The following is a 115343-nucleotide window of genomic DNA, read 5'->3' as shown; positions in this document are numbered from 1 at the left end:
TGGCGCCGTGGAACTTCCCCTTCATGACCGCCGTCAATGCGGTGGTGCCGGCGATCATGGCCGGCAATACGGTGATCCTCAAACACTCGGCGCAGACGCCGCTGTGCGCCGAGCGTATCCATGAAGCCTTCCAGGCCGCCGGACTGCCCGAAGGGGTGTTTCAGTTCCTGCATCTGGCGCATGCCGATACCGAGGCGCTGATCCGCGACTCCCGCATCGCTCACGTCTCCTTCACCGGGTCGGTGGCCGGCGGCGAGATGGTCGAGCGCAATGCCGCCGGGCGCTTTATCGCCACCGGGCTCGAACTGGGCGGCAAGGACCCGGCCTATATCCGCGCCGACGTCGACCTCGATGCCGCCGTGCCGGCGGTGATGGATGGTGCCTTCTTCAACTCGGGGCAGAGCTGCTGCGGCATCGAGCGCATCTATGTCCACCGCGACATTGCCGAGGCCTTCGTCGAGCGCGCGGTGGCCTGGGTACGCGAGCTCAGGCTGGGCAACCCCACCGACCCGCAGACCACGCTGGGGCCGCTGGTACGGCCGGCAGCGGCCGACTTCGTGCGCGGCCAGATCGAGGCCGCGGTCGCCGCCGGCGCCAAGGCGTGGATCGACCCCGCTGACTATCCGCTGTCGGTGCCGGGCAGCGCCTATCTGGCGCCCCAGGTGCTCACCCAGGTGACCCACGATATGGCGGTGATGCGTGAGGAGAGCTTCGGCCCGGTGGTGGGCATCATGACGGTGGCCGATGACGACGAGGCGGTGGCGCTGATGAATGACAGCGCGTTCGGCCTCACCGCCGCCGTGTTCACCCGCGATCTGGCCGTGGGCGAGGCGCTGGCCAAACGCCTGGACGCGGGCACCGTGTTCACCAATCGCTGCGACTATCTCGACCCGGAACTGGCCTGGACCGGGATCAAGCAGTCCGGGCGCGGCTGCTCGCTGTCGCAGGTCGGCTACGAGACGCTGACGCGGCCGAAATCCTTCCACCTGAAGCACGCCTGAACCGCGCCGACCGCCCTACAGGAGATCCGTCATGAGTGACTTCGATCGCGCACGCTATAGCGCGAACTGGAACTACCCCACGCCCATCCGCATCGGCGCCGGGCGCGCCGAGGAGCTACCCGACGCCTGCCAGGCGCTGGGCATGCGCGCGCCGCTGTTGATCACCGACCCCGGGCTGGCGGCGCTGCCGATGGTCGAGCAGGCACTCACGCGCTGCCGCGAGGCGGGGCTGGCGGTCGACGTATTCAGTCAGATTCAGGGCAACCCCACCGGGGCCAACGTCGCGGCCGGCGTGGCCGCTTTCCGCGCCGGTGACCACGACGGCGTGATCGCCTTCGGCGGCGGTTCGGGGCTGGACGCGGCCAAGGCGGTGGCGCTGATGGCGCGCCAGCCCGAGTCGCTGTCGCTGTGGGCGCTGGAGGATCGCGGCGACAACTGGCGCCAGGCGGATGCCGACGCCGTGCTGCCGGTGGTGGCGGTGCCGACCACCGCCGGCACCGGCTCCGAGGTCGGGCGCGCCTCGGTGATCACCGACGAGCAGGCCCAGGTCAAGCGCATCATCTTCCACCCGCGCATGCTGCCCGGCGCGGTGATCCTCGACCCGCTGCTGACCCGTGAATTGCCGCCGGGGCTCACCGCCGCCACCGGCATGGATGCGCTCTCCCACTGTCTCGAAGCGTGGTGCGCGCCCGGGTATCACCCCCAGGCCGAGGGCATTGCGGTGGAGGGCATGCGGCGTATCCGCGATGCGCTGCCGCGGGCCTACCTGCACGGCGACGATCTCGCCGCGCGCAGCGACATGCTGGTGGCGTCGATGATGGGGGCCACCGCCTTCCAGCGCGGGCTGGGCGCGATGCACGCGCTGGCGCATCCGCTGGGGGCGCTGTTCGATGCCCACCATGGCATGCTCAATGCGGTGCTGATGCCCTACGTGCTGCGTGCCAACACCCGCGCGATCGGCGAGCCGATGGTGCGCCTGGCGCGCTATCTCGACCTGCCGCAGCCGGGGGTTGCCGCAGTGATCGATTGGGTGTTGGATCTGCGTGAGCGCCTGGGCATTCCCCATGCGCTGAGCGCGCTGGGCATCGACGACAGCCATGCCGAACGGATCGGACAGATGGCGGTGGAGGACCCTTCCGCCGGGGGCAATCCGATTGCCTTCGACGCGGCGACCTACCGCGGGATCTTCGAGGCGGCTCTCGCCGGGCGGCTGTAGGCGGTAAGCGGGGGCTCACACAGTCCGGAAGCCGGGCTCACCCCGCGGGCGGCAGCGCCAGGTCGGCGGCCATCTGCCTCAGGAAGCGTTCCTGCACCAGCAGTTGGATGCGGCCGTGGCGAAAGCGCGAACGGCGCAGCCAGACGCCGGCAGGGTCCGCACTCAGCTCGATCGGCCCGCGCTCGAGATCCGGTTGGGCGAACAGCCAGCTGCCCAGCGAGCGCTCGCCCAGGGCGCGCAGGCTGCGGCAGCCGCCGCGGGTCAGCGGCGCCACCGAGCGCGCCGCGACCCAGGGGCGCTCGCCGCTCATCAGCAGCACCTCGCGGATCCAGGCCACGCGGCCCGGCGCCAGGCCCAGCGCCTGGGCTTCGTCGCGTCGCGGCACGCCGATGCCCTCATCGAGCAGGCGGACGCGAAAAGGCCGCGGCGAGGCGGCAATCAGACGCGCGGTGAGCGAATCGGTCGAGGCGACCCAGCGCCACCAGCGCGGGTCCATCACCGGGCGCCAGGCGGCGGCCGGGCTCCAGCGCCGCAGCGACGGCGTGGTCTGCCAATGGCTCGCAGCCACGGAGGTAGGCGCCGAGGGGTCGGCATCCGAAGACCGGGTATCCGTAGCGCTTGAGCGCACGCGACTGGGCAGGCGAAGGGATGAAGATGAGGACACGCACGACTCCGGACAGGACTGGCCGCGAGGGCCCGGGCGCGGCGGCCCTGGGGCGGCGTAGTGTATCATGGGGCCATTCCGCGACCGAGAGGAAGGCATGAGTGCGCCCCTGACGATCATCGGCACCGGCATGGCCGGCCTGGGCCTGGCCCGTGCGATACGCAGCCGCGACCCCCACCGCGCGCTGACCCTGATCACCGCCGACAGCGGCGATGAGTACGCCAAGCCGCTGCTCTCGAGTGCCTTCACCAAGGGCCAGAGTGCCGCGGCGCTGGCTCAGCGCGACGCCATCGGTGTGGCCGATGCGATCAATGCCACCCTGCGCTGCCATACCCCGGTCGACGCGATCGACCCGCGCCAGCGCACGCTGCGGCTGGGCGCCGAGCGCCTGCCCTACGAGCAGCTGGTGCTGGCCATCGGCGCGGCGCCGTGGCAGCCGTTCGCAACCCCCGAGGCGCTCGCCGAGCGGGTCTTCCAGGTCAACGATCTCGATGACTACCGGCGTTTTCGCGCCGCGCTCGAGCGCCACCCCGGGCAACCGGCCCGAGTGGCCATCGTCGGCGCCGGGCTGGTGGGCTGCGAGTTCGCCAACGATCTCCACGCCGGCGGTCATCGGGTCGCGCTGATCGCCCCGGAGCCGGCGCCGCTGCCACGGCTACTGCCGCCACCGCTGGGGCGGGCGCTGGCCGAGGCGTTCGCTGCCGCCGGTATCGCCGGCTACTTCGAGCGCCAGGTGCAGGCGCTCGAGTCCAGTGACGGCGGCGTGTCGCTGACGCTCGACGACGGTGAGCGCCTCGCTGCCGATCTGGTGCTGGTGGCCACCGGGCTGCGTCCGCGCACCGCGCTGGCCGCCGCCGCCGGGCTGCAGACCGGCCCCGCGGGCATTCTCACCGACCGCTATCTGCAGACCAGCGACCCGCACATTCATGCGCTCGGCGACGTCGCTTGCGTCGATGGCCTCAACGCCATGTACGTACAGCCGCTGCAGGCCAGCGCCAAGGCGCTGGCCGCCACGCTCACCGGCACGCCGACGGCGGTCGCCTACGGCGCCTGGCCGGTGATGGTCAAGACCGCGCTGCTGCCGATCGCCGCGCTGGTGCCGCGGGAGACCCCGGCGCGCTGGCGCATCGACGGCGAGGCGGGGGATTTCAGCGCCGTGGCCGAGGATGCCGCCGGGCGGCTGATCGGATTCGCCCTGACCGGCGCCTGCGTTCGGCGCAAAGTCGAACTGGCGCGGGCGGCACCGCCGTTGCTAGGCTAGCAGCGGTGGTCGGGCGCGAACGGCAAATGCTCATGTAAGGCTTTACAAACCGCGTCGAGAGCTGCCTATTATGCGCTGGGGGCGCGCCGACCCGACTGGCGCGCCCCGATAACAACAGCGCTTAGGAATCGCGAGGCGTCGCTATCCGCGACCTCGCCCCAGTAGAGCCAAACAAGGAGGGCTTTATGCGTAAGCCAGAACTCGCCGCGGCGATCGCCGAGCGTGCGGATCTTTCCAAGGACAAAGCCAGCCAGGTACTCAACGTCATCCTCGATGAGATCACCGGCACGGTATCTAAAGGCAGTGACGTCACGCTGATCGGCTTCGGCTCGTTCACCGTGCGCGAGCGTGCCGCCCGCACCGGCAAGAACCCGCAGACCGGCAAGCCGCTGAATATTCCCGCCAGCAAGACCGTGGCATTCAAGCCCGGCAAGGCGCTCAAGGACGCGGTTAGTAAGTAATCGCTGCCGCGACGGGCTCGACGCCTGACGGCGAGTGGCCATCGATGACCGATCCCCCGTCACCGGGCGGGTCGGCATTTCTTTCTTGACCTGACGGCTTGCGAGGGCGCATGAAGCTCAAGTTGATGCTGTGGTGGCTGGGCGTGATGTTGAAGCGTACGCGTGCGCGCAAGCCTGAATTCCGTGAGGCCCTGACGCGTCTGAAGCGCTTCGATTGGGGCGTGGCGACCGAAGACCGAGCGATTGCTCGCCACTACCGGATGACGCCGGAGCGCGTCGACAGCCAGAGCGGGCTGCCGGTGGATCTCAATCTCGAACTGCGCTTTCGCGATGCCGACAGCGCCACTCATTTTCTGCGCAAGCCTTCCCAGCGCGCCTTCCGCGAAGGCCTGTTCGACGGACGTCTGCGCCTGGTCGGCGATTCGCGCGATCTGGAGCGGTTGCAGAGTCTGCTCAAATATTTATAGCAGGCCTAGTTCGAGTACGACTGGCCTGTAAGACGCTCGACCGACCTGCACAAGGCCCCCGACGCTTTCGCGTTCGGGGGCCTTTCGCGTTCTGGGCCTTGCCCACGTAGACGCGGGTATCAGCTATCGCTGCCGCCGGCCTCGGCTTCGCTCGAGATACGGATATGGATCGCGTCGCTGACGTTGGGCACGTACTGGTCGAGGCCGTAGTCGCTGCGCTGAATGGTCGTCTCGGCGTCGAAGCCGAGCGCCGGTACCTTGGCCATGGGGTGCTCGCCGACCTGGTTGAGGGTGGCGTGGAGTACCGCCGGATGGGTCACGCCCTTGATGGTCAGCTTGCCGTGCACGTCGTAGTGATCGTCGCCGGTGGCCTCGATGCTTGTGCTCTCGAAGGTCGCCTCGGGATACTGCGCGACGTCGAAGTAGCTCTCTCCCAGAAACTCCTTGTTCAGCGCCGGCACGCGCGTATCCACGGTCTTCACCGGGATGCTCACCGTCACGCTGGAGTCGGCGATGTCGTCGCGGTCGAAGTGGATCGTGCCCTTGACGTCGGAGAAGCTCGCCGTGGGATGGGAGAAGCCGAAGTGGCTCCACGAGGCCACCACGCTGGTGTGGCTCGGGTCCATCTGGTAGGTCACGCTATCGGCCAGGGCGCTTAAGCTGGCGGTACCGGCGAGCAGAGCGGCGGTCAGGGTCAGGGATTGGCGCAGGTTGCGATAGGGCATCTTGTCACTCCAGAGATAAGAACGTCAGATCTTGGGTAGCACGCGCCTCGAGGCGCGTGCACTTCTCACTGACGGCCGACGCGGCCGCGCCGACCGCCGTCGAATCAGGCCGCGTCGATCACCGGCAGGTCGAACACCAGCACCTCGGCATCCTCGCCCTGTTCCAGCGTCAGCGTCGGCTCGTCGGTCAGCATCAGTGCATCGCCACCCGCCAGCCGGGTGCCGTTGACCGTCAGCGCGCCACGCACCAGGTGCACGTAGGCCTGGCGCTGTGCGCCCAGCGCCAGTTCGGCGCGCTCGTCGCCATCGAGCAGCGAGGCGTAGATGAAGGCGTCCTGCTGCAGCGTGAGCGAGCCATCGCGGCCGTCCGGCGACAGGATCAGGCACAGCCGGCCGCGCTTGTCGGCGGCGTCGAAATCCTTCTCGGCATAGCGCGGTTGGAGGTTGCGCGCGCGCGGGAACAGCCAGATCTGCAGGAAGTGCACCGGCTCGCTGGCGGAGTGGTTGAATTCGCTGTGCTCGACCCCGCTACCGGTGGTCATGATCTGCACCCGGCCAGGGCCGATCGCCGAGCCGTTGCCCAGGGTGTCACGGTGGGCCAGCTCGCCGCTGAGCACGTAGGAGAAGATCTCCATGTCGCGATGGCCGTGCTGGCCGAAACCCTGCCCCGGCGCCACGCGGTCTTCGTTGATCACCCGCAGGACGCTGAAGTGGACGTGCCGCGGGTCGTGGTAGCCCGCGAAGGAGAACGAATGGAAGCTCTTGAGCCAGCCGTGGTCGGCATAGCCGCGTTCATCGCTGCGTCGAATCGTCAACATGGCGTCTCTCCTGAAAGAGGGCCGACACCCGGGTCGGCACCGTTGGAGAGAGTCTAGATTCTATTTTTTGGTATAAAAGCGCGTTTTGTCGCCTGTTTCATCCTATTCAATAGAATGGTCTCAGCGGTGCGTTCTCTCCGCCAATTCACGCACCAGCGCCAGGGCGGCTGCTTGCCCCTGTGTCTCCAGGCGCTCGACCAGAGCGCTACCCACCACCACCGCGTCGGCCACCGCGGCGACCGCGGCCGCGGCGTCACCATCGCGGATACCGAAGCCCACTGCCAGCGGCAAGGGGGTGTGCTCGCGCAGCTGGGCCAGCGCCGTCCCGAGATCGCCGCTGGGGGCGCTGCCGGCGCGTCCGGTGATGCCGTTGTAGGCGATGCGGTAGACGAAGCCGTCACCCTGGGCGAGCAGTGCCGGCAGCCGTTCGGCCGGGGTGGTCGGGGCGACCAGCGGAATCCGCGCCAGACCCAGATCGCGGGCCCGGGCGGTGAAGGTGGCGCCGTGCTCCGGCGGCAGGTCGACCACGATCAGGCCATCCACCCCCGCTGCCGCGGCGTCGCCGAGAAAGCGCGTCTCGCCGTAGCACTGGATCGGGTTGAGATAGCCCATCAAGACCAGCGGGGTGGCGGTGTCCTGGCGCCGGAACTCGCGCACCATATCGAGGGTGCCGGCCAGGGTCTGGCCGTCGCCCAGCGCGCGCTGGCCGGCGCGCTGGATCGCCTCGCCGTCGGCCATGGGGTCGCTGAAAGGCATGCCCAGCTCGATGATATCGGCGCCGGCGGCGGGCAGCTCTGCCAGCAGTGCCTGACTGCTGGCGCGGTCCGGGTCGCCGGCCATGACGTAGGTCACCAGCGCGGCGCGCCGTTGTGCCTGGCAGGTGGCGAAGCGCGCTGCGAGACGCGACGGCGGAGTGAGATCGTGCGGGCTCATGGGGTTGCCTCCTGCGCGGGTAGATGCTCGATGATGGTGGCCATGTCCTTGTCGCCACGGCCGCTCAGGCAGACCACCACGGACGCCTCGGGCGGCAGCTCGGCGGCGACTCGGGTTGCCTCGGCCAGCGCGTGGGCCGACTCCAGCGCCGGCAGGATGCCCTCCAGACGGCAGCACAGCGCGACCGCGGCCAGCGCTTCGCTATCGGTGACGCTGACATAGCGCGCACGCCCGCTGTCGTGGAGCCAGGCGTGCTCGGGGCCGATGCCGGGATAGTCGAGCCCGGCGGAGATCGAGTGGGCATCCTGGATCTGGCCGTCGGCGTTCTGCAGCAGATAGGTGCGGTTGCCGTGGAGCACCCCGGGGCTGCCGCCGTTCAGGCTGGCGGCGTGGCGCCCGCTTTCGATCCCTTCACCGCCGGCCTCGACGCCGATCAGCGTCACCGGGTCATCGAGGAAGGCGTGGAACAGCCCCATGGCGTTGGAGCCGCCGCCGACACAGGCGATCAGGCTGTGGGGCAGGCGTCCGGTCTTCTCGACGATCTGCGCCCGCGCCTCGCGGCCGATCACCGACTGGAAGTCGCGCACCATGCGCGGATAGGGCGCCGGGCCGGCCACCGTGCCGATCACGTAGAAGGTGTCATCGACGCTGGCGACCCAGGCGCGCAGGGCCTCGTTCATGGCGTCCTTGAGCGTCGCGGTGCCGTTTTCCACCGCCACGATCCGGGCCCCGAGCAGGCGCATGCGCTGCACGTTGGGCTGCTGACGCTGGATGTCCTTGGCGCCCATGTAGATGGTGCAGGTCATGCCCAGACGTGCCGCCACCGTGGCCACCGCCACCCCGTGCATGCCGGCGCCGGTCTCGGCGATCAGCCGGGTGCGACCCATGCGCCGGGCCAGCAGCGCCTGGCCGAGGGCGTTGTTGATCTTGTGCGCGCCGGTATGGTTGAGATCCTCGCGCTTGAGATAGATCTGCGCGCCGCCGGCATGGGCGCTCAGCCGCTCGGCCAGGTAGAGCGGCGTGGCGCGGCCGACGTAGTCGCACTGCAGGGCTGCCAGCTCGGCGTTGAAGTCGGGGTCCTGACGGGCGTCGTCGTAGGCGGCTTCGATCTCACCGATCAGCGGCATCAGCGTTTCGGCGACGTAGCGCCCGCCGTAGCCGTCGCTACCGCCGAAAAAGCCGTTTCTATCGGGATAGTCAGTCATTGCGGGGGCTCCGGTTGGCATCATGGCGTCCACGTTAGCCTGGTGCGGGCCCGGAAAAAATCGATAAACTCTCGCCGACCTGTGAGTAAAACTCACAATAGAGTGCCTGCGAGAACCTCGTGGGCGAGCCCGTCGACCGCGAGGATCGTCATGGCGCCAATCTCGTCACTCCCGTCGCTCAATGCGCTGCGCGCCTTCGATGCCGTGGCCCGGCTGGGCAGCGTTACCGCCGCCGCCGAGGCGCTGCATGTCACCCATGGTGCGGTCAGTCGCCAGCTGCGCACGCTCGAAGCCCACTTCGGCACGTCGCTGTTCGACAAGTCGGGGCGCGGGCTCGTGCTCACCGCCCATGGTCGCCTGCTGCAGCCGTCGATCCGTGAGGCTTTCGCCCGGCTCGGCGAGGGCTGCGCCGCGCTCTCCCGCGAGCTCGCAAGCCAACCCTTCACCCTGGCCTGCCCCGGCAGCCTGCTGGCGCGCTGGCTGATTCCGCGGCTCGACCGGCTCAACGCGGATCTGCCGGCGCTGCGTCTGCGCGTGGTCTCCAGCGAAGGGGAGCTCGATCCGCGGCGCGAGGATATCGATGCCACGCTGCGCTTCGCCGCACCGCCGTGGCCGGCGGATATCGCGGTGTTTCCGCTCCAGGCCGAGCGGATCGTCGCCGTGGCCACACCGGCGGTGTGGGCGCACACGCCTCACGCGACGGCCGATGCGATGCTGGGGGAGGCCACCCTGCTGGATACCGCCTCACGGCCGCAGGCGTGGCCGCAGTGGGCCGCGGCGCTGGGCGCCGAGCCGGTGACGCTGGCCGCGGCACGTGCGCGCGGGCGCACCTTCGAGCATCTCTACTATCTGCTGGAGGCGGCGCTGGCGGGGCTGGGGGTGGCGATCGCCCCCGAGCTGCTGGTGGCGAACGATCTGGCCCAGGGGCGGCTGGTAGCGCCCTGGCCGGCACAGGAGACCGATGCCGCACTGGGGCTGTGGCTCGCCCCGGGGCGTGAGCGGAGCCGCGGCGAAAGTCTGGCGAACTGGCTGGCTAGAGAGCTGGCAGCGGGCTGACGCACCGGGGGCGCGTGCCAACGACGCTCAACGCGGCTGGCGCGCCTGCTCACGGGCCTGCATGCGCTCCATGGCGCGGCGGTAGGAGCCGTTGCGCACCGCCCAGCGCATCACCGGGGCGAGGGTGCGGATTCCGCCACGCACCGCGCGGCGTTCGGGCGCGGCGAGTTCGAGACTCAGCAGGGTGGCGGCCCAGGGCGGCAGCAGGTCGATGCCGGCGCGCATGAACAGCGCCCCCACCGGCTTGACCAGCGGGCTTGGCGGCAGCGCGTGGAGCAGAATCTCGGTCACCTCGCGGGTGCGCGCATCGCACACCAGATAGCGGCGCTGGTGTTCGAGGTAGGCATCGACCGCCGCGCGGCTGGTGGGCACCTGGGTCGCACCCAGCGCCTCGGCCACGCGGGCGGTCTCGGCGAAGTAGCGGTCCTGCTCGGCAAGCGACAGGCGCGGATTGCGGTAGCGCAGGTGGGCAGCGAGAAAGCGGCTCATCTCGGCCACATGGACCCAGGTGAGCAGCGCCGGGTCGCTGGCCGCATAGGCGCGGCCATCCGCGGTCGTCCCCTCCACCCCGGCATGCACCCGGCGCACCCGCTCGAGCAGGCGTTCGGCGTCGTCGTGGGAACCGAAGGTGGTCACCGCGATGAACTGGCTGGTGCGGCGCAGGCGGCCGATCATGTCGTGGCGGAAGTTGGAGTGGTCCCACACCCCGGCCAGCGCCAGCGGGTGCAGCATCTGCAGCAGCAGGGCGCTGATGCCGCCGCACATCATCGAGGTGAAGTCGCCGTGCACCCGCCAGGCCACGGTATCGGGGCCGAACAGCCCCGGGTCGCCCTTGGGCTGGGTGTAATCGACCCCGCCCAGGGTGCGCCCGGTCAGATGGCTGATGCGCTTCTCGATGGCATCGCGCAATGGCGTGAACGGTGCGCTCATGGAGAGCGCTCGGGGATGTCGGCGGCGGGCGGCGTGGCACTCGGTACGCCGTCGCGGATGGCCCGGGAGAAGGCCAGGCTGCCCGCGGCGTAGGGCACCGCCCGGGCGCGCGGGTCGATATAGCCGCGCTGGCGCAGTGTCTCCAGCGCCACCCCCGGGGCCAAGCCACCGACATCGTGGACATAGCCGGGCAGATAGCCGGAGAGGATCAGCCGCGGGTCGCGCGGCAGGCCGTCGACGATCCGGGCGACCATGTCGAAGACGATGGTGGTGCAGTTGCTGGTCAGGGTGTTGTAGAACGCGGGCTCGGCGCGCAGGCGCTCGGCCTCGTCGAGATAGGCCAGGAACAGCTCGCGCCGGGCCTGCGGCGTCAGCCCCACGCTGTAGAGGTAGACGTCTTCGCCGCGGACATTGCTGCGCAGGCGCAGGATATCGTTCTCGTCGGCGGCGATCAGATTGAGCTCGAACTGCTTGAAGAAGCCGCCGGCGATCGAGAACGCCTCGTTCCGCTCGCGGCGAATCTCCACCGAGAAGGTGAGGTGGCGGCCATCGGCGAAGCCGAAGCTGACCAGGGTGTGGGCGATCGCCGGACCCATCCAGTAGGAAACGATCATGTCCACGCTCGCAAGCGTCGAGAGGTCGTAATCGCGGCTCTCCCAGCGCACGCGGGCGAGATCCGGGGTGAGCCACTCGAAGTCGCGCACGTTGTCCAGGTGTACCCGGTCGCCGTGGCGCTCGACCACCAGCTGCCGCGCCACGTCCGGGGCCCAGTCGCGATCGTTGCGGGGCGTCAGCTGTTGCCACCAGATCACCACCGCCAGCAGTGCCAGGGCGAAGGCGAGGCGGGTGGCGAGGCTCGCACGCTGTAGGCCGCGGTGGAGGGGCTGGCGAGCCGCGCTGCCGTGTGGCCGATAGCGGCGCCAGGCCGGGGCGAACAGGGCGGTGAGGCCGAGTGTCACCCACAGGGCGATGACCGCCAGCACCAGCGGATGCGGCCCCGGCAGCGCGAAGTGCAGCGCCAGGGCGCCCCAGGCGATGACCAGCGCCAGCGCCAGCGCGCGCAGGAGATGACCCACGCCACGCAGCAGTCGGCGCGTGCGGGAGGCGGGGGCGGTCGAATGGCGGGATGGCTGTGCTGGCATGCGTGGCTTGCGTTCCTGTTCTGGGGCCGCCCGGCGCGGCGGGCGCACCACGATGGTGCCGGAGTCCCGGCGTGGAGGGAAGCGCGAGGCGTTGCCGAGGGCGGGGCGAGAGGCGTTATACTAAAGTCTAATCCGGGTCTGTCCGCTGCCCCGACAGACTATCGTGTGATCATCACCATCTTGCTGGAGCCGCCGCAATCTCCGACTCGCTCTCCCACTCCCTGCGTCGCCTGTGGACCCTCGACAAGTTCGCCTACAGCCTGCGCGTATTCATGGCCTTCAGCGGCGCCATGGCGTTGAGCTGGCAGCAGGACCAGGTCGGACTCGCCATTCCGCTGTTCCTGGGCATCATCGCCAGCGCCCTGGCCGAGACCGACGATAGCTGGGAGGGGCGGGTCAGAGCGCTGCTGGTGACCCTGGCGTGCTTCTTCGTCGCCTCGCTCAGCGTCGAGATACTGTTTCCGTGGCCGTGGCTGTTCGCACCGGGGCTGGCGCTGTCGGCGTTCGTCCTGATCATGCTGGGGGCGGTGGAGCAGCGCTACGCCACCATCGCCTCGGCGACTCTGATCCTCTCGGTCTACTCGATGATCAATATCGAGCAGCACGGCGGGACCAGCGAGGATGTGTGGCGCCAGCCGCTGCTACTGGTGGCGGGTGCCGCGTGGTACGGGGTCATCTCGGTGGTGTGGTGTGCGCTCTTCTCGCGCCAGCCGGTGAAGCAGAGCATGGCCCAGCTCTATCGCGAGCTGGGCACCTACCTGATCATCAAGGCGACCCTGTTCGAGCCGCTGCGCGGGCTCGACGTGGAGGCGCGCCGGGTCGAGCTGGCGCGCCAGAACGGGCGTGTGGTGAGCGCGCTCAATCAGGCCAAGGAGATGATCTTCCGGCGTCTCGAAGGCCAGCGTACCAGCCGCAAGCTCAATCGCTATCTGCGTCTCTACTTCATCGCCCAGGATATCCACGAGCGCGTCAGCGCCTCGCACTACCCCTACTCGGCGCTGGCCGAGACCTTCTTTCATCATGACGTGCTGTTCCGCTGCCAGCGCCTGCTCGACCAGCAGGGGCGAGCGTGCAAGCGGCTGGCCAAGGCGCTGCTGCTGCGCCAGCCGTTCGATCACGGCTTGAGCGAGCAAGCGCTGGAGGATCTGCGCGCCTCGATCGTCTACCTGCGTGCCCAGCGCAACCCCGCCTGGACCCCGCTGTTGCGCTCGCTGCAGGCGCTGGGGCGCAACCTGGCGACGCTGGAAGACCAGCTCTCGCGCGCCCACAACCCCGATATGGTCGCCGATCAGCAGGATGCCAGCCTGTTCAACCGCTCGCCGCGCAGCCTCAAGGACGCCTGGGAGCGGGTGCGCCTCAACCTGACCCCGGGCTCACCGCTGTTCCGCCACGCGCTGCGGCTCTCCACCGCGCTCTTGGTAGGCTACGGCGTGCTGCATCTGGTTCATCCCACCCAGGGGTTCTGGATCCTGCTCACCACGCTGTTCGTGTGCCGGCCCAACTTTGGCGCCACCCGACGCTTTCTGTACCAGCGTATCGTCGGCACCGTGCTCGGGCTGGTGGCCGGCTGGGCGTTGATCAGCCTGTTCACCGACCCGCTGATGCAGTCGCTGATCGCGATTGCCGCCGGGGTGGTGTTCTTCGCCAATCGCGAGAAGCACTATGTGATCGCCACCGCTGCCATCACCACCCTGGTGCTGGCGAGCTTCAACCAGGTCGGCGACGGCTTCGACCTGATCCTGCCGCGCCTGATCGATACCCTGATCGGCGCGCTGATCTCCGGCCTGGCGGTATTCTTGATCCTGCCTGACTGGCAGGGGCGGCGGCTGCACAAGGTGGCCGCGGCGGCGCTGGCCAACAGCACCGCCTATCTGCGCGAGATCATTCATCAGTACGAGAGCGGCAAGCAGGACGATCTCGCCTATCGGCTGGCGCGGCGCAACGCCCACAACGCCGACGCTGCGCTCTCCACCGTGCTTTCCAACATGCTGCAGGAGCCGGGCCACTACCGGAAGAAGGATGCCGACGAGGGGTTCCGCTTCCTGGTCGCCTCGCACACCCTGCTGGGTTACCTCTCGGCGCTGGGGGCCCACCGCGGCAGCGTCAGCGCCAGCGCCCAGGATGCCGAGCTCTACGCTGCCGCGCGCACCCTGGCGGATCGCTTCGACGCGCTGGCGGCGCGGCTGGCCGCGCGCGAAACGCCTCCCGACCCCAAGGCCGTGCAGGCCGAACTGATGGCGGTGTTCGAGCGCGAGCCAACCAGCGCCCAGGACGACGCCGACGACGAGCGCCGCCTGATCCAGGGTCAGCTGTTGCACATCGCGCGCCAGCTGACGCCGCTGCACGACGCCGCCGAACGGCTGATCGCCCGGCCCGCCGAGAGCGCCTCGGGCACTTCCGCCCCGGCCTGAGGCCAGGCCGCGCGCTCACCCTGAGCATCCCGCGGGTTTTACATCGATCTCTCTCGCCGATGCTCTCGACTGCACTCGGCCTGGCCTGGGACCTGGCCTGACCTTGCACCTGGACTAACGTCGAGGGCGCCGGCGTTTGACTTCCGACGGCGCTGGAACGAGCATGAGTCCTTCTTGAGCATTTTTGTGAATTTTTCACAAAATGCATCATCTGCTCTTAGGGTGACTCGTGATTCCCAGCCAGCGCCGCCAGCAGCTGCTCGACCTGCTCGATACCCACAGCGTGCTCGGTATCGCCGAGCTCGCCACCCATCTGGCGGTCTCGCACATGACCGTGCGCCGGGATATCCAGCGTCTCGAGCAGGCTGGGCAGGTGCTCTCGGTCAGCGGCGGCGTGCGCCGGATCGCACCCCTTCATCGCGAGCCCGCCTGGCCGCTCAAGGCCGCCACCAACATCGCGGCCAAGCGCGCCATCGCCCGCCATGCCGCCTCGCTGGTCAAGCCGGGGCAGACCCTTTATCTGGATGCCGGGACCACCCTCTACGAGCTGGCGGCGCTGCTCACCGGCCACCACGAACTGTGCGTGATCACCAACAGCTTCCAGGTCAGCGCGCTGCTCGCCGACTACCCGCAGATCGAGCTGCACCACGCTGGCGGCCGGGTCGACCCCGACAACCACGCCACCGTGGGGCCGGCGGTGGCGGCCTATCTGAGCGGCGTCAATCTGGATCTGGCCTTCTTCAGCTCGTCCTCGTGGCATCTCGAACGCGGCCTGACCACGCCGGACGAGGCCAAGCTGGTGGTCAAGCAGCAGCTGCTGCACAGCGCCGCGCAACGGGTACTGCTCGCCGACAGCGCCAAGTACGGCCGCTTCGGGCGCTTTCGCGCCTGCTCGCTGGAGGCGTTCGATCTCATCGTCACCGACGATGCGCTGCCGTCGCCGGCGCGTCAGGCGCTGGCCGAGCGCGGCATCGCGCTGAGCTGCGTGCCCGTCACCGAGCCCGCCGCTGCCGAAGGCGCTTTCCACCCTCACCCCGACCCGCTTCTCAACCGCTAGCCCAGGAGCCCCACGATGCCTCTGATTGGCTGTATCGCCGACGATTTCACCGGCGGCACCGACCTCGCCAACAATCTGGTCAAGAGCGGGTTTCGTACCCGCCAGGTCATCGGCGTGCCCGATAGCGACAGCCCAAACGAGCCGGTGGACGCCGTGGTGGTCGCGCTGAAATCGCGCAGCATTCCGGCCGCGGACGCCGTCTCCCAGTCGCTGGCGGCGCTCGAGTGGCTGCGTCGCCAGGGCTGCGAGAAGTTCTACTTCAAGTACTGCTCCACCTTCGACTCCACCCCCGAGGGCAACATCGGGCCGGTGGCCGAGGCGCTGATGGCCGCGCTGGGGGTCGATGGCACACTGTTCTGCCCGGCCTTCCCGGCCACCGGGCGCACGGTCTATCAGGGGCATCTGTTCGTGGGCGACCGCCTGCTCAACGACAGTGGCATGGAGCGGCACCCGCTCAACCCGATGCGCGATGCCGATCTGGTGCGCTGGCTGGAGCAGCAGACCCAGGCCGCCACCGGTCTGGTCGACCACGCCTGCCTCAGCCGCGGTGAGGCGGCCACGCGTGAACGTATCGATCAGCTGATCGCCAAGGGGCGGCCGCTGATCGTCACCGACACCCTGGACGATGCCCAGCTCACCACCCTGGCCCGCGCCAGTGCCCATCTGCCGCTGGTCACCGGCGGCTCCGGGCTGGCGCTCGGCCTCGGCGCGCTCTACCAGCCGGCGGTCAGTGATCCCGGCCAGCTGCCGCCGGCCCAGGGCAGTGCGGTGATCCTGGCCGGTAGCGCCTCGCGGCGCACCCGCGAGCAGATCGAGCATGCGAGTACGCGTCTGCCCACTTATACCCTCGACCCGCAGCGCCTGGCTGATGACTTCGACGCCACCCTCGAAGCGGTCATGGCCTGGGCCACACCGCAGCTCGGCGAGACGCCGCTGCTGATCCACAGCGACACCCGACCCGAGGCGGTCGAGGCGGCCCAGGCGCAGCTCGGGGTCGAGGCCGCCGGGGCGCTGATCGAGCGTGCCCTGGCGACCCTGGCCGAGCGTCTGCTCGCCCAGGGCGTGCGCCAGTGGATCGTCGCCGGCGGCGAGACCTCCGGGGCGATCGTGCAGGCGCTGGGGATCGCGGCGCTGCGCATCGGCCCCGAGATCGCCCCGGGGGTCCCCTGGACTCACGCCGCCACCGCCGAAGGCGATATCCATCTGGCGCTGAAGTCAGGCAACTTCGGCGCCCCCGAGATGTTCACCAGCGCCTGGGAGATCATTCGATGAGCGACGCCACCAGCGAACGCCAGCTGCGCCAGCGCATCGCCACCCTGGGCCAGCGCCTCTATGCCCGCGGCCTGAGCCCGGGTACCAGCGGCAATATCAGCGTGCGTCTCGACGAGCAGAGCTGGCTGTGCACGCCGACCAACTCCTGCATGGGCGAACTCGAGCCGGAGGCGATCAGCCGGCTCGACTGGGAAGGCAACCATCTCGGCGGCGAACCGCCGAGCAAGGAGTACTTCTTCCATCTGGCCTACTACCGCCATCGGCCGGCGGCGCAGGCGATCGTCCACCTGCACTCGAGCTACTCCAGCGCGGTGGCCTGTCTCGACGATCTCGACCCGCACAACGCGCTGCCGCCGATCACCCCCTACTTCGTGATGCGCATCGGCAACCTGCCGCTGCTGCCGTACCGCCGCCCCGGCGATGCGCGGCTGGGCGACGACATCGCCCGCTACGCCGCCAAGCACGCCGCGGTGCTGCTGGCCAATCACGGCCCGGTGGTGACCGGCAAGACGCTCGACGCCACGGTCAGCGCCGCCGAGGAGCTGGAGGAGACCGCCAAGCTCTACCTGCTGCTGCGCGACAAGCCCTACCGCGAGCTCACCCGGTCGCAGATCGAGGAGCTCAAGGAGGTGTTCGGCGCCGAGTGGGAGAGCTGAGCAGGGGAAGTAGAAGAGAAAAAAGAGGGAAGACATGCCTGCGCCGGACGGGCGCAGGCGGTTGGTGGTACCCGTCTATGCCTAGGAGGCGCACGCAAAGTCGGTGATCACCGTGGCCCCCACACCCTGGAACGAATCCATCGCCATCAGTGCCGCCGGCGCCTCGGCCAGGCCAATATGCCGGCCCACCAGCCGCGCCGGGTCGAGCCGGCCGTGGCGCACCATGTCGAGCATGGCGCCGTAGCGGTGCGCCTGCATGCCGTGGCTGCCCAGAATCTCCAGCTCCTCGGCGATCACCCGGTGCATGGGCAGCGGCGGCGACTGCTGGTCTCCCGCCATCAGCCCCACCTGCACGTGCTTGCCGCGGGTGCGCAGACTCAGGATCGAGTTCTGGCAGGTGAGCCGGCTGCCCAGCGCGTCCAGCGAGACATGGGCGCCACCCTGGCTCAGCTCGCGGACCGCCGCGACGACATCCGCACACTGCGTGGCATTCAGCGTCGCCGTGGCGCCGAGTTCCCGCGCCAATTGCAGCTTGGCGTCGTCGATATCCACCGCCACCACCTGGGCGCCCAGGGCGCTGGCGATCATGATCGCCGACAGCCCGACCCCGCCGCAGCCGTAGACGCTGACCCACTGCCCGCCGCTGACCCGACCCTGATCGACCACCGCGCGGAAGGCGGTGGCGAAACGGCAGCCCAGGCCCGCGGCGGTGGCGAAGTCCATGCTCTCGGGCAGTGCGACCAGGTTGAGATCGGCATGCTGCAGACTGGTGTACTCGGCGTAGGAGCCCCACTGGGTGAAACCGGGCTGCACCTGGTGGTGGCACACCTGCTGGTGGCCGCTGCGGCACTCGTGGCAGGCGCCGCAGCCGCTGACGAAGGGCACGGTGACCCGCGCGCCCGGCTGCCAGCGGGTCACCTCCTTGCCCACCGCGACGATGGTGCCGGCCAGCTCGTGCCCGGGCACGTGGGGCAGCACGATGTCGCTGTCGTGCCCCATCCAGGCGTGCCAGTCGCTGCGGCACAGCCCCGATGCCTCTACCCGCACCACCACACCATGAGGCTCGGGTGAGGGGTCGGGCACGGTCTGGATACTGGGAGGTGTCTGGAAGCTTTCGAAGACCACGGCTTTCATGGCGATGACTCGTACGCTGGAGAGTGGGAGAGACGCGGCGTGACGACTGGCCGATCCTGCGAGACAGGCTACCGCGAATGGTCGAAATAGCTTTGCGTTATTTCCCCTCATCGCGGCTGAATGGCAAGCTTGTTTTAACGAATCGCCGGACTAGAGAAGGATCTTCCCTTGAAGCCGCTGGATGACATCAACCTGCGTCTGCTCGATCTGTTGCAGCAGGATGGCCGCATGACCAACGCCCGGCTGGCCGAAGCCCTGGCGCTGAGCGAGACGCCGTGCTGGCGACGGCTCAAGCGCCTGGAAGAGCAAAAGCTGATCACCGGCTATCAGGCCAATCTGGATCGCAAGCGGCTGGGGCTGGGGGTGCTGGCCTTCGTCCAGCTCAACTGCTCGGAGCACGATGCCGGCTCGGTGGCGGCGTTCGAGCGGATCATCCACGCCAGCCCCAATATCCTCGCCTGCCACAACACCACCGGCGACGACGACTTCCTGCTGATCATCGTGGCCAAGGATCTGGACGATTACAGCCAGTTCGTGGAGCGCGAGCTGCGACGGCTGCCGGGGGTGACCAATATCCGCTCCAGCCTCTCGCTGCGCGAGGTGAAGTCGACCAACCGGCTGCCGCTGGGGTGAGGCACCCTTATTTGCTTCCCGTCGATCAAAACCCGATCAAGAAAATTTGCCTGTGAGAGGTGTGTTTAAGTTATTGTTTTACAGGTTTTTTTCAGGATCATGAAAGGGCCGGGATCGCCCAGGATGAAAACTCGATCAAGAAATCACGCCCAGCCCGGGACGTACCCGGCGCGTGGGTGATCGGGGTCGGCAACTTTGATCAGTCCTGCTGCCTGCGTCTTCCTGATCACGGCCGAGGCCTGCGATGCGTTTCTGGGATCGATGCCGAAACGTTGGCAAAGCGTGGCGTTTTTCATCCGCTCCCCGCCACTCAAGAACTTCAGCACGGCGTGCTGGTAACAGGCTCGAACGCGTTCGTCAGGCGTCATGTCAGCGAATTTCCGCGGCCCATAGAGCACTACCTGCGTGGCGTTGCCCTCTTCTCGAAACAGCGGGGGCGGTAACTGGTACAGCTCGACCTCGGCAACGACCTTGTCCAGGCCGCTGCCCTGTTCTTCACAGAATCTCATCCGTCGCATGAGAGAAGCCAGCGTTTCATTGCGAGAGCGCGGCGGCAGATCGATCATGCGTTCTGCCTGGATCAATGGCCGCCCCGGGTTGGTGATTTCCATCCGGTCACGGAATATCTCGATCTGCGGGCCTGCCCCAGTAATCGTCATGTCCTGGTGAATCAGCGCATTCGCCACCAGCTCACGAACGGCCAGTTCAGGAAACAGTGGTCGAGATTCGCGGCGTGCTCGGCCGATGTATTCGTTATGCGGTACGACATCGTTGATATAGTCGACCAGCCCCTCGAAGCCACAGGCGTAACCCTTCTTGCCATCCAGGCGGTGGGTGACTGTCGCGGCGCGGTTGTGACCATCGTAGACGACCAGGCGCACCGCCTTGCGCGACAGTGACGCCTCGAAATCCTCGAGGCGCACGGCAAAAAGCATCGCACCCAGGTGGGTGATGTTCCAACGCTCGCCGACATCGCGTTCGATGAGCCGATCCGCGGACAGGCGTTCGAAAATTCCCGCCCGGTTGTCCGGAAGGGGCTGATGCGTATAGCGAAAATATTGGGCATAGTCGAGCAGTGCCAGTACGTCGTCGCCCGTCTGGTAAGACAATGCCACGCCGTATTCCCAGACATAAGGGCGTAGAGACTCGATGAGCTGCTGATAGCGCTCAGGGTAGTCGGCCAGCTTCGGTGTCGTGCTACCGATACGGATATAGGCGATATTCTTGAAAGCGATAGGCGCTGTCGTAGCGGCGGGGATCTCGAGCATGACCACTCGCCCGTCTGGATGATCGATCACGCGGAAGATGAAAGCGATACTGGGCTGCAGCTGATTGGCGAGCCAGAGCTGCAACTCCTGCCCCTTGACGCGCTGGCCGTCGGGCTGGAAATGGGTTCCCACCACGGCATGCTTGGTATCGTCGATACCCCAGAGCATGTAGCCACAATCCTTCCTCTCGATTCGCGCCGCGTTGGCGAGTGCGGAACAGCGCTTGCCGATTACGTCCGGGTCGATGTTGTCCTGCTTGAACTCCAGCCAAGGCAACTCTGCGGGATGGTTGCGTAACTCATCGACTAGATCGATATCCCGAGCACGATTCACGGGCTGCATACCTTGCCTCCGTTATTCGTATCATTGGCGGCGGGTCTCAAGGACACATCGATGAAAACGTCGGCGGTCACCGTGTCCGTTAACGATTGGCCACTCAGAGGCGGGCTGACATTGTGCTCAATGATGTCGCATTGCTCGGTCGGGCTCATGCGTGTTCCTATGGATCGCTCATCGGAAGTCTTGTAGATGGGTGATGGCGTATCGAGGCCAATGCCTCACACCTGCCCGTACCGGCCCGCCTCGTCGCCGAGCCAGCGCTGGATCAGCGCCGGGGCCACGTCGGGGGCCTCTTCGAGCAGTGCCGTTGCCAGCGCGGTGACCGTGTCGAGCAGATCGCGGTCGCGCTCCAGATCGGCGATCTTCATCTGCGCCAGCCCGGTCTGGCGGGTGCCCAGTACTTCGCCGGGGCCGCGCAGTTCGAGGTCCTTCTCGGCGACCTTGAAGCCGTCGGTGGTGTCGCGCAGGATGCCCAGGCGCTCGCGGGAGTGGTGCGACAGCGGCGGGTGGTAGAGCAGCACGCAGTAGCTGTCGACGCGCCCGCGGCCGACTCGGCCCCGCAGCTGATGCAGCTGGGAGAGACCCAGGCGCTCCGGGTTCTCGATGATCATCAGGCTGGCATTGGGCACGTCGACCCCCACCTCGATCACCGTGGTCGCCACCAGCAGATCGAGCTCGCCACGCTTGAAAGCGTCCATCACCTCGCCCTTCTCGGCGGCCTTCATGCGCCCGTGGACCAGCCCGATCTGGAGTGCCGGCAGCGCCTCGGTCAGGGTGTCGCGGGTGACCTCGGCGGCCTGACAGGTGAGCGCCTCCGACTCTTCGATCAGCGTGCACACCCAGTAGGCCTGGCGCCCCTCGGCGCAGGCGCTGCGGATCCGCTGGATCACTTCCGGACGCCGCTCGTCGGGCACCGCCACGGTATGCACCGGGGTGCGGCCCGGCGGCAGCTCGTCGATCACCGAGAGATCGAGATCGGCGTAGGCGCTCATCGCCAGGGTGCGCGGGATCGGTGTGGCGGTCATGATCAGCTGATGCGGGGTCAGGCCGCCGTTCTCGCCCTTCTGGCGCAGCGCCAGGCGCTGGTGCACACCGAAGCGGTGCTGCTCGTCGATCACCGCCAGCCCCAGGCGCTGGAAGCTGACGTCATCTTGGAACAGCGCATGGGTGCCCACCACCACCTGGGCGCGGCCATCGGCGATCGCCGCCTTGGTGTCGCCGCGCGCCTTGCCCTTGAGCTTGCCGGCGAGCCAGCCCACCTCGATGCCCAGCGGTTCAAGCCAAGTGCGGAACTGGCGGAAGTGCTGCTCGGCGAGAATCTCCGTCGGCGCCATCACTGCGGCCTGGCAGCCGCCGGCGACCGCGGCCAGTACCGCCATCGCGGCGACCACGGTCTTGCCCGAGCCGACATCGCCCTGGACGAGACGCAGCATCGGCACCTCGCGCTCCAGGTCGCGCCCGATTTCGTCGAGCACGCGGCGCTGGGCCTGGGTCAGCGAGAACGGTAGCTGGGTCAGAAAGCGCGCCTGCAGGTGGCCGCTGCCGGCGAGCTTGGGGGCGCCGTCGGTCTGGATGCGCAGGCGCACCTGACGCAGGCTCAACTGGTGCGCCAGCAGCTCCTCCAGCGCCAGCCGGCGCTGGGCCGGATGGCGCCCGGCGGCGAGCACTTCCTGGGGGGCGTCCGGCGGCGGCTCGTGCAGATAGCGCAGCGCTTCGAGCAGGCCGGGCAGGCGAAAGCGCTGGCGCAGCGTCGCGGGGATCCACTCCGGCAGCGCGTCCGGCGCCTCCGCCAGGCGCTTCATTGCCTGCTGGATCAGCGCCCGCAGGCGCGGCTGGGCGAGCCCCTCGGTGGCCGGGTAGATAGGGGTCAGGTGCTCGTCCACCGGCGGCGCTTCGCTCTGCACCAGACGATATTCGGGATGATAGATCTCGAGCCCGGTGCTGCCGGCGCGGGCTTCGCCGAAGCAGCGCACCTGGACACCCTTGACGAACTGCTGCTGCTGGGCCGGCGAGAAGTGGAAGAAGCGCAGGCTGAGAATGCCGGAGCCATCCTTGAGCCGCACCAGCAGGCTGCGCCGGCGCCCGCGGATCACGTCGGCGGCGCTCACCTCGCCCTCGACCACCGCCTCAGTCCCTGCCCGCAGGGTGCCGATCGGGGTGATCCGGGTACGATCCTGGTAGCGCAGCGGCAGATGGAACAGCAGATCGGCGATCTGGACGATCCGTAGCCGGGCCAGCTTGAGCGCGAGCGCTTCGCCGACGCCGGCGAGGTCGGTGACCGGTGCGTCGAGGCTCATGCCGCCTCGACGTCGCTACCGTGAACCTGATCGATCGCCTGGATCAGCGCATCGATCGCGCGTGGCCGCGGGAAGCTGGCACGCCAGGCCAGGGCCACGCTGCGGGTTGGGGCGTCACCCTTGAACGGCCGGCTCTCGAGCAGGCCCCCCTCGTAGTGGCTGGTGCCGATGGCCAGCTTGGGCAGCACCGTGATGCCGAGCCCCGAGGCGACCATGTGGCGGATCGTCTCGAGCGAGCCGCCCTCGGCGATCAGGGTGTTCTCGGGGTTGTTGAGCTGGGCGCTGATCGCCGGGCACGCCTCGAGAATCTGATCGCGGAAGCAGTGGCCCTCGCCGAGCAGCAACAGACGCTCCTTGAGCAGATCCTCCTTGTCGATCGCCGCGCGCTCGGTCCACGGGTGGTCGGCCGGCAGCAGGATCTCGAACGGCTCCTGATACAGCGTCTTGGTGACCACGTCCGGCTCGTTGAACGGCAGCGCGACGAAGATCGCATCCAGTTCGCCGCTGCGCAGCTTGCGCCGCAGCACGCCGGTGAAGCTCTCTTCGATGTACAGCGGCATCTGCGGGGCGATGCGCGACAGTGCCGGAATCAGATGCGGGAACAGATAGGGGCCGATGGTGTAGATGGCGCCGATGCGCAGCGGGCTGATCAGCTGGTCCTTGCCCTCGCTGGCCATCTCCTTGATCAGCGTCGCCTGCTCCAGCACGCGGTGAGCCTGCTCGACGATACGCTCGCCCAGCGGCGTCACCTGGACGGTGGACTTGGAGCGCTCGAACAGCGCGATGCCCAGCTCCTCCTCGAGCTTCTTGACCGCCACCGACAGCGTCGGCTGCGAGACGAAGCAGCGCTCGGCAGCGCGACCGAAGTGGCGCTCCTGCGCCAAGGTTACGATGTAACGGAGTTCTGTTAGAGTCATGAGGTGGGACCGAAAGGCTCCCTTTATTCGCAGAGAAGAGAATCATCGCAAAGGGCCGTAGACGTCACCCACGTCCGCGACCTGAGACCGTCTCTCGTGGTCATTCGTGTCTTCACGGATGTATTAACAAGGATGTTTTACCAAGAGGCCAGGGAAAGGTGAAGAAAACCACATTAATTCTAGGTTGCGGCGATATCGGCACCCAGCTCGGCAAGCAGCTGATTGCCGCCGGGCACCGGGTGATCGGCGCGCGGCGTAACGCTGGCGCGCTGGAAGGCACCGGGATCGAGCCGGTGGCGCTGGACGTCACCGACGACGCGGCCTTGGCCGCGCTGCCGGATGCCGATTTCGTGGTCTACGCGGTAACCGCCGACCGCTTCGAAGAGAGCGCCTACGCTGCGGCCTATCCGGAAGGGCTCAAGGCGGTGATCGCCCAGTTCGCCCAGCGCGAAACGCCGCCCAAGCGGCTGTTCTTCGTCTCCTCGACCAGCGTCTACGCCCAGCAGGGCGGCGAGGAGGTCGACGAGACCTCGCCCACCGAGCCCAACGGCTTCTCCGGCACGCTGATGCGCGAAGCCGAGCAGGCGCTGCTCGACCATACGCTGCCGGGCACCGTGGTGCGCCTCTCCGGCATCTACGGCCCGGGCCGCGACCGCCTGATCCGCCAGGTGAAGGAGGGCCGGATCGCCGCCGCCAACCCGCCGATGTACTCCAACCGCATTCATCGCGACGACTGCGCCGGGGTGCTGGCGCATCTGATCGGGATGGCCGAGCGCGACGAGCCGCTGGAGTCGATCTACCTCGCCAGCGATGGCGAGTCGGCGCCGCTCCACGAGGTGATGGCGTGGATCGCCAAGCAGCTCGAGGTGGAAACGCCGGAGGTGATCCAGTCACCGCTGCGTCGGCGCTCGAGCAAGCGCTGCAACAACGCTCGCCTGCGCGCCTCGGGCTACACCTTCCACTACCCCTCCTTCCGCGAAGGCTACGCCGATATCCTCAAGCAGGGCGGTTTTCTGCGCGACACCGCCAAGGCGTGATGTCGGGCGGCGATGATGCCGCCCGCCAACGCTCAGCCAGTCGAGACATAGCCCGTCGAGAGATAGCCAGTCAATGCGAGATACGACAGAGCGCCCATTGCCGGGCGCTCTGTCGTTACTGGGTGGTTATTGAGTGGTTATCGAGTGGCTAGCGCCTATTCGGCACGTCTCGTGCGAGCTGGCCTATCTGACGTCGTCCACCCGCTCGGTGCTCTCGCCTGCCAGGGTCGAGCCGTGAGCGTGGCGCAGCGGCCCGGCCAGCTTGCGCAGCGCGACATAGAACACCGGCGTCAGCAGCAGGCCGAACAGGGTCACCCCGAGCATGCCGGCGAACACCGCGACCCCCAGCGCCTGGCGCACCTCGGCGCCCGCGCCGTGGCCCAGCGCCAGCGGTATCACCGCTGCGGTGAAGGTGATCGAGGTCATGACGATCGGGCGCAGGCGTAGACGGCAGGCCTCCAGCGCCGCGGCCACGGTCTCGCGACCCTCGAGCTCCAGCTCGCGGGCGAATTCGACGATCAGGATCGCGTTCTTGCACGCCAGCCCGATCAGCACCACCAGCCCCACCTGGACGAAGATATTGGTATCGCCGCCCACCAGACGCACCCCGATCAGCGCCGAGAGCACGCACATCGGCACGATCAGGATCACCGCCAGCGGCAGGGTCCAGCTCTCGTACAGCGCGGCCAGCACCAGGAACACCAGCATCACCGCCAGCGGGAACACGATCAGCGCGGCGTTGCCCTGGGTCGCCTGCTGATAGCTGAGATCGGTCCACTCGAAGTCGATCCCCGCCGGCAGCACCTGGGCGCCGATCCGGGTCAGCTCGGCCATCGCCTGGGGCGAGGAGAGCACCCGCGGGTCGGCCTCGCCGGCGAGATCGGCGGCGGGGTAGCCGTTGAAGCGCAGCACCGGGTCGGGGCCGAAGGTCTGGTGGACCTTTATCATCGAGCCGATCGGCACCATCTCGCCCTGGGCGTTGCGGGTGCGCAGGCGGGCGATGTCCTCGACGCTGTCGCGGTAGGGGGCGTCGGCCTGGGCAATGACCTGCCAGGTGCGGCCGAACTGGTTGAAATCGTTGACGTAGGTCGAGCCCAGATAGGTCTGCAGGGTGTCGAAGAGGTCGGCCACCGCCACCCCCTGAGACTTGGCCTTCAAGCGGTCGACGTCGGCATCGAGCTGGGGCACGTTGGCCTGATAGCTGGTGATCGGATAGGACATCCCCGGGGTCTGCATCACCGCCCCCTGGAAGGCGTTGACCGCTTCCTGCAGCGGGCCGTAGCCGAGGCCGCCGCGATCCTCGAGGAACAGCTGATAGCCGGAGCCGTTGCCGAGCCCCAGGATCGGTGGCGGCATGAACGAGAAGGCGATGCCATCCTTGAGCGCGGCGAGCTTGCCGGCGAGCTCGGCATTGATCTCCACTGCCGTGCGGGTGCGCTCGGTGAACGGCGTCAGGGTCAGAAACGCCAGGCCGGTGTTGGAGGTGTTGGTGAACTGCAGCGCATTGAGTCCCGGGAACGAGATCGCGTGCTCGACCCCATCGGTGTGCATGGCGATGTCCACCACCTGGCGCAGCAGGGCGTCGGTGCGTTCGAGTGAGGCGCCCTCGGGCAGCTTGACGCCGGCGATCAGGTACATCTTGTCCTGCACCGGAATGAACCCGGGCGGCACCGTCTTGAACAGATAGCCGGTGGCCCCGAGCAGGATCAGATAGATCACGAACACCGCGCCGCGGCGTTTCAGGCTGCGCGACACCACGCCCCGGTAGCGCTCGGAGCCGGCGTTGAAGAGCCGGTTGAAGGGCCGGAACAGCCAGCCGAACAGGGCGTCGATCACTCGCGTCAGGCGATCCTTGGGCGCATCGTGGGGCCTGAGCAGCATCGCCGCCAGGGCCGGCGACAGCGTCAGCGAGTTGATCGTCGAGATGACCGTGGAGATGGCGATGGTCACCGCGAACTGGCGATAGAACTGGCCGGTCACCCCGGAGAGAAAGGCCATCGGCACGAACACCGCGCACAGCACCAGGCCGATGGCCACGATCGGCCCCGAGACCTCGCGCATTGCCTGATGCGCCGCGGCGCGTGGCGCCAGCCCCTGCTCGATGTTGCGCTCCACGTTCTCCACCACCACGATGGCGTCGTCGACGACGATACCGATCGCCAGCACCAGCCCGAACAGGGTCAGGGTGTTGATCGAGTAGCCGAGCAGCAGCAGCACCGCGAAGGTGCCCACCACCGAGACCGGCACCGCCAGCAGCGGGATCAGCGAGGCGCGCCAGGTCTGCAGGAACAGCGTCACCACCAGCACCACCAGCAGCACCGCTTCCAGCAGGGTCTGGATCACCGAGTGGATCGAATCGGTGACGAACAGCGTGGTGTCGTAGACGCTGCGATACTCGAGCCCGGCGGGGAACTGGGTCGCCAGCTCGTCCATGGTATGGATCACCTGATCGCGAATCTCCAGCGCGTTGGCCCCGGGCGACTGGAAGATGCCGATCGCCACCGCGTCCTTGCCATCCAGACGGGCGCGCAGGGTGTAGTCGCCGGCGCCGAGCTGCAGCCGGGCGACATCCTTGAGCCTGAGAATGTCGCCGTCGGCGCCGGTCTTGAGCACGATGTCGCCGAACTCCGCCTCGCTGGTCAGGCGCCCCTTGGCGTTGATCAGGGTCAGGAAGTCGCTGTCCGGCATCGGCTCGCCGCCGATCTGCCCGGCGGAGACCTGCACGTTCTGGTCGCGGATCGCCGCCACCACGTCACCGGCGGTGAGGCCGTGGGCGGCGACCCGGTCCGGGTCGAGCCACACGCGCATGGCGTAGTCGCCGCCGCCGAACAGCTGCGCCTCGCCCACGCCGGGGATGCGCGCCAGCTGGTCGCGCACGTGCAGGCGGGCGTAGTTGCGCAGGTAGAGAGTGTCGTAGCGGTCGTCCGGCGAGACCAGGTGCACCACCATCAGAAAGGTCGGCGACTGCTTCTGGGTGGTTACGCCCTGGCGGCGCACCGCCTCGGGCAGGCGTGCCAGGGCCTGGCTGACCCGGTTCTGCACCCGCACCGTGGCCTGCTCGGCGTCGGTGCCGGGGCGGAAGGTGACGGTCATCTGCAGCACCCCGTCGGAACCGGCGACCGACTTGTAGTACATCATCCCTTCGACGCCGGTGATCGCCTCCTCGAGCGGCGCGGCGACGGTGTCGGCGATCTCCTTGGGGTTGGCGCCGGGGTAGACCGTGCGCACCAGCACCGAGGGCGGCACCACCTCCGGATACTCGCCGATCGGCAGGTTGGGAATCGAGATCGCGCCTAGCGCGAGCATGACGATCGACAGCACCGCGGCGAAGATCGGGCGGTCGACGAAGAAACGCGAAACATTCATGCCTTGGGGCTCCTGTGCGGCGGATGCGATGCCCGCCGCTTGTCGTCGTTCCCGGGAATGGTTGGCGCAGGCGGCGCGTGGTGAGCGCCGCCGCCGCTCAAGAGCGCGCGGCGAGCGCGCCCTGGGCCGCCGGCTGCGGGTCGGTCGGCTGCTGATCGACCGGCCGCGGTTCGACCGGATGCGGTGAGATGGTCATGCCGGGGGCGTAGATCTTCTGGGTGCCGTTGACCACGATGCGGTCTCCCGGGGCGAGGCCGTCGCGGATCACCACTCGGTCGCCCACCGCGGCGCCGGTCACCACCGGTTGCGGCGTGACGCTGTTGTCATCGGCCACTCGATAGACGAAGCGCCGATCCTGGTTGGTCAGCACCGCCTGGCGGTCGATCAGCAGCGCCGCGGTGAGCGCGGCGACGGGCATCTCGACGCGGGCGAACTGGCCGGGGCGGATGCGCCCGTCCGGATTGTCGAGCACGGCGCGGTAGGTCAGGGTGCCGGTGGTGGGATCGATACGGTTGTCGACGAAGTCGAGCCGACCGCGATGGGGAAAACCGCTCTCGCCGGTGAGACTGACCCGCACCACCACGGGGTGGTCGGGGTCGACGCTCGCCAGCGTGTTCTCGGCGCCGCTCTCGTTGCTGTCGAAGTAGACGTAGAGCGGGTCGACCGAAACCAGCGTGGTCAACAGCGTCTGGTCGGCGCTGGCCAGGTTGCCGCGGGTGACCAGCGCCCGCCCGATGCGCCCGGAGATCGGCGCGGTGACGCGGGTGTACGCGAGGTCGAGTTCGGCGCTGGTGAGCGCGGCGCGGGCCTGCGCTTCACGCGCACGGGCGTCCTGGGCCGCCGCCTGGCGCTGGTCGTGCTGCTCCTGGGAGATCATGTGGCGGCCGATCAGCCGGCGCGAGCGGCTGGCTTCGACATCGGCGAGCTGACGCTGGCTACGCGCCTGGGCCAGGGCCGCCTTGGCGGCATCGACACGCGCCGCATAGGGGCGCGGGTCGATCTGGAACAGCAGGTCGCCGGCTTTGACCAGCTGGCCCTCGGTGAAGGCGATCTCATCGACATAGCCGCTCACCCGCGGGCGTAGTGCCACGGTCTCGGGCGCCTCGATGCGTCCGGTGAAGGTCTCGGTGAGCGTGATCGGCTCGGCCGCGACGGTGGCGACATCGACCTCGGGCGGTGGCGGGGCAGCGGCCTGGGGCTCGCCGTGGGCATCGCAGCCGGCCAGCAGCAGTGCCGCCAGCAGCCAGGTGGTCGTGAGCCAAGTGGCTCTGAGACAAGTGATTCGTAGCCAGGTAGTTCGCAGAGACGCGATCTGCCGCCCTGTGACCGGCGTGACGGCGGCCAACCTCGCACCAGGCGCGGGCGGCTGGTTGAACTTCTCCATCATGGTTCGCTCCGTGTGACACTCCCCGAAGGAGGGCAAGCTATTGGCTCAACTTAAGTTGAGGTCAAGCGTGGCGGGGAAACCGCCCGGGGGTCATGGAGTGCCAATCTAAGGGCTGGCGGCGGCGGGGCGTTATCGGCTTCCTGTCGATTGATTGCCCGATTCTCCGCAGAAACCGGTCGCTCACGGAAGACGTTTCATGACCGCCTCGGCGCGGGGCCGGCGCAGGGAAAGCGCCTTGCCGAATTCTTCAGAGTACTTGCCCGATTCTGCAAGTCTCTACCAGACGCGCCCAATATCGCCGAAAGTGGGCTTATACTCGCGCTCTATCGCTTGATGCCTTTCCATCCGCTCAGCAGGGGAGTGACGCCGTGACCGCCGCACAGCCCATCCCGAGGCACGCCGAGTCGTCGTCCGACGCCTTGATGAATACTCTTGTGGCGAGAATTCTCGCCCACGCCGATGCGGAGGGGTTCATCGCCAGCGCCATTCCCGGTCTGGAACTGGTGCGCGCCAATTCGACCACGGCCTGCATGGGCTCGCGGGTCTACGAGCCGGCGCTGTGCCTGATCGCCCAGGGCGCCAAGACGGTGTGGTTGGGGGATCGCCAGATCGACTATGGCCCGCTGAGTTGCATGGTGTCGGCGGTGCCGCTGCCGATTCTGGGCAAGGTGACCCAGGCCTCGCCCCAGACCCCGTATCTTGGTCTCAAGCTCACGATCGACCCCCAGGAGGTCACCGATCTGATCCTGGCGATGGGGCTGCCGGTGGCGCGCCAGCCGGAGGAAGAGTTGTGCCCGGAGGGGGCCTGCGGGCTCGGCCATGTGCTGGCCGATCGGGATATGTTGGAAGCGCTGTCGCGTCTGGTGGGCCTACTGGACACGCCCCAGGACATCGCGATCCTGGCGCCGCTGGTGCGGCGGGAGATCCTCTATCGGGCGCTGGTCGGGGAGCTGGCGCCCTACATGCGCAAGTTCGCCATGGTCGATGGCCAGACCCACCGCATGGCCCGGGTGATCGAGGTGCTCCAGGCGCGCTTCCGCGAGCCGCTGCGGGTGGGCGATCTCGCCGACATGGTGAGCATGAGCGAGTCGTCGCTGTTCCACAGCTTCAAGCAGGTGACGCGGATGTCGCCGCTGCAGTTCCAGAAGCGCCTGCGTCTGCATGAGGCGCGCCGGCTGATGCTGGCCGAGGGCATGGAAGCCGCCACGGCCAGCTATCGCGTCGGTTACAGCAGCCCTTCCCACTTCAGCCGTGAATACAGCCGCATGTTCGGGGTGCCGCCGCGGGCGGACGTGATCAAGCTGCGCGGCGATCTGCCGGCAGCGACACCGGCACCGGCGGGGCGCTGAGGCGCCACCACCGTGGCCGGCGTGCGGGGTTCAGTCGCCGATCACCATGACCGCTTCGGCTTCGACCAGGCTGCCCTTGGGCAGTTGCTTGACGCCCACCGCGGCGCGCGCGGGGAAGGGCGCGCTGAAAAACTCTTCCATCACCTTGTTGACCACGCCGAAGTTGTCGAGGTCGGTGAGGTAGAGGTTGAGCTTGACGATGTCCTGCAGCGAGCCGGCGGCCTCTTTGCACACGGCGGAGAGGTTGGTGAAGACCTGACGCGCCTGGGCTTCGAAGTCGTCGGAAACCATCTCCATGGTGGCCGGGTCGAGCGGGATCTGGCCGGAGAGATAGACGGTGTTGCCGGACTTCACGGCTTGGGAATAGGGGCCGATGGCGGCCGGGGCGTTGTCAGTGTTGATAACGGCTTTGTTGCTCATGGCGTACCCTCCAGATGTTATCGATTGAGATACCGCGATCTTTTCCTGCGTATCGGGCTGCGCTTCACGTTTTATCGCGTCCCGGGACGACGACTTTTTATCGCGTCCCGAAACCGACGCGTTGGTCCGGCGTCCCGGGACGACGTAAAAAACGACGCCCCGCCGTGGTTGGCCATGGCGGGGCAGCGTGTGTTCGTCTGTCTGGCCGGCGCGGGTGGGCGTCGGGGTCTTGCTATCAGCTTCTCGCGCGAACGATGCGGCCGATGTGATTCAGGTTGCGCAGGCGCTTGATGATCCGGGCCAGGTGGATACGCCCCTTGACCAGAATGGTCAGGTTGACGATCGATAGCCGGGCATCGCGCTCTTCGATGCCGATGCGCTCGATATTGGCATCGGCGTCGGTGATCAGGCTGGCCAGTTCGGCGATCAGCCCGCGCCGGGTCTCCACCTCGATGCGCAGCGGCACCGGGAAATCCTGCTCGATCTGGTTAGACCACGTCAAGGAGACCAGCTTGTCGGGGTCATCGCGCAGCTCATCGAGATTACCACAATCGTGGCGGTGCACGACGATCCCCTTGCCCATCGACAGGTGACCGATCACCGGATCGCCGGGCAGCGGGTGGCAGCAGCGGGCGAAGCTGATCGCCATGCTCTCTGAGCCGTTGATGACGATCGGTCCGGCGTGCGGGCCCGTCTTGGGTGAGCTCTCCGGCGACCCCGGGGCGTCCTCGTCATCGCTCAGGCTGGCATCGGCCAGGCGCTTGGCGGTGGCGTGGGCCAGCCGGGTGCCGAGGCCGATGGTCTCGAGCAGGTCATCCTCGTCGGCCAGGTCGAGCTCCGCCAGCAGCGCCGTGAGACGCTCCGCGGGCAGCTTCTCCAGGCTGGTGTCGAAGCTGCCCAGCGCGCGGTTGAGCAGGCGCCGGCCGAGCTGGATCGCCTCGCTGCGCTGCTGGCTCTTGAGCGCGTGGCGAATCGCCGAGCGCGCCTTGGCGGTGACCACGAAGTTGAGCCAGGCGAGATTGGGCCGGGCGCCGGGCGCGGTGATGATCTCTAGGGTCTGGCCGCTCTCCAGCGGGGTCGAGAGCGGCGCCAGGTGGCGGTCGATACGGCAGGCGATACAGCTGTTGCCGATATCGGTGTGCACGGTATAGGCGAAGTCGACCGCCGTGGCTCCCTGGGGCAGCTCCATGATGTCGCCCTCGGGGGTGAAGATGTAGACATCGTCGGGGAACAGGTCGTTCTTGACGTGTTCGATGAACTCCAGCGAGTCCCCCGCGTGGCGCTGCATCTCGAGCAGCCCGCGGACCCACTCGCGGGCCCGGGCGTGGCTGCCGACGGCGATCGGCCGCTCGGTCTGGCCGGCCTTGTAGAGCCAGTGGGCGGCGATGCCGTTGTTGGCCATCGCCTCCATCTCGCGGGTGCGGATCTGTACCTCGATCGGCATGCCGCTGGGCCCGAACAGGGTGGTGTGCAGACTCTGGTAGCCGTTGGCCTTGGGGATGGCGATGTAATCCTTGAAGCGCCCGGGCACCGGCTTGTAGAGGTTGTGCACCGCGCCGAGGATGCGATAGCAGTTGTCGACGTCGTCGGTGATGATGCGGAAGCCGAACACATCCATGATCTCAGCGAACGGCTTGCGCTGATCGTGCATCTTGCGATAGATCGACAGCAGGTGCTTCTGGCGGCCGACCACGCTGCCGGTGAGATCGTCCTCGTCCAGCCGGCGCTGCAGGCTGGTCTGGATCTGGCGCATGGTCGTGCGGCGGTTGCCACGGGCCCGGGCCACGGCGCGCTTGATGCGCTCGGCGCGCATCGGGTGGATCGCCTGGAACGAGAGATCCTCGAGCTCGACGCGGATGGTGTTGATCCCCAGGCGTCCGGCGATGCGGGCGTAGATCTCCAGCGTCTCGCGGGCGATGCGGCGCTTCTTGTCGGGTCGCAGCGCCCCCAGGGTGCGCATGTTGTGCAGGCGGTCGGCGAGCTTGACGATGATCACGCGGATGTCCTGGGACATCGCCATCACCATCTTCTGGAAGTTCTCGGCCTGGGCGACCGCCTTGTCCTCGAAGGTGATCTGGGTCAGCTTGGAGACGCCATCGACCAGCTCCGCCACCGCTTCGCCGAACTGGCTGGCGAGGGCATCCTTGGTCACTCCGGTATCTTCGATCACATCGTGCAGCATGGCGGCCATCAGGCTCTGATGGTCCATGTGCATGTTGGCGAGGATATTGGCGACCGCGAGGGGGTGGGTGACGTAGGGCTCGCCGGAGCGGCGGGTCTGGCCGTCGTGGGCCTGCTCGGCGTAGTAGAAGGCGCGCCGGACCTGCTGAATCTCCTCAGAGGGTAGATAGCCGCCGAGGCGATCGGCCAGGTCATCGATGGTGAACATACAGCGCGCCTATTCCAGGAGTCGTGCCGGCGTCACGCCGAGGCGCGCGCCGCGGGCTCGCAAAGCTCGTTCAGAGTTCGAAATCCTGGTGCGGTTCGGGGCGCGGACGCGGCGGGGCGGCTTCCACCGGCTCGTCGAGCACGCTCTCGTCGATCTGGCCGGCGGCGATCTCGCGCAGCGCCATCACGGTGGGCTTGTCGTTCTCCCACGGCAGCAGCGCGTCGCGAGAGCCGCGCGAGAGCTGGCGGGCGCGCTGGGAGGAGATCATCACCAGCTTGAAACGGTTCTCGATATGGTCCAGACAATCTTCGACGGTCACGCGTGCCATGGTGGTAACCCTGCTGCCAGAAAATGAGTGGTCGCACCCCAGCCGAAGCGGGGCCATGCGGGACCGTGCAGTCTACTGGACCTTTGGCGTAGCTGACAAGGTGAAAGGCCCGCGTGCCGCCCGCTGGCGCGGGGCGGCGCGACGCTCGCCGTGGCGCGCAATGAGGGTCAGCGTGGGATATCGAGCAGCTCGGCGAGCAGGCTGGCGTAGCGCGTGCGCACCTTGTCGAGTCGCGAACGGCGCGCGTGCACGATGCACTCCAGCTCGTGCAGGGCGTGCTCGAAGCTATCGTTGATGATCACGTGCTCGTACTCGTCGAAGTGCGACATCTCGCTCACCGCATCGCGCATGCGCCGGTCGATGACGGCGGCGTCATCGGTGCCGCGCCCGGCCAGACGCTCGCGCAGCGCCTCCTTCGAGGGCGGCAGGATGAAGATCGATTCGGCCTCGGGGGCCAGTTCGCGGACCTGGCGCGCGCCCTGCCAGTCGATCTCCAGGATTACGTCCTCGCCCAGTGCCAGGCGCTTCTCCACCTCGGCGCGGGAGGTGCCGTAGTGGCGGTCAAAGACCCAGGCGTGCTCGAAGAACTCGCCGCCCGCGATCATCGCCTCGAAGGTCTTCTCGGTGACGAAGTGGTAGTTGACGCCGTCCGCCTCGCCGGGCCGCATGGCGCGGGTGGTGTGGGAGACGGCGACGCCGATCGCCGCGTTACGTTCGAGCAGCGCGCGCACCAGGCTGGTCTTGCCGGCCCCGGAAGGGGCGGAGACGATGTAGAGCGTGCCCTGGGCGGCGGGCGTGGCAGCAGCGTTGGCGAAGGCGGAGACCGGGGTGTCGGGTCGAGACATAACGGGGCCGTGATCAGGGTGCGTGAAGCCGCACAGTATGCCACGAATCCACAGGCGGTTGGCATCGCGCTGGCGTCGAGCAGGATCGATACCCGGCGCAGTGGTGGCGGTGAGCGGTTGCGCCCTGGCGCGGCATTCACGATGCTTGTCGGCGTCATCGCCGTTCACGGCGCGCGCTCCGAGCCCGCGCGGGCGACCCACCTCCTGCACAAGGAACTGTCATGAACGCTTCAGCCACCGCGGCCCGCGGCGGGCGCGCGGTCTTTCTGGGCGCCGCCTTCGCCTTCGCGCTCACCATGATCGGCACCACCATGCCGACCCCGCTCTATCCGATCTATCAACAGACCTTCGGCTTCTCGCAGCTCACCATCACCATCATCTTCGCGGTCTACGCCGCCGGGGTGATGGCGGCGCTGCTGCTCACCGGGCGCTGGTCCGACCAGCTCGGGCGGCGGCCAATGCTGCTGGCGGGGGTGCTGATCTCGGCGGCCAGCGACCTGGTGTTCTGGCACGCCCAGGGGCTCGGCCCTATCCTGTTCGCGCGGGTGCTGTCGGGCATCTCCGCCGGCATCTTCACCGGCACCGCCACGGTCGCGGTGATGGAGCTGGTCCCCGACGCCTGGAAGCGGGTCGGGCCGCTGGTCGCCACCGCCGCCAACATGGGCGGCCTGGGGCTGGGGCCGATGGTCGCCGGGGTGCTGGCCGCGCTGGCACCACTGCCGCTGGTGGTGCCCTACGTGCTGCATCTGGCGCTGGCGCTGCTGGCGGCGCTGTTCATCTGGCGCGCCCCGGAGACGGTCACGCGCCCGGCGCGCATCCGCCTGCGGGTGCAGAAGCTCAAGGTGCCGCCGGAGGTGCGCGGGGTCTTCGTGCCGGCGGCGATCGCCGCCTTCGCCGGTTTCATGGTGTGCGGCTTCGCCACCTCGGTGACCCCGGCCTTCGTCGGCGGCCAGCTCGGCTATCACAACCCGGCGCTGATCGGTGTCGTCGCCGGCAGCCTGTTCATCGCCTCCACCCTGGGTCAGATGGTGCAGGACAAGCTGCCCGAGGCCCGGCGTCTGCCGATCGGCTGCGGCGTGCTGCTGGTCGGCGTCCTGCTGCTGGCCTGGGGCATGGCCGCGCAGACTCTGGCGGGGTTCATCCTCGGCCCCATCGTGGCGGGCATCGGCCAGGGCATCGCCTTTCGCGCCGGGCTGGGCGCGGTGGCCGCCGCCAGCCCGGTACAGCACAAGGCGGCGGTGGTCTCGACCTTCTTCGTGGTCGCCTACGTGGCGATCTCGCTGCCGGTGATCGGCATCGGCCTGGTCGCCAGCGTGCTCGGGCTACAGCTCACCGGGCTGCTGTTCGACGCTCTGGTGGCGCTGCTCTGCTGCGTGGCCATGGGTCTGCTGCTGCGCCGCCCGGCGGCCAAGGCGGAGTGAGGGGGTGAGTCGATGGGTATGGCGCAGTCTGCGTGGCGCCAAGTGTAGATGAACCCCCCGCGGGTGCGGGCAGCCTGGAACTGAGGGTTTATTCGTGCTTTAAAATACCTGATACTCCAGTTGGATTAATCAGCAGGGGGCGCAATGAATAAGCGAATGTTGGCGGTAGTGTCTCTATCACTTTTCATCTATGGCTGCGATGGCGAGCCTAAGCTGGACGGTAGTAGCGACGATACGATGAAAGACTCTATGACAAAAATGCTTGACTCAGTCGGCACCGAGAGCGACAGGGATCAGTTGAAACAGTCGATAAAAGTCATTTGGACAGATAATCTTGATATTCAGAGTTTGGGTGATCTTGCAAAGCTCGACCCTCAGCAGAAAGCGTCTGAAATGCGCTCTGAGCTCAATGGTTTGACAGCAGAGCAAATTAACCAGAAAGCCGCTGTAATTTTGGCTGAACGACAAGAAAAAGAAAAGACGCAAGCGCTGCGTGACATCGCTGGTTTGCAGGCGAAAGCAGAGAAAGCAAGCAGTGATGCGGAGAAGCTTAAAGCCTTTAAGATAGATGATGCAAAATTCTACTGGCAAGACCGTGAATATGGAATGGGTGAGCCTGTTATCGATATCACGGTCACTAACGGTACGGATAGTGCGGTATCCCGGGCTTACTTCGAAGGTACGGTAGCCAGCCCCGACAGGTCGGTTCCCTGGATTCAAGAGGCTTTTAATTACGAGATAAGTGGTGGCATTGAGCCAGGCGAAACGCTCCATTGGAAGCTTGCGCCAAACCGATTTGGCGCTTGGGGAAAAGACACACCCGATGATGCTATCTTGACGGTGAAAGTGCTTCGTCTAGACGGGCCTGATGGGAAAGAGCTTTGGGATGCCGAGGGCTTGAGCGATCGAGAGAAGGAAAGATTAGAAACGCTTAAAGCGAAGTATCAGTAGTAAGTGTTGTTTTTGAAAACAAGCCGCCTCCGGGCGGTTTTTTTGTGCCAAAAAACGTAATGGTAACGCGCTCGATTGGTCAGCTGGCTCTCGATTTGGTCGTGAAGATTGGCAGTTTTACTGGGCCGTTGTACAAGGCCAAGTGAACGGCTAAATCTAGAATGACGGTTATTTTCAAATCCGTAAAGGCTGACAGTTGGTCCGTGCCGGGCATTGGTTCCGCGGTAGGCTGCGCGGCAAGCGCTGTTGTTTCTTTTAAGAATAACGCGGCGGTCGATTCCCGCGGGTGCGGGGCAGCCCAAATATCTTCACTGTGAGTCAAAGCATGGAGTTTGCCGCTGCGCAGCATCTGGACGGTGTGGCCTTTTTCCCATGAACGCCTAACGCGAGGGCGGGTTCAGACGGGTGTCGAGCGAGAACCGCTCTTGCAGGACCACGCGATACTTACCCTGGGCGGCATGTGGGTTCATCACCAGGTTCGCGCTGTGGCGCGATACGGTCGAGGGCACGACGAAGAAGGGGTGGGTCTCGAGCAGAGCGTCGCCGTAGCGCTGCTGGCCCGCGCTGGGCGTGCCCGGCACCAGCCAGTTGGGATTCGGCAGCGTCTCGGCGTCCACCCAGTGAACGCAGCTCGGGTCTGGAATCTCGATGCACAGGAGCGTGTGCGGGTCGGTATCCAGGGTCGCGAAGCCCTTGTGAACCGCGACTTCGAGTATCGCGGTAGCCGCATCCAGCGAGCCATACACGGTGGGCCGGCCGGGGGAGTTCCAGCGCCCGCCCGCGCGCTCTGCGCCGATGCCTTTCTCCCAGGTGGCGACATGGCGGTCGCGTTCCAGGCGCCAGAACCGGAGGCTTCGGCTCGCGGCGGCCATCGTCAGGTGTAGGCCCCGTAGTCCAGGCGCGTCAGCAGGTCATCGACCAGGTCATGGCCGACCGGGGTGGTGATCAGGTCCAGCGGTTTGCGCCCCTCCAGGGCCATGGCCGGGGTGTCCAGCCAGCGCTGGGCGGCTTCGGTGCTGCCGAAGACGTCTTCTGCGCGGGTGAGCGTTTCGGCGAAGCGCCAGGCGCGGCCGCTCTCTTCCGGGCTGAGGGTGTCGGGTTTGTCCCGCCGGCGATACAGGGTGCGTTCGGATACCCCGAGGACTTTGACCGCGATCTTTCTGTCCTGAAGCAGATCGACCTCTTCGAGGAACTTGATCACCCCTGACGAGGCAAAGCCTTTCTCGATGAGGCGATGGATTTCGAAGGGTGAGGTGACCGCAACCCGGCGTTTACCCGTGAGGCGGCGGATCGCCCGCTCACTGATGCTGGGCTCCAGGGAGGGCTCGAACGGGGTGGTCGTCATGCTGAAATCCTCACGGCATTCGCCATATGACAAAATCATAGCGCCATCTGGCGCAGGATGTCATCTCGAACGGCATCCCCCGGGCCTTGCGGGCTCTGATATGCTACGAGCCCCTCGTTCACCCCCTGCCAGGAGTTTCCGATGACCGCCGCGCCCGATACGCTCACCCTCCGCCGCCCCGACGACTGGCACCTGCACCTGCGCGATGACGCGATCACCCGCACCGTGCTGCCCTACACCAGCGCGACCTTCGCCCGCGCCATCGTCATGCCCAACCTGGCGCCGCCGGTGACCACGGTCGAGGCCGCCGCGGCCTATCGTGAGCGTATTCTTGCCGCGCTGCCCGCCGGTCACGACTTCACGCCGCTGATGACCTGCTATCTCAACGAGAGCGTGAGCGCCGAAACGCTGACCCGCGGCCACGCCGATGGCGTCTTCACCGCGGCCAAGCTCTATCCGGCCAACGCCACCACCAACTCCCAGCACGGGGTCAAGCGCATCAGCGACGTCTACCCGCTGCTGGAGACGATGCAGCGCATCGGCATGCCGCTGCTGGTACACGGCGAGGTGACGCGGGGCGAGATCGATATCTTCGACCGCGAGAAGGTCTTCATCGACGAGGTGATGAGCGATATCCGCCGTCAGTTCCCCGAACTGCGCGTGGTGTTCGAGCACATCACCACCAAGGATGCGGCCCAGTTCGTGCTCGAGGGCGACGAGTACCTGGGCGCCACCCTGACCCCGCAGCACCTGGCCCAGAACCGCAACGACATGCTGGTCGGCGGTATTCGCCCGCACCTCTACTGCCTGCCGATTCTCAAGCGTCAGGAGCACCAGGCGGCCCTGCGCCGCGCGGTGGCCAGCGGGCATCCGCGCTTCTTTCTCGGCACCGACTCCGCGCCGCACGTGTGTGCCGCCAAGGAGACCGCCTGCGGCTGTGCCGGGGTGTTCAATGCCGAGGCGGCGCTGTCGGTCTACGCCGATGTCTTCGAGCAGGAGGGGGCGCTCGATCACTTCGAAGCCTTCTGTTCCGAGAACGGCCCGCGCTTCTACCGCCTGCCGCTGAATGAAGGCACGGTCACGCTGACGCGCCAGCCCACGCCGGTGGCGCCCAGCGTGGGCGAGGGTGAGAACACATTCATACCCTACAAGGCCGGTGAATCGCTGACCTGGAAGACGACGCTGAACTGATCGACACTTCGCGCGGCAAGTGAGCAGTAACGAAACGGCCCGCTGGCTTGACGCAGCGGGCCGTTTGCTTGCCTGCCGTGTGCTCGGCAAAGACACTAGAACGTCACGCTGGCCTGCAGCGTGACTTCCAGCGGATCGCCCACCACCACCCGCGTATCGCCGCCGCTCGAGGGGTAGTAGGTGGTGTCGAACAGGTTGTGGACGTTGAGCTGGAGATGGGTGGCGTCGCCCAGCCAGCGGGTATCCCAGGCGACGAAGGTGTCGGCGACGGTGTAGGCGTCGAGGCGGAAGCTGTTGTCGCTGTCGCCTTCGCGGCTGCCCACGTAGCGCAGCCCGCCACCGACCCGCCAGCGGCCGTAGTCGGGGGCGAGTGCCAGCTCCTGTGCCAGCAGCAGCGCGGCGGTGTGGCGAGCGACGTTGGGCTGCGCGTTACCGGCGGTGCCGCCGTCGGCGTCCTCGAGGACCTCGGCATCGGTGTAGGCGTAGTTGGCCAGCAGCGACAGCCGCTCGGTCAGCTGGCCCTGCAGTGACATCTCCACCCCTCTGGCGCGGCTCTTGCCCACCGCCCGCGACACGCCGTTGTCGCTCACCACGACGTTCTCCTTGGTGATCTCGAAGTAGGCCAGTGCCGCCTCCATCCGCTCGTCGAGCAGGCGGCGCTTGAGCCCGACCTCCCAGCCGCGGCCCAACTCGGGATCGAAACGCTGACCGGTGTCGCTGTCCGGGGTGTTGGGCACGAAGGATTCGCTGTAGCTGACATAGGTCGAAGTCAGCGGGTCGATCTGGTAGAGCAGGCTGGCATGCGGCAGAAAGAGCGTGTCGTCGGTGTCGGTCGCGACCACGAAGGGGCGGCCCTGGCCGCCATACTGTTCGGTCATCTGATAGCGCCCGCCGAGCCCCAGAATCCAGCGTTCGCCGAGATGCAGCGAGTCGTCGACATAGGCCGCGGTGCTATCGATCTCGTCCAGGCGATGGCTACGTGCGCTGTCGTAGCGGGCGCCGTCCAGGGTCAGGTCACCGTGATGCGGAGCGTAGATCGAGATCGTATCGGTGGCACCGCGATAGCGGTCGGCCAGGTAGTCGCGGCGGCGCTCGTGATCGAGACCGAGGGTCATCTCGTGGCGGATGCCCGCCAGCTCGACGTCGCCGAGCAGTTCGGCGGCGGTATAGATCACCCGGCGGTCGAAGCCATGGTTGGCATCGGCGCGACGCCTCGCGCTACCGTCCTCGCTGACGCTGAGCACTCGCGGCTGGCCGTCGTCGTACTGGCGCCGGGTCCAGCCGTAGGTCAGGCGGCTGGTCCAGGCGCGATTCAGATCCTGCTCCCAGCGCGCGCTGAACGACTGATCGTGACCGGTCACCCGCGACCACGGCTCGTCGAACCGGCGCTTGCGCGGCACATCCACGGGGTCACCGTCGACGAAGGCGGTACCGCGATCCAGCGTCAGATCGTAATCGCGATAGGTATAGGCGAACCACAGCCGGGTGTCGTCGTCCTCCCAGCTCAGCGAGGGTGCCACCACCGTCTGCCGGTGGCTGCCGAAGTCGCGCCAGCTATCCTCGTCCTGCTGGCCGACGATGAACCGGAAGGCCGCGCCGCTGTCGCCCAGCGGACCGGTGACGTCGACGCTGGCATCACCGCCGCCGAACGAACTGCCCTTGCCGCTGAGGGTGCGCTGCCAGGTGTACTGCGGCTTCTTGCTGACGATGTTGATCACCCCGCCGGGCTCCTGGATGCCGTAGCGAAACGAGCTCGGCCCCTTGAGCACCTCGATGCGTTCGGTAGTGAACAGCGGAAAGGTATCGCGCGGCTGGCGGATGCCGTCGCGCAGGATCGAGCCGTCGCTGTTGCTGCCGAAGCCGCGCTTGATGAAGCCGGCTTCGGTGCCGCCCATGGTGTTGCCCTGGGTGACTCCGGCGACGAACGCCATGGCGTCGGTCAGCGAATCGGCGCCGATGTCCGCGAGCAGCTGCGGCGTGAGCGCATCGACGGTGCGTGCCTGGGCGAGAAAATCGGTGCGCCGGCCGGTGACGAGGTCCGAGGCCCCAGGGCGGTAGCCTTCGCTGGCGTCACCCGTGGCCCGGGCGCTGACCACCACCGGGTCGAGCGCGACCTCGCCGGTGTCTTCGGCGTGCGCCGGTGTGAGTGGCAACAGTGCCAGCATGGCGGCGAGTGGCTGCCAGCGCGGCAGGGCGCGCCTCGGGGCGAAGGATCGTGCAGTCATGTGTGGTGTTCCCAGGCGGCGCCGAGTGGCGCTCGGTGCCGGTGCGTTGTCGTTGAAGGTCGTCGTGATTTGTTGTTGTCGAGCGTCTTGGCTTGTCGTCGTTGAACGCCGTGGTGCGTCGTTGGCGCGGCGCGGGTTGATCAGTGTCCGGGAAGCGATTCCCCGTAAGTGGCGCGGAAGGTGCCGTCGGCGGCGATCGGCAGGAAGTCGCGGAACAGCGCCTGCTGCGCCCCGTCAGGATCGAGTGCGGCGCACGCCTGGGGATGCAGCCAGCGGGCGATGGCTGTCAGCGCGAGGGCGCTGAACGGGCTCTGGTGATAGCCGTGCCAGAGGGCGTGGAGGCCACCCTGATTGACCGCGGAGAGCGTCGCCCAGCCCGGGCGACGGTTGACCACATCGGCCAGGTCACGCTGTGTCTGCGCGGGGGCGACGCCGAAACCGGCGCGCACCGAACCTCCCGCCGGCCACTGGGCTGCGGTGGCGATGATCACCGCCGGGTCGCGTGCCAGGATCGCTTCGGGGTTGAGCACGTTCTCGCTGCCCGGGGTCATGCCGGCGGCGATATTGTTGCCACCGGCCCGGGCCACCAGATCCGCGAGGCCGCTATCGAAGTTGCTGCGACAGCACCCCACCTTGAGGCCGGGGGCGATGTCGATCAGTACGCTGGGAGCCTGGTTTCTGGAGGTGTCATGGGCGGCGGCATCGACGCAGTCGGCGACCGCCGCCTCCAGCTCGGCCAGCCGCCGGTTCAGCGCCGCCGCCCGGGGCTGGGCGTCGAGTGCACGACCCAGCAGGGTCAGCGAGGGGCGGGTATCCGCCAGCGGATGCTGCTGGAAGTCGATGAACAGTACCGGGATGCCGAGGGCGTCGAGCTGTGCCAGCAGCCGGGTACCGCGGATGGCGCCGTAGCGGGCGCGATTGACCAGGATCAGATCCGGTGCGAGCGTGAGCAGCGCCTCGGCGCTGGGCAGCGGGTCGCCACCCGCCAGCACCGGTAACTGGGCCAGGGCGGGGAAGGCGTGGGTGAAGCGCGCCTGGGCTTCGGGGTCGAAGTCGGCGAGCGAGCCGTGCCAGCCGCTCAGGCGGGCTACCGGATCGGGCAGCAGCGCTGCCAGCGCCAGCAGATGCCGCGGGTCGTCGAGAAAGATGCGCTGCGGCGCGTGATCGAGGGTCACCACGCGCCCGGCGAGGTCGGTCACCTGTCGCGGATAGCGGGTCGCGGCGGGCCCATCGGTGCGCGTCCGGGTGTCGGTGTCGTCGTGGTCTGCGGCCTTGGCCGCGCTGGCGAGAGGCAACAGGCCCGCCAGCAGGCAAGCGCAGAGGATCAGGCGATGAAGCGATCGGCGCCAGCGGCGCAGGGAAGAGGCGGAGCGGCCGTGGCAGGCGAGCATCGGCAGTATTTTTCTAGTTGATTAAAGATAATCATTATCATTTTTATTTATAGGCAGGTCAACGCGGCGCACCCTGCTGCGCCACTGCCCGGGGAGAAGCGATGGGCCCCTGCGGGCTGCGCTAGCCCCCGAGTCTGGCGCGATCAGCGGCGGTAAAGTCGCGAATCTCCCACCGGTCTCCGGCAACCGGCGCGATCCACAGCGGGATGGCGTTGGCCGAGCGCGGGCCGGTGGGGCTGCCGTTGGTGAGCCAGCGCACCGCGCGTACCAGCCCGGAGTGGCCCACCACCAGCGGGGTATCGGCTTCGTCGAGCAGCGCATTGAGGGTGGTGGCGATACGAGTGACGAACGCCTCCCAGGCTTCGCCGTTGGGCGGCGTGTCGGTGTAGGGGATCGCGGTGGGGATCGGCTGCCCCTCCAGATCGCCCCAGTGGCGCTCCATCAGCCCCTCGATCAGGCGGTCGGGCGCGCGTCCCAGCGCCAGCTCGGCGGTGTGGCGGGCGCGCACCAGCGGGCTGGCGACCGCCAGCGACCAGTCGAGGCCGCCAACCAGCGCCTGGGCGCGGCGCGCCTCGGCCTCGCCGCGGGCGGTGAGGGGGACGTCGTGCTGGCCGCCGATACGCCGCTCCTGATTGCGCGTGCTCTGGGCGTGGCGCAGAAAGACGAACGGGCGACGGTTCAGATGGGGCATGGCGATGGCTCGAACAGGAAAGCGGGCGCGACTGACGCGGCGAAGGCGTTCATCTTACCCGCCTCGGCGCGGCTGTCATCCCTCGGCGGTCTCGGCCCGAAAGCGTGCGGTAGCCGGGTCGGCGCGGTAGTGGCGGGCCCAGGTCGGCGCTTCCTGGGCCAGGGTGAGCACGCCATCGAGAAGGCGCGCCACCTGCTCTTCGCTGTGGAGCAGATGCAGGCTCAGTCTGACCCAGCCGGGCTTGTCCAGTTCGTGCCCCTGGTCGAGGCGTTCGACCAGTGCCGCCGAGGCGGAGGCGTCGATCCCCAGCAGGCGGTGGGCGTAGGGCCCGGCGCAGGCGCAGCCGCCGCGGGCCTGGATGCCGTGGAGATCCGAGAGCATGCGGGTGAACAGCTGATGGTGAATCAGGTCGCCGTCGGCGTCGTGTATGCGGAAGGAGAAGATCGGCAGCGCCGCCACGTCCTGGCGCCCCAGCAGTTCCAGCCGCGGCTCGTCGGCCCAATGGGCGAGGGCGCGTCGGCGCAGCTCGGCATCGCGCTGCGCGATCTCGGGCAGCCCGATCGCGGCCTTGACCATCAGCGCCAGCGCGGCGCGGATGTCACCGATCACGTTGGGCGTGCCGCCCTCCTCGCGCGCCGCCAGGTTGGCGCTGTAGCGATGCGCCCAGGGTGAGACGAAGCTGACCGTGCCGCCGCCGGGCAGCGAAGGCGTGTGCCGCCGCACCACGCTGTCGCGCACCACCATGACCCCGGAGGCGCCGGGGCCGCCGACGAACTTGTGCGGCGAGAAGACGATGGCATCCTTGCGGCAGTCCGGCGCGGGCGCCATGTCCATCGCCAGATAGGGGCCGGCACCGGCGTAATCCCATATCGCCAGGGCGCCGTGGCGCTTGAGCCGGCGGGTGATGTCGTCGACGTCGCTGATGATGCCGGTGACGTTGGAGGCGGCCGAGAAGGCGCCGACGATCAGGTCACTGCCGGCGGCCGCTACCAGCGCCTGCTCCAGCGCCGCCGGGTCCGGCCCGCCGGCGTCGCCTTCGGGGATCTCGACCACCTCGGCGCCGCTCTCGCGCCAGGCGAGCAGATTGGAGTGGTGCTCGTAGGGGCCGACCAGCACGCGGATGCGCTCGCCGCGGCGCACCCCGGCGGCAATATCGAGCAGTGCCACGATCCGGTTGATACCGGCGGTGGCGCCGCTGCCGCTGAACACCACATGGCAATCCTCGGCGTTGAGCTCCCGCGCGATCAGCGCCCGTGCCTCCTGGCGCAGCCGGGTCATGGTCTGCCCGCAGTGCGACGCCTCGGTGTGCGAGTTGGCATAGAACGGCAGGACCTCTTCACTGACGAAGCGCTCGACCTGGCGCAGCGCGCGCCCGGAGGCGACATAATCGGCGTAGAGCAGGCGGCGCTGACCGAAGGGCGTGGTGATCGGCAGGTCGTCGCCGATCAGGCCCTGGCGCAGGCGCGCCAGCAGGTCGGGGCCGGAGAGGGCGTGTGTGAAGTCGGCGAGTGTGGTCATGGAGGCCTCGATACTAGGCTTTGTACGAAAACTATCTGCGCTCGGCAATACGGCGTTAAAAATCGGCTCAAAATGCTCATTTACACCTCGTAAACTCCGCGTTTTCGCCGATTTTTGCCTTGTCTTTCCTTCGCTCGCTGACTTTTCGTACAGAACCTAGAGGACGTGCAAGCGCAACGAACGAGGCTATGATATCCCGTCTCGGGCGGGTAGATTTCTCGTTATGACCCGGTATCGACCCAGACATTGAGTGATTTGACCCCATGAGCGGCGTGAAATTGGATCATTTCAACCTCGCCATTCTGCGCGAGCTGCAGCAGCACCCCGGCTGCGCCCAGCGCGAGCTGGCCGAGCGGGTCAATCTGTCCCAGAACGCCTGCTGGCGGCGGGTCAAACAGCTCGAAGAGGCCGGCGTGATCGAGGCGCGGCGGCTGGTGCTGAGCCGTCAGGCGCTCGGCTTCGGGCTGGTGGTGTTCTCGATGATCCGCACCCGCAGCCATTCACGCGCCTGGCTGGCGGCCTTCCGCGAGCATGTGCTGGGCATCCCCGAGGTGATCGATTTCTACCGTATCGGCGGCGATTACGACTACATGCTCAAGATCGTGGCGCGTGATATCGGTGCCTTCGACCTGATCTATCAGCGCCTGATCGACGGCTTCGAGATCGACACCGTCACTTCCTATTTCGCCATGGAGGCGCTGGCCGAGAGCCGCCCGCTGCCGGTGTGAGCCCGGCCCCTCCATTGAACTCCCTGCTGCCGAGGAACCGTCATGCCTGCCGCCAAGCCGCTCGAGGTGCATATCTACACCGATCCCGCCTTCCGCCAGTCGCCGGATTTCAGCGCCGAACGGGTGCGCGACATTCTGGACGAGTGCGCCGGGCTGGCATCGCGCATCGCGCTGAGCTTCAGCCGTGATGCGGCTACCCTCGACGCCGCCCTGGCCACCGCCGAAGTGCTGGTGGTGGTCGGCAAGCTGGATCTGGTCGATGCCGTTGCGCGGGCGCCCGCGCTGCGCTGGGTGCATATCACCAGCGCTGGGGTCGACCGGGTGCCGCTGGCGGCGCTGCCGGCGGGGCTCTACATCACCAACGCCCGCGGCAATCACGAGGCGCGCACCTTCGAGTTCTCGCTGACGGCGCTGTTGATGCTCAACAACGCCGTGCCGACGTTCGTCACCCAGCAGATCGAGCGGCGCTGGGCACAGCGCGCGCTCGAACCTATCGAAGGCAAGCGGGTGGTGATCCTGGGCATGGGTGCGCTGGGCAGTTCGGCGGCGCGGGCGGCCCGGCAGCTGGGACTTAAGATCACCGGGGTCAGCCGTAGCGGGCAGGCCCACCCGCTGGCCGATCTCAGCCTGCCCCAGGCGCGTCTGCCCGAGGCGCTGGCCGAGGCCGACTTCCTGCTGATCACCCTGCCGCTGACCGCGCAGACGCGATGCCTGGTCGGTGCCGCCGAGCTGGCGGCGCTGCCACCGCATGCCGGGGTGATCAATATCGGCCGCGGGCCGGTGCTGGACGTCGCCGCCCTGGCCCAGCGCCTGGAGGCGGGCCAGTTGGGCGGGGCGGTGCTCGATGTCTTTCCCGAAGAGCCGCTGGCGCCGGCGTCACCCTACTGGCGCACGCCCAATCTGATGGTGATTCCCCACAGCGGCCTTTATGACGCTGACTATGTACCGCGCTGCCTGCGCAGCTTCTTCGCCAACGTCAGCCGCTATCTGGCGGGCGAGGCGCTGGAGAATCGGGTCGATTCGACGCTGGGCTATTGAGAGCGGCGCGCGCCTGAGGTCAGGCCGATCACAGCGTCTGCCACAGCATCGGCCCCGGGTCGCCGAGGGTCTCGGCAATGGTGTCGAGGGCTCGCTCGAGGGCGTCGCGACTCTCCGCGGCGCTGATGCACAGGCGCAGCGCCTGGGGCGCGCTGACGCTGCCGAGGCAGAAGCTCTCGGCACTGCTGACAGCGATCTGGCGCTCACGCAGCTGCGCTTCGACGTGGCTCGAACGCAGATCCGCGGGTAGCGGCAGCCACAGATAGAAGCCGCCGCGCTGACCTTGTGGGTGGAACGCCGCGAGCTTCTCCTGGGCGCGATCGAAGCGCCACGCCAGCTCTTCGCGCTGCCAGGCGAGCAGCGCATCGGCGTCGCCGCTGGCAATCCAGTGCGCGACCACGCCATTCATCAGCGGCGGCGGCATCCAGCACTGCGCGCGCAGCGCCGCCGTCAGCCGCCCGTGCAGCGCCTGCGGGGCGCGTATTGCCCCTACTCTGAGCCCGCCGCCGAGCAGTTTCGAGACCGAGAACAGCGTCAGCGTGTGCGCCGGGGCGAGCTGGTAGAGCGGCGTCTCCGTGGCACCCAGTTGCGGGTAGATATCGTCCTCGATCAGCCAGAACCCGCGCGCCTCGGCCAGCGCGGCCAGGGCACGGCGGCGTGGCTCGCTCAGACGTACCGTCGTCGGATTGTGGCAATCCGGCATCACATAGAGCGCAGCGAATGGCTGCTGGTCATGGGCGCGGGCCACCGCATCGACGTCGATGCCGTGCGCATCGTGGGGTATCGTCACGCCCTTGAGCGACAGTTGCTGCAGCGCGCTGATCAGGCCCGGATAGGTGAGACGTTCGGCGGCGACCCGTTCCCCTGGCAGCAGCAGGGCGCTGAGGCAGAGATGGATACCGTGCATGCCGCCCTGGTCGAGCAGCAGCTCGGCCGGGTCGAGCGTGCGGCCCATCTTGCCCAGCCAGGCCGCCAGGGTGGCAATCTGCCATGCCTGCCCGGGTTCCGGCTGGTAGTCGATCATCGCGCTGAGCTGCTCCGGGTCCTGCTGGATCGCCTGCATCGCGCGGGCCAGATGCAGGCTGCGCTGCGCGGTCGGTGGCGGCGTGGCGTGGCTGAGATCGATCGACCCGCTGTCGCGCGGCTGCGTGAACAGATGGTCGAAGGCGCCGATACCGGCCTCGGCGCCACGCACATAGGTGCCGCTGCCGACCCGTGCGCTGACCACCCCGCGCTGCTCGGCCACGGCGTAGGCGCGGGTGACCGTCCCCACGGTCACGCCCAGAGCGTCGGCGAGGCGGCGCTGCGGGGGCAGTTTGTCGCCGGCGGCCAGCTCGCCGCTGGCTACCGCGGCGGCGATGGCGTCGGCGAGCTGACGATAGCGCGGGCCGCTGCCAGAGAGTGTCGGTGTCCAGATTGTCATGGTGACAAAAATCGGGTTGACCCGTTTCCTGGTGAGCTTATGCTCGAATTGTTCGCAAGGTGACGCGAAAAGTCAATAAATTGCACCCATACAATTTGGCCCGGCAAGGCGCCGGTTCGAGAGGAGGTCAGCATGTCCACCCAGCTGCGGTTTCGCGATCTACCCATGGCGCGTGAGAGTCTGGCCAGCGTGACTGCGGTGGATACCGATGGCGCGGTGGCGACCGACGCCACGCTCTTCTATCCCCAGGGGGGCGGCCAGCCCGGCGATAGCGGGGTGTTCATCACCGCCGATGGCCGCTGCCTGACGGTGCACGACACGCGCAAGGGCGAAGGCGGCGCGGTGTGGCACTATCTCGACCCCGGGCACTGCCTCACCGTCGGCCAGAGCGTGACCCAGCAGATCGACTGGCCGCGGCGCTGGGCGCACATGCGCATGCATACCGCCCTGCACCTGCTCTCGGTGCTGGTGCCCTATGGGGTCACCGGCGGCAGCATCGGCGCCGAACGCGGTCGCCTCGATTTCGATCTGGGCGAGGCCAGCCTCGACAAGGCGGCGCTGACCGCGGGCCTAGAGGCGCTTATCGCAGCCGACCACCCGGTCTCCAGCGAGTGGATCAGCGAGGCCGAACTCGACGCGCGCCCCGAGCTGGTCAAGACGATGTCGGTGGCGCCGCCGCGGGGCGCCGGCATGATTCGCATGGTTCGCATCGGCGATATCGACTATCAGCCCTGCGGTGGCACCCATGTGACTTCCACCGCCCAGATCGGTGCGCTGCACGTGGCCAGCATCAAGAACCGCGGCGCCCGCAATCGCCGCATCACCCTGGCATGGAATCAGACCGCGGAGGGGCAGGCATGACCTCGCTCGCTTGGTGGCTGTCGCTGACACTCTTCGCCGCGTCGATGACCGGCTCCCCCGGACCCAACAACGTCATGCTCACCGCGTCCGGCGCGCTCTACGGCTACCGTCGCACGCTGCCGCACATCTTCGGCATCATGGCCGGCGGCTTCGTACTCTTCCTGAGCATCGCGCTGGGGCTCGGTACGCTGTTCGAGCGCTACCCGCTGATCCAGCAGAGTCTCAAGGTGGTGGGCGCGGTCTATCTGCTCTATCTGGCGTGGAAGATCGCCAGTGCTCCGCCACCGAACCTTGTCGCTCGGGATGGGGCGCGACCGCTGACCACGTGGCAGGCGGCAGCCTTCCAGTTCGTCAATCCCAAGGTATGGGTCATGGGCATCGCGCTGGTGGCGGGTTTTCTGCCCCACGAAGGGCCGCTCGTTCTCAACGCCCTGGTGCTGGCGCTGGTGATGGAGAGTGTGGCGTTCTTCTGCATCTCCTTCTGGGCGATGTTCGGCATGGCGATCGGGCGGCTGCTGAAGACGCCGCGGGCGTGGCGTATCTTCAACGGCGTGATGGGCCTGGCAACCGCTGCCTGTGTCGGGTTCATTCTGAGCTGAGATTCCGGAATATCAGTCGCCCGGCCCGGAGAGAGGCGTGAGCTATCTGACCCTGTTCGTCACCGCGCTGGTCTCCGCCACCCTGCTGCCGGCGTCGTCGGAGGTGCTGCTGGGGGCGCTGGCCACCCAAGGGCATGCGCTGTTCTGGCTGTGGTTCTGGGCCACCGCGGGCAACACTCTCGGGTCGGTGATCAATGGCGTGCTCGGCCGCCAGGTGGATCGCTTCCAGCAGCGGCGCTGGTTTCCGCTCAGCCAGGCGCAGCTGGCCCGCGCCCGGGTGCGTTTCAACCGCTACGGTCAGTGGTCGCTGCTGTTTGGCTGGCTGCCCATCGGCGGGGATGCGCTGACGCTGATCGGCGGCGTCATGCGGGTGCCGTGGTTCAACTTCGTGGTGCTGGTGGCGATCGGCAAGGGTCTGCGCTATGCGATCGTTCTCTGGCTGGTGCTGGGTGTCGCCGGTGGGGGAGGCTGACGCTCGGAAGCCGCTGATTACTGGGCCTGGGCAAGTCGATTACGCCCGCGGCGCTTGGCACGATAGAGCGCGCGGTCGGCGCGTTCGAGCAGGGCGTCCTGGCTCTCGTCGCGGTAGGCGGCGACGCCTGCCGACAGCGTCACCTCGAGAGAATGGCTAGTGAGCGGGGTCGACGCCAATGCCTGGCGGATGCGCTCCACCGCCTGGGTCGCCTGATCCAGGGCGACCCCGGGCAGCACCAGCAGCAGTTCGTCACCTCCGAGCCTGATCGCGGCATCGCTCTCGCGCAGCGATTGACGCAGCAGCTCCGCGACACCGACGAGTATCTCGTCACCGATGGCGTGTCCGTGGGTGTCGTTGATCTGCTTGAAGCCGTCCAGATCGATCACGGCGATGCACAGTGGCTGGCCGTAGCGCTGGTGCTCGTGAATCTCCGCTTCGAGCCGATCGAGTCCAGCACGCCGGCTCTGCAGGCCGGTCAGCTCGTCGTACATGGCGATCTGGGTCAGGCGCTGGTTGGCCTCGCGCAGGGAGCGCTCGAGCGTCTTGTGCTCGCTGATATCGACCACGAAGGTCGCCTTGTAGACGTTGCCCTGATCATCCTCCACCCGGACCGCCTCGGCCATAATCGAGATTTGCCTGCCCTGACGGTTGACCACTTCCCACTCGGCGCGCGACCCCGGCGTGCCGATCAGCGGGTCGCTGTCCTCGCCCGTCTCGATGAAGGCGCGGTGCATGCGGCGCATCATGTCGCGGTGTTCGGGGGCCAGTACCAGCGTGAACTCCTCACCCAGCAGCTCCTCCTCGGTATAGCCGTAGAGCTTGCAGTAGGCGGCGTTGACCATCTGGAAGCGACCCTCGGCATCGGTGATGCAGATCGCCAGCGGGGTCGAGCGGATCAGGGTCATCAGCGCCGCGTCGGAGAAGTGTGGAGGCGAGGTCGAGCGCGGTGGCATGTCAATGTCCTGATCAGCGTGTAGTGGGATAGCGACCCGCGAAGCATCTTGTGGGCGGGTCGCCGAGTTGGTTGGTCGTCGAGTCAATGGGGCGCCGAGTGAATGGGGCGCCGAAAGAGTGAGTCGAGCCATGGCCCTAGACGGCGCGCCAGTGTAGCGGCGGGCGTTCGCCGGCGACAGCGGCTCAGAAAGTGGACCCTGGCTGGCGCAGGAAGGCGATCTCCTCCGGCGTCGAGACGCGTCCGAGCATGGCGTTGCGATGGGGATAGCGGCCGAAGCGCTGGAGGATCTCGCGGTGACGGTGCTCGTAGTCGAGCTGTGTCTCCATGCCGGGAACGTCGAACAGCGTGACCGCACGCGCATGGATCGCCAGCGATTCGCTGTGCATGAACGGCATATAGGCGAAGATGCGCTGCGTCAGAGGCAGCTTGGCATCCTCACCGCGGGCGATCAGCTCCTGGGCCAGCGCCAGGGCCAGCGGGTCCTGGGCAAAGGCGGCCGCCGTGTCGCGATGGACGTTGCGCGAGAACTGATCGAGCACCACGATCTCGGCCAGGCGCCCGGCGGGGGTATCACGCCAGTGCCATAGCTCGCAGCGCGCGGCGGCTGCCAGCGTGGCGCCGAAGCGATCCGCGATCTCGCCGTCGAGTGCAGCATCCTTGGCAAACCACTGCTTGGCTGTGAGCGTCTCGAACCAGAAGTCGCACACGGCCTGGGGCGTGGCGATGTCGTGGGCAGTCTTGCTCTTGCTATCGGCGGTATCGGTATCCGCTGTCTCGGCGCTATCGCGGGGTGTGTCCGGCATGGCGAGTCTCTTGGTGAATGAGTTTCCTCAGCATAGTTAACCAGTGCCCGAATTGGCTATAGGGCCGGGCGGCATAGGCGCGTCACCGCGATACCCGGCGACGAGCTTCACTATTCATGAACGCTGTTTCCTTATTCTGCCGGCACACTCGACTCATCTCCCGGCGACTGGCGCCTCGGCGCCACCGACTGTTCACCCCCGGCGAGAGAGGAGACCCACATGGGCAACAACCGCAATACGGCGTATTGCCTCCCGCCTTACAGCCGTCTCGGGCGCCGTCTCACGGCCCTGACCCTGATGGCCACCCTGGGGTTGAGTGGCGCTGCCCAAGCGCATCCGGGGGGTGGCCCTGGTCACGGCCCTGGCGGGCCCCCGGGCCACGCGCGCCAGCATGACCACCACCATCACGAACGCGGCCATGACCGCTACCATGAGCCATCACGGGCGTGGCATCCCGGCGGGCGGATCGCCGCGCGCTACTATCGCGACGACCGCTACTGGGTACGCGACTGGCACGCGCGGCATCTGCGGGAACCACCCCGCGGGCATCGCTGGCTGAATATCGATGGCGATTACGTGCTCGCTGCGGTCGCCACCGGCGTGATCACGGCGATCATTCTCAATCGCTGAGCCGGTTGCCTGGCCTGGCGCTGTGCCAACAGCAAGACGCCCCGGCCCCTGTGTAAGGGGCCGGGGCGTCCGGGTGGAACGAGCGTCGGCGCTGCCGACGCCGGTTCAGACCTCGACGTTGAGGGTGACGTCGATATTGCCGCGGGTGGCGTTGGAGTAGGGGCAGACCTGATGCGCTTTCTCGACCAGCGCTTCGGCCTGTTCACGATCCATGCCCGGCAGCTTCACCGTCAGGGTGGCTTCGATGCTGAAACCGTTACCCTTGGGGCCGATGCCGACTTCACCCTGGATCTGGGTCTCTTCCGGCAGCTTGGCTTTCTCTTGCGATGCCACCAGCTTGAGCGCGCCGATGAAGCAGGCGGAGTAGCCAGCCGCGAACAGCTGCTCGGGGTTGGTACCGTCGCCACCGGCGCCGCCCAGCTCCTTGGGTGTGGAGAGCTTGACGTCGAGCGCTTTGTCGTCGGAAGCGGCGCGGCCGTCGCGGCCGCCGGTAGCTGTGGCCTGGGCGCGGTAAAGAACTTTATCGAGTGACATGAGACTGCTCCTTCGAGTTCAGGGTCGTGCGCCATTGAATCGTGCGCGACCTGGTTGGGTGAAAGCGTTTTGCCATCTATTTCACTACTGTCTATTTCACAGCGGTCTATCTATTTCACAACGCGCTATCGATCGCTCCGACGCATGATGCGATCACGCCGCAGGGCCATGCTATCCGACCGCTGCGTCACTGGCCGTCGAGTCGCCGACGCAGCCCGTGCAGGGCGTCGCGCAGTTCGGCGGCCTCTTCGGGTGTACACTGGCCCGCGCAGCCGGCGGCATGGGGAACCGCCTTGGCGCGTTCACGCAGCGCACGGCCCTTGACGGTCAAGGCGATCTCCACCTGACGTTCATCCTGGCGCGAGCGTTGACGTGTGACCAGGCCGGCCGCAGCCAGGCGCTTCAGCAGTGGCGTCAGCGTCGCCGAGTCCAGGTAGAGGTGTTCGCCGATCTCCGACACCGTCTGACGATCCCGCTGCCATAGCACCAGCATGGTCAGATACTGGGGATAGGTCAGATCGAGCTCGCGCAGCAGGCCGCGGTAGAGCTTGTTCATCGCCAGTTGGGTCGAATAGAGCGCGAAGCAGAGCTGCGATTCGAGCGCCAGGGCGTTGTCGGTGTCATCCGGTGTCGTCATGCAGGCAAGATAGATCGCGCACGATTCAATCGCTAATTAGCTTTGTCTATGATCGCTCGAAAGGCCGTCTATACGCTCCCGCCAGCGATCCCAGGCCGGCCGTGGCGCCAGCGATTCGCGCAGATAGTCGAGAAAGGCGCGCACCTTGCGCGTGCGCAGGCGGCGCTCCGTGGTCAACACGTGAATGTCGCGGCGACCCGGCATCACTTCGCCGCGCCACGCCTCCAGTAGTGGCACCAGCTCGCCTTGTGAGAGCGCATCGCCGATCAGCCAGGTGGGAAACAGCACCAGCCCCTGGCCCAGCAGCGCGGCGCGCAGCAGGCTCTCGGCATCGTTGCTGTAGAGGTTGCCGCTGACCTCGAACGGGGTCGAGCTGCTCTGCTCCGGCGTCTGGAAATACCAGCGCTGGCGGCCCATCTCGCCCTGGTAGAGCAGGCAGTTGTGCTCGCTCAGCGCCTCGGGTGTCTGCGGGGCCCCGTGCGCTTCGAGATAGCTTGGGGCGGCGGCCACCACATAGTTCATCGGTGCCAGGCGGCTCGCCACCAGCGAGGAGTCGGCCAGGTCGCCGACACGAAAGGTGATGTCCTGGCCTTCTCTTACCGGGTCGATGACCTGGTCACTCAACTGCAGCTCGGCGGTGATGCCGCGGTGGCGGCGCTGGAAGGCATGCAGCAGCGGCACGATCTGGCGCTGGCCGAAGGCGACAGGCGCGTTGATGCGCAACACGCCGCTGGGCTCGGCGTCGGGGTAGGCCAGCGCCTCGGTGGCGAGATCGAGCCGTTCCAGAATCGCGCGGATCTCTTCGTAGTAGCGCCAGCCCGCGTCGGTGAGCGCGACGGCGCGGGTGTGCCGGTAGAGCAGCGGCTGGCCGAGCGCCTCTTCCAGAGCGCGAATCTGGCGCGAGACCGAGGAGACCGCACGGTGGAAATGCCGGGCGGCGGCGGTGAAGCTGCCGGTCGCGGCGACGCGCTCGAAGACGCGCAGGGCGTTGAGATCCAGCGTGTCGAGCGCCTTCCGCGTTGTCGGTCTGTCCGCCATCGAGTTGCGCCCCATGCAATAAAGATTTGCGAGGCTTTCGATTGTAGCAACGATCCGGTGCTACCAGACTGCGCTCATCGATCCGGCGCGCTGCCGGGTCTTCCGGATTCGATTCCCTGACTGGATAGGAGGTCATCGACCATGCGTAAGGGGACTGCACTCGTCGTCGGCGCCACCGGCATCACCGGCGGCAATCTGGCCAGCCATCTCGTCGCCAGCGGCTGGACCGTCTACGGCCTGTCACGCCGCGCCACCGAGCAGAGCGGGGTGATTCCCGTCGCCGCCGACCTGCTGGACCCAACCGCCACCGAGCAAGCGCTGGCCGGCCTGCCGATCACCCACGTCTTCTACTGCACCTGGATTCGCCGTGACAACGAGCGTGCCAATGTCGAGGCCAACAGCCAGATGATGCGCAATCTATTCGCCGCGCTCGAAGCGGCCCCGCTCGCGCATGCCTCGCTGGTCACCGGCACCAAGCAGTATCTGGGCTCGTTCGAGGCCTACGGCAGTGGGCGGATCGAGACGCCGTTCCGCGAGTCCGAGCCGCGCGTGCCCGGCGACAACTTCTACTATGCGCTGGAAGACGTACTGTTCGAGACCGCCGAGCGCCGGGGCTTGGCCTGGAACGTGCATCGCCCGCACACCGTGATCGGCTATGCCCGCGGCAACGCCATGAACATGGGCACGACGCTGGCGGTCTATGCCTCGATCTGCCGCGAAACCGGGCGGCCGTTCGTCTTCCCCGGCTCGCAGACCCAGTGGAACGCGCTCACCGACATGACCGATGCGCTGGTGCTGGCGCGCCAGATGGAGTGGGCGGCGACCACCCCGGGTGCAGCCAATCAGGCGTTCAACACCGTCAACGGAGACGTCTTCCGCTGGCGTCGGATGTGGCGCGAAATCGGTGAGTATTTTGGTCTGGAAAGTCAGGGCCCCGAAGCCTCGGACGACCCGGAGACGATGCAGCCGCTCGACGAACAGATGGCCGGTGCCGAATCGATCTGGCGCGAAATCGCCGCCAAGCACGATCTGGTCGAGCCGGATGTCGACAAGCTCGCCTCCTGGTGGCACACCGATGCCGATCTCGGCCGCGACCAGGAGTGCGTCAACGACACCACCAAATCGCGGGACTTCGGCTTCGATCACTTCCGCGAGACGCGAGCGGCGTTTTTCGATCTGTTCGATCGTCTGCGGGCGGAGAAGATCATTCCCTGATCGATCCATCTGATCGATTCGTCCCGATCGGCTAGAGAAAAGAAAACCGGCGCCCTCCTGGCGCCGGTTTTCGTCGTCTTGGATGGCGTCGTCATGGATCGCCAATGATGGCCTTTGCGCTGCGTAAGACGTCGACGAGTGCAGGCACTCTTTAGCCCAGAAAGCTGAACTTCTCGCGCAACTGCTCCCAATGCGCTCTCGAGCTGGCCGCCAGTACCGTGCCCTTGTGAATCGTCGGCTGGTAGGGCGTGCCGTCGAGCAGCGCCGAATAGCCCCCGGCTTCGGCGTGGATCATCAGCCCTGCGGCGTGATCCCACGGCATCAGCTTGCCGGTGAGCATGAAGTCGACGAAACCGAACGCCATGGTGCGGTACTCATGGCAGGCGCAGCCGAACGCCATCATGCGCTGGAAGTCGGGAAAGGTCGCGGCGAGCTGGTACTGCTGCGGCTTGGGGAAGAGCCGGATCGATGTCGAGCCGACCATCTCGCCGAAGTTCGCGGTATCCGACACTTGCAGCCGGCGCTGGGTGCCATCCGGGCGGCCGAACCAGGCGCCCTCGCCGTGGCGCGCGACGATCCAGTCGTCCGCCATGGGGTCGTAGAGCAGCCCGAAGATCGTCTCGCCGAAGCTGGTGGCGGCCAGGATCACGCCGAACTGGTTGAGCCCGCGGGCGAAGTTCCAGGTGCCGTCGACCGGGTCGATGATCAGGGCCAGCTCGGCGCCGGCGATATCACCCAGGCTGGCGCTGCCATCGGCCACCGCCTCCTCGCCGATCACCGTCGCCTCCGGCAGCAGCTCGCGAATCGCCGCCGTCATCATCCGCTCGGCGCCCTGATCGGCATCGGTGACCAGGTCGTCCGGTGCGCTCTTGGCGCGGATCGCTTCTTCCGACAGGTTGCGAAAGCGCGGCAGAATCTCGCGCTTGGCGGCGTCGCGCACGATATCGATCAGACGCTGCTGTTGCTCGAGGCTGATGGCTCTGGCTGGCATGCGAATCTCCTGGGCGATGGGGGAGCCCCTAGGGTATCCGATTCCGGCGTGGTTGACGCCTCTCTGCCGCCAGGTAGGGATTTGTGGTGTAGGCACCCTAAATGCTGCGTCGGCATGGCCATCAAAAGGTTCTGATATCCCTAATAAAGAATGATGCAAAATGCTTTTTTCTGGATTCTATCTGCTGGGATATTGACGGCTTTTGGGCGAGTTTGCGCCGGCGGGGTGGCGCGGGTCGGCATCTCCCCTACACTGAGGTAGGCATACATCACAACGACAGCGAACAGGGAGACACGACCATGGAAAAGAATCCCGACAAGGGCTACATCGCGCTGCTGGGCTGGAGCCTGGGCGCGGTGGAGGCCGCAGCAGCCTTTGACCGTCGCTACGTGGTGGTCGCCCCGGAGTGGGCCGAAGAGTACTGCCGCCAGCACGAGATCCCCTACCTGCCATGGAACTTCGAGCGTCTCAACGACCGTTCGATGGAGATCGCCGAGACCCTGCGCGACATGGGCGTGGACGCGGCGGTGCCGCTGTTCGAGGAAACCGTGGAGTGGGCCGGGGCAATCAACTCGGTGCTGATGCAGAACCCGCGCCTGCACGGCCAGGCGGTGCTGTTCCGTGACAAGGCGCTGATGAAGCGCCGCGCGCAGTTGGGCGGCATCCGCGTAGGTATCTTCGAAGAAGCCCACGAGAAGAGCGACGTGGTGCGCTTCTTCAAGCGCGTCAACCAGACGCTGCTCAAGCTCGACGGCGACCCTGACGACCCGATCCACCTCAAGGCCTTCGACAAGGCCGGCTGCCTCGGCCACCGGGTGATCCGCACCTATGAAGAGATCGACGCCATCCCCGAGAGCGAGTACCCGCTGCTGATGGAGAGCCATCTGGACGGCTGGGAGTTCGCCGTCGAAGCCTGGGTCTGGGACGGCAAGATCCAGTTCCTCAATATTTCCGAATACGTCACCCTCGGCTACTCGGTCTTCGTGCCGGCGACCCCGGAGCTGGAGCAGTACCGCGAGCAGATCACGCGCCAGATCGAGCTCCTGATCAAGACGTTCGACATCCAGTTCGGCCAGATCCACCCGGAGTACTTCGTCACCAGCGACGGCACCATGTACTTCGGCGAAGTCGCCTATCGCCCGCCGGGGTTCAAGGCGTTCGAACTGATCGAGCGCGCCTACGGCTTCAACGCCTATCAGGCCTCGATGCTGGTGTTCGACCCCAAGGCTACCGCGGAAGAGGTCGCCGCCTTCTTCCCCGAGCCGGTCACCGGCGCCAAAGGGCACGCCGGCTGCTTCGGCGTCTATCCGCGCCGGCGGGTGGTCAGCCGTCTGGAGATCCCGGAGGAGACCGAGCGGCACCCCTATTTCGACTACCACGAACTCAGCGCGCCGCTGGAGGAGACCGTGACCAAGCGCACGGCGTTCGGCACCCACTGGGGGCTGCTGTTCTTCTTCGGCGACGACCCGCACACCCTGCGCGACCTGCTCAAGCATCAGGAGTCGCTTGATTTCTACGTCTGATCCGCGACAGTGGCAGAGTCTTTTCGAAGTTGCCCAGAGTGGCGGGGAGTGTCAGCGCATGTCGTCAGATAACGAGCTGCCGGTCAGCGAGCAGCGCCTTGGTGCGCTGCTGCAACAGCTCGAGGCGGCACTCGCCGCCCTCGAATCGGCGCCCAGTTTTTCCCGCCCGGGACGCGCCGGGCGGGTTTTCGACCTGGCGCGGCGTATCCTGCTCGAGCCGGGCGGCTGCGCGGCGCTGGAGCAGCGCGCCCAGGCGATCGAGCAGGCGGGAACCTTCGCCGACTCCGACTGGGCCGAACCGCAGCGCCTGCAACCGGCGCTGACCCCGGCCTCGCTCGGTAGCCCCCAGGCCGAGACGGTGGTGATCGAGGCGCTCAGCGAGCTGCGCCTGCTGGCGGTGGCGCATGGCGACTACGCCCATCCGTTGATCTCCGCCGAGCAGGCGCACAATCACCTGACCCAGGTGCTGGCGCTCAATCTGTCGCGTATCTTCGCCTTCTCCGGCGAGGCCGAGCGCGAGACCCAGGGGCGTCTGGCCGAGGTGCCGCGGGCGCTGATGCGCTATCTCGCCGAGCGGGTCGGCTACGAGTTCATCGTCGAGACCATGATCGACGAGATCTGGCGGCTGCTCGGCCAGCGCCCGCTGATGGTCGCCCCGGTACGCCGCATGATCGATCAGCTGGCGCTGTGTCAGGCCAACCCGGAGATCGACCTCGGCACCAGCGGCCAGGGCGCGGCGCGGCTGGTCAGCAGCCTCTACGGGCCGACCCAGGGCTGCCGCGAGGACCCAGGCGTCGAAGCCTATGTCGGCCGCCTTGCGGGAATGGACACCGCGGCGCTGCAGCAGGAGGCCACCGGCATGGCGCGGGCGATGCACGACACCGGCCTGGTCTCGCCCTATCACCCGGTGCTGCTGCGCTATCTGCTCGACCACGGCGACCATTTGATCAGTGAAGCGCTGGGGCTCTCGACCACCGGGCGCGACTGCCTGCTCTGCTATCACCAGTTGATCCGTGCCCTGATCGATGCGGTGGCGCATCCGGCCACGGCCCAGGGGATCTACGGGCTGGCGCTGCTGCTCGAACGCGGGATTCTCTACCAGCCGCCGCTGGCGCCGGCGCTGTGGCGTCAACTGGGCCTACTGCTGAGCGACAACGCCCGCCAGCGTCTGCGTCTGGCCTACGGTGATGCCACGACGCCCGAGGCGCGGCTGGTGGAGGGCGTGCTGTGCATGCTCGGCCTGCCGCTGGGCGTGGGGCAGGGCAACAACCCCACCTGCCAGTCGGCACGCGCGCTCTCCATGTGGGCCTACAACGACCCCGACTATCTGCTGCAGATGGTGACCTGGGCGGCGCGTGACGACGAGATCGTGATGCACTTCGAAGGCCAGCCGATCTCGTCGAACACCAGTGGCGCCGGGCTCGCCAGCGGCATGACCCTGGATCTCGATCCGGTCTCGCTGCTGGTGGTGCCGCATCTGGACCGTATCTATGCCGAAATGGGGCGGCTGTGCATCGGCCGCGACGGCGACCCGCACCGCTGGGTCAACCCCGAGTTCCACGGCTGGTGGGCCGGGCGCGGCTTCCATATCAGCGTGGATATCGCCAGCGGGCGGATCGACGACCCCGAGACCTTCTACCGCCACTTCTACGCTGCCTACCACCCGCTCTACAACGGCAACCAGCCGCTGGTGCACCCGCAGCCGGCGGGGATCGCGGTGACCGACAGCGCCGCGCGCTTCATCGGCTGGCATGCGATCACCATCCTGCGGGCCGCGCTCGGCCCCGACGAGGGCATGCGGGTCTACTTCTTCAACCCCAACAACGATAGCGGCCAGGATTGGGGCGACGGTGTGCGGGTCAGCACCGACGGCAACGGTGAGCGCTTCGGCGAAGCCTCGCTGCCGTTCGCCCAGTTCGCCTCGCGGCTCTATATCTTCCACCTCGACCCGCAGGAGGAGGGCGCCCCGGCGCATGTCTCCGCCGACGAGCTGGGCGAGGTGATGGGCTACCTGCGGCGCAGCTGGGGGGCCGAGCGCCTGGCCCCGGCCTGAGCCGGGGCCATGACCTGATGTGCCGGGTCGTGGCTCAGCGTTGCTGAACCGAGGCCACCTGGCGGTCGCGGCCGGCGCCCAGGGCCGCGACCATGGCGCCCAGCGCAATGGCCACCAGCAGCCCGCCGACCGCGTTCCAGCCGCCGCTCCAGTCGTGCAGCAGGCCCACCAGCAGCGGCCCCAGCGCCGCCAGGGTATAGCCGATGCCCTGGGCCATGGCGGAGAGGCTGGCTGCGGTCAGCGCATCCGGCGCGCGCAGCGCCAGCAGGGTCAGCGCCATGCTGAAGGTGCCACCCTGGCCCAGCCCGAGGATCACCACCCACACCCAGATACCGCCGATGGGCGCATATAGGCAGCCCATCAGCCCGGTGAGTGTCAGCCCCATCACCGCCACCAGCACCGCACGCTGATCTTTCATGCGACTGCCGATCCACGGCGCCGCCAGCGCCGTGGTCACCTGCAACAGAATCGACACCGACAGCGCCAGCCCCGCGGTGACCGGCGCCAGGCCGCGGTCCTGCAACAGCGTCGGCAACCAGCCGAAGACGGTATAGGCGAGCGACGACTGCAGCCCCATGAACAGTGACACCTGCCACGCCAGCGGGTCGTGGCGCAGGCGCGCCCCGGTGCGGGCCGCCACCCGGGTAGCCGCGCTGCCGCGTAGCTGCGGCAGCCACAGCAGCGCGGCGACCACCGCGGGCAGCAGCCAGAACGCCAGCGCGCCTTGCCAGTCCGCGCCCAGCGCCTGGCGCAGCGGCTCGGTGGTGCCGGCCGCCGCCGAGGCGCCGAGATTGAGCGCCACGGTGTAGAGCCCGGTCATGATGCTGACCCGCTCGGGGAAGTCGCGCTTGACGATACCCGGCAGCAGCACCCCGATCACCCCGATACAGCCGCCGGCCAGGGCGGAGCCCAGCAGCAGCCCCAGGGCGCCGACGTAGGGGCGTAGCGCCAGCGCCACCCCCAGTACCAACAGTGCCAGGAACACGCTGCGCTCCGGCCCCAGACGACGTACCAGGCGCGGCGCCAGCGGCGCCGCCAGCCCCAGGAACAGCACCGGCAGCGTGGTCAGGATGCCCTGCACGCTGGGCGAGAGTGACAGCGCCTCGGCGATACTGCCGAGCACCGGCGAAACACTGGTGAGTGCCGGACGCAGATTGAGCGCCACCAGCAGCAGCGCAACGAGAGTGAGCAGGCCCCGGCGGGGCAGAGTGGAACGGGACACGGGAATCATCCTTGAGTATCGCGAAGGCGGCACCCCTGGCGCCGCCGAGACGTGGCGAAGGATGGTGGCTGGCCGCGCCGAGCGCAAGGCACAGTGAGGCACGCGGGGTGTATGGCGTGCCTGGGTGCCTCTGAGCATCTGAGTGAGCCAGAGCGGGCGGGGCGCGCTGGCGCGGGTGGCCGTTGCGCGTGTTCGAGGCTTCTCCGCCGGGCGCCCGTCAATCTCGCGGGCCAAAGGCTTGATGTAAAAGGCTTCTTCAGAGAGTCGCGACTGAATTCGGCGGTTACAGCGCGCCATGGGAGACAGCTCGGCGTTCGCTCGTATCTGCCATTCTCGATGACGCAGAGCATCGGCAGAGTACCAGTGACTTGCGTGTAGGCGTCGGTCAGAGAAAGGAAAATTTCTGGCAGAAGCGAACAAGAATGACCGGACTTGCTGGCACATATTGGTCGGCCAGGGCGTGATGCCACCATCGATCACTAACCGTCATCGATCACCAACAACAAGTCCAAATGCTCTCCAAGGAGGTAATGCATCATGGTCGATACCACGAAAGTAGGCCCGATGCCCCTGACCACGACACCCGGCCGGCCGACCATCGGTTTCAAGACCATGATCGCGATCTGCGTGGGCTGTGTCGTCGTCCAAGGGTCCATGGCTTCAGCGCTGCTGGGCTTCGGCCTCGGGGGGTTGAGCTTTCTGGCTGCCATGCTCGTAGCGGCCCTGCTGGCCGTCTGCAATGCCATGACGTTCTCTGAACTTTCGCTGATGTATCCGCAGTCGGGTACGCTCGCCACTTACACCCAGAAAGCCATCGGGCATTTTCCCGCCATTGTCTCGGTGTTTGCCGGATATGTCGTGGTGGCCATTTTCGCATTACCCGCCGAGCTGTTATTGGTCGATGCACTGTTACAGACGCTGTTTCCCGAGATACTGCCCCCGCACTTGGTGCCCATAGCATTGTTGCTGTCGATTGCCTTGCTCAACATCTTCGGTACCGATGTCTTTGCGAAGCTCCAGAATGTATTCACTTTTGCGATGGTCGTCGCCATCTCCCTCGTCGGCCTGGTCGCGCTTCTGCAGCCGCCAAGCCCTGAGGTGTCTCAGGCTGCGGCAGGCATCGACTGGGGCGTCGAAGGTATCGTCGATGGTAGTTTCATAGGGCTTGTTGCCCTGTCGATGTGGCTCTTCCTCGGCTGCGAATTCATTTGTCCGCTCATAGAAGACATTCGTCAGCCGGAAAAACGAATTCCTCGTGCCATGATCCTATCTATTGGCATTCTCTTCGTGCTTTTTACACTGTTCTGTTTCGGCGCAGGGCGTTATCTCTCGATCGATACCATGGTGACTTCACCCTTGCCGTATGTCGACCTGGTCGATGGCGTCTTCGGTCGTTCGGGGCTGATCATTGTCACTGTCATGGGGATAACTGCGACCTGTAGTACACTCAATACCGTACTGGCTGCGGTGCCGCGCATGCTTTCGGGGATGGCCGATAATGGTCAGGCCTTCAGCATCATGAGTAAACGACATTCTCGTTACAATACGCCCTGGGTAGGCATTGTCTTCCTGACCCTGTGTGTGCTCATCCCATTCTTGTTGGTCAGTCCGAATCAAATCATCTCGTTGGTGATCGCGGCGGCGACCAGCTGGCTGCTGGCCTACATCGTCGCACACATCGATTTGATGGTTCTGCGTCGGCGTCGGCCTGAGCATCGCCGCCCCTATCGCGCACCCTTTTATCCCTTCCCGCAGATTTTCGGCATCATCGGTATGGCCTATGTGGCTGCCAATGCCTCACCGTCGCCGGAGATGACCGCCTTGATCTACACGCTTCTGGGGGTGGTGCTGGGCATCGTCAGCCTGACAGCATTCGTCTGGGTGAAGTTCAAAATGAAAAAAGGCCTATTCGAACCCGATCTCAGCGATTAGTGACCGACACGGTTTGTGGCTTATCAATACTGTTTGTAGTTTATCAATACGGTTCAAGAAGGGTCCGTTGACTCTTCTTGACCTCGAGAGGAGTTTGACATGGGACGAATCGATACCGGATTGACCACGAAAGACCTCGATAGCATTGGTTCGGTCGAGGAACTGGGTGCCACCATCGAAGAGGGTGACGTCCAGGCGTTCATCAAGATGACGTTGAATACGCCCCAGGATGCGGTAAGCGCCGGCTACTTTGGCACCACGAGCGGTCGGTTCCGGATGGTATATCCTTTTACGGAGCAGGCTTGCCTGATCTCCGGAGAAGTCATCCTGACCGATGAGACGACCCAGGAGCGCATCCACTACAAGGCCGGTGACAGTTGGCTGTACGAGAAGGGAACGCCTGTGCTGTGGGAGGTGGTTTCTGGCGAGTTCGTGAAGCACTACCTTGCCGTGGTGTGAGGCTTTGGCGCGCGGAAACAGCCGATGGCAAGTGGCCGCGCACCACCGAGCGTCTTTCTCGCAGCGTCTGTCTCATAGCACCTTTCTCACAGCGTCTTTCTCATAGCGTCTTTCTCACAGCCTCTTTCTCATACCCATTCCAATGAATGGCTCACGCTGGCCATCGCCATGATGACCGCCTATCGCTACCTTGTTGGAAAGGTAGCGATAGGCGGTGTCGATCGGGTATCAGACGGTGCCGGTCACTATGTCTGCTCCCTTCTCCGCCACGGCAATGGTCGGGGCATTGGTATTGCCGCTTGGCAGGGTGGGGAAGATCGAGCAGTCGATGACGCGAAGGCCCGTCACACCGTGGACCTTCAACTCGATATCGACTACCGAGTCTCTGCTGTCCTGGCCCATACGGCATGTGCCGACCGGGTGATAGGTCGTCTTGCAGTACTGGCGGATGAAGTCTTCCAGCGCGTGTCGGTTGTCGTTCATATCCTGTGCCATCAGATCGCGCGCCTTGGGCGGAGAGAAAATCTCGTCGATCACGCTGGCAAGTGCCGGTGTGTCGAGCAGCCTCAGCCCTGCGCGCAACGCGCGCACCTGATGCTCGAGATCCTCAGGTGCCTCGAGAAAGCGAGCGTCTATGACGGCGGTCTTGGCGCCATTCGGCCCGGTAAGGCGAATGTTGCCGCGTGAGGCCGGGCGTAGATGGCCTACCTTGAGCGTGATGCCGTGGGTGCGCCCCCGGCCAATGCCATTGGGGTCGTCCCAGGTGTCGAGCACCGGCATGAAATGAATCTGGGTATCCGGGCGGCCTTCGCCGGCGGTGTCCAGAAAGGCGCCGCCTTCCAGTATGTTGGAGGTCATGAGGCCGTGGCGGTACAGCAGCCATTCGGCGCCATGACGTAGTGCGCGCAAGCCGGCGTCTTCGCCGTACAGGGAGGTCGGGTGCTTGAGTGTGGCGTTGAGCGACATGTGCAGGTGGTCCTGCAGGTTGTCGCCCACCGGCAGGTCGTACAGGCACTCGATGCCCTGCTCGTTGAGATGGTCGCGATGGCCGATACCAGAGCTCATCAGAATTCTAGGGCTACCGATCGCGCCAGCGCTGAGAATGACCTCGCGATGGGCGCGCAGTGTCATCTCGCCTCTGCTGGCGTGTCGTGCCTGAATGCCGACGGCCCGTTGCTTGTCGATCATCACCCGTAGCACTTCGGTATCCGGGAGAATCGTCAGGCGCGGGTCGTCGCGCACCTCGCTCAGATAGGCCTTGGAGGTGCTGTAGCGTTCGCCGTTGAAGGTGGTGGTCTGATAGTAGCCAACGCCCTCGGGGGCGTTGGCGTTGAAGTCGTTGACGTAGGGCAGGCCGCTCTCTTGGCCGGCGCGCACGAAGGTCTGTGTCAGCGAGTGGCGATAGCGGTTTTCGCTGACTTTCAGTGGACCGTCATTGCCATGCAGGGGCCCGGCCAGCGATTCGTTGCTTTCGCTCTTGATGAAATACGGCAGCAGTCCCTCGTAGTCCCAGCCGGTGCAGCCGTAATCACGGCTCCAGGCGTCATAGTCGCTGCGATGCCCGCGGATGTAGATCATGCCGTTGACTGAGCTACTGCCGCCGATCAGCCGCCCTTGGGCGATGCTCATGGCGCGGTGGTTGGTCGCGGCATGCGGTGTCGTCATATATGGCCAGGTGCGCGTTGGAATCACCTTGCCGAGCGCTGCCGGCATCCGCACCAACAGACCGGCATCCGAGCCGCCGGCCTCGACCAGCAGCACCGTGGCGCGGGTGTTCCGAATCAAGCGATGGGCGATGACACAGCCGGCGGAGCCAGCGCCGACAATGATGTAGTCGTATTGATCCTGCATGTCGCCTCCCGGACATGGATGGTGCGCGTGGCGCTACAGGATCAGAGTAGGAGTCTAGAGGAGTGGCCAATTGACCTGCCATGACAGTTATTTGACCGTCACTGCCATGGTTTGAAAATCTATCTATATCAATAGGCTATAAAAATATTATCGAGTATGGCACGCCACTGCGGGATCCGCTCTTGGTCACCGTCTCACGGTGAATCTTCGGGTTCGAGCTTTTGCACCTCTTCCAGCAAGCCCATCAGCGTGCGGTACTTCTCCGGCCCCAGGCGCTGCTGGATTTTCTGATACTGGCGCATCATTTCACCCTTCATGCTATCGAAAAGCGCGTTGCCTTGAGGCGTCAGGGTGACGCATAGCCGACGCTGATCGGTTTCGGGTTTCCAGCGCCTGACCAGGCCATTCTGCTCGAGCCTTACCAGCACCCCGGTCAGACTCGGGCGCAGTATGCAGGCCCGTTCGGCGAGCTGGTAGCTTTCCAGCGTCTGATCTTCGGCCTGCCACAGGATGCGAATGACACGCCACTGCTGCTCGGTGACGTTGTGTTGATTGAGGTGCGGCCGGAAAAAGTCCATGGCGGATTCACGGGCCTGCAGTAGTGCCAGAGTGAGTGAGGGAGTCGGGCGCGCCATGTTGTGCCTTTTCAAAGGAAAGTCGAAATCAGGGGATGTCGAAACGATCCGGTTCCGGCGTCGACTGATCAATGGGGTGCCACTGGTCCGATATGGCGATACGGCCCCACGGATCTGCCCTGCGCCCCATCGGATGATGGCAGCAGGGATGGCCCTTCACGGGAGGCCGACCATATCATAATCGCCCGCCTGGCTATATCTCTCACGGCGGTGTCTCTCATGGCGGCGTCTTTCATAGCGGCATCTCTCATAGCGATATAAGCACGAGATGGGCACGCCGCATGAGCCGGGGTGTGTGGGGCTGCGGTGCCGTGCGGGCCGACTTCGATGCCGAGGGTATGGCACGGCCGCGGGGGCCGGCGAGGCCTTGCGTGCCGGAGCGACAAATACCCTGGCCCTCCCCTCGGAAGGGGCGTGGGCCAGGTTGTTCAGGCTCGTGCGAGCAGTCTCTGCTTACTTGATACCCATGCACAGATACTTGACCTCGAGGTAGTCCTCGATGCCGTAGTGCGAGCCTTCGCGGCCGACGCCGGAGGCTTTGATGCCGCCGAATGGCGCGACTTCGGTCGAGATGATGCCTTCGTTGATACCGACCATGCCGTATTCGAGCGCCTCACCCATGCGCCAGCTGCGGCCCAGATTCTGGGTGTAGACGTAGGCTGCCAGACCAAACGGCGTGTCGTTGGCCATGGCGATGGCTTCCGCTTCGGTATGAAAGCGAAACAGCGGAGCGAGCGGGCCGAAGGTCTCCTCGCCGGCGACATCCATGGCCGGTGTCACATCGCCAAGCACCGTGGGCTCGAAGAAGCTGCCGCCCAGTGCGTGGGACTTGCCGCCACACAGGACCTTTGCGCCATGTTCGACGGCGTTGTCGATGTGCGCGCGTACCTTGTCGACCGCCTGCTGGTTGATCAGAGGGCCCTGCTGGGCGCCCTCTTCCTCGGCCGGTGCCACCTTGAGCGCTTTCACCGCTGCGATCAGCTTTTCGCTGAAGGCCTCGTAGACGCTGTCGTGCACCAGGAAGCGGTTAGTACACACACAGGTCTGACCGCTGTTGCGAAACTTCGAGGCGATCGCGCCCGCGACGGCGGCGTCCAGGTCGGCGTCATCGAAGACAATGAACGGCGCGTTGCCGCCCAGCTCCATACTGACCTTCTTGATGGTGCCGGCGCACTCCTCCATCAACTGACGGCCGATTTCGGTGGAGCCGGTAAACGACAATTTTCGAATGGTCTCGCTGTGCGTGAGTTCGGTACCGATCTCCCCGGCACGTCCGGCCACCACGTTGAAGACACCGGCCGGTATACCCGCACGTTCGGCCAGCTCGGCCAGCGCCAGTGCCGACAGCGGCGTTTCGGAAGCGGGCTTCAACACCATGGTGCATCCGGCGGCCAGCGCAGGGCCGGCCTTGCGCGTGATCATGGCGATGGGAAAGTTCCACGGCGTGATCGCGGCGACCACGCCTACGGGCTGCTTGATGACCACCAGCCGGCGGTCGGGCTTGTCGTTGGGAATCACGTCGCCGTAAACGCGCTTGCCTTCCTCGGCGAACCACTCGATGAAGCTGGCGCCGTAGTCGACCTCACCGCGGCTCTCGGCCAGCGGCTTGCCTTGTTCCGCGCTGAGGATACGGGCCAGGTCCTCTTTATGCTCCTGCATCAGCGCGAACCAGCGCTTGAGAATCAGCGAGCGAGCCTTGGCGGTCAGGTCGCGCCAGGCTGGCAGCGCGTTATTGGCGGCGGCGATGGCGCGACGGGTTTCGGCCTTGCCGACGCGGGCGACGCTAGCCAGGGTCTCACCGTTGGCCGGGTTGGTCACCGCGAAGGTATCGCCGCTGTCGGCGTCGAGCCACTGGCCGTCGATGTAGGCCTGCTGGCGCAGAAGAGTCGAATCCGTGAGGTTCATACTGGGTTTCCCATGCAAGGGCCAAAACGGGGCCGGGTCTGGTGAATGGAGGAAAGACAGGTAATGTCAGTACACCGATGACGACGGTGTCGCGGGGGCTTCATCGCCTTTGAACTCGCCGGCCAGCGCTTTCAGCGCGTTCATCAGCACGCTGGTATCCACACCCACCGCCACGAAGGTAGCGCCGAGTTCGAGATAGCGTCGGGCCAGGGTTTTGTTGGCAGAGAGGATGCCGGCGGCCTTGTTGGCCTTCTGGATACGCGCAATGCCATCCTCGATGGCGCGCTGCACGTCGTCATGGCCCGGGTCGCCACGATGGCCCAGCGAGGCACTGAGATCCGCAGGGCCGATGAAGACGCCGTCGACGCCCTCCACGGCGGCAATCTCGTCGAGGTTTTCGAGCCCCGTTTGCGTCTCGATCTGAACCAGCAGGCAGACTTCCTCGTCAGCGCGGTCGAGATAGCCCGGGATAGAGTTCCAGCGCGAGGCGCGTGCCAGGGCGCTGCCCACGCCGCGAATGCCCTCGGGGGGATAGCGGGTGGCGCGCACTAGCTGGCGGGCTTGCTCGGCGGTGTCGACCATTGGCACCAGCAAGGTCTGCACGCCGATGTCGAGATACTGCTTGATCAGGGCGGCATCGCCCACCGGCGGGCGCGCGATCGGCTGAACCGGATAGGGGGCTACGGCCTGCAGCTGTTCCAGTACGCTACGCAGATCGTTGGGTGCATGTTCGCCGTCGATCAACAGCCAATCGAAGCCTGCATTGGCGGCGAGTTCGGCGCAGTAGCCGTTGGCGAGTCCGAGCCAGAGACCGAGTTGGGCTTCGTTGCGGCTAAGGGCTCGTTTGAAAGTGTTGATGGGCATATCCATCAGGCGCTCCTCGCGTAGTGTCACATGACATCGTCAATCCGTATTACAGCGGAAAGACGGCGTTGATCTGGCCGGTACCGGAGCTGCCGAACGGCGCGGTCAGGATCTCGGCTGGGCGCTCATAGCCCTCTCCGAGCACGCCCATCAGCATGGCCGTGTCGTGCATGCCGCCTTCGCCGTAGCAGTGCTCGGCGTACTCCGGCAGCATCTTGCGGAACTCGTCGAACTTGCCCTCGCGCCATAGCTCGACGACACGGATGTCCATCTGGCGATCGAACTCTCGCGACCAGCGATGCATGTTCTCCTTGGCCTGGTTGTTGTCGGTGAAACGGTGCGACAACGAGCCAGAGGCCAAAACCATGACCTTGTGGTCGCTCGCCTCGATCGCTTCGCGCACGGCGGCGCCAAAACGGATGCTGTCGTTCAGATCGTGCCAGGCGTCCCAGGCGGCGATGGAGACCACCTTGAAGGCCTGCTCATCCGGCACGTCCATGTGCATGTAGCGCATGGGCACCAGCGTGCCGTACTCGAGCTTGAGGCTCTGAATGTTGTGCGCCATGGTGCGGAGTCCGGCGTGATTGGCGCGGTCGGCGATGGCCTGTCCGAGTTCGGGGCAGCCGTCGTACCGGTAGGCCATGTTCTGAATGAAGTGCGGTAGCTCGTTGCTGGTATACACGCCTTCGAAATGGTCGCCACCGTTGATGTGATAACCGCTGTTGACCAGCCAGTGGGTGTCGAAGACCACCGCGACATCGGCGCCTGCCTCCCGGGCGCGGCGGGCGATCTCCTTGTGGCCTGCGATGGCTTCGGCACGGCAGCCGTGATGCTCACCGGGTTGCTCGGAGAGATACATCGAAGGCACGTGCGTGATCTTGGCGGCGAGTACGATTTCACCCATGAGGCAATTCCTTGGAGTGGACGGGCGGGGCCGATGGCCTCGGACACGAGTCAGGCAATGCCATGGAGCGAGGTACCCGTCGGTGGTTAATATAGAGGCCTAGCGCACGGGTGAACCGCGCGCCTTCAGGAGCGCAAACATGGCGTTGGACTTCATTCCCAACATCACCATCGGTCAGGAGTACGACCAGCGCTACGCCGATGCCCCGGTGCACTACGAAGCGCTCGGTCGCATGGCAGATTTCTATGGTCGGAACATGCCTGTGCACCATCACGACCGCTTTTTCCAGGTGCACTACGTCAAAAGCGGCATGGTGCGGGTCTATCTGGACGATCGGCAGTTTCACCAGCAGGGGCCGATGTTCTTTCTGACACCGCCGACCGTGCCCCACTCCTTTACCACCGAAAACGGCAGCGATGGCCATGTGCTGACGGTGCGCCAACAGCTGGTGTGGTCGCTGCTCGAAGAGCTTCCCGAGCTGGGTGACGCTGCGGCCGTGTCGCCGGTGTGTGTAGCGACAGGTCGGGCGAGAGAAGAGGCACGGCTCGACGTCAATCGTATCGAGCGACTGTTCGACGAGCTGCGTCTCGAATTCGAGGCCGACCGTCCGGGGCGGGAAACGGCGATGATCACGCTGACGCGGCTGATTTTCGTCAGCCTCTTTCGGCTGTCGTCCAATTCGCTGGCTGCCCAGCGTGTGCGCCACGAAGACCTGTCGCTGTTTCACCGCTTCAATCTGGAGATCGAGGCCCACTACACCGCGCACTGGACGCTGTCGGATTACGCCCGCGCGCTCAACGTCACCGAGGCGCGCCTCAATAGCGTCTGCCGTCGCATTGGTGGCGTGCCCAGCAAGCGCGTGGTTCACGATCGCGTCATGCAGGAGGCTCGGCGACTTCTGACCTTCACCCGCATGAGTGTCAACGAGATCGGCTATCGGCTCGGATTTCACGATCCAGCCTACTTCTGTCGATTCTTTGCACGTCATGCGCATACCACCCCTTCGGGTTACCGTCGCGACCAGTCGGGCCATCGATAGCTTTCCCGCGGCTCAAGCGAAGGTCAGCGATACGCGGCCGAACGCACCGTAGTCGGCTTCGATCCGGCTGCCGGACGGGCACTCCACCGGACCGATGAAAGAGCCCGACAAAATGACCTGACCGGCTTCGATACGCTGGCCGTAGGTCGCCATGCGCCGGGCCAGCCAGATGAGACCGGTGACCGGATCGTCCAACACTCCGGCGCCCAGACCCGTGGCCACCACATCGCCATTGTGCTTGACGATCGAGCCGACCCAGCGCAGGTCCTGCGCCTCGGGGGCGTGGCGTTCGCTGCCCAGTACGATGCCGGCGTTGGCAGCGTTGTCGGAGACGGTGTCGACGATCACTCGCGCCTGGCCGGTCTCGGCGTCTTTTCTGACGATGCGGGTATCGAGAATCTCGAGGGCGGGCGCCACGTACTCGGTGGCAGCCAGCACGTCCTCGCGGGTCACTTCACCCTCGAGCGGCGCTTTCATGACGAAGGCGATCTCGGCCTCGATGCGTGGCTGAATGAAATGCCCCTTGGGGATCACCGCCCCCGTCTCATAGCGCATGTAGTCATAAAGCACGCCGCTGTCGGGCGTATCGATGCCGAGCGCGTCTTGCATGACCTTGGAGGTCAGCCCGATTTTCCAACCGAGGATGGCGTGCTTCTGCGTCTTGCGCGCCATCTGAGCGGTCTGGATCGCGTAGGCATCGTCCAGTGTCATGCTCGGATGGCGCTTGGACAGCAGACCGATCTGCTCGCGTGTCGCCTCCGCCGCGAGCAGATCGTCGGCAGCGGCGGCAATCTGCTCGTCAGTCAGTGCCATGGCGTTCATCCTCCACACCGTTGATCAGCGTACCGATACCGTCGGCCTCGACCTCGATCACGTCGCCCGGCTCGAGCCAGATCGGCGGCTCGAAGCGAGCGCCGGCACCGGTCGGCGTGCCACAGACGATCACGTCGCCCGGCACCAGGGTGGTGAAGGTCGAGACGTAATTCACGATGTAGCGGAAATCGAACATCATCCGCGAGGTGCGGTCATGCTGACGTACTTCGCCATTGACGCGGGTGGTCAGTTCGATGTCGTCGAGCTGCTCAGCGCGCTTGAACGGCACCAGCCAGGGGCCGATGGCGCCGGTGGCGTCGAAGTTCTTGCCCTGGGTGACGTTGAACTTGGCGTGGCGCACCCAGTCGCGAATGGTGCCTTCGTTGCACAGCGTCAGCGCGGCGATGTGTTCATAGGCCTTTTCACGCGAAATTCGGCGGCCACCCTTGCCGATGACGATGGTGATTTCGCCTTCATAGTCGAGCTGCTCGCTCTCCGGCGGGCGCACCAGATTCTGGTTGTGGCCGACGAAGCTACGCGGAAAGCGGATGAACAGCGAGGGTTTGCTCGGTGCGGCCTGACCGTCCTTGTACTCTTCATTGCGCGAAGGGAAGTTGACCCCGACGCAGATCAGTTTTTCGGGGTTCGCGATGGGAATCAGGTAGGTGACGTCTTGTTCGCGGTAGCTCGGGCTCCGGCCTGCGGCGACGGTCAGAAGCTCATCGATGGCGCCAGCTTCGATCACCTCCTTGAGTCCTTTGAAGCGGCTGCCGAACTCTGGCGTGAGATCGACGATGCCGCCGTCGGTGACCACCCCGAAACGGTCGGCACCGTTGGCGTGAAAGGCGGCGAGACGAGGGGGGAGTGGGGTACTCATGGGCTATCTCCTAATGGCCCGAGCTGCCCCCGGGCCCTGTGAATCACGGATGCGACGCGAGTGCCGGCCGGCTCACGGCGCGACGATCGGCGTGGCATTCAGCTGAGAATCCCTGAGTTCGAGGTTCTCGAACTCGGAGCCGTGCTCGAACCAAGAGCGCGGCGCGGGGGCGCCCCAGAGGGTCTGGCGCTGGGGGTCTTTCAGATCCCACTTGATCGCCTCCAGATCCGGATCGACGGTCTGGTAGTCCGAGCAGTAGATCTCGATGCGGTGGCCGTCCGGGTCGAGGATATAGAGGAAGAAGGCATTGGAGATGCCGTGACGCCCTGGGCCGCGCTCGATGTTGTCGACGTAACCGGTCGTCGCCATCAGATCGCACAGATCGATGATGTTCAGCGGAGTCGGCACCCAGAAGGCGGTGTGGTGCAGGCGCGGGCCGCGGCCGTTGGTGAAGGCCATGTCGTGCACACCGCCCTTACGGTGGGTCCAGGCTGCCCACAGCTTGCCGCTCTCTTCGTCTTCGGTGTATTCGGTGACGCGAAAGCCAATGCGGTTGTAGAACGCGACCGCCTCGTCGACGTTGGGTGAGAACAGGTTGAAGTGATCGATGCGCAGCGGCTTGACGCCCCGATAGAGTACGTACTGCTGATGGATCGGGGCTAGCCGGTCCATCTTGAAGTAAAGCTCGATCGGCACATCGAAGCAGTCGGTGGTGCGCAGCGTGCGGCCCTGGTAGGGACGCTCGACCCACTCGACCGGGTGGCCGTTTTCCTGGAACCAGGCGTGGGCCTTGTCGAGTTCCTGTTCGTCGAACACCTTGAAGGATAGCGACTTCACGGTCGCACTATCGCTTTTCTCCAGCACGATGCAGTGGTGTCCGCGCTCCTCCATCGCACGCAGATAAATGCGCTGGTCGTCTTCGTCGGTGACCTGAAGGCCGAGTGTGTCGACATAGAAGTGACGGCTCTTGGCCAAGTCACTCACGCCGAAAACGACGTGGCTCAGGCGAATGATGTTGAACGCCGGGTAGAGATTGGGTGTTGGGATGGGCATGGCGAGACTCCTTGATGCGTTAGGGAAACGCTGCATAAATGCCTGCGCGAGCGAATCGCCGCGTTGCGTGGTACTCGAACACTCGCCTAACCCCATGTTATGTCTCGTGTTCTGTGTTCCATGCGCCTTGCGCTTCATCTCGCTCGTCGATTTATTCAGCGCTTCCTTAGGCAGGGCGGTATACGCCGCCCTGCGGCCGTTATGTCACCCGAGCTTCGGTACTTTGTGGGGCTTGCGCGGAAAGGAGACATTGACGGTCTCCATATAGAAGTCGAACGACCAGTCGCCTCCGTCGCGACCTATGCCGGAGGCCTTCACACCGCCGAACGGTGACTCCAGGTGACGAACGTTTTCGGAGTTGACCCAGATCATCCCGGCTTCCAACTCATCGGTCATGCGCATGGCGCGGTCGAGATCGTTGGTCCAGAGATACGCGGCCAGACCATACTGTGTATCGTTGGCCAGGCGCAGAGCTTCCTCTTCGTCCTTGAACGAAATCGCGGTCAGGACCGGGCCGAAGATCTCTTCCTGGGCCACCGTCATGTCGTTGCGGGCATGGGTGAACAGCGTCGGACGGACGAAGCAGCCTTCCTCGCCGATCTTTTCACCGCCGGCGGCAATGGTGGCGCCTTCTTCACGCGCCTTGTCGAAATACGACAGCACCTTCTCTTCATGCTCGGGGTGAATCAGCGGACCGACCACGGTTTCGGGGTCTAGCGGGTGGCCGACTTTCACACCGTTGGCGATGTCCGCCACGCGACGAGTGACTTCCTCGTAGATGCTCTCCTGCACCAGCAGGCGCGATGACGAGGTGCAGCGCTCGCCGTTGAGGGAATAGATCATGAAAGTGGCAGCGTTGACGGCGCGTTCGATATCGGCATCGTCGAATACGATGACCGGATTCTTGCCGCCCAACTCGAAGTGGAAGCGCTTTAGCGTCGGCGCGGCCTGAGCCATGATCAGCTGGCCGGTGCGGCTCTCACCGACAAAGGCGATCGCCTTGATGCCGGGGTGTTCTGTCAGGGCGCGGCCGGCGTCTTCGCCAAAGCCGTTGACCAGGTTCAGGACGCCCTTGGGCAGCCCGGCCTCTTCGGCGATTTCGACCAGCAGCTTGGCGGTCATCGGCGAGAACTCGGCCGGCTTGTGTACCACCGTACAGCCCGAGGCCAGTGCCGGGGCGATTTTCCAGGTCGAGAGCATGAACGGCGTGTTCCATGGCGTGATGACGCCGATCGGCCCCAGCGGGCGCTTGGAAGTCACGTTCATCTGCGTGTCGTTTCTGAGGGAAAGCCCATCCTCTGCCTGCGGTGCCCGGTCAGCGAAGAAGCGGAAGTTGGCCGCGCCGCGAATGGCCGCCTTGGACATGAAGCGCAGTGCCTGGCCGGTGTCCATGCACTCGGTAAAGGCGATCTCTTCGGCGCGGGCCTCGATGGCTTCCGCCACCTTGATCAGGATGGCGCGGCGCTCCTTGCCCGGCGTCTTGCTCCAGGTCTTGAACGCTCTTTCGGCAGCGGCGACGGCACGGTCGATGTCGCTGGCATCGCTCTTGGCGACCTTCGCGAGTGGCTTGAGATCGACCGGAGACAGTGTTTCGAAGGTCTTGCCCGAATCGGCTGGCACGGACTCGCCATCGATATGATTCAGTACGCCACCTTCACGGAAGCGGGATAGGTAGCCTTCGGCGCGGGACCGGTTATCGCTGAACGTGCTCATGATGCTCCTTCCTTCACTCGTTGCCCGTAGCGTCGGGCGTGTCTGTAGGGGCTTTTCCAGCTCAGGTGCGGCACGCTGCGGCGTCTCTCCCGCACTCGACTTTCGTATAACGCCTTCAAAGCCATCTCGTTAACATATTAACGTTATAAGTTGTCATGTTAATGAAGTCAATGCTCGACGCGACGCGTCAGGACGTTTCGAGAAGCGGCGTGGGGGCGTACACGGCAAGGCGGGCCAACATGTCTTTGGCGTGTGGCGTGTGGTGCGGCGCCTCTAAAAGCCAAGGCGACAGTGGCATGAGACGGAGCAGCGGACGCTGGCAGCAGGCTGCGAGCCGGTTGGCCCGCATCGGCCTGTCACGGTCCTCGCCTCATGCCATCGCCGCGCAAGCGATTCGTTCGAGGGGCTGGGCCTCTATCAGTGCACCAGCCGTCCATTGGTCTTGGGTCGTGGCATGGTCTCTGGCCAGAGGTCGTCGCGGGCGGCCTCCCGCGATGCGGGCTTCTTGCGCCGGCTCAGGTCCGAAAACTCGCCCACGGCGTGCATATCGGCCCCCGACACCTCGGCGTCGGATAGGTCACTATCAGATAGGTAGATATCCTGAAGAGCCCCGACAGCATCTTTTCTGCTCCAGAGCCGGATCAGTTCATCTAGCTTCTGTTCTATCAGCGTTTTTATCGAAGGATCGCTTGCCATGCATGGCCTCCCAGACAGGGACCGTCGCTCTAGCGGGTGCCTTTTCTGTACCCGGCCATTTGGTGCGTCACCTTACCCAGCGTACAGATGAGGTGCCTGAAGTGTTCCTTGCCAATCACTCTTCTACGGCGAATGGAGCGCATGATGTCCCAGTGCCTCGAACCGCCCGTCATACCGTCGGCCACGACTCGACTGATGACATGGCTCGGGGTCACGCCGAACCCGGAATAACCCTGCACGAAGAAGACGTTATCGTGGTTTGGCAGGGTGCCGATTTGCGGGAACAGGTTGGCCGTGCACTCCATTGGTCCGCCCCAGGCAAGGTCGATCTTGACGTCCTTCAGGTAGGGGAAGATGTTCAGCATGGCCTTTCTGTTATGTGCCTTGAGGTCTTGAGGTATGTGTTCCACGAAGTGCGTGGCCGTGCCGAACAAGAGGCGGTTTTCATTGGTGACACGGTAGTAATCGATGACCGGGCGTATGTCGCTGAATGCCCCGCGTATTGGGCTGATGGTCTCGATGAGCTCGTCGGACAGCGGCTCGGTGACAAGCTGGAATGCGTAGGTGCTGATGATCGTCTTGTGAAGGTTAGGTTGCAGCTTATTGATGAATGCGCCGCAGGAAAACAAGACTTTCTTGGCCTTTATGGAGCCCTTGGCCGTTCTGACCGTCACCGTCGGCCCATATTGCAGATCCAGGACCGGCGTGTACTCGTATATTTTTCCACCGAGCTCGCAGAAGGCCTTGGCTTCGCCGAGGAGCAGGTTGAGGGAATGGATATGACCATTGCCCATATGCATCAGCGCACTGCCATAGGCATCCGAACCCACGATGTTCTTGACTTCGGAGCCCTCGAGATAGGCTATCTCCTGATTGGGCGTGATCTCCTTGAGCTCCTTTTCCATGGCCTGAAGCGTCTTGGCCTGACGCGAATTGAAGCCCAGATAGCCATAGCCGTGGCGAAAATCGGCATCGATGTCATATTGTCGAATGCGCTCTTGAATCGTTGCCGATCCCTGGTCGCTGATTTCGAAGATGGCCTTGACACCTTCGTCCCCGACATCCTTGCGGATTTTTTCCAGGTCATGGCCGATGCCGGCCATGACGTGACCGCCGTTGCGACCGGATCCCCCGAAGCCCAGATAGTTGGCCTCTAGCAGGACGACGTTTTCGACACCGCGTTCCGCGAGCTCCAGCGCGGTATTTACGCCGGAAAATCCGCCGCCGATGATGACGACTTCTGCATCGATATCGCCCTCGAGATCCGGATAGTGGGTCTCATACTTCTTGGTCATCGTGTAGTAAGTCGAAGGCATTTCTACGGATAGCATCATGCACCTCTTTTCTGATGTTTTTATCGAATGAGTGATAGCTCAGACCGTTCCGGAAATGCTGGCTTTCTGTTTATCCTGAACCAGATAACGATAGGCATAGAGCAATAGGGACAAGAACAAGATGCCGATACCCGTCAAGACTTCCTTGGCGCCACCGTAGCCGGCAATGTCGGCCGAGGTAGCCCCAACCATGATGACGATGCCGGTAAAGAGGCTGAGCACCCAGGCCAGGGGGAATCCAGCCTTTGCCAAGGCGAACGGGTCTCGGGTGATCGGGCAGGTCCTTGCGCAGCCAGAGAAAGCCGGTCAGCGCAAAGAAGATGGCAAGCAGATAGCCCAGATTCGCGGTAACCAGAATCGCGATGGGCGATGCGGAGACGACGATCATCAGGAGGTTGAGCACCACCGCAACCGTCATGCAGCGGCCGGGGACCTGATGCTTGTTCAAAGTGCCCAACTGCTTGATCGTAATACCTTCTATCGCCATCCCGTACAGCGCACGCGAGCCATCCGCCAGGGCGGCATTCAAGCCCATGAACAGGCCTACCAGCAGCATGCTCACGAAGACGCTGCTGTAACCGACGCCCAAAACATCATTGAAGGCGCCGATATAGAACCCGAATGGGTCCTTGGCCGCGACGGCTTGATCGACCAGGCCGCCGATACCGAAGGCGACGGCGGCAAATACCAGGACGGTATAGAGCCCTGACGTGAGCAAGGAAAGTCGCATGTCTCTCTGCGTGCGGTATTCCGGGCCGAAGGCAGCGCACATTTCGGTTCCGTAGGTGCTCCAGCTGACGAGGAAGAACCAGACGAGGATGATGCGCACCGCCGACCATCCCGAAAGCGAGTGCTGTTCGGCGTCGAGGAATCGGTGGATGCTCCAGCCGTCACCGAATATCGGTGCGAGGGAGAGAATCACGATGGGGATGAGCAGCAGGGCGCCCATATACTTGGACAATGAGGCCGCCAAATGCACACCGCGGCGGTTGATCTGCCAGAAAATGACGATCAGGGCAGCGCCGATGAGCTGTGGGATGCCGATCTCCAAGATGCCCAGGGTGAAGTGCCAGTCAGCGTTCGGGAACCACTGGGCTTGCATCAGTGACCCAGCGCTGACACCGATGATGGAAAGAACGGAGGACCAGCCCATCCAGTATCCGAAGGCTGCCAGAGGGCCGACGAAACGGTTTCGCCTGCGCCAGCCCTCTACGGCGATCATGGCGATGCCACCGGGTTTGTCGGGGAACATGGCCGTGACTTCCAGGAATATCCAGTTTTGACAGGCGCCGATCGCTGCAGAGCCTGCCCAGACGATGAGCGCCCACACTGGCCCCAGCAAGCCCAGGGCATACCCGAATGAGGCAAAGATGGAGCCCGATACCGCCATGGAAAGGGCGAACGCTTCGGTCCACTTCAAGGTGGCCCGCATTTGTGAACTATCGCCGGTTGTCGCTGCAGCATTCTTTGTCATTTTTCAGTCTCTATGTTACCGATCTGAATGTCACCGATCTGAATGTCGCCGATCTGAAATTGTTGTGTTGCGCCTGTCACTCCGTCGTCATCTCGCCCGTGTTCGTCACCGATAGGGGGTGTGGTACCTCTGGACCATGTGCCTGGGCTTGTACCCGCTGATTGCCGTCACGTTAATTAGCGTTGATAATGGCCTGGTTATTCTCTATCGGTCAGTAGACCGATAGCGATTGTTGCGCCAGCCTAGAGCGCCATCAATTAGACCTTCGTCTTTGGTCATTAACTTGTTAATGTTGAAAGGTTTCCTACCGATGAGCAGTGTCGAAGACAAGAAAAGACGCGTCAGGAAGACCCGCGAGGAGAGGCGGTCTGAGATCCTCGATGCCGCCACCAAGGTGTTCGTCGATGAAGGGTATGCCGAGCTAACGTTGCGGCGTATTGCCAAGGAAGTGGATATCCGCCTGAGTACGGTGCAGCATTACTTCGAATCTCGTGAATCGATCATAAAGACTCTGATATACAACCGTGTTCAGACCTATTTGAGTAACCATGCTGCGTTGAAGGAAGAGGTTACGGGGAGTGGTGAAGACAAGGTTCGCGCCATCTTCAAATCCCTTGTCGAGGATAGTTTGAATGTCGAAACGTGTCGTTTCTTCACGCAGATGTGGGCGATGGGATTTCAGAGTGACATTTTTCGAGATCAGCTGTTTGAGATGTACGATTGCCACCGGGAAGACATCGCCGAGGTCATCGCCTTGGTGAGGCCTGATCTGAGCCCGACCGAGCGCTTCCAGAGGGCCACCATGATTTCGTCGATGATCGAGGGCTCTCTGATTCATTTGGGCGTCGGTCTACCGTCCGATGACAGGCTGAACGGAGTGCGCGAGAGGATGCTAGAGGTCTTGGTGAATCTGGCCAAGACCTGATGGTTGCGCCCAATGGGGGGCATCGGTGACCCTCCCAATGGGACATGGTGCTCACTGCTTGGACAATCGGGCATGAATCGGTGTGTCTTTCCAGCTCAGCGCGGCATCGATTTCGCGAATTTCCAAAGACAGGGCGAAATGCGGAGTGGCAAGCGGGTCGGCGAGCACGCGCTGCACGGCCGCGAACAAGCGCTCGCCGGCAGCCTTGAGATCGCTCTGGGCGCGACCGCTGCCCACGCTCAAGGTCATGGCCAGAAACTCATTGTCAGGGTGGTCGTCGGCCACGATGCAGTAGTCGGCGGCAAAGGCGCGGATGCGAATGCCGGCCAAGGGAAACAGCGCCGATTCGCTCATCACCTGGTGGGCGGCACGGCAGACCTCGCGCACGTCGACGTGGCGCTCGAGCCCGGGTGAGTATTCGATATGTAAATGGGGCACGGCGTCCTCCTTGGTAGCCTAGTCTTTCTGTCGGTCTCTTTCTGTCGATCTCTTCCTGCTGGCGCCTTTCTATTAATTTATTAATGAATGGCATATGCCCTTCTGTCAAGCACTGCGTCTGGTCATTTCGTCCCCGCCGGAGCGATGTCGTAGCGCCTGCGGCGTGGCCGCATTAGACGGTGTCAGCGCTACATCGTTCATAGATTAACGATTTGGTGTGGGGCTCGAGCGGTATGCCGACCAAGGTAGGGTGGGAATCTGTGAAAAGTACAATCGAGTCTGTGTAAAACACATCCTCATTGGATTCGATGGTCTTCAGCATGGAGAGCGTCCTGGCTTCCGAGCGCGCACAGGCACGCTTGCCGAGCGGCGCGTATACCGAGCGCCCAGCCGAAGCCGACCCGATCAATGAGGAGACGATCATGCAATTTCATCACTACGGCTATGTGTCCGGCGATCCCCGTGTTCAGCCCGCGCTCGGCGAGGGTCTCGATCGGCCCGAGGCGCTGCCCGACGAGGTAGACGTCCTGATCGTGGGCACCGGACCTGCCGGCATGATCATGGCCGCCCAGCTCTCGCAGTTCCCCCACGTTCGCACGCGTATCGTCGAACGCCGCCCGGGACGCCTGGAAATCGGCCACGCAGACGGTATTCAGGCGCGCAGCGTCGAGACCTTCCAGGCATTCGGCTTTGCGGGTCGCATCACCGCCGAGGCGTATCGCATCACCGAAATGGCCTTCTGGAAGCCGGATCCGGCGCGACCCGATCACATCATCCGCACGGCACGCGCGGCCGATGATCCCGAGGGCATCAGCGAATTTCCGCATTTGATCGTCAACCAGGCGCGTGTGCTCGACTATCTGGCCGAGTCCGCCGTCAACGGGCCGGCGCGCATTCGTCCGGATTTTGGTATCGAGTTCAAGGGCCTGGAGTTCGATGACCAGAGTGACTATCCCGTCAGTGTGACACTCAAACATGTGGCGGGGCCGGAAGAGGGCCGTGAACGTACGGTGCGGGCCAAGTATGTGGTCGGCTGTGATGGTGCGCGCAGCGGCGTGCGCAGCGCCATCGGCTGCACGCTGAAGGGCGACCAAGCCAACCACGCCTGGGGCGTGATGGACGTGCTGGCGCGAACCGACTTCCCCGATATCCGTACCAAGTGTGCCATCCAGTCGCATGCCGGTGGCAGCATCCTATTGATCCCGCGCGAGGGCGGGCACCTGTTTCGCATGTACGTCGACCTCGGCGAGGTGCCGGCGGATGGCAGCAATGCCGTACGCAACACGCCGATCGAGCAGATCATCGCCAAGGCCAACGAGATTCTCACGCCTTATACCCTCGATGTGCGAAACGTGGCCTGGCACAGCGTTTACGAAGTCGGCCACCGGCTGACCGACCGCTTCGATGACGTCGAAGACCCCGATACCGGTCGCTTGCCGCGAGTCTTCATCACGGGTGACGCCTGCCACACCCATAGTGCCAAGGCCGGCCAAGGCATGAACGTCTCGATGCAGGATGGCTTCAATCTCGGCTGGAAGCTCGGCTATGTGCTCTCGGGCCGCAGTTCCGCCAGCCTGCTGTCGACCTACTCCGCCGAGCGTCAGGTGGTGGCCAAGAACCTGATCGATTTCGACAAGCAGTGGTCGACGATGATGGCCAAGCGCCCGGAAGAGTTCGAAAACCCCGGTGAACTAGAGGAGTTCTACACCCGTACCATCGAGTTCCCGGCGGGCTTCATGACCGAGTACGCGCCCTCCATGATCACCAATGGCGCCGAGCATCAGGCGCTCGCGACTGGCTTTCCCATCGGTAAGCGCTTCAAGTCGGCCATGGTCTCGCGGGTGTGTGATGGCAACCCGCTGCAGCTCGGCCATCAGGCCAAGGCCGATGGGCGTTGGCGCCTTTACGTGTTCGCCGACGCGGCCAACGCCGATGGCGCATCGAAAACGCGAGACCTTGCCGAGTGGCTGACGCAGGCGACCGAATCCCCGCTCAATGCGGCGTTCCCGACCGGCACGTGGGTCGACTGGTTCGACGTCAAGGTGATCTATCAGCAGCGTCATGAAGACATTGCCATTCAACAGGTGCCGAGCGTCTTCAAACCCGAAGTAGGGCCGTTCGCGCTGGAAGATCTCGAAAACGTGTTCGGTGTGGCGCCCGACCAAGACATCTTCGATGTCCGTGGCGTCGACCGTGACGGTGCCCTGGTGGTGGTTCGCCCCGATCAGTACGTGGCCGACGTGTTGCCGCTGTCGCACGTCGAGCGACTCTCAGAGCTGTTTTCGCGCTTTCAGGCATGAGCCGAACGAGCATCGCCCGCGACGTTGTCACAGCCGGCAGGTCTGCGGTCACCGGCCAAGCTTGCGCTCCCAGGGGCGGTACAGGCCTGTGGCTGTCGCGATGCGAAAAATGCCATTCGAGTCAGTGCCATGGGCATGCGGTCGTTGATACGGACCCAGCGCTTTCATGCATCAGCGCTTTCATACATCAATGGATTGGGTCCGCGCATGTTCGCTGATTGGCAAAAGGTGATCGCATGACGATATCCATCAGACGCGGCGTGCTGGAAAACGCCCGGACGGCGCTGCTGCTCGGGGCCTGCCTGGCCGCGGGGATGTCGAGCCCTTCGGCCTCGGCAGTGACGACGCTGCGGATCGCGCACTTTCTACCGGCGGTCGCCAACGCGCAACGCCAGGTGCTCGACCCCTGGTGCGATGAGCTCGAAGCGCGCTCCGACCATGAAATTCGCTGTCAGATCTACCCCTCGATGCAGCTCGGCGGCATTCCTTCCCAGCTGCCCGATATGGTGCGCCATGGCGTGGTGGATATCGCCTGGACAGCGCTGGGGTATTCGGCGGGGCGCTTTCCCCGCTCCGAGGCGCTGGAGCTGCCCTTCATGCTGCCCGCCGGCGGGGTCGCGGGCAGCCGTATTGCCTGGGCCTTCAGCCAGGGGCCAGCGCGGGCGGATTTCGACGACTATCACCTGCTGGCCATTCAGAGCGATGGCGGCGCGGTCTTCCACACGCGCCATACCGCCATCCGTGACATGGCCGACATGGCGGGGCTGAAGCTGCGCTCACCGACGCGCATGGCCTCTCGGCTCATCGATGCCCTGGGGGGCTCGGCGGTGAGCATGCCACCAGCTCAGATCGCCGACACGCTCGCCAAGGGCGTGATCGACGGTGCCTCGGCTGGCTGGGAGGTCGTGCCACCGACCAAGCTCGATGAGGTCACCCGCTACCACACCGAATCCGGCGCGCATCAGGCCACGCCGACCGTGACCGTGCTGGCTTTGCTGATGAACAAAGAAAGCTATGCGCGGCTGCCCGACAAGTCGCGCAAGGTGCTGGACAGCCTGAGCGGCGAGGCCCTGTCGCAGCGCTTCGGCCAGGCCTGGGACGACGCCATCCTGCCGGTCAGGGCGCGCCTCGCCAATGACCCCGAACATACCGTCATCGCCCTGGACGACGACGCCTATCGCAGCATGAGAGAGGCCTCACAAGGCGTCACCGATGCATGGATGGCGTCGCGCGAGCGGGGGCTCGATCGGGCTGCGCTGGTGCGCTCGCTCGAAGCCATGGTGACGTCGATGGCGCCAGCGTTGAATCAGGTTTCAGCGTCGCATCAGGTTTCAGCGTCGCAGCAGGTTTCAGCGTCGCAGCAGGTTTCAGCGTCGCATCAGGCGCCGGCTGGGCAGAACAGCGCGCGCAGGGAGGGGGCATGAGAACACTGCTGCAGCGATTGGCCGTTGGGCTGGCGCTGGTAGGCGGCGTCCTGCTATTGGCCGCTATCGCGCTGTCGCTGGCCTCGATGCTGAGCCGGAGACTGTGGGCGGCGCCCATTACGGGAGACATCGAGCTCCTACAGATGACGATGGCCGTGGTAGTGGCCTGTTTTCTGCCGCTGTGCGAAATCCGTGACCGCCACATTCGTGTCGATATCATCGCCACCTTGCTGCCGCGCAGGGCCAACCGCGTGCTGCTGGCGATCTCGCATCTGGCGCTGGCCGCGATCTGTGCGCTGCTGACTTGGCGTACGGGGATGCTGGCAATGGACAGCTTCGCTTTCCATGCCCAGAGCGTGCAGCTCGGTCTGCGCGAGGGGGTATTTCAAGTCGCCATGCTGCCCGGCATCGCCCTGATGGGTCTGTGTGCGCTTTATCAGAGCCTATATCGACTCACCCATGACGAGGTGCCCGCCGTGATCGAAGAGGAGGCGGCTCAATGAACGGACTTGCGATGGGGGCAGTTGCCTTTGGTGCCATGCTGGTGCTGCTGGGATGCCGCCTGCATGTGGGCGTGGGCATGCTGTTGGCTGGCGCCCTGTGCTATCTCCTAGTCTACGGTGGCGATACGCACGCGCTACTATATACCCTCAATAATCTGGTCTACGCACGCTTCTCGAGCTATGACCTGGCGGTGATCCCCATCTTCGTTCTGATGGGGCAGTTCGCGATTCACGGTGGGCTTTCCTCGACGCTCTTTCGCACCAGTGCCAAATGGATTGGCCACTGGCGAGGCGGGCTTGCAATGTCGGCGGCCGGTGCCTGCGCCGGGTTTGGCGCTATCTGTGGCTCTTCGCTGGCCACCGCCACCACCATGAGCCAGGTCGCTTTGCCCGAGCTCGAGCGTCACCGCTACAGCCAGCGCCTGGCGACCGGCACGATTGCCGCGGCGGGGACGCTGGGCATTCTGATTCCTCCCTCGGTACCGCTGATCGTCTACGCCGTACTGACGCAGACCTCGATCGCGACCCTGTTTCTGGCGGCGGTGCTGCCGGGCCTACTGGCGGTAGCGGGCTATCTTGCGGTGATCCGGCTGATGGCGATGCGCACCATGAGCGACGTCGAAGCCTCGTCACGCTATAGCTGGGCCGAGCGATTGGCCAGCCTGCGCGAGATCGCGCCGGTGCTGGTGATCTTCTGCGTGGTCATCTTCGGGCTCTACGGCGGCTGGGCGAATCTGACCGAGGCCGCCTCGCTCGGCGCGGCGGCCTGCGGGGTCTATGCCGTGTGGCGCGGCATGCGCTGGGCAGGATTCTACAAGAGCCTGGTCGGGACGGCGGAAGCCAGCGCCATGATCTATCTGGTGGTGATCGGCGCCGATCTCCTCAACAGCGGGCTGGCGCTGGGGCAGATGCCGGCGGCGCTGGCCGATTGGGTACTGGGTAGTGGTCTGACACCGCTGGCGGTGCTGCTGGTGATTCTGGCGATCTACCTGGTGCTGGGCTGCATGATGGACTCTCTGTCGATGATTCTGCTGACCATCCCGATCTTCTTTCCCATCATCATGCAGTTGGAGCTGTTCGGCCTGACCGGGCCAGAAAAGGCGATCTGGTTTGGGATCGTCGCGCTGATGGTGGTGGAAATCGGCCTGATCACCCCGCCGATGGGGATGAACCTGTTCATTGTGCAGAAATACAGCCACGGCACGTCGCTGGCCACGGTCAGCCGCGGCATCGTTCCGTTTCTTGGGGCCGACATGTTGCGTATCGCCATCATCGTTTTCGTGCCGGCGCTGTCGCTGGTGTGGCTGGGGTAGCGCCCAAGAACACGCTTGTGTTTTTTCGATCTCCCTTTCGACCGGCTTCGCGCCGGTTTTTTTTGTCGGCGCAACGGACGGCAGCGCCGAACAGGTTTTCGTCAAGGGCAGACAAGAGTGGCGGGTGGCGGCTCGCTAGCCTGTCGTCAGAAGGCCGGTACGCCAGGCGCCTTCGCCATCACGGTAAATAGCATCACCAAGACAAGCATCACCACGACAAGCATCACCACTTATAAGCACCACAATAACAAGGGATGACTGATCCATGACCACCTCACGCTACAGCCCTCTGCTGCCGCGGCTTGCCGCCGGTACCGTCATTACACTGTCGATGTGTGGCAGCGCTTCGGCACTCGAGCTCTACAAGACGGCGGACACCACCGTCAGCCTCAACCTCAGCGGGATGGCTGGGGTGTCTCATAGCCAGAAGGGCTACGCGCAATCGGAGACGGCCGAAGCGAAAGGACGTGACTGGCAGGATGGGTTCGTCAAATACGGACTCGGCCTCACGCATACCCTTTCTCCTACGGGCGCTTCGCTTTACGCCAACGTGGCCTGGGTTTCCAGCGCAACCTGGGGGCAGGGCGATGCCGCGGGGTTCACCACGGGTGACGAGCGGCGCACCCATATCGAAGATCTCGTCGTGGGCTGGAAATCCGGCGACCTGTTTCCCGCCTTGGGTCACGACGGTATCGATATATCCTACGGTCGTCAGTACATTCAGGTCGGCGATGGCTTCTTGATCTCGGGTGATTCGCTCAGCTTTGGCCGGGGCGTACTCGATGGTGAGCTGAATCGCGGTGGCGCCTACTATCTGGCTCCGCGGCAGTCCTTCGAAAAGACGGCCGTCTTGAGGCTCGGTGGCGACCAGGGTTGGCGGGGCGACTTGATGTGGCTGAAATCCGGTAATCCGGGGCAGGCGAAACCCGAGATGGCGGTGGGTTCAGTGGAACACGTGACCGATGACGATACGTTCGGGGCAACCTACATCAAGGTGCTCGACACCGATAGTGACTTCGCGTTCCTCTACCCCGATCGCAAAGATACCAAGGTCTATAGCCTGTACGGCCATAGCAATGCCGGGGTCGAGAACCTGTTTCTGTCGGCTCAGTACGCCTATCAGAACAAGGGCAACGACGACAGCGAGAACGCCTGGTATCTGGAAGCGGGCTGGAAGTTCAGTGAGCTGACCTGGTCGCCCTATGTGAGCTATCGCTTCAGTCGTTTCTCCGAGGGCTATGACCCGCTGTTCTACGGCAACGGCCGCGCGCTGGGAACCTGGTTCCAGGGGGAAGTGGCGGCCAACTATGCAGGGCCGTTCTCCACCAACACGCGTGTGCATCAGGTCACGCTGTCGCTGACCCCCACCGAGAATCTGAGCCTGGGCGTGATGGCTTACCTCTTCGATACCCTCGACACCGATCAAGGGCGCAATCTCGATGCCAACGAGATCGATCTCTACGGCACCTGGACGATCAATGACCATTGGTGGGTGATGCCGATACTGGGGCGCTATAACCCGGATGTCTCGGCAGACAACGGTGGTTCGCAGCTCGGCGACAGCGGTACGAACTACTACTCCCAGTTGCTGGTCGGCTTCAATTTCTAGCTCGAGTTCCAGCACGATCTCTAACAATCGGCAGCCAGCGTCATGTGTCCGGCAGAGCGAGGCAAGCGCCGCGTCTGCCGGGCGCGTAGGCTCGGTGCATATTAGCTTGCGGCGCTATTGGCGCTGCCGTTGCTGAATTCGCGTATGCGCAGGAGGTTGTCATGAGTCAGATCACTACCGCACAGGGCGTGCAGGACTTCTTGGCGCGGGCCACCGGCTCGTTCATCGACGGGGTCTTCCTGCAGGAAGGTCGCGCCTTCGAGGTGCTCGACCCCTCTACCGGTCAGGCTCTCACCACGTTGCACGAAGGCGACCGTGCCCTGGCCGACCGAGCGGTCGCGCTGACCAAGGAAAGCTTCGAGGATGGGCGCTGGTCCGGGCTGACGCCGGCAGCGCGGGAGCGGATTCTGCTGCGTTTTGCCGACCTGGTCGAGGCGCACACCGAGGAGCTGGCCCAGCTCGAGACCTTGAATCAGGGCAAGTCGATCAACATCTCCCGCGGCGTCGACGTGGGCTTTTCGGTCGATTTCATCCGCTACATGGCTGGCTGGGCCACCAAGCTCGAAGGCAGCACCCGCGATGTCTCCATCGGCATGCCGGAGGGCGCGCGTTTCAACGTGTATACCCTGCGTCAGCCGCTGGGCGTGGTAGCGGCCATCGTGCCGTGGAACTTCCCGATGATGATCGCGCTGTGGAAGTTGGTGCCGGCGCTGGCCGCTGGCTGCACGGTGGTGCTCAAGCCCGCCTCGGAAACGCCCCTGAGCGTGCTGCGCCTGGCGGAGTTGGCGCTGGAAGCCGGCGTGCCGAAGGGCGTGTTCAACGTGGTGCTGGGCTCGGGCTCGGTGGTTGGCACACGCCTGGCCGAGCATCCTGACGTCAAGAAGGTCACCTTCACCGGCAGCACCGAGGTCGGCAAGGTGGTGGGGCATGCCGCCGTCGAGCACATGGCGCACTTCTCGCTGGAGCTGGGCGGCAAGAATCCGATGCTGGTGCTCGAAGATGCCGATCTCGAGAAGGCCGTCAACGGCGCGCTGATGGGAGGGCTGTTCAACCAGGGCCAGGTCTGCGCAGCGGCCTCGCGCTTCTATGTGCATCGCAGCATTCATGATGCCTTCTGCGCGCAGCTGGCCGGCGCCGTCGATACCATGCAGGCCGGCCCCGGCATGGACCCCCAGGCGCAGGTCAATCCGCTGGTCTCCAAACGCCAACAGGAGAGCGTGCGCGGCTATCTCGACCGGGCGCGTGAGCAGGGCGCCACCATTCATATCGGCAATGACGTGCCCGCGGAAGGTTTCTATGTCTCGCCGGCCATCATCAGCGGCGCCGATCACGCGATGGAAGTCGCACGGGAAGAGGTCTTCGGGCCTGTCCTGACCGTGATTCCGTTCGATGACGAAGAAGACGCGCTACGCATGGTCAACGACAGCGAGCTGGGGCTGGCTGCCAGCCTCTGGACCAACGACCTGTCCAAGGCAATGGCCCTGACGCCGCGTATCGAAGCCGGCACCGTGTGGGTCAATACCCATGTGACGCTCGACCCGGCGATGCCGTTTGGTGGTCTCAAGATGTCCGGTCTCGGCAAGGAGTTCGGCCCGGAGGCGGTCAACGCTTACACCGAACTCAAATCGGTCTGTATCGCCTACTGATGCAACCGGCTGGCCGCTCGATGGCGAGCGGCCAGCTAATGTCTGTCTGTCGATCGATGTCTGTCGGTCGATATCTGTCGGCTAGCCAGTGTCTATCGGTCAGTCTCGAGTCGTCTCTGCGCGGTGAGAACTAAGCCAGTGAGAACTAGGCCGATGAGAACTAGGCCGAAGTCAGGCGGCCTGCTCGAGCCGGATACGGCGGTACTCGCGCGGCGAACGCGAGAACTCCCGCTTGAAGGAGCGGCTGAAGTGCGCCGAGTCGGTAAAGCCCCACTTGTAGGCAATCTGGGTGATGGTGCGCCGGCTCTGGGCCGGGCTGGCCAGCTCCTCGGCGCAGCGGGCCAGACGGCGACGCTGCACATAGCGACACACGGTTTCGCCGTGCTGCTCGAACAGACGATAGAGTTGACGCACCGACATGTGAAAGACGCTCGCCAACCGCTCCGGACTGATCCCCTCTTCATGCAGATGCTGGTCGATGAACTGCTGAACGCAGAGGAACAGCGTGTCGTCGGCCCGCTCCAGGAAAGACGCTGACATCGTCTGATGCTGATGAATGGCCGGTAGCAGGGCCACCAGTGATTCCAGTACGCCGCGCTCTCTCTCTTCCGCTGCAGCCAGTGGCTCGGTCACCATTCGATTGACGATCAACTGCAGGATCTGACTGCTGGCGCAGTCGGCCGCGATCTTCATGAAGGGAATCGAGGCATCACCGAAACGACGGGCTACGTCGCTGCGCGACAGGTGCAGTGAATCGTGCTCGATCAGGCCGTGGGGAAGGATCTCGCAGGTCGTGACGGAATCCATCAGCGCCATTTCTCCCGGACGCAGCGTGATGGAGGTGTCGTTTTGCACCAGCGTGGCGTGGCCCTGCTTCTGAACGATGAGAAAACAGAAGCGATCTTCATCGTGGCGCTGGGTGTGGCCGTTGGTAATCTTTTCGGCGTTGGTGACGATGTTGGCAATGTCTATGCCGCCATTGGCGCGTCTCGAGACGCTGCCCTGGAAACTGCGTCGGTCCCGGGGCGTGGAGTCGAACTGGCCGCACGTCTGCCGTAAGGCGCCAAGCCAGACATCGAACGGCAGCAAGGTTGCATTCGTGGTTAGCATTGGGTCACCATGATCATTAATATTTTAATGGTCCAAGGGACTTTAAAGAAAAACGGACCCCGTCACCACCATCCATTAGTCAAGCAAGCCCCGACTCGACAGGGCGCTCATAGGAGCAGGCAAAAAACGTGCCATGACCGGAGCGACGCTCCGAAGGAGTCATTGATGGCCATCACCCTGCATCGCTGTCTCGATGCGGCCGAGCATGCCCAACGACTGAAAGGCTGGCAGCAGGAGGCCAGTCAGATCGAGGCCGGCGTGTTTTCGGGCGAGATCGTGGATGTGTCGAGCCATGAGGTACGTCTTTTTCGCGAAAGTGCCAATCTGGGCCTGTACCAGCAGATGCACTTTCCCGAGTGCCAGTGGCACTTGGTCACCCCCGTTCGCTGGCCGGGCGCCCCGCTGTTCGATGCCGGTACGGTGACCGTACTGCCGAGCTGTGAGCAGTTCTGGAGCGTGGCGCCATCGCACTACGACCTACTGGTGGTCTCCATCGACCGAGGCCGCCATGCGTGGCTCGGCCGTCATGAACATCGGCTGCGCCGCCTTGATGTGCCCGCAGCGCTCTTGAACCAGGTACGTGGGCAGTGGCAGTCGATGACCGACTATCTACGCCACCGCGCTGACCGGGCGCCACTGCCCCCGGCCCTGCAGCAGTCACTGATCCAGCAGCTCGAGGAGAGTATCGAGCTGCTGCTGTGCGACACGACGCTCGTCGGTGAGCCGGACGTCGCCAACTACCGAACCCGGCGCTATATCGTCGACCGCTGTCAGGCCCTGATTCGCAGTCGCCCGGATGACCCGCCTTCGCTGATGGCGCTGTGCGGTCAGCTCAGGATTTCCAGGCGCACCCTGCAGTACAGCTTTCAGAGCGAGGTGGGGCAGTCACCGGTGACCTATCTGCGCGCGCTGCGGCTCAACGCCGTACGCCGCAGCCTGCTTCACGATCCGACCCAGACGCTGGCTGACGCCGCCGCCGCCCAGGGCTTTTTCCATCAGAGCTATTTCTGCCGCGAGTACCGCCGCCTGTTTCAGGAAGCGCCTTCCGCTACTCGGGCTCGTCTTCTCGAGATCGGGCGATAGGACGTGACTCAGCCCCGTCGCGAACTAGAAGCGGCCGAATCGATAGGGAGCCGGACTGATGATCGGCGTCTCGTTCATGATCAGATCCGCCGCCAGCTGACCCGCCGCCGGCGAAGTGCCAAACCCATGGCCGGAGAAACCGGTGGCCAGTGTCAGCCCCGGTACGCCCGGCACCGCATCGATCACCGGGTTGGAGTCCGGGGTTATGTCGATCATGCCTGCCCAAGACTCCTCGACGCTGGCATGGGCAAACACCGGCCAGGCCGCGGAAAGGTTGCGCATAGCTTCGTCGTTGAGCCCTTCGTTGATCGGCGGGTCCAGGGTGCGCACGCGCTCGAAAGGCGAGCGGCCGTGCTTCCAGCGTCGGGGCAGCGCGAGATCGCGCCAGAAGTGCTTGCCCAGGGCTATGCGCATCAGCCCCCGTTGAGCGCGCAGCGCGCTGAGATATTTCGCGCCGATCAGCAGGTGGTCGAGTGTCAAAGGGGCATCGAGCGCACCACGCTGGGTCACGATAAAGCCGCCACCCCGGTGTTTTCGGAAAGAGAAATCCGGCCCGCCCACCGCGGCATCGGTCGGGCTCTTCAAGGGGCCGGTGCGCAGCACCGACAGAATCAGCGGCAGCGTCGGCAGGGAGATGCCGAGATTACCCAGAAAGCGGCGTGACCACATGCCGCCGGCCAGCAGCACCTGGTCGCAGCGTATCTCACCGCGCTCCGTCACCACCCCGCCGATACGCCCGCCAGTACGGACGATATTGCGCACCGCGCAGTGCTCGACGATTACCGCGCCGCGCTCGATGGCGGCTTTGGCAATGGCGCTGGCAGCCAGCGTCGGCTCGGCGTAGCCATCTGAAGGCGTGAAGATGCCGCCGGCCCAGTCGCCGCGACCGCCCGGCACCTGCGCATCGATCTCGCGGGCGCTCAGCAGCCTCGAGTCCAGCGCGAGAGACGAGACCGATTGGAGCCAGCGCTCGTGCACGGCGAGCTGTTCGGAGGTGCGCGATAGAAACATGATGCCTGACTGGCGATAACCGACATCGCTGCCGGTGCGGCTGGCCAGGTTGGCCCACAGCCGGTCGGCGGCCTGTGCCAGCGGCACATCCTCGCCGTGGCGGCTGGTCTTGCGAATCCAGCCCAGATTGCGGGAGGACTGCTCCCCGGCCAGGCGGCCCTTCTCCAGTACGACGACCGGTACGCCACGTTCGGCGAGTGTCAGTGCGGCGGTCAGCCCGATGATGCCGCCGCCGATGATGACCACGGTGGTCGAGGCGGGAACGTCTCTTGAAGTCTCGACGGGTGCGATGGTCGGTGCCATGAAAGTGTCCTGATCGGTGAGCCAGCAAACCAGTAGCGACGGGGCGATGCCGGAGACAGTGAGGACGCGTTATCTCAGTGCGGGCTCATCCCACAGGTTGAGCTTGACGCCGATGCCCTCTTCCACGGCCCGGCGGTAGACGACCGTGGCCCAGGCGACGTCCTCGACCGGCATGCCACCGACCGACATCATGATGATCTCCTCATCATTCCGACGCCCCGGGCTATCGCCGGAGACGATCGCGCCCAGATCCTCCAGATCGTCGGCCGCGAGGGTGCCGGCGTGAATCATGTCCATGAACTTGACGCCGACCAGCGGAATACAGTTGTGGGCGGGCTTGGGCACTTCCTCGTACCAGGCTTCATACAGGCCGGTGTCGTCGAGCACCTTGCGCACATCACTCGCTTCCATGCCTTCATCGAAGTTGCACGGCGCGGGCATGGCCAGAAAGGCGCCAGGCTTGACCCACTCGCGCTTGACCAGCGGATATGTTGCGGGGTCGCCGACTTCGCCGGAGGCACAGTAGGTCACGATGTCCGAATCACGCACCACGGCTTCTGCGCTGTCCACCACCTCGACATTGGCGATCTGCGGATAGTGCTCTTCTATCCAGTTCAAAAAGACGCTGAGGTTCTCGCCACTGTGCCCCTTGATCTTGAGCGTGTCGATCTGCGGACACACGGCCATGAAGGCCGCCACGCTGGTACGGCCCATCACGCCCGGCCCCAGCAGGCCGATGACCCGAGAGTCCTTGCGCGCCAGGTGGCGGGCACCGACACCCGGCACCGCCCCGGTGCGGTAGGCCGACAGCAGGTTGGCCGACATGTAAGCCAGCGGCGCCGCGGTGTCCGGATCGGTGAGTGTGAACATCAGAATGGAGCGGGGCAGGCCCTTCTCCTTGTTGGCGATATTGGAGCCGTACCACTTCACCCCGGAGGTGCAGAAACTGCCGCCCAGATAGGCCGGCATCGCCATCATGCGGCGATCCGCGGTCGGTTTGGGCATGGTGGGAAACGGTGACTCCGGCGGAAACATGATCATCGCGCCGTGCGAGTCATTGTTGGGGCCGGCCATACGGTAGTCACCGATGTGCAGCAGGTGAAAGACTTCTTCCATGGTGTCGACGCAGGCGGCCATGTCGGTGACGCCGGCGCGGATCATGTCCTGCTCGGACAGATAGATGAAATCGATCTTGGTATTGTTGTTCATGGGGGCTGCCCTCGACGAGTTCATGCGAATGCGATCTCTCGCATGGTGCCTCTCGTCGAACGCGGGCGTTAGCACAGATCGGCAATCTGCGTGCCGAGGTATCGCCGCCCGATTGGTCTCGTCATCGGTTCCTGTTATTTCCACCTCCGACGCATGTATCACCACGCAACGGCATAGGGCTGCTGCACGCCTCTCAGGCGGAAAGCGGCCGCCGATCCACGCGGGGGTGAGTTGGCTCGTCTGCTATGCCGGTATTGGCGTCGAGTGGCATGTCGTGAATCCAACGACCTGACGGATGGCGCCTCAAGTAGATGAGCTTCACTTATCTGAAGTAGCACAGGGTGAGCCATAAACCGGGAATCGGGTCGTGGGAGAGATGCGATGAGACGTTACGTTGCGATACAGTGGCTAATAAAGAGGATTGCGCCATGGCATGCGCAGAGTGCCAGCGTGTCGTTCCGTATCCTCATCGATAGCCCGCTGGAGAGACGATGTCGACGCCTCACTCGCAATCGCAGAACTTCGGTTTCTTGGCCGAGTACGACCCGCTATTCGTGCAGCTCGCCGGCGCCGCAGAACAGGCCTTCTCCAGCGATCCGAACACGACCCTGATCAAGCTGCGTCAGTTGGGCGAAGCGATCGCGCAGCATATTGCGGCGCTCTCGGGTATCGAGTTCGATAGCAAAACGCCGCAAAGCGATCTGCTGTATCGCCTGAACCGGGAGTTGCAGTTCGACTCGGTGGTGCGTGAGTTGTTTCATACGCTGCGGATCGAGGGTAACCGGGCCAACCATCAATTCAGGACGCAGCACCGCGAGGCCATGGAGGGGCTGAAGGTCGCGCGCGAGCTGGCAATCTGGTTTCACCGTGCCTTCGGTCAGCACAGCTCGGCCTTCAAGCCGGGGCCTTTCGTGCCGCCTGCCGATCCGAGCGCGCAGCAGCGGCAGCTCCAAATCGATATCGAAACGCTCAAGCACGAGCTATTGCGTGCCAACGAAGCTCTGGACTCCAGTCAGCAGTTAAACGAGTTGATCGAACAGGAGCGCTCTGAGTACGAGGCATTGGCGCTGACGATGGACGAAGAATCCCGCGCGAAAGCCCGGGAATCGGCCTCTCATGAGCAGGCCCTGGTCGACCAGCAGCAGGCCTACGAGCAGAAGATCGCGGCTCTACAGCGCCAGCTCGCCGAGAGTAGCCAGCAGGCGGTGACATCGACGCGCCGGCAGGTCACTCAGCAGATGCAGAGTGCCAGCCAGCAGATCGTGCTGGATGAGGCGCTGACGCGGATCTTGATCGATCAACAGCTCGTCGAGGCCGGCTGGGAAGCGGACACCCAAACACTGAGCTTCAAGAACGGTGCGCGGCCCGAGAAAGGGTTCAACCGCGCCATTGCGGAGTGGCCGACGGTCGGCCATGAGAAAGCCGACTACGTGCTCTTCCACGGGCTGACACCCCTGGCCGTGGTGGAAGCCAAGAAAGAGAACGTCAATATCGCCGGCAAGATCGGCCAGGCGGAGCGCTACAGCCGCGGCATGAAGATCGAGGCGCCGCTCATGGGCGCCTGGGAGCTGGCCGGGCGCACCATCGCCTGGGCGGACGAGCAGGAGGGGCACTACAAGGTGCCGTTCGTCTACTCCTGCAATGGGCGACCCTATGTGCCGCAACAGCCCGAACTCTCCGGCACCTGGTTCCGCGACGTTCGCGAACCGAGCAATCTGAAGCGTGCCCTGCAGGCCTTTCACACGCCGGCCGGTCTGCTGGACCAGCTTCGCCGTAGCAAAGAAGACGCCGAAGCCCACTTGGCCAACGAACCCTTTGGCTATCTAGGGCTGCGTGATTATCAGCAGAAGGCCATCATCGCCACGGAGACCGCGCTAGCGCAGGGTACGCGCCGGGCGCTGCTGGCCATGGCGACCGGCACCGGCAAGACGCGCACGATCATCGGTTTGATGTATCGGTTCCTCAAGGCCGAGCGCTTTCATCGCATTCTCTTTCTGGTGGATCGCACCGCGCTCGGCGACCAGGCGCTGGGCGCGTTCGCTGAAGCGCAACTGGAGCAGAATCAGTCGCTGTCGACGATCTATAACGTGGCCGAACTCGGCGACATGGCCGCAGAAGCCGAAACGCGGGTCCAGGTCGCGACAGTGCAGGCGATGGTCAAACGGATCTTCGCCAGTGATTCACCGCCGCCGGTGGATCAGTTCGACTGCGTGATCGTCGATGAAGCCCACCGCGGCTACACGCTGGATCAGGAGATGACCGAAGGGGAGATGGCGACCCGCGATGTGCGCCAGTATCTTTCCAGCTACCGCCGTGTCCTCGATTACTTCGATGCGGTGCAGATCGCCCTGACGGCGACGCCCGCGCGCCATACCAGCGAGATATTCGGCCGGCCGGTCTACACCTACTCCTACCGCGAAGCCGTGGCCGATGACTGGCTGATCGATCACGAGCCCCCGGTGCGCTACGAGACACTGCTGACACAGCAGGGCATCACCTTCGACAAAGGCGAGACCGTTAACGCCATCAATACGCAGACCGGCGAAGTGGAAACCGCCGAGTTGGAAGACGAACTCAGCTTCGAGGTCGATGCTTTCAACAAGGGCGTGCTCAACCCGAACTTCAATCGTGTCATCTGCGAGGAGCTGGCCAAGGAGCTCGACCCCTTTGGCGATGAAAAGACGCTGATCTTTTGCGCCTCCGACCGGCATGCCGATGAGGTCAAGAATAAGTTGGATACCGCCTTCAAGGCGATCTACGGCAAGACCTTCCCGCAGGCCGCGGTGGAAAAGATCACCGGCAAGAGCGACCGGGCCAACCAGTTGATCCGCCAGTACAAGAACGAGCGCTACCCCAACATTGCCATTACCGTCGATTTGCTCACCACGGGTATCGACGTCCCGGCGATTTGCCATCTGGTGTTCCTGCGTCGGGTGAAGTCGCGGATTCTCTATGAGCAGATGATCGGACGGGCCACGCGACGCTGCGACGAGATCGGCAAGACCGTCTTTCGTATCTACGACCCGGTGGATATCTATGCCGCACTGGCGGCGGTCAGCACCATGCAGCCGCTGGTGAAAGACCCCAATGTCACGCTCGAACAGTTGACCCGGGAACTCACCGACCCGGAGCAGCGCGAACGCGCGCTGAGCACGCCGGGTGAACGGCCGGACGAGAGCCAGGCCCATGTGGTGCTGCGCCAACTCAGCCAGAAGCTGATGCGCTTGCTGCGCAAGGCGGAGAAAGCCGCCGAGAAGAAGCCAGCGCTACGTCGCAAGCTCGATGAGCTGGAAACCCTTTGGGAGGTACCGCCCAAGTCGCTGCACAAGCATCTGATCGAGCTCGGCCCCGTCAAGGCAGCGGAGTTCGTCCAGCAGCACGCGGGCCTGATCTCGCAGCTCGAAGAGGTGAAGTGGCTGATGGGCAGCGAGCGCATGCCAATCCTCTCCGAGCACAAAGACGAGATCCGCGAGCGTACCCAGAGCTACGGCGTGCACAAGCGCCCGGAGGATTACCTTGAGAGCTTCGAGGCGTTCATCCATGACAACCTCAACGAATCGGCGGCACTCGCCACCGTGGTCAATCGCCCGCGCGACCTGACCCGCGACGATCTGCGCCAGATCCGGCTGCTGTTGTCTCAGCATGGCTATTCGGAAGCGAAGCTGCAGACGGCGGTACGCAACCAGACCAATCAGGATATCGCCGCGAGCATCATCGGGCATATCCGGCGTGCTGCCCTGGGCGAGGCGCTGGTGCCGTTCGAGCAGCGGGTGAAAACGGCGCTGGCGGGCATCTACGCCGAGCACGCCTGGACGACCAGCCAGCGCAAGTGGCTGGAGCGACTGGGCAGGCAGCTCACGCACGAAGTCGTGCTCGATAGAGAGACCATCAATCGTATGCCCGCCTTTGTCGGCGGTGCTCGGCAACTCGATAAGTTGCTCGACGATCAACTGGATACGGTACTGGAGAGCATGAACGATGCACTCTGGCCGGAGCAGCAGGCGTAGCCAAAGCGATGGGGGCGGTTGGCGCTCATGTCGATTCGCTCGATACGATTCCTGAGCGTTGGCCGGTCAGCGAATGAGCGCTCCGATGGCCGGGCTTGCAGCCGACGATGCCCAAATGCCACAGGACGTGTATAGCTAAAGCCCGTTTTTTGGCATTAGCGTCATGGTAATGCCAAGAGATTGCGGTTTTCTTTGCATGTCGGGCGATTTGTATATAGATTTTCGATTTTTCTATACATGACATGAGGTGTCGTCGTGCTTCCCACCTTGCCGTTGCCCGGGATCGACCAGTGGGAAACGCGTGCCGTACTCAAGCAGGCGGCACGCGCGCATCGCTACCTGGCCGAACTTAAGGGCGTCGCGGCCACCATTCCCAATGAAGAGATCTTGATCAACACGCTCACGCTGCAGGAAGCGCGGCACAGCTCCGAGATCGAGAACATCATCACGACACAGGACGATCTCTACCGCGCTGTGGTGGCGGAGGAAGCCCAGATCGACCCGCAGACCAAGGAAGTGCAGGATTACGCCACGGCGTTGCGCGCCGGTTTCCGCAGCGTTCGGCAGAGTCGGCTGCTACGCCTGGACGACATTCTCGTGATTCAGGAAACGCTCGAACGGAACCGGGCGGGTCTGCGCAAGCTACCGGGCACGGCGTTGAGAAACCAAGCGACCGGCGAGGTCGTCTACGAGCCACCCCAGGCCGCGCCGGAGATCGAGCGCTTGATGAGTAATCTGGTGGACTATATCAACGACGATCAGCGCTGCGACGCCGACCCGCTGGTGAAGATGGCGATCATTCATCACCAGTTCGAGAGTATCCACCCGTTCTACGACGGTAACGGGCGGACCGGCCGCATTATCAACATGCTCTATCTCGTCTCCAAAGAGCTACTCGATCTGCCGGTGCTCTATCTCAGCCGCTATCTGATTCAGACCAAGGCGCGCTATTACCAGGAGCTGCAGGCCGTCCGCGACAGTGGTGACTGGGAACCCTGGCTGCTCTACATGCTGGAGGGCATCAGCCAGACCGCGCAGCAGACCATCGAGCTGATTGGCCAGATTCGCGATCTGATGCAGCACACTAAACACCGGATGCGTGAAGAGTGCCCCAAGATCTACCGCCAGGAGCTGCTCAACAACCTGTTCAACCACCCCTACACCAAGATCGAGTTTGTCATGGACGACTTGGGCGTGAGCCGTATTACCGCGACCAAGTACCTGGATGAACTGGTCTCCATCGGCTTGCTGGAAAAAATCAAAGTGGGCCGCAGCAACTTTTATATCAATGCCGCGCTGATGGCGCTCTTCCTCGAGCGCGGATAACCCGACGGGAATTCATCGTGTCCAACAACGACATCGTTCAAAAGCTCTGGAACCTCTGCGACGTCCTGCGCGACGACGGCATCAACTACTCGGATTACGTCACCGAGCTGGTGCTGCTGCTGTTCATCAAGATGGTGCATGAGGTTCACGAGAATGCCGAACCCGGCACCCTGGAGCGCCATCCGCTGCCGGTGGGCTGCCGCTGGACGGATCTCAACGGCAAGTCCGGCTTCACCCTGCTGGACGACTACAAGCGTATCCTGCTGAGCCTCTCCACGGGCCGCGACAGTGACGGCCACCTGGTGCATGCCGACCCGCTGATCAGCGCAATCTATACCGACGCCCAGACCCGCCTGCGCGAGCCGCGCCACCTGGAGCAGATGATCAAGGCGCTGGATCAGATCGACTGGTTCAGCGCCCAGCAGGATGGACTCGGTGATCTTTACGAAGGGCTGCTGGAAAAGAACGCCAACGAGACCAAGTCCGGTGCCGGGCAATACTTCACCCCGCGCCGGCTGATCGATTCGATGGTGCGCTGCGTGAAGCCCCGGCCCGGCGAGACCGTGCAGGACCCGGCCGCCGGTACGGCGGGCTTTCTGATCGCCGCGGACCGCTACATCAAGGATCAGACCGATGAGTTGTTCCTGCTCGACGCCCGCGATCAGGCCTTTCAACGTTACGAGGCCTTCGTCGGTATCGAGCTGGTGCCCGGCACGCGCCGCCTGGCGCTGATGAACTGCCTGCTGCATGGCATGGAAGGTGACAACGAAGGCGTGGTGCATCTGGGTAACGCGCTCGGCGATGCCGGCAAATCCCTGGCCAAGGCGGATGTGATTCTCGCCAATCCGCCGTTCGGCACCGCCAAGGGCGGCGAGGCGAGCATTACCCGCGACGACCTGACCTACAAGACCAGCAACAAGCAGCTCGCCTTTCTCCAGCATATCTACCGCAATCTCAAGCCCGGCGGCCGCGCCGCCGTGGTGCTGCCGGACAACGTGCTGTTCGAGTCCGGCGTTGGTACCGAGGTGCGCCGTGACCTGATGGACAAATGCAACCTGCACACCATCCTGCGCTTGCCCACCGGCATCTTCTACGCCCAGGGCGTGAAGACCAACGTGCTGTTCTTCACCAAAGGCAGTGCAGCGGACAAGTATCAGGACACCGGTTGCACCGACAACGTCTGGGTCTATGACCTGCGCACCAACATGCCGAGCTTCGGCAAGCGGACGCCCTTCGGCGAGCAGCATCTCAAGCCCTTCGAAGCGGTCTACGGCGATGACCCCAACGGCCAGAGCCCACGCCAGGAAGGGGAGTGGTCGTTCAATGCCGAAGAGATCGCCGTCGATGCCGAGGCCAGCGAGGAAAACCAGGGTGTGAGTGACGACCGCCTCGCCAAGTCGCGCTGGCGCTGTTTCTCCCGTGAGTGGATTCGCGCCAAGGGCGACTCTCTGGATATCAACTGGCTCAAGGACAGGGACAGCGTCGACGCCGCCGATCTGCCTGCGCCGGAAGTGCTAGCCGGTGAAGCGATGAGCGAACTGGTGCAGGCATTGGGCGAGCTGGAGGGGCTAATGCGTGAGTTGGGCGCCGAGGAAGAAGCCGACGGGCAGCGGGTGTTATTGAAGGAAATTATGGGTAGCACGCCGAATGAATGAAATGATCACCCCTACAGAATGGGTTACATGTACGATTGGTGATGTCTGCGCACTTAACCCAAAAGCACAGCTATCAGACGATCTTGATATTGGCTTTATGCCGATGGCAGGGATGCCTACAAGCTATTTTGGTGATTGCCGGTTTGAGGCGCGAAAATGGTCAAATGCCAAGAAAGGATTTACACAATTTAGAGACAACGATGTTGTTTTTGCTAAAATAACCCCCTGCTTCGAAAATAGCAAAGCGGCAATTATTAAAGGTTTTCCAAACGAGTGGGGAGCAGGTAGCACCGAATATTATGTTCTAAGGCCCTATTCCGGTTTGGTAAGGCCAGAGCTATTGTATGCCGTGATTAAATCAAAAAAATTCATGATTAACGGCGCTCTAAATATGTCTGGTTCGGTCGGCCACAAGCGTGTGCCCAAAGATTTCGTATCAGGCTATGAGTTTACCCTTCCTCCCCTCGCCGAACAAAAGGTCATCGCCGATAGACTCGATACCCTGTTGGCACAGGTGGAAAGCACCAAAGCCCGCCTAGAACGCATTCCCGAGATTCTCAAGCGCTTTCGTCAATCCGTGCTGGCGGCGGCGGTGAGTGGGGGGTTAACAAAAAAGCTATCTGCTACTGACTGGAAGAAAACAACTATTGGTGAGGTCGCTTTAGAAATCCGATACGGAACATCAAAGAAATGCTCTGAGTTAACCAGCGGGACACCGGTTCTTAGAATTCCTAATGTCGGCGATGGATTTGTTGTCAAAAATAAACTAAAGTTTGCAGAATTTGACCTTGGGGAGATAAGGAAGCTCGAATTAAAGCCAGGGGATCTTCTTCTTGTGCGCTCCAATGGTAGTTTGGATTTGGTCGGCAAAACAGCTTTGGTCAAAGATGGGGATGCTGGGTTTGTTTTTGCTGGTTACTTGATTCGTCTTCGTTTGGATGCGGAAGTGGCGAATCCTGCATATATATCCATTTTCCTTCGGAGCCCCGAAGCCAGAGCTGCCATCGAAGAAAAAGCAAAATCGACCTCAGGTGTTAATAATATTAACAGCAAGGAGCTTGCAAGCTTGTGTTTAAAGCTCCCGGTTGTTGATGAACAAACCGAAATCGTCCGCCGAGTCGACCAGCTCTTCGCCTACGCCGATACCGTCGAGCGCCAGGTCAATAGTGCCCTGGAACGCGTCAACCAGCTCACCCAGTCCATCCTCGCCAAGGCGTTTCGCGGCGAGCTGACCGCCCAGTGGCGTGAGGATAACCCCGCACTGATCAGCGGCGAGAACAGCGCCGAGGCGCTTTTGGAACGTATCAAGGCAGAGCGTGCCGCGCAGACGCCGAAAAAACGCACGAAGAAAAAGGCATCGGCATGACGTCATCGCCTTCACCCACGCAAGCCGAACGCATTCTGTCGTTTTGGCACAAGGTCGAGTTTTTCGAGTCCGCCGAACTCAAGGATATCGACGACGGCAAGGGTGCGATTCACTATCGCAGTGCCGAGCTTGTCGACACGCCAGACTGCCTGCCGTGGCTGAACGCGGAGCACGTTCGGCGGGCCGGGCGCCGTTATCGGCCCGGCAGTGGCTACCGATACAAGCTCTATCTGGGGCTGTTCAAGCGCAGCGAAATCTTCGCAATCGCTCGCGATGCCTACCCGAGTCAGAGCGATGCTTGGGTGGAGCGCAGCCGCGATGAGGGGCTGACCTGTTCGTTGACGGTGAAGGTCAAGCAGGACGGTGTCATCGACCGAGAAAGCTTTAAGATTTCTACCGCAACCTGGGTGCTGGGGGCACTGCAGCAGGGCTGTCTCGATACGGTCACGCTCGAGGCCTTCGAGGCTGCCTCGGAGGTTTTTCGCGAACGGCTGAACACGATTCTGACCGTTGCCGACAATCTCAAGCACGAGCATGCGTTACCGCTCTGTCTGACTCCTTTCGAGCTGATCGAGATGCTCAAGGCGATGCAGAGCTGGACGGCGTTTTCACCAGGCAGTGATGCGCCAGCGGTGGTTGTTCAGGTGTGCAAGCCGAAGAAAATCATGAACGACTCGGTAGGCTCCTGTGACGTCTCCACAAGCTGGACGCCGCTCGAAGTTTTGCCCCGCCGGCTGCAAGCCCTAACCAATGAAGCGCCTTCGGCGCCGGCATCTGACATGGTGCCGGGGGCTGAGAGTGAGGCTGAGAGTGGGGCAGAGGAAGTCCGAGCGCCAGAAGACGCGTTACCCCTGGTGAATGAGTTGGACATTCTCAATAGCTTCTATATTCGCGACCTGGAGCGGGTGCTGGCCCAGGCCAAAGAGCGGGGACTCGCGCCCGGCTCGCCGCTGGCGCGTTATCTGCAGGGGCCGGGTGAGAAAAAGCCAGATCTGCTGCTATCCGAGGGCAAATCGCTTTTGATGCGCAACCTGGCCATGGAACGAATGCCCCTGGGTCGCTGGCCTGGTGAAGACGCCCACGCGATGAGCCTGATGCAGCAGTTTGCGATCAACACCATCGATGAAGAGCTGGCCGAGAGCGGGCTCTATTCCGTCAACGGCCCGCCGGGTACCGGTAAGACGACGATGCTGCGCGATCTGGTGGCGAGCAACGTGGTCAAGCGGGCGACAGTACTGGCAGGGCTCTCCGCGCCCGAGGCCGCATTCGAGGAAGACATCGAGGTCAAGATCAACGACCAGCCTCAGCCCATCAAGACGCTCATTCCCGAGTTGACCGGGTTCGAGATGGTAGTGGCCTCGAGCAATAACGCGGCGGTGGAGAACGTCACCCGCGAATTGCCGCAGGCGAAGGCGCTGGGAGCGGCGTATCGAGAGTTGGGCTATCTCAAGCCGGTGGCACAGAAACTTGCCGCCGAGCATGACAAGCGTGATGACGGCAAAACGCATGTCGAGGCGCTGACGTCTGATAAAGACTGTTGGGGGTTGATCGCCACGTCGCTGGGCAAGAAGGGTAACCGCGATACCTTCGGCGAGCGGGTCTTTTTCACGTCGATTGCCAAATGCGAAGCGCAGGGTGAGGCCGAACACTACTCGACGCTGATCCCAACGCTCAAAGCGCTAGCGGAAGGGCGTGACGCCAAACGAGATTTCAAAACGGTGCAGCACGCCTTTCGGGAGGCGCAGCGCGAGGTCGAATCCGCACAGGCGGATCTCAAGCGCCTGCTGGCGCTCAAGCATCTCGAGGCGCAGACGGCGTCAGTACGGCGTCAGGCAGAGAAGCACCGTGGCTTCGCGGCCCGTGTGGCGCTGTGGAAAAGCGAGCAGCAAGCCAAGCGCACACCATTTTGGCCGCTGGGCGAGTATTGGAAGCAGTGGGCGATTCTCAAGCAGATTCAGCGGCGCGAACGCCGTGCCGCTCAGCAGGCGGAAGTCAGCCAGCAGCGGCTGGCTTCACTGGAGCGGCGGCTGGAAAGCGAGCAGGCCGAGTGCGCACCGCTACAGCAACGCTACCCCGATGTACTGCTGCCGGATGATTCACTCGATCTGGAAGCCGCCGAGGTACAGCGCACCTCGTTTGGACACTGTAAAGCGCTCAACCAGGCGCGCGGAAAGCTCACCGCATGCGCGTTCGAATTGCACCAGGCGTGGCTGGTTGCGTTGTATGCCGATCGCAGTAATCAGCTTGTGCCCACGATCAATGCGCTGATGCCGATGCTGAACGGGAAAATCGATGACCGTGATGCGGCAAAAGCGCTATGGCAAATGCTGTTCATGATCGTGCCGGTGGTCTCATCGACCTTTGCCTCGACCGCCAACCAGTTCAAGGCGCTCAACGAAGGCGAGATCGGCTGGCTATTCATCGATGAGGCGGGGCAGGCTTCACCGCAACAAGCGGTGGGAGCGCTATGGCGGGCCAGGCGAGCCATCGTCGTGGGCGACCCGCTACAGATCGAGCCGGTTTTCACCGTACCGGCCGAACTGGTCGAGGCCATGGCGAAGGGCGAGTTCGAGCGCGACTGGTATAAGTGGTCGCCGACGGTGTCATCGGTGCAGGTAGTGGCGGATCGTGCCAATCCCTACGGCACGAAAGAGATATCCGACGCCTTCTGGGTCGGCAGCCCGCTGCGCGTGCATCGGCGCTGTGATGAGCCGATGTTCAGCATCGCCAACCGCATCGCCTATAACGACAAGATGCTCCACGGTAATGACAGCCTGCCGCCCGGGCCGGGCGATAGCCGCTGGTTCGAGATCGACGGTAACGTCAGTGGCAAGCACTTCGTCCCTGCGCAGGCAGCGAAGGTGGCCAGCATGCTCAAGCCACATATCGAGCGCACCGGCGCGCCGCCGAACGTCTATGTGATCTCGCCGTTCAAGGCGGTCGCTCAAGGCGTCAGACAGCACCTGGAACGCGAACTGCCGGCGGCTCAGTTTGGCGGGCAGGACAATCTGCGTAACTGGCTCAAGGCTCGCGTGGGCACGGTCCACACCTTCCAAGGCAAGGAAGAAGACAATGTCATTCTCGTGCTGGGGCTTTCTCGTGATTCGCCGGGCGCTGCCGAGTGGGCTGCCAGCAAGCCCAACCTGCTCAACGTTGCGCTGACCCGCGCTAAGAAGCGAGTTTATATCGTGGGTAGCACCGATATCTGGGCCAACAAGAAATATTTCTCCGAGGCGAAAGCGCAACTGCCTGTGTCGACGTCGAAGTGAGTGGCTCGTTGAGGGGAAGCGAAAATATCCAGCCGAGTATGATATGGATGTAGAAGGGAATGATATGGAAGACGAGCCAGTGATGCCGGAGACGGGTAGAAATCGCGGGTTCAGCGATTTTGTGGTGTACGTTGATGAAAGTGGTGATCACGGCATGCTCAATATAGACGCCAACTATCCGGTCTTCGTACTGGCCTTTTGCATTCGTTATCGAAAAGCATCGTCTCACCAGCCATGAAGCAATGGAAAATCCCTACCATTTGGCGTTGAAGCACTGCCTTGAAACGCTTTTCGATCTCGTGAAAGAAAAAGGTCAGGAAAAGCTCGTGACACACTTCATCGTTGAAAAGCGCGGTGCGAAGGAAGATGACGAACTGGAACTGGAGTTTCGTCGCATCTGTGATGGTGACAACAAGTATCGGCAAGACCTACCTTTCAGCATCCGTATGGCCGCGAAAGCCAGTAATTCGGCGGGTCTGCAGTTGGCCGATCTTGTGGCACGGCCGATTGGACGTCATGTCCTCAACCCCGCACAGGCCAATCGGGCATTCGATGTGCTGAGAAGGAAATTTTACTGCGAAGGAGGCAGGAAAACGGTAGGGGATGGGTACGATCAGTGGGGACTCAAGCACTTACCCTGAGCTTCTGTGTCGTCCAGATAGCGAAAGACCTCGATGAAACTCACCGAGGTCTCGACGCCGACCGGGCACTCCCAGTCCATTTGCCGATGATTCTGAGCGCCAGAACGCGGTCCGTCAATGCCGTTTTGCGCTTTATTTGGCACTAGTGCTGTTTCGCGGCCCCATACCTTCCCGGTATGCACCACCACGTAACGGCATTGGGCAGGCGACTAGGCGCGGCGTTACCTTACGCCCAGCGGCGCCGGAGCCCCGGCGCCCAGACCGTTCGAACCCCCTGACTGAAGACGATACCCACCATGATGGCGACCCCGGATCTCGGCACTGACGCCGACGCGATCCCCACCCGTGAAGAGAAGGACCTGCTGGGCGTGCTGCCCGTGCCCCAGAGCGCCTATTACGGCATCCAGACCCAGCGCGCGGTGGAAAACTTCCACCTGAGCGGCGTGCCCCTGGCGCACTATCCCAAGCTGGTGATCGCGCTGGCCATGGTCAAGCAGGCTGCGGCGGAGGCCAATCATGAGCTGGGCTATCTCGATGCCACCCGGCTGGCGGCGATCCGCCACGCCTGCCAGACGCTGATCGCCGGCGAGCACCACGATCAGTTCGTGGTCGACATGATCCAGGGCGGGGCGGGTACCTCGACCAACATGAACGCCAACGAGGTGATCGCCAATCTGGCACTCGAACACCTCGGCCACGCCAAGGGCGACTACGCCCACCTGCACCCCAACAACCACGTCAACATGGCGCAGTCGACCAACGACGCTTACCCCACCGCGATCCGCCTCGGCCTGCTGCTGGGCCACGATGCGCTGCTGGGCAGCCTGGCGCAGCTGCGCGATGCGCTGGCGGACAAGGGCGCGGCCTTCGCCGACGTGCTCAAGATGGGCCGCACCCAGCTGCAGGATGCGGTGCCGATGACGCTGGGCCAGGAGTTCAACGCCTTCGCCACCACCCTGGGCGAGGATCTGGGCCACCTGGAAGCGCAGATCCCGCGCCTGCTGTGCGAGGTCAACCTGGGCGGTACCGCCATCGGTACCGGGATCAACTCCGACCCGCGCTATCAGCGCCTGGCGGTGGAGCGCCTCGGCGCGATCAGCGGCCAGCCGCTGGTGCCGGCCCAGGACCTGATCGAGGCCACCTCCGACATGGGGGCGTTCGTGCTCTTCTCGGGCATGTTGAAGCGCCTGGCGGTGAAGCTCTCCAAGATCTGCAACGACCTGCGCCTGCTCTCCAGCGGCCCGCGCGCCGGCTTCAACGAGATCAACCTGCCGCCGCGCCAGCCCGGCAGCTCGATCATGCCCGGCAAGGTCAATCCGGTGATCCCCGAGGCGGTCAACCAGGTGGCGTTCGAGGTGATCGGCAACGACCTGGCGCTGACCATGGCCGCCGAGGGCGGGCAGCTCCAGCTCAACGTGATGGAGCCGTTGATCGCCTACAAGCTGTTCGACTCCATCCGCCTGCTGACCCGCGCCATGCACATGCTGCGCGAGCACTGCATCGAGGGCATCACCGCCAACGAGGCGCACTGCCGCGAGATGGTGGAGCGCTCGATCGGGCTGGTCACCGCGCTCAACCCGCATATCGGCTACGACAACGCCACGCGCATCGCCCGCGAGGCGCTGGTCTCCGGCCGCGGCGTGCTGGAGCTGGTGCTCGAAGAGAACCTGCTGGATGAAGCCTCGCTCGCCGATATCCTGCGCCCGGAGAATATGATTGCGCCGCGCTTGGCGCCGCTGCGAGTTTAGGTAACGCATAAGGCAGGTGCAGACAGAGAAGCCGCGACGGTCATGGCCGTCGCGGCTTCTTGCGTTGGGGGCGTCAGACTGACGGGGCGGTATCTGGGAGGAGGCGATCACGGCATAAGATATATTTCAAAAAGATATAACGTTAGAACTTAAATGGCACTATGCTGGGGAGGTCGCCCACCAAGGAGCCGTCATGCATACCTTCGCTCTCTCCCGTGGTGATCGGGAACGCGGCCGGCCCGATGTCGCCGGTTTCTTCGACCCGCGCACCTTCAGCGTCCAGTACGTCGTCAGCGATCCGGCTACGCGCCACTGCGCGATCATCGATCCGGTGCTCGACTACGATGAGAAATCCGGGGCGACCGCGACCCATCACGCCGATGAACTGCTCGCCTATATCGCCCGCGAAGGGCTCGAGGTCGCGTGGATTCTGGATACTCACCCCCATGCTGATCACTTTTCCGCCGCGCGCTACCTGCACGACGAGACCGGCGCGCCGACCGCGATCGGCGCCCAGGTGGTCGAGGTCCAGGCTCTGTGGAAGCGCATCTACAACTGGCCGGCACTGCCCGCTGACGGCAGCCAGTGGGACCGCCTGTTCAGCGACGGCGAGACCTTCACCCTGGGCGAGCTGCCGGTGCGGGTGATGCATTCGCCGGGGCATACCCTTGCCTCGATCACCTATGTGATCGGCGACGCCGCCTTCGTCCACGACACCCTGTTCCAGCCCGATTTCGGCACCGCCCGGGCCGACTTTCCCGGGGGTAGCGCCCACCAGCTATGGCATTCGATTCAGGCGATTTTGGCGCTGCCCGACGACACCCGGCTGTTCACCGGCCACGACTACATGCCCGACGGCCGCGAGCCGCAGTGGGAGAGCACGGTGCGCGAGCAGCGCCAGAACAACAAGCACCGCCTGGGCGAGAGCAGCGAGGCGGAGTACGTCGCACTGCGCCAGCAGCGCGATCACGAGCTACCGATGCCCAAGCTGATCCTGCATGCGCTGCAGGTGAATGTGCGCGGCGGCCGTTTGCCGGAGCCGGAAGACAACGGCAAGCGCTACCTCAAGATCCCGCTGGATGCGCTCGAGGGCGCGGCCTGGGAGTGAGGTCCGGCCCGCTCGATACGCCGCCCCATCGATACGACACAAGCACAGGCCGCAGGAGAGACAGCCTCATGAGTGAGACCCCAGCCGCACAAACGGCATCCACGACCCGGCACCACGACGTGGTGATCGTCGGCGGCGGTGCCGGTGGCATCGCCACGGCGGCGAGCCTGCACCGACGCCAGCCCGATCTCGATATCGCCATCGTCGAGCCGGCACAGGATCACTTCTATCAGCCTGGCTGGACGCTGGTCGGCGGTGGCGTCTTCACCCCGGAGCAGACGCGCCGTCCGATGCGCTCGGTGATGCCGAGCTTCGTCACCTGGCATCAGACCCATGCCGAGCGCTTGCTGCCAGAATCCCGTCAGGTCGCGCTAGGTGACGGTTCGACGCTCGGCTACCGGGCGCTGGTGGTGGCGCCGGGTCTGGAGCTCGACTGGCAGGCGATCGACGGTCTCGAGGAGACGCTGGGTGAGAATGGAGTGACCTCGAACTACCGTTTCGATCTGGCGCCCTACACCTGGTCGCTGGTGCAGGCCATGCGCGGTGGCAAGGCGCTGTTCACCCAGCCGCCGATGCCGATCAAGTGCGCCGGAGCGCCGCAGAAGGCGATGTATCTCGCCTGTCATGAATGGGAAAAGCAGGGCGTCCTGAATGACATCGAGGTCCACTTCCACAACGCCGGCGGGGCGATGTTCGGCGTGGCAGACTTCGTGCCGGCGCTGGATGAGTACGTTCAACGCTACGGTATCCACAAGCGGTTCCAGCAGGATCTCATCGCCGTGGATGGCCCGGCGCAGAAGGCGCGTTTTCGCGTCACGAGCGAGGATAGCAGCGAAGAGATCGAAGCCGATTTCGACATGCTTCATGTCGTGCCGCCGCAGCGCGCCCCGCGGCTGGTGCGTGAATCGCCTCTGGCCAACGCCGGCGGCTGGCTCGACCTCGATGCCGAGACCCTTCAGCACAACCGTTACCCGGATGTCTTCGGGCTCGGCGACGCTAGCGGTACCGGCAACGCCAAGACCGCCGCTGCGGTGCGCAAGCAGGCCCCGGTGGTGGCGGACAACCTGCTGGCGGCACTCGATGGCAAGCCGATGCCCTCCGGCTATGCGGGGTATGGCGCCTGTCCGCTGACGGTCGAAAGGGGGCGTGTGGTGCTGGCGGAGTTCGGTTATGGCGGCCAGTTGCAGCCGACATTCCCTTCCTGGGTCAATCAGGCCACCCGGCCGACCCGGCTCGGCTGGCACATCAAGGCGCAGCAGCTCCCCTTCATCTACTGGCATCTGCTGCTCAAGGGGCGCGAGTGGCTGGCCAAGCCGCAGGCGCGCACTTGATCGAGGCCGTTAGATCATGAATCAGCCGCACAAGGCCGGGTTGGCACGCTGGCTGCCGATCCTCGACTGGGGGCGGCACTATCACGCCGGCCTGCTGGGTCAGGATCTGCTGGCGTCGGTCATCGTCGCGCTGATGCTGATTCCCCAGGCGCTGGCCTACGCCATGCTCGCCGGTTTGCCGCCGGTGGTGGGGCTCTACGCCAGCCTGGTACCGCTGGTGGTCTACACCGTGCTGGGCAGCAGCGCGACGCTCTCGGTCGGCCCGATGGCGGTGGTGTCGCTGATGACCGCCGCGGCCCTGGCGCCAATTGCTCCCGCGGGGTCGGCGGCGTATATCGCTGCGGCGCTGGTGCTGGCGCTGCTCTCCGGGGCCATCCTGCTGATCATGGGGCTGTGCCGGCTGGGCTTTCTGGTCAACTTTCTGAGCCACCCGGTGATGATCGGCTTCGTCAGCGCCTCGGGGCTGCTGATCGCGGCGAGCCAGCTCGAGTCGCTGCTCGGCATCCAGCTCTCCGGCGCCACCCTGCCGGCACTGGCGCAGTCGCTACCCGCCGCGCTGCCGGGGCTGAGCCCGCCGACGCTGCTGGTCGGGCTGGGCTCGCTGCTGGCGCTATGGGCGATCCGCCGCCACGGCAAGTCGCTGCTGGTACGCTGCGGCGTGCCGGCGGGCGCGGCCGCCGTGCTGGTCAAGCTGGGGCCGATCGTGACCATCGCGCTGGCCGCCGTCATTGCCGGTGCTGCCGGCTGGCTGGACGGTGAGGTCGCGGTGATCGGCCCGATCCCCGCCGGGCTGCCGCCGCTGCACCTGCCCGCGTGGGACCCGGCGCTGTGGCGTTCGCTGCTGGGTTCGGCGGTGCTGATCAGCATCGTCGGCTACGTGGAGTCGGTCTCGGTGGCCCAGGCGCTGGCGGTGCGCCGCGGCGAGCGGGTCGACCCGGACCAGGAGTTGATCGGTCTGGGTGGCGCCAATCTGGCCGCGGCCTTCACCGGCGGCATGCCGATCACCGGCGGTTTCTCGCGCTCGGTGGTCAACTTCGATGCCGGCGCTCGCACGCCGGCTTCCAGCGCCTTCACCGCAGTGGGGATCGCCCTGGCCATGCTGTGCCTGTCGCCGTGGCTGGGCGTGCTGCCGCTGGCGACCCTGGCGGCGACCATCATCATCGCCACCCTGTCGCTGATCGATCTGCCGGCGTTCAGGCGCGTTTGGCGCTACGCCCGCGGTGAGGGCGTGGCGATGACCGCCACCGCGGTGGCGACGCTGATGCTGGGCGTCGACGTGGGTATTCTGGTCGGCGTGGGCATGTCGCTGGCGCTGCATCTCTACGGCACCAGCCGCCCGCACAGCGCCGAGGTGGGGCGCATTCCGGGGACGGAGCACTTTCGCAACGTGCGCCGCCACGCGGTGGAGACCGACACCGGGGTGGCCATTCTGCGCGTCGACGAGAGCCTCTATTTCGCCAACGTGCGCCATCTGGAAGACCTGGTCACCGCGGTGGTCAATCGCACGCCGCCGCCCCACGATCTGGTGCTGGCGTGCCAGGCGATCAACGTGATCGACGCCAGTGCGCTGGAGAGCCTCGAGGCGCTCAACCGGCGCCTGCGCGAGCGCGGCATCGGGCTGCATCTGGCCGAAGTGAAGGGGCCGGTGATGGACCGCCTGAGCCGCACCGAGCTGCTGGCGACGCTCAACGGCCGGGTCTTCCTGAGCACCTTCGACGCCTGGTGCGCCCTGCACGGCCGCGGGGCGGCGCCCTTGAGTCATCCCTGTATCGCCACGCCGGCCTGCCCGGCGACGAAGTGAGTTCGACCATCGCGGGATCGCGAATGTCATGAGGAGGGAGCGGTGATGGACCTATCGAGTGCACTGCACGGGTTGCTGGGCGGGGGGCTGATCGGGCTCGCCGCCACGCTGCTGATGGGGCTGCTGGGGCGGATCGCCGGTATCAGCGGCATTCTTTCCGGCGCGCTGTTCGAGCGCGGCAGTGACCGCGGTTGGCGGCTGGCGTTTCTGCTGGGGCTGGTCTCCGGCCCGGCGTTACTGCTGCTGTTGGGGCTCGACTGGGGCAATGTGGCGCCTCGCGGCGGCGTGACAGCGCTCGGCAGTGCGGTGATCGGCGCACCGCTCGCCGGCACGCCGACGATGCTTCTGGCTGGGCTGCTGGTCGGCCTGGGCACCGGGCTCGGCAGCGGCTGTACCAGCGGCCACGGAGTGTGCGGGCTGGCCCGGCTTTCGCCGCGCTCGCTGGCCGCCACGCTGGTCTTCCTGCTGATGGCGATGCTTACCGTATTCAGCGTGAACCAGTTGGTGGGAGGTGGCGCATGAAGCCCGTGGCCGGTTATCTCGCCGGGCTGCTGTTCGGGCTGGGATTGGCGATCAGCGGCATGACCGACCCCGCCCGGGTGATTGGCTTTCTCGATGTCGCCGGTGCCTGGGACCCGACCCTGATCTTCGTGCTCGGCGCGGCCGTGGTCACCACCTTCATCGGTTACCGCCTGGTGTGGCGCCGCGCCACGCCGCTGCTGGCGGGACGCTTTCAACTGCCGAGCCGGCGCGATCTGGATGCCCGGCTACTGGGCGGTGCCGCACTCTTCGGTATCGGCTGGGGGCTCTCCGGCTACTGCCCGGGCCCGGCGGTGGCCTCTCTGGCAGGGCTGAGCTGGCCGCTGGCGGCGTTTCTGGTGGCGCTGGTGCTGGGTTGGTGGCTATCGCGCCGGCTTTCTCCCGCTCACTGAGGAGCCAACTCATCCTGGCATCATCGCCGTTCGTCAGACTTTGGCGGGAATGGATCGGGTGAAAACGGGAGAAACATGCGCGTACTACTCGTGGAGGACGATGCACCGGTGGCGGCCGGCATCGAGGCGGGATTGGCGCTGAGCGACTTCGTCGTCGATACCGTGACCACGCTGGACAGTGCACGCGGGGCGTTGGCCGCGATCGACTACGATGCTGTGGTGCTCGATCGCCGCCTGCCCGACGGCGATGGTTTAGCGCTGCTGCAGCAGTGGCGTCGTGCGGGTATTGCCATGCCGGTGCTGATGCTGACGGCAAGAGATGCCGTGGCCAGTCGTGTCGAAGGGCTTCAGGGCGGGGCCGACGATTATCTGGTCAAGCCGTTCGACCTGGATGAGTTGACGGCAAGGCTGCAGGCGCTGTTGCGCCGCAGCGCCGGGCAGATCGATCGCTCCCTTCGCCATGGGCACCTGGCGCTGGACCCCGTTGCTCGCAGCGTGACGCTGGATGGCGTACCGGTAACGCTGGTGCGTCGCGAGCTGATGCTGCTGGAGGCGCTGATGCGCGCGCGTGGGCGGATACTGAGCGCCGACCAGTTGAAGGATCGCCTTTACGGCATCGATGACGAGATCGAGAGCAACGCCCTCAACGTGCAAGTCTACCAATTGCGTCGCAAGCTAGGACGCGATGTGATCGAGACGGTCCGGGGCGTCGGCTATCGTCTCGGCGCGCTTCCCGCCGACGAGCGACTGCATGGCGATACGCCCTCATGAGCCTGCGGCTGCGTCTCGTCGCCACGCTCGGGATCACGCTGATGCTGCTGTGGGGGCTGACCGCGGCGTGGTCGATGCGCGATCTCTCGACCCAGCTCGAAACGTCGCTGGATCAGCGTCTGGCTCAGTCGGCGCGAATGGTCGCCGGCCTGCTCGATCGCGTGCCGGCGACTGCCTGGGATGGAGAAGTCGGCGAGACATCGACCATCCCTGCGCTCGAAGGCGTCGCCTGCCGCGTGTCGTCGCTGCGCGGGAAGGTGGTGGCGGGTACGCATCCGGAGATGAACGATGTTCTCGCAGTCGATGACGAAGGCTACAGCGACCGCGATCACAACGGCCAGCGCTGGCGCGTCTATACCCTGGTCGACGACGACAAGCGCATCACCGTGGCGGATCGCCTGCGGGAGCGGGAGTCGCTGCTGGCTCAAGTACGCCGTGCCGCGTTCTATCCCTTTCTACTCGCTTCGATCGGCAGCCTGATTGCACTGTGGTGGGGCGTAACCCGGGGTCTGTCGCCGCTGTC

At 64.9% G+C, this 115343-nt stretch carries 99 protein-coding genes (2 of these 99 running past the window's edge); 51 read left to right on the top strand and 48 right to left on the bottom strand.

What is annotated here, in order from left to right; genetic code table 11:
- Both QO259_RS18295 and QO259_RS18290 read left to right on the top strand, forming a co-directional pair.
- Nucleotides 1-1001 carry the 3' portion of an aldehyde dehydrogenase family protein gene (locus QO259_RS18295; protein ID WP_285951088.1) on the top strand. Its footprint begins 385 nt before the window's first position, so 1001 of the gene's 1386 nt are visible here — the last part of the coding sequence; its start codon lies off the left edge, out of view; the stop codon is at nucleotides 999-1001.
- A 31-nt stretch (nucleotides 1002-1032) separates the two neighbouring features.
- Entirely contained in the window at nucleotides 1033-2217 is a 1185-nt protein-coding gene (locus QO259_RS18290; protein ID WP_285951087.1) for an iron-containing alcohol dehydrogenase, read from the top strand.
- A 37-nt stretch (nucleotides 2218-2254) separates the two neighbouring features.
- Here the strand turns inward: QO259_RS18290 and QO259_RS18285 are convergent, their stop codons facing one another.
- Entirely contained in the window at nucleotides 2255-2785 is a 531-nt protein-coding gene (locus QO259_RS18285) for a chorismate--pyruvate lyase family protein (protein WP_502949119.1), read from the bottom strand.
- A 193-nt stretch (nucleotides 2786-2978) separates the two neighbouring features.
- On the opposite strand from QO259_RS18285, the gene QO259_RS18280 reads away from it, so the two are divergent.
- The 3 genes from QO259_RS18280 (at nucleotide 2979) to QO259_RS18270 (ending at nucleotide 5070) form a co-directional block, all read left to right on the top strand.
- On the top strand, nucleotides 2979-4142 hold the full coding sequence (locus tag QO259_RS18280; protein WP_285951086.1) for an FAD-dependent oxidoreductase: 1164 nt from the start codon (nucleotides 2979-2981) through the stop codon (nucleotides 4140-4142).
- 185 nt (nucleotides 4143-4327) lie between these two features.
- Nucleotides 4328-4603, top strand: a complete 276-nt coding sequence (locus tag QO259_RS18275) for an HU family DNA-binding protein (RefSeq protein ID WP_035472794.1) — start codon at nucleotides 4328-4330, stop codon at nucleotides 4601-4603.
- A 110-nt stretch (nucleotides 4604-4713) separates the two neighbouring features.
- The gene (locus QO259_RS18270; protein WP_035472797.1) at nucleotides 4714-5070 is read left to right on the top strand and encodes a hypothetical protein; all 357 of its coding nucleotides are present in this window, start codon (nucleotides 4714-4716) and stop codon (nucleotides 5068-5070) included.
- Nucleotides 5071-5189: 119 nt separating this feature from the next.
- Here the strand turns inward: QO259_RS18270 and QO259_RS18265 are convergent, their stop codons facing one another.
- The 4 genes from QO259_RS18265 to trpB form a co-directional block, all read right to left on the bottom strand.
- Entirely contained in the window at nucleotides 5190-5795 is a 606-nt protein-coding gene (locus QO259_RS18265; RefSeq protein ID WP_207036706.1) for a YceI family protein, read from the bottom strand.
- A gap of 104 nt (nucleotides 5796-5899) precedes the next feature.
- Nucleotides 5900-6613 (bottom strand): pirin family protein, encoded by a 714-nt coding sequence (locus QO259_RS18260; protein WP_353057306.1) that lies wholly within the window; start codon nucleotides 6611-6613, stop codon nucleotides 5900-5902.
- A gap of 120 nt (nucleotides 6614-6733) precedes the next feature.
- On the bottom strand, nucleotides 6734-7546 hold the full coding sequence (trpA, locus tag QO259_RS18255) for a tryptophan synthase subunit alpha (protein WP_285951085.1): 813 nt from the start codon (nucleotides 7544-7546) through the stop codon (nucleotides 6734-6736).
- Nucleotides 7543-8751 carry a tryptophan synthase subunit beta gene (gene trpB, locus QO259_RS18250; RefSeq protein WP_285951084.1) on the bottom strand — a complete coding sequence of 403 codons (1209 nt, stop codon included), beginning with the start codon at nucleotides 8749-8751 and terminating at the stop codon, nucleotides 7543-7545. Before trpB ends, trpA begins: the two co-directional genes overlap by 4 nt.
- 150 nt (nucleotides 8752-8901) lie before the next feature.
- Here trpB and QO259_RS18245 point away from each other — a divergent pair, with 150 nt between their 5' ends.
- Nucleotides 8902-9807, top strand: a complete 906-nt coding sequence (locus QO259_RS18245; protein WP_285951083.1) for a LysR family transcriptional regulator — start codon at nucleotides 8902-8904, stop codon at nucleotides 9805-9807.
- A gap of 27 nt (nucleotides 9808-9834) precedes the next feature.
- Here QO259_RS18245 and QO259_RS18240 read toward each other — a convergent pair whose 3' ends face one another.
- Both QO259_RS18240 and QO259_RS18235 read right to left on the bottom strand, forming a co-directional pair.
- A complete protein-coding gene (locus tag QO259_RS18240) occupies nucleotides 9835-10737 on the bottom strand; it encodes an oxygenase MpaB family protein (protein WP_285951082.1) in 903 nt (300 codons plus the stop codon).
- Complete coding sequence (locus tag QO259_RS18235) at nucleotides 10734-11879, bottom strand: Lnb N-terminal periplasmic domain-containing protein (RefSeq protein ID WP_285951081.1); 1146 nt, start codon at nucleotides 11877-11879, stop codon at nucleotides 10734-10736. Before QO259_RS18235 ends, QO259_RS18240 begins: the two co-directional genes overlap by 4 nt.
- A 272-nt stretch (nucleotides 11880-12151) precedes the next feature.
- Here QO259_RS18235 and yccS point away from each other — a divergent pair, with 272 nt between their 5' ends.
- From yccS to otnC, 4 genes are all read left to right on the top strand, one after another.
- Nucleotides 12152-14290, top strand: coding sequence for a YccS family putative transporter (yccS, locus tag QO259_RS18230; protein WP_502949118.1), 2139 nt, complete (start codon nucleotides 12152-12154; stop codon nucleotides 14288-14290).
- A gap of 229 nt (nucleotides 14291-14519) precedes the next feature.
- A complete protein-coding gene (locus tag QO259_RS18225) occupies nucleotides 14520-15347 on the top strand; it encodes a DeoR/GlpR family DNA-binding transcription regulator (RefSeq protein WP_285951080.1) in 828 nt (275 codons plus the stop codon).
- Between the two features lie 15 nt (nucleotides 15348-15362).
- On the top strand, nucleotides 15363-16619 hold the full coding sequence (otnK, locus tag QO259_RS18220; protein WP_285951079.1) for a 3-oxo-tetronate kinase: 1257 nt from the start codon (nucleotides 15363-15365) through the stop codon (nucleotides 16617-16619).
- Entirely contained in the window at nucleotides 16616-17275 is a 660-nt protein-coding gene (otnC, locus tag QO259_RS18215) for a 3-oxo-tetronate 4-phosphate decarboxylase (RefSeq protein ID WP_285951078.1), read from the top strand. Before otnK ends, otnC begins: the two co-directional genes overlap by 4 nt.
- 81 nt (nucleotides 17276-17356) lie before the next feature.
- Here otnC and QO259_RS18210 read toward each other — a convergent pair whose 3' ends face one another.
- Complete coding sequence (locus QO259_RS18210; protein WP_285951077.1) at nucleotides 17357-18409, bottom strand: zinc-dependent alcohol dehydrogenase family protein; 1053 nt, start codon at nucleotides 18407-18409, stop codon at nucleotides 17357-17359.
- Between the two features lie 168 nt (nucleotides 18410-18577).
- Here QO259_RS18210 and QO259_RS18205 point away from each other — a divergent pair, with 168 nt between their 5' ends.
- Nucleotides 18578-19042: an Lrp/AsnC family transcriptional regulator gene (locus QO259_RS18205; protein ID WP_285951076.1), complete on the top strand. Its 465-nt coding sequence runs from the start codon at nucleotides 18578-18580 to the stop codon at nucleotides 19040-19042.
- 143 nt (nucleotides 19043-19185) lie between these two features.
- On the opposite strand, the gene QO259_RS18200 is transcribed toward QO259_RS18205, so the two are convergent.
- The 4 genes from QO259_RS18200 to QO259_RS18185 form a co-directional block, all read right to left on the bottom strand.
- Nucleotides 19186-20652, bottom strand: coding sequence for an ATP-binding protein (locus tag QO259_RS18200; RefSeq protein ID WP_285951075.1), 1467 nt, complete (start codon nucleotides 20650-20652; stop codon nucleotides 19186-19188).
- Nucleotides 20640-20801 (bottom strand): hypothetical protein, encoded by a 162-nt coding sequence (locus QO259_RS18195; RefSeq protein ID WP_285951074.1) that lies wholly within the window; start codon nucleotides 20799-20801, stop codon nucleotides 20640-20642. Before QO259_RS18195 ends, QO259_RS18200 begins: the two co-directional genes overlap by 13 nt.
- Before the next feature lie 66 nt (nucleotides 20802-20867).
- Nucleotides 20868-22946, bottom strand: coding sequence for an ATP-dependent DNA helicase RecG (gene recG / locus QO259_RS18190; RefSeq protein WP_285951073.1), 2079 nt, complete (start codon nucleotides 22944-22946; stop codon nucleotides 20868-20870).
- Nucleotides 22943-23863 (bottom strand): hydrogen peroxide-inducible genes activator, encoded by a 921-nt coding sequence (locus tag QO259_RS18185; protein ID WP_035472832.1) that lies wholly within the window; start codon nucleotides 23861-23863, stop codon nucleotides 22943-22945. The genes recG and QO259_RS18185 overlap by 4 nt, the downstream gene beginning before the upstream one ends.
- Before the next feature lie 158 nt (nucleotides 23864-24021).
- On the opposite strand from QO259_RS18185, the gene QO259_RS18180 reads away from it, so the two are divergent.
- Nucleotides 24022-24900 (top strand): SDR family oxidoreductase, encoded by an 879-nt coding sequence (locus QO259_RS18180; RefSeq protein WP_207036719.1) that lies wholly within the window; start codon nucleotides 24022-24024, stop codon nucleotides 24898-24900.
- Nucleotides 24901-25083: 183 nt separating this feature from the next.
- On the opposite strand, the gene QO259_RS18175 is transcribed toward QO259_RS18180, so the two are convergent.
- Together QO259_RS18175 and QO259_RS18170 are read right to left on the bottom strand one after the other, a co-directional pair.
- Complete coding sequence (locus tag QO259_RS18175; protein WP_285951072.1) at nucleotides 25084-28266, bottom strand: efflux RND transporter permease subunit; 3183 nt, start codon at nucleotides 28264-28266, stop codon at nucleotides 25084-25086.
- 97 nt (nucleotides 28267-28363) lie between these two features.
- The gene (locus QO259_RS18170; RefSeq protein ID WP_285951071.1) at nucleotides 28364-29653 is read right to left on the bottom strand and encodes an efflux RND transporter periplasmic adaptor subunit; all 1290 of its coding nucleotides are present in this window, start codon (nucleotides 29651-29653) and stop codon (nucleotides 28364-28366) included.
- 434 nt (nucleotides 29654-30087) lie between these two features.
- Here QO259_RS18170 and QO259_RS18165 point away from each other — a divergent pair, with 434 nt between their 5' ends.
- Entirely contained in the window at nucleotides 30088-31002 is a 915-nt protein-coding gene (locus QO259_RS18165; RefSeq protein WP_285951070.1) for an AraC family transcriptional regulator, read from the top strand.
- Between the two features lie 30 nt (nucleotides 31003-31032).
- On the opposite strand, the gene ridA is transcribed toward QO259_RS18165, so the two are convergent.
- The 4 genes from ridA to gmk all read right to left on the bottom strand — a co-directional run bounded on the left by ridA (nucleotide 31033) and on the right by gmk (nucleotide 34984).
- Nucleotides 31033-31422, bottom strand: a complete 390-nt coding sequence (gene ridA / locus QO259_RS18160; RefSeq protein ID WP_035472899.1) for a deaminase RidA — start codon at nucleotides 31420-31422, stop codon at nucleotides 31033-31035.
- A 235-nt stretch (nucleotides 31423-31657) separates the two neighbouring features.
- Entirely contained in the window at nucleotides 31658-33811 is a 2154-nt protein-coding gene (locus QO259_RS18155; protein ID WP_285951069.1) for a RelA/SpoT family protein, read from the bottom strand.
- Nucleotides 33812-33881: 70 nt separating this feature from the next.
- The gene (gene rpoZ / locus QO259_RS18150) at nucleotides 33882-34139 is read right to left on the bottom strand and encodes a DNA-directed RNA polymerase subunit omega (RefSeq protein WP_035472905.1); all 258 of its coding nucleotides are present in this window, start codon (nucleotides 34137-34139) and stop codon (nucleotides 33882-33884) included.
- A gap of 167 nt (nucleotides 34140-34306) precedes the next feature.
- Entirely contained in the window at nucleotides 34307-34984 is a 678-nt protein-coding gene (gmk, locus tag QO259_RS18145) for a guanylate kinase (protein ID WP_285952797.1), read from the bottom strand.
- Nucleotides 34985-35205: 221 nt separating this feature from the next.
- Between gmk and QO259_RS18140 the strand changes: the two genes are divergently transcribed.
- Both QO259_RS18140 and QO259_RS18135 read left to right on the top strand, forming a co-directional pair.
- On the top strand, nucleotides 35206-36405 hold the full coding sequence (locus QO259_RS18140) for an MFS transporter (protein ID WP_285951068.1): 1200 nt from the start codon (nucleotides 35206-35208) through the stop codon (nucleotides 36403-36405).
- Between the two features lie 144 nt (nucleotides 36406-36549).
- The gene (locus QO259_RS18135) at nucleotides 36550-37356 is read left to right on the top strand and encodes a DUF6694 family lipoprotein (RefSeq protein ID WP_285951067.1); all 807 of its coding nucleotides are present in this window, start codon (nucleotides 36550-36552) and stop codon (nucleotides 37354-37356) included.
- Between the two features lie 380 nt (nucleotides 37357-37736).
- Here the strand turns inward: QO259_RS18135 and QO259_RS18130 are convergent, their stop codons facing one another.
- Nucleotides 37737-38228, bottom strand: a complete 492-nt coding sequence (locus tag QO259_RS18130; protein ID WP_285951066.1) for an RES family NAD+ phosphorylase — start codon at nucleotides 38226-38228, stop codon at nucleotides 37737-37739.
- Between the two features lie 2 nt (nucleotides 38229-38230).
- Nucleotides 38231-38701 (bottom strand): Xre family toxin-antitoxin system antitoxin, encoded by a 471-nt coding sequence (locus QO259_RS18125; protein WP_285951065.1) that lies wholly within the window; start codon nucleotides 38699-38701, stop codon nucleotides 38231-38233.
- Nucleotides 38702-38842: 141 nt separating this feature from the next.
- On the opposite strand from QO259_RS18125, the gene pyrC reads away from it, so the two are divergent.
- Nucleotides 38843-39892, top strand: a complete 1050-nt coding sequence (gene pyrC, locus QO259_RS18120) for a dihydroorotase (protein ID WP_207036731.1) — start codon at nucleotides 38843-38845, stop codon at nucleotides 39890-39892.
- Between the two features lie 95 nt (nucleotides 39893-39987).
- Here the strand turns inward: pyrC and QO259_RS18115 are convergent, their stop codons facing one another.
- From QO259_RS18115 to QO259_RS18100, 4 genes are all read right to left on the bottom strand, one after another.
- Entirely contained in the window at nucleotides 39988-42117 is a 2130-nt protein-coding gene (locus tag QO259_RS18115; RefSeq protein WP_285951064.1) for a TonB-dependent siderophore receptor, read from the bottom strand.
- 140 nt (nucleotides 42118-42257) lie between these two features.
- Nucleotides 42258-43412, bottom strand: a complete 1155-nt coding sequence (locus QO259_RS18110; RefSeq protein WP_285951063.1) for an ABC transporter substrate-binding protein — start codon at nucleotides 43410-43412, stop codon at nucleotides 42258-42260.
- Between the two features lie 217 nt (nucleotides 43413-43629).
- Nucleotides 43630-44199: a histidine phosphatase family protein gene (locus QO259_RS18105; protein ID WP_285951062.1), complete on the bottom strand. Its 570-nt coding sequence runs from the start codon at nucleotides 44197-44199 to the stop codon at nucleotides 43630-43632.
- A 75-nt stretch (nucleotides 44200-44274) separates the two neighbouring features.
- On the bottom strand, nucleotides 44275-45717 hold the full coding sequence (locus QO259_RS18100) for an aminotransferase class V-fold PLP-dependent enzyme (protein WP_285951061.1): 1443 nt from the start codon (nucleotides 45715-45717) through the stop codon (nucleotides 44275-44277).
- Between the two features lie 272 nt (nucleotides 45718-45989).
- On the opposite strand from QO259_RS18100, the gene QO259_RS18095 reads away from it, so the two are divergent.
- Nucleotides 45990-46445 carry an Lrp/AsnC family transcriptional regulator gene (locus tag QO259_RS18095; RefSeq protein WP_207036739.1) on the top strand — a complete coding sequence of 152 codons (456 nt, stop codon included), beginning with the start codon at nucleotides 45990-45992 and terminating at the stop codon, nucleotides 46443-46445.
- 42 nt (nucleotides 46446-46487) lie between these two features.
- Nucleotides 46488-47483, top strand: a complete 996-nt coding sequence (locus QO259_RS18090; protein WP_285951060.1) for a D-2-hydroxyacid dehydrogenase — start codon at nucleotides 46488-46490, stop codon at nucleotides 47481-47483.
- 28 nt (nucleotides 47484-47511) lie between these two features.
- On the opposite strand, the gene QO259_RS18085 is transcribed toward QO259_RS18090, so the two are convergent.
- Nucleotides 47512-48906, bottom strand: coding sequence for an aminotransferase-like domain-containing protein (locus QO259_RS18085; RefSeq protein WP_285951059.1), 1395 nt, complete (start codon nucleotides 48904-48906; stop codon nucleotides 47512-47514).
- 132 nt (nucleotides 48907-49038) lie between these two features.
- Between QO259_RS18085 and QO259_RS18080 the strand changes: the two genes are divergently transcribed.
- The 3 genes from QO259_RS18080 to QO259_RS18070 are packed head-to-tail and all read left to right on the top strand — an operon-like array spanning nucleotide 49039 to nucleotide 50838.
- On the top strand, nucleotides 49039-49767 hold the full coding sequence (locus QO259_RS18080) for an alanyl-tRNA editing protein (RefSeq protein ID WP_285951058.1): 729 nt from the start codon (nucleotides 49039-49041) through the stop codon (nucleotides 49765-49767).
- Nucleotides 49764-50366: a LysE family translocator gene (locus tag QO259_RS18075; RefSeq protein ID WP_285951057.1), complete on the top strand. Its 603-nt coding sequence runs from the start codon at nucleotides 49764-49766 to the stop codon at nucleotides 50364-50366. Before QO259_RS18080 ends, QO259_RS18075 begins: the two co-directional genes overlap by 4 nt.
- A gap of 37 nt (nucleotides 50367-50403) precedes the next feature.
- The gene (locus QO259_RS18070; protein WP_285951056.1) at nucleotides 50404-50838 is read left to right on the top strand and encodes a YqaA family protein; all 435 of its coding nucleotides are present in this window, start codon (nucleotides 50404-50406) and stop codon (nucleotides 50836-50838) included.
- A gap of 17 nt (nucleotides 50839-50855) precedes the next feature.
- Here QO259_RS18070 and QO259_RS18065 read toward each other — a convergent pair whose 3' ends face one another.
- Nucleotides 50856-51794: a sensor domain-containing diguanylate cyclase gene (locus QO259_RS18065; protein ID WP_285951055.1), complete on the bottom strand. Its 939-nt coding sequence runs from the start codon at nucleotides 51792-51794 to the stop codon at nucleotides 50856-50858.
- 184 nt (nucleotides 51795-51978) lie between these two features.
- The gene (locus tag QO259_RS18060; protein ID WP_285951054.1) at nucleotides 51979-52599 is read right to left on the bottom strand and encodes a DUF924 family protein; all 621 of its coding nucleotides are present in this window, start codon (nucleotides 52597-52599) and stop codon (nucleotides 51979-51981) included.
- A 219-nt stretch (nucleotides 52600-52818) separates the two neighbouring features.
- Between QO259_RS18060 and QO259_RS18055 the strand changes: the two genes are divergently transcribed.
- Nucleotides 52819-53229, top strand: a complete 411-nt coding sequence (locus QO259_RS18055; RefSeq protein WP_285951053.1) for an RcnB family protein — start codon at nucleotides 52819-52821, stop codon at nucleotides 53227-53229.
- Between the two features lie 105 nt (nucleotides 53230-53334).
- On the opposite strand, the gene QO259_RS18050 is transcribed toward QO259_RS18055, so the two are convergent.
- From QO259_RS18050 to QO259_RS18040, 3 genes are all read right to left on the bottom strand, one after another.
- The gene (locus QO259_RS18050; RefSeq protein ID WP_207036757.1) at nucleotides 53335-53763 is read right to left on the bottom strand and encodes an organic hydroperoxide resistance protein; all 429 of its coding nucleotides are present in this window, start codon (nucleotides 53761-53763) and stop codon (nucleotides 53335-53337) included.
- A gap of 187 nt (nucleotides 53764-53950) precedes the next feature.
- Nucleotides 53951-54400: a MarR family winged helix-turn-helix transcriptional regulator gene (locus tag QO259_RS18045; RefSeq protein ID WP_285951052.1), complete on the bottom strand. Its 450-nt coding sequence runs from the start codon at nucleotides 54398-54400 to the stop codon at nucleotides 53951-53953.
- Nucleotides 54401-54436: 36 nt separating this feature from the next.
- A complete protein-coding gene (locus QO259_RS18040; protein ID WP_285952796.1) occupies nucleotides 54437-55399 on the bottom strand; it encodes a LysR family transcriptional regulator in 963 nt (320 codons plus the stop codon).
- A 180-nt stretch (nucleotides 55400-55579) separates the two neighbouring features.
- On the opposite strand from QO259_RS18040, the gene QO259_RS18035 reads away from it, so the two are divergent.
- A complete protein-coding gene (locus QO259_RS18035; protein ID WP_285951051.1) occupies nucleotides 55580-56653 on the top strand; it encodes an SDR family oxidoreductase in 1074 nt (357 codons plus the stop codon).
- 151 nt (nucleotides 56654-56804) lie between these two features.
- Here the strand turns inward: QO259_RS18035 and QO259_RS18030 are convergent, their stop codons facing one another.
- Complete coding sequence (locus QO259_RS18030; RefSeq protein WP_285951050.1) at nucleotides 56805-57644, bottom strand: inositol monophosphatase family protein; 840 nt, start codon at nucleotides 57642-57644, stop codon at nucleotides 56805-56807.
- 299 nt (nucleotides 57645-57943) lie between these two features.
- On the opposite strand from QO259_RS18030, the gene QO259_RS18025 reads away from it, so the two are divergent.
- A complete protein-coding gene (locus tag QO259_RS18025) occupies nucleotides 57944-59167 on the top strand; it encodes an ATP-grasp domain-containing protein (protein WP_285951049.1) in 1224 nt (407 codons plus the stop codon).
- Between the two features lie 58 nt (nucleotides 59168-59225).
- Nucleotides 59226-61220: a hypothetical protein gene (locus QO259_RS18020; protein WP_285951048.1), complete on the top strand. Its 1995-nt coding sequence runs from the start codon at nucleotides 59226-59228 to the stop codon at nucleotides 61218-61220.
- A gap of 34 nt (nucleotides 61221-61254) precedes the next feature.
- Here QO259_RS18020 and QO259_RS18015 read toward each other — a convergent pair whose 3' ends face one another.
- Complete coding sequence (locus QO259_RS18015; RefSeq protein ID WP_502949117.1) at nucleotides 61255-62442, bottom strand: CynX/NimT family MFS transporter; 1188 nt, start codon at nucleotides 62440-62442, stop codon at nucleotides 61255-61257.
- Nucleotides 62443-62979: 537 nt separating this feature from the next.
- Between QO259_RS18015 and QO259_RS18010 the strand changes: the two genes are divergently transcribed.
- Both QO259_RS18010 and QO259_RS18005 read left to right on the top strand, forming a co-directional pair.
- Nucleotides 62980-64374 carry an APC family permease gene (locus QO259_RS18010; RefSeq protein WP_285951046.1) on the top strand — a complete coding sequence of 465 codons (1395 nt, stop codon included), beginning with the start codon at nucleotides 62980-62982 and terminating at the stop codon, nucleotides 64372-64374.
- 99 nt (nucleotides 64375-64473) lie between these two features.
- Nucleotides 64474-64833, top strand: a complete 360-nt coding sequence (locus QO259_RS18005) for a cupin domain-containing protein (protein WP_285951045.1) — start codon at nucleotides 64474-64476, stop codon at nucleotides 64831-64833.
- 228 nt (nucleotides 64834-65061) lie between these two features.
- Here QO259_RS18005 and QO259_RS18000 read toward each other — a convergent pair whose 3' ends face one another.
- The 5 genes from QO259_RS18000 to hpaD (QO259_RS17980) form a co-directional block, all read right to left on the bottom strand.
- Nucleotides 65062-66684 (bottom strand): GMC family oxidoreductase, encoded by a 1623-nt coding sequence (locus tag QO259_RS18000; RefSeq protein WP_285951044.1) that lies wholly within the window; start codon nucleotides 66682-66684, stop codon nucleotides 65062-65064.
- 194 nt (nucleotides 66685-66878) lie between these two features.
- The gene (gene hpaR, locus QO259_RS17995) at nucleotides 66879-67319 is read right to left on the bottom strand and encodes a homoprotocatechuate degradation operon regulator HpaR (protein WP_207036773.1); all 441 of its coding nucleotides are present in this window, start codon (nucleotides 67317-67319) and stop codon (nucleotides 66879-66881) included.
- A 453-nt stretch (nucleotides 67320-67772) separates the two neighbouring features.
- Nucleotides 67773-69224, bottom strand: a complete 1452-nt coding sequence (gene gabD, locus QO259_RS17990; RefSeq protein ID WP_285951043.1) for an NADP-dependent succinate-semialdehyde dehydrogenase — start codon at nucleotides 69222-69224, stop codon at nucleotides 67773-67775.
- Between the two features lie 66 nt (nucleotides 69225-69290).
- Nucleotides 69291-70094: a 4-hydroxy-2-oxoheptanedioate aldolase gene (gene hpaI, locus QO259_RS17985; RefSeq protein ID WP_285951042.1), complete on the bottom strand. Its 804-nt coding sequence runs from the start codon at nucleotides 70092-70094 to the stop codon at nucleotides 69291-69293.
- A gap of 43 nt (nucleotides 70095-70137) precedes the next feature.
- Nucleotides 70138-70992: a 3,4-dihydroxyphenylacetate 2,3-dioxygenase gene (hpaD, locus tag QO259_RS17980; protein ID WP_285951041.1), complete on the bottom strand. Its 855-nt coding sequence runs from the start codon at nucleotides 70990-70992 to the stop codon at nucleotides 70138-70140.
- Between the two features lie 139 nt (nucleotides 70993-71131).
- On the opposite strand from hpaD (QO259_RS17980), the gene hpaA reads away from it, so the two are divergent.
- Entirely contained in the window at nucleotides 71132-72031 is a 900-nt protein-coding gene (hpaA, locus tag QO259_RS17975; RefSeq protein ID WP_285951040.1) for a 4-hydroxyphenylacetate catabolism regulatory protein HpaA, read from the top strand.
- 12 nt (nucleotides 72032-72043) lie between these two features.
- Here hpaA and QO259_RS17970 read toward each other — a convergent pair whose 3' ends face one another.
- The 7 genes from QO259_RS17970 to QO259_RS17940 all read right to left on the bottom strand — a co-directional run bounded on the left by QO259_RS17970 (nucleotide 72044) and on the right by QO259_RS17940 (nucleotide 79991).
- On the bottom strand, nucleotides 72044-72844 hold the full coding sequence (locus QO259_RS17970) for an FAA hydrolase family protein (protein ID WP_285951039.1): 801 nt from the start codon (nucleotides 72842-72844) through the stop codon (nucleotides 72044-72046).
- On the bottom strand, nucleotides 72831-73721 hold the full coding sequence (locus QO259_RS17965; RefSeq protein WP_285951038.1) for a fumarylacetoacetate hydrolase family protein: 891 nt from the start codon (nucleotides 73719-73721) through the stop codon (nucleotides 72831-72833). The genes QO259_RS17970 and QO259_RS17965 overlap by 14 nt, the downstream gene beginning before the upstream one ends.
- 72 nt (nucleotides 73722-73793) lie before the next feature.
- Nucleotides 73794-74774, bottom strand: coding sequence for a 3,4-dihydroxyphenylacetate 2,3-dioxygenase (hpaD, locus tag QO259_RS17960; RefSeq protein WP_207036787.1), 981 nt, complete (start codon nucleotides 74772-74774; stop codon nucleotides 73794-73796).
- 204 nt (nucleotides 74775-74978) lie between these two features.
- Nucleotides 74979-76487 carry a 5-carboxymethyl-2-hydroxymuconate semialdehyde dehydrogenase gene (gene hpaE, locus QO259_RS17955; RefSeq protein WP_207036925.1) on the bottom strand — a complete coding sequence of 503 codons (1509 nt, stop codon included), beginning with the start codon at nucleotides 76485-76487 and terminating at the stop codon, nucleotides 74979-74981.
- A gap of 417 nt (nucleotides 76488-76904) precedes the next feature.
- Nucleotides 76905-77183, bottom strand: coding sequence for a hypothetical protein (locus QO259_RS17950; RefSeq protein ID WP_285951037.1), 279 nt, complete (start codon nucleotides 77181-77183; stop codon nucleotides 76905-76907).
- A 29-nt stretch (nucleotides 77184-77212) separates the two neighbouring features.
- Entirely contained in the window at nucleotides 77213-78517 is a 1305-nt protein-coding gene (locus QO259_RS17945; RefSeq protein ID WP_285951036.1) for an NAD(P)/FAD-dependent oxidoreductase, read from the bottom strand.
- A 70-nt stretch (nucleotides 78518-78587) separates the two neighbouring features.
- Nucleotides 78588-79991: an APC family permease gene (locus QO259_RS17940; RefSeq protein ID WP_285951035.1), complete on the bottom strand. Its 1404-nt coding sequence runs from the start codon at nucleotides 79989-79991 to the stop codon at nucleotides 78588-78590.
- A gap of 310 nt (nucleotides 79992-80301) precedes the next feature.
- On the opposite strand from QO259_RS17940, the gene QO259_RS17935 reads away from it, so the two are divergent.
- A complete protein-coding gene (locus QO259_RS17935; RefSeq protein WP_207036795.1) occupies nucleotides 80302-80916 on the top strand; it encodes a TetR/AcrR family transcriptional regulator in 615 nt (204 codons plus the stop codon).
- Between the two features lie 51 nt (nucleotides 80917-80967).
- Here the strand turns inward: QO259_RS17935 and QO259_RS17930 are convergent, their stop codons facing one another.
- Nucleotides 80968-81354, bottom strand: coding sequence for a 5-carboxymethyl-2-hydroxymuconate Delta-isomerase (locus tag QO259_RS17930; RefSeq protein ID WP_207036797.1), 387 nt, complete (start codon nucleotides 81352-81354; stop codon nucleotides 80968-80970).
- Between the two features lie 422 nt (nucleotides 81355-81776).
- Here QO259_RS17930 and QO259_RS17925 point away from each other — a divergent pair, with 422 nt between their 5' ends.
- The 6 genes from QO259_RS17925 to QO259_RS17900 all read left to right on the top strand — a co-directional run bounded on the left by QO259_RS17925 (nucleotide 81777) and on the right by QO259_RS17900 (nucleotide 90149).
- Nucleotides 81777-83654, top strand: a complete 1878-nt coding sequence (locus QO259_RS17925) for an FAD-binding monooxygenase (RefSeq protein WP_285951034.1) — start codon at nucleotides 81777-81779, stop codon at nucleotides 83652-83654.
- A 236-nt stretch (nucleotides 83655-83890) separates the two neighbouring features.
- Entirely contained in the window at nucleotides 83891-85078 is a 1188-nt protein-coding gene (locus QO259_RS17920; protein ID WP_285951033.1) for a TRAP transporter substrate-binding protein, read from the top strand.
- Entirely contained in the window at nucleotides 85075-85581 is a 507-nt protein-coding gene (locus tag QO259_RS17915; RefSeq protein WP_285951032.1) for a TRAP transporter small permease, read from the top strand. The genes QO259_RS17920 and QO259_RS17915 overlap by 4 nt, the downstream gene beginning before the upstream one ends.
- Complete coding sequence (locus QO259_RS17910) at nucleotides 85578-86894, top strand: TRAP transporter large permease (protein ID WP_285951031.1); 1317 nt, start codon at nucleotides 85578-85580, stop codon at nucleotides 86892-86894. Before QO259_RS17915 ends, QO259_RS17910 begins: the two co-directional genes overlap by 4 nt.
- 265 nt (nucleotides 86895-87159) lie before the next feature.
- Entirely contained in the window at nucleotides 87160-88503 is a 1344-nt protein-coding gene (locus QO259_RS17905; protein ID WP_285951030.1) for an alginate export family protein, read from the top strand.
- 161 nt (nucleotides 88504-88664) lie between these two features.
- The gene (locus QO259_RS17900) at nucleotides 88665-90149 is read left to right on the top strand and encodes an aldehyde dehydrogenase family protein (RefSeq protein ID WP_285951029.1); all 1485 of its coding nucleotides are present in this window, start codon (nucleotides 88665-88667) and stop codon (nucleotides 90147-90149) included.
- A 171-nt stretch (nucleotides 90150-90320) separates the two neighbouring features.
- Here the strand turns inward: QO259_RS17900 and feaR are convergent, their stop codons facing one another.
- Complete coding sequence (gene feaR / locus QO259_RS17895; RefSeq protein ID WP_255702163.1) at nucleotides 90321-91259, bottom strand: transcriptional regulator FeaR; 939 nt, start codon at nucleotides 91257-91259, stop codon at nucleotides 90321-90323.
- 165 nt (nucleotides 91260-91424) lie between these two features.
- Here feaR and QO259_RS17890 point away from each other — a divergent pair, with 165 nt between their 5' ends.
- The gene (locus tag QO259_RS17890) at nucleotides 91425-92342 is read left to right on the top strand and encodes a helix-turn-helix domain-containing protein (protein ID WP_285951028.1); all 918 of its coding nucleotides are present in this window, start codon (nucleotides 91425-91427) and stop codon (nucleotides 92340-92342) included.
- Nucleotides 92343-92366: 24 nt separating this feature from the next.
- On the opposite strand, the gene QO259_RS17885 is transcribed toward QO259_RS17890, so the two are convergent.
- Both QO259_RS17885 and QO259_RS17880 read right to left on the bottom strand, forming a co-directional pair.
- Nucleotides 92367-93656 (bottom strand): NAD(P)/FAD-dependent oxidoreductase, encoded by a 1290-nt coding sequence (locus tag QO259_RS17885; protein ID WP_285951027.1) that lies wholly within the window; start codon nucleotides 93654-93656, stop codon nucleotides 92367-92369.
- 69 nt (nucleotides 93657-93725) lie between these two features.
- The gene (locus QO259_RS17880; protein WP_285951026.1) at nucleotides 93726-94865 is read right to left on the bottom strand and encodes an ornithine cyclodeaminase family protein; all 1140 of its coding nucleotides are present in this window, start codon (nucleotides 94863-94865) and stop codon (nucleotides 93726-93728) included.
- Between the two features lie 491 nt (nucleotides 94866-95356).
- Here QO259_RS17880 and hsdR point away from each other — a divergent pair, with 491 nt between their 5' ends.
- The 15 genes from hsdR to QO259_RS17805 all read left to right on the top strand — a co-directional run.
- Nucleotides 95357-98872, top strand: coding sequence for a type I restriction-modification system endonuclease (gene hsdR, locus QO259_RS17875; RefSeq protein WP_285951025.1), 3516 nt, complete (start codon nucleotides 95357-95359; stop codon nucleotides 98870-98872).
- A gap of 255 nt (nucleotides 98873-99127) precedes the next feature.
- Entirely contained in the window at nucleotides 99128-100198 is a 1071-nt protein-coding gene (locus QO259_RS17870; protein ID WP_285951024.1) for a Fic family protein, read from the top strand.
- 17 nt (nucleotides 100199-100215) lie between these two features.
- Nucleotides 100216-101853 carry a class I SAM-dependent DNA methyltransferase gene (locus QO259_RS17865; RefSeq protein ID WP_285951023.1) on the top strand — a complete coding sequence of 546 codons (1638 nt, stop codon included), beginning with the start codon at nucleotides 100216-100218 and terminating at the stop codon, nucleotides 101851-101853.
- Entirely contained in the window at nucleotides 101846-103219 is a 1374-nt protein-coding gene (locus QO259_RS17860) for a restriction endonuclease subunit S (RefSeq protein WP_285951022.1), read from the top strand. Before QO259_RS17865 ends, QO259_RS17860 begins: the two co-directional genes overlap by 8 nt.
- Nucleotides 103216-106488, top strand: coding sequence for a DEAD/DEAH box helicase (locus QO259_RS17855; protein WP_285951021.1), 3273 nt, complete (start codon nucleotides 103216-103218; stop codon nucleotides 106486-106488). Before QO259_RS17860 ends, QO259_RS17855 begins: the two co-directional genes overlap by 4 nt.
- Before the next feature lie 43 nt (nucleotides 106489-106531).
- Nucleotides 106532-106726: a DUF3800 domain-containing protein gene (locus tag QO259_RS17850; RefSeq protein ID WP_285951020.1), complete on the top strand. Its 195-nt coding sequence runs from the start codon at nucleotides 106532-106534 to the stop codon at nucleotides 106724-106726.
- A 4-nt stretch (nucleotides 106727-106730) separates the two neighbouring features.
- Nucleotides 106731-107129 (top strand): DUF3800 domain-containing protein, encoded by a 399-nt coding sequence (locus tag QO259_RS17845; RefSeq protein ID WP_285951019.1) that lies wholly within the window; start codon nucleotides 106731-106733, stop codon nucleotides 107127-107129.
- A gap of 296 nt (nucleotides 107130-107425) precedes the next feature.
- Entirely contained in the window at nucleotides 107426-108877 is a 1452-nt protein-coding gene (locus QO259_RS17840) for an aspartate ammonia-lyase (RefSeq protein WP_285951018.1), read from the top strand.
- 193 nt (nucleotides 108878-109070) lie between these two features.
- Nucleotides 109071-109985, top strand: coding sequence for an MBL fold metallo-hydrolase (locus tag QO259_RS17835; protein ID WP_285951017.1), 915 nt, complete (start codon nucleotides 109071-109073; stop codon nucleotides 109983-109985).
- A 68-nt stretch (nucleotides 109986-110053) separates the two neighbouring features.
- The gene (locus QO259_RS17830; RefSeq protein ID WP_285951016.1) at nucleotides 110054-111316 is read left to right on the top strand and encodes an NAD(P)/FAD-dependent oxidoreductase; all 1263 of its coding nucleotides are present in this window, start codon (nucleotides 110054-110056) and stop codon (nucleotides 111314-111316) included.
- A 16-nt stretch (nucleotides 111317-111332) separates the two neighbouring features.
- Nucleotides 111333-113117: a SulP family inorganic anion transporter gene (locus QO259_RS17825; protein ID WP_285951015.1), complete on the top strand. Its 1785-nt coding sequence runs from the start codon at nucleotides 111333-111335 to the stop codon at nucleotides 113115-113117.
- 45 nt (nucleotides 113118-113162) lie between these two features.
- Entirely contained in the window at nucleotides 113163-113639 is a 477-nt protein-coding gene (locus QO259_RS17820) for a YeeE/YedE family protein (protein ID WP_285951014.1), read from the top strand.
- Entirely contained in the window at nucleotides 113636-114049 is a 414-nt protein-coding gene (locus QO259_RS17815) for a DUF6691 family protein (RefSeq protein ID WP_285951013.1), read from the top strand. Before QO259_RS17820 ends, QO259_RS17815 begins: the two co-directional genes overlap by 4 nt.
- Nucleotides 114050-114124: 75 nt before the next feature.
- Nucleotides 114125-114820 carry a response regulator gene (locus QO259_RS17810; RefSeq protein WP_035473000.1) on the top strand — a complete coding sequence of 232 codons (696 nt, stop codon included), beginning with the start codon at nucleotides 114125-114127 and terminating at the stop codon, nucleotides 114818-114820.
- Nucleotides 114817-115343 carry the start of a sensor histidine kinase gene (locus tag QO259_RS17805; RefSeq protein WP_285951012.1) on the top strand. 796 nt of this gene lie beyond the right edge of the window, so 527 of the gene's 1323 nt are visible here — the first part of the coding sequence; it begins with the start codon at nucleotides 114817-114819; its stop codon lies off the right edge, out of view. The genes QO259_RS17810 and QO259_RS17805 overlap by 4 nt, the downstream gene beginning before the upstream one ends.

Origin of the sequence: Salinicola sp. JS01, from assembly GCF_030284585.1 — a bacterium.
GTDB lineage: Bacteria > Pseudomonadota > Gammaproteobacteria > Pseudomonadales > Halomonadaceae > Salinicola.
Note: the sequence above shows the minus strand (reverse complement) of the source record. Positions and strands in the feature narration are given on the sequence as shown.

Coding starts and splice junctions, on each gene's coding strand:
- QO259_RS17970 (WP_285951039.1), bottom strand. CDS start 72,844: ATGGCACTGACTGACGAGCAGATTGCCGCCGCTGCCGACGATCTGCTC.
- QO259_RS18235 (WP_285951081.1), bottom strand. CDS start 11,879: ATGCCAGCACAGCCATCCCGCCATTCGACCGCCCCCGCCTCCCGCACG.
- QO259_RS18000 (WP_285951044.1), bottom strand. CDS start 66,684: ATGCAGGATCAATACGACTACATCATTGTCGGCGCTGGCTCCGCCGGC.
- QO259_RS17820 (WP_285951014.1), top strand. CDS start 113,163: ATGGACCTATCGAGTGCACTGCACGGGTTGCTGGGCGGGGGGCTGATC.
- QO259_RS18275 (WP_035472794.1), top strand. CDS start 4,328: ATGCGTAAGCCAGAACTCGCCGCGGCGATCGCCGAGCGTGCGGATCTT.
- QO259_RS17945 (WP_285951036.1), bottom strand. CDS start 78,517: ATGATGCTATCCGTAGAAATGCCTTCGACTTACTACACGATGACCAAG.
- QO259_RS18045 (WP_285951052.1), bottom strand. CDS start 54,400: ATGACGACACCGGATGACACCGACAACGCCCTGGCGCTCGAATCGCAG.
- QO259_RS17915 (WP_285951032.1), top strand. CDS start 85,075: ATGAGAACACTGCTGCAGCGATTGGCCGTTGGGCTGGCGCTGGTAGGC.
- QO259_RS17920 (WP_285951033.1), top strand. CDS start 83,891: ATGACGATATCCATCAGACGCGGCGTGCTGGAAAACGCCCGGACGGCG.
- QO259_RS17830 (WP_285951016.1), top strand. CDS start 110,054: ATGAGTGAGACCCCAGCCGCACAAACGGCATCCACGACCCGGCACCAC.
- QO259_RS17905 (WP_285951030.1), top strand. CDS start 87,160: ATGACCACCTCACGCTACAGCCCTCTGCTGCCGCGGCTTGCCGCCGGT.
- QO259_RS18270 (WP_035472797.1), top strand. CDS start 4,714: ATGAAGCTCAAGTTGATGCTGTGGTGGCTGGGCGTGATGTTGAAGCGT.
- QO259_RS17910 (WP_285951031.1), top strand. CDS start 85,578: ATGAACGGACTTGCGATGGGGGCAGTTGCCTTTGGTGCCATGCTGGTG.
- QO259_RS18020 (WP_285951048.1), top strand. CDS start 59,226: ATGTCGTCAGATAACGAGCTGCCGGTCAGCGAGCAGCGCCTTGGTGCG.
- hpaE (WP_207036925.1), bottom strand. CDS start 76,487: ATGAGCACGTTCAGCGATAACCGGTCCCGCGCCGAAGGCTACCTATCC.
- hpaD (WP_207036787.1), bottom strand. CDS start 74,774: ATGCCCATCCCAACACCCAATCTCTACCCGGCGTTCAACATCATTCGC.
- QO259_RS17810 (WP_035473000.1), top strand. CDS start 114,125: ATGCGCGTACTACTCGTGGAGGACGATGCACCGGTGGCGGCCGGCATC.
- QO259_RS18080 (WP_285951058.1), top strand. CDS start 49,039: ATGTCCACCCAGCTGCGGTTTCGCGATCTACCCATGGCGCGTGAGAGT.
- QO259_RS18050 (WP_207036757.1), bottom strand. CDS start 53,763: ATGTCACTCGATAAAGTTCTTTACCGCGCCCAGGCCACAGCTACCGGC.
- QO259_RS18155 (WP_285951069.1), bottom strand. CDS start 33,811: ATGTTCACCATCGATGACCTGGCCGATCGCCTCGGCGGCTATCTACCC.
- QO259_RS18105 (WP_285951062.1), bottom strand. CDS start 44,199: ATGCCCCATCTGAACCGTCGCCCGTTCGTCTTTCTGCGCCACGCCCAG.
- QO259_RS17940 (WP_285951035.1), bottom strand. CDS start 79,991: ATGACAAAGAATGCTGCAGCGACAACCGGCGATAGTTCACAAATGCGG.
- QO259_RS17935 (WP_207036795.1), top strand. CDS start 80,302: ATGAGCAGTGTCGAAGACAAGAAAAGACGCGTCAGGAAGACCCGCGAG.
- QO259_RS18210 (WP_285951077.1), bottom strand. CDS start 18,409: ATGAAAGCCGTGGTCTTCGAAAGCTTCCAGACACCTCCCAGTATCCAG.
- QO259_RS18125 (WP_285951065.1), bottom strand. CDS start 38,701: ATGACGACCACCCCGTTCGAGCCCTCCCTGGAGCCCAGCATCAGTGAG.
- QO259_RS18170 (WP_285951071.1), bottom strand. CDS start 29,653: ATGATGGAGAAGTTCAACCAGCCGCCCGCGCCTGGTGCGAGGTTGGCC.
- QO259_RS18115 (WP_285951064.1), bottom strand. CDS start 42,117: ATGACTGCACGATCCTTCGCCCCGAGGCGCGCCCTGCCGCGCTGGCAG.
- QO259_RS17835 (WP_285951017.1), top strand. CDS start 109,071: ATGCATACCTTCGCTCTCTCCCGTGGTGATCGGGAACGCGGCCGGCCC.
- QO259_RS17845 (WP_285951019.1), top strand. CDS start 106,731: ATGGAAAATCCCTACCATTTGGCGTTGAAGCACTGCCTTGAAACGCTT.
- QO259_RS18265 (WP_207036706.1), bottom strand. CDS start 5,795: ATGCCCTATCGCAACCTGCGCCAATCCCTGACCCTGACCGCCGCTCTG.
- QO259_RS18200 (WP_285951075.1), bottom strand. CDS start 20,652: ATGCAGCCCGTGAATCGTGCTCGGGATATCGATCTAGTCGATGAGTTA.
- QO259_RS18035 (WP_285951051.1), top strand. CDS start 55,580: ATGCGTAAGGGGACTGCACTCGTCGTCGGCGCCACCGGCATCACCGGC.
- QO259_RS18060 (WP_285951054.1), bottom strand. CDS start 52,599: ATGCCGGACACACCCCGCGATAGCGCCGAGACAGCGGATACCGATACC.
- otnK (WP_285951079.1), top strand. CDS start 15,363: ATGCCTCTGATTGGCTGTATCGCCGACGATTTCACCGGCGGCACCGAC.
- QO259_RS18090 (WP_285951060.1), top strand. CDS start 46,488: ATGCCTGCCGCCAAGCCGCTCGAGGTGCATATCTACACCGATCCCGCC.
- QO259_RS17880 (WP_285951026.1), bottom strand. CDS start 94,865: ATGAACAACAATACCAAGATCGATTTCATCTATCTGTCCGAGCAGGAC.
- QO259_RS18025 (WP_285951049.1), top strand. CDS start 57,944: ATGGAAAAGAATCCCGACAAGGGCTACATCGCGCTGCTGGGCTGGAGC.
- recG (WP_285951073.1), bottom strand. CDS start 22,946: ATGAGCCTCGACGCACCGGTCACCGACCTCGCCGGCGTCGGCGAAGCG.
- QO259_RS17855 (WP_285951021.1), top strand. CDS start 103,216: ATGACGTCATCGCCTTCACCCACGCAAGCCGAACGCATTCTGTCGTTT.
- QO259_RS18030 (WP_285951050.1), bottom strand. CDS start 57,644: ATGCCAGCCAGAGCCATCAGCCTCGAGCAACAGCAGCGTCTGATCGAT.
- pyrC (WP_207036731.1), top strand. CDS start 38,843: ATGACCGCCGCGCCCGATACGCTCACCCTCCGCCGCCCCGACGACTGG.
- trpB (WP_285951084.1), bottom strand. CDS start 8,751: ATGACTGACTATCCCGATAGAAACGGCTTTTTCGGCGGTAGCGACGGC.
- QO259_RS18290 (WP_285951087.1), top strand. CDS start 1,033: ATGAGTGACTTCGATCGCGCACGCTATAGCGCGAACTGGAACTACCCC.
- hpaA (WP_285951040.1), top strand. CDS start 71,132: ATGGCGTTGGACTTCATTCCCAACATCACCATCGGTCAGGAGTACGAC.
- hpaD (WP_285951041.1), bottom strand. CDS start 70,992: ATGGGTGAAATCGTACTCGCCGCCAAGATCACGCACGTGCCTTCGATG.
- QO259_RS18055 (WP_285951053.1), top strand. CDS start 52,819: ATGGGCAACAACCGCAATACGGCGTATTGCCTCCCGCCTTACAGCCGT.
- trpA (WP_285951085.1), bottom strand. CDS start 7,546: ATGAGCCCGCACGATCTCACTCCGCCGTCGCGTCTCGCAGCGCGCTTC.
- QO259_RS18185 (WP_035472832.1), bottom strand. CDS start 23,863: ATGACTCTAACAGAACTCCGTTACATCGTAACCTTGGCGCAGGAGCGC.
- hsdR (WP_285951025.1), top strand. CDS start 95,357: ATGTCGACGCCTCACTCGCAATCGCAGAACTTCGGTTTCTTGGCCGAG.
- QO259_RS18195 (WP_285951074.1), bottom strand. CDS start 20,801: ATGAGCCCGACCGAGCAATGCGACATCATTGAGCACAATGTCAGCCCG.
- hpaI (WP_285951042.1), bottom strand. CDS start 70,094: ATGGATATGCCCATCAACACTTTCAAACGAGCCCTTAGCCGCAACGAA.
- QO259_RS18140 (WP_285951068.1), top strand. CDS start 35,206: ATGAACGCTTCAGCCACCGCGGCCCGCGGCGGGCGCGCGGTCTTTCTG.
- QO259_RS18065 (WP_285951055.1), bottom strand. CDS start 51,794: ATGCCACCGCGCTCGACCTCGCCTCCACACTTCTCCGACGCGGCGCTG.
- QO259_RS18280 (WP_285951086.1), top strand. CDS start 2,979: ATGAGTGCGCCCCTGACGATCATCGGCACCGGCATGGCCGGCCTGGGC.
- gmk (WP_285952797.1), bottom strand. CDS start 34,984: ATGTCTCGACCCGACACCCCGGTCTCCGCCTTCGCCAACGCTGCTGCC.
- QO259_RS17825 (WP_285951015.1), top strand. CDS start 111,333: ATGAATCAGCCGCACAAGGCCGGGTTGGCACGCTGGCTGCCGATCCTC.
- QO259_RS17815 (WP_285951013.1), top strand. CDS start 113,636: ATGAAGCCCGTGGCCGGTTATCTCGCCGGGCTGCTGTTCGGGCTGGGA.
- QO259_RS18085 (WP_285951059.1), bottom strand. CDS start 48,906: ATGACAATCTGGACACCGACACTCTCTGGCAGCGGCCCGCGCTATCGT.
- QO259_RS17860 (WP_285951022.1), top strand. CDS start 101,846: ATGAATGAAATGATCACCCCTACAGAATGGGTTACATGTACGATTGGT.
- QO259_RS18130 (WP_285951066.1), bottom strand. CDS start 38,228: ATGGCCGCCGCGAGCCGAAGCCTCCGGTTCTGGCGCCTGGAACGCGAC.
- QO259_RS18010 (WP_285951046.1), top strand. CDS start 62,980: ATGGTCGATACCACGAAAGTAGGCCCGATGCCCCTGACCACGACACCC.
- QO259_RS17925 (WP_285951034.1), top strand. CDS start 81,777: ATGCAATTTCATCACTACGGCTATGTGTCCGGCGATCCCCGTGTTCAG.
- QO259_RS17885 (WP_285951027.1), bottom strand. CDS start 93,656: ATGGCACCGACCATCGCACCCGTCGAGACTTCAAGAGACGTTCCCGCC.
- QO259_RS18240 (WP_285951082.1), bottom strand. CDS start 10,737: ATGAGCGCACCGTTCACGCCATTGCGCGATGCCATCGAGAAGCGCATC.
- otnC (WP_285951078.1), top strand. CDS start 16,616: ATGAGCGACGCCACCAGCGAACGCCAGCTGCGCCAGCGCATCGCCACC.
- QO259_RS17965 (WP_285951038.1), bottom strand. CDS start 73,721: ATGAGTACCCCACTCCCCCCTCGTCTCGCCGCCTTTCACGCCAACGGT.
- gabD (WP_285951043.1), bottom strand. CDS start 69,224: ATGAACCTCACGGATTCGACTCTTCTGCGCCAGCAGGCCTACATCGAC.
- QO259_RS18135 (WP_285951067.1), top strand. CDS start 36,550: ATGAATAAGCGAATGTTGGCGGTAGTGTCTCTATCACTTTTCATCTAT.
- QO259_RS17890 (WP_285951028.1), top strand. CDS start 91,425: ATGGCCATCACCCTGCATCGCTGTCTCGATGCGGCCGAGCATGCCCAA.
- feaR (WP_255702163.1), bottom strand. CDS start 91,259: ATGCTAACCACGAATGCAACCTTGCTGCCGTTCGATGTCTGGCTTGGC.
- QO259_RS17900 (WP_285951029.1), top strand. CDS start 88,665: ATGAGTCAGATCACTACCGCACAGGGCGTGCAGGACTTCTTGGCGCGG.
- QO259_RS18005 (WP_285951045.1), top strand. CDS start 64,474: ATGGGACGAATCGATACCGGATTGACCACGAAAGACCTCGATAGCATT.
- QO259_RS18175 (WP_285951072.1), bottom strand. CDS start 28,266: ATGAATGTTTCGCGTTTCTTCGTCGACCGCCCGATCTTCGCCGCGGTG.
- yccS (WP_502949118.1), top strand. CDS start 12,152: ATGGCCTTCAGCGGCGCCATGGCGTTGAGCTGGCAGCAGGACCAGGTC.
- hpaR (WP_207036773.1), bottom strand. CDS start 67,319: ATGGCGCGCCCGACTCCCTCACTCACTCTGGCACTACTGCAGGCCCGT.
- QO259_RS17840 (WP_285951018.1), top strand. CDS start 107,426: ATGATGGCGACCCCGGATCTCGGCACTGACGCCGACGCGATCCCCACC.
- ridA (WP_035472899.1), bottom strand. CDS start 31,422: ATGAGCAACAAAGCCGTTATCAACACTGACAACGCCCCGGCCGCCATC.
- QO259_RS17950 (WP_285951037.1), bottom strand. CDS start 77,183: ATGGCAAGCGATCCTTCGATAAAAACGCTGATAGAACAGAAGCTAGAT.
- QO259_RS17850 (WP_285951020.1), top strand. CDS start 106,532: ATGGATGTAGAAGGGAATGATATGGAAGACGAGCCAGTGATGCCGGAG.
- rpoZ (WP_035472905.1), bottom strand. CDS start 34,139: ATGGCACGCGTGACCGTCGAAGATTGTCTGGACCATATCGAGAACCGT.
- QO259_RS18100 (WP_285951061.1), bottom strand. CDS start 45,717: ATGACCACACTCGCCGACTTCACACACGCCCTCTCCGGCCCCGACCTG.
- QO259_RS18245 (WP_285951083.1), top strand. CDS start 8,902: ATGGCGCCAATCTCGTCACTCCCGTCGCTCAATGCGCTGCGCGCCTTC.
- QO259_RS18260 (WP_353057306.1), bottom strand. CDS start 6,613: ATGTTGACGATTCGACGCAGCGATGAACGCGGCTATGCCGACCACGGC.
- QO259_RS18075 (WP_285951057.1), top strand. CDS start 49,764: ATGACCTCGCTCGCTTGGTGGCTGTCGCTGACACTCTTCGCCGCGTCG.